General features: G+C 40.0%; 113 protein-coding genes and 1 riboswitch (2 of these 114 running past the window's edge). Of the genes, 50 read left to right on the top strand and 63 right to left on the bottom strand.

From position 1 onward, the window contains the following. The 3 genes from dnaK to hrcA form a co-directional block, all read right to left on the bottom strand. Positions 1-1,791 carry the 5' portion of a molecular chaperone DnaK gene (gene dnaK, locus EHO58_RS07260; protein WP_135679599.1) on the bottom strand. It extends 144 nt beyond the left edge of the window, so only the first 1,791 of its 1,935 coding nucleotides appear in the window; it begins with the start codon at positions 1,789-1,791; the stop codon falls past the left edge of the window. Positions 1,792-1,885: 94 nt separating this feature from the next. After that, positions 1,886-2,440, bottom strand: a complete 555-nt coding sequence (grpE, locus tag EHO58_RS07265; protein ID WP_135679489.1) for a nucleotide exchange factor GrpE — start codon at positions 2,438-2,440, stop codon at positions 1,886-1,888. A 30-nt stretch (positions 2,441-2,470) separates the two neighbouring features. Beyond that, positions 2,471-3,499 (bottom strand): heat-inducible transcriptional repressor HrcA, encoded by a 1,029-nt coding sequence (gene hrcA, locus EHO58_RS07270; protein ID WP_135628164.1) that lies wholly within the window; start codon positions 3,497-3,499, stop codon positions 2,471-2,473. A gap of 299 nt (positions 3,500-3,798) precedes the next feature. Between hrcA and EHO58_RS07275 the strand changes: the two genes are divergently transcribed. The 6 genes from EHO58_RS07275 to EHO58_RS07300 all read left to right on the top strand — a co-directional run bounded on the left by EHO58_RS07275 (position 3,799) and on the right by EHO58_RS07300 (position 8,606). Next, positions 3,799-5,493 (top strand): methyl-accepting chemotaxis protein, encoded by a 1,695-nt coding sequence (locus tag EHO58_RS07275; protein ID WP_135679490.1) that lies wholly within the window; start codon positions 3,799-3,801, stop codon positions 5,491-5,493. A 62-nt stretch (positions 5,494-5,555) separates the two neighbouring features. Next, positions 5,556-5,870 (top strand): pyrimidine/purine nucleoside phosphorylase, encoded by a 315-nt coding sequence (gene ppnP, locus EHO58_RS07280; RefSeq protein WP_135679491.1) that lies wholly within the window; start codon positions 5,556-5,558, stop codon positions 5,868-5,870. Positions 5,871-5,917: 47 nt separating this feature from the next. Beyond that, positions 5,918-6,046, top strand: a riboswitch (cyclic di-AMP (ydaO/yuaA leader). A gap of 92 nt (positions 6,047-6,138) precedes the next feature. Continuing rightward, positions 6,139-6,846 carry a universal stress protein gene (locus tag EHO58_RS07285; RefSeq protein WP_135628161.1) on the top strand — a complete coding sequence of 236 codons (708 nt, stop codon included), beginning with the start codon at positions 6,139-6,141 and terminating at the stop codon, positions 6,844-6,846. A gap of 192 nt (positions 6,847-7,038) precedes the next feature. Beyond that, positions 7,039-7,563 (top strand): hypothetical protein, encoded by a 525-nt coding sequence (locus EHO58_RS07290; RefSeq protein ID WP_135679492.1) that lies wholly within the window; start codon positions 7,039-7,041, stop codon positions 7,561-7,563. 100 nt (positions 7,564-7,663) lie between these two features. Beyond that, positions 7,664-8,179 carry a Crp/Fnr family transcriptional regulator gene (locus tag EHO58_RS07295; protein ID WP_135679493.1) on the top strand — a complete coding sequence of 172 codons (516 nt, stop codon included), beginning with the start codon at positions 7,664-7,666 and terminating at the stop codon, positions 8,177-8,179. Position 8,180: 1 nt separating this feature from the next. After that, complete coding sequence (locus tag EHO58_RS07300) at positions 8,181-8,606, top strand: cyclic nucleotide-binding domain-containing protein (RefSeq protein ID WP_100722112.1); 426 nt, start codon at positions 8,181-8,183, stop codon at positions 8,604-8,606. 7 nt (positions 8,607-8,613) lie between these two features. Here the strand turns inward: EHO58_RS07300 and EHO58_RS07305 are convergent, their stop codons facing one another. Then, the gene (locus EHO58_RS07305; RefSeq protein WP_135628158.1) at positions 8,614-9,051 is read right to left on the bottom strand and encodes a DUF1564 family protein; all 438 of its coding nucleotides are present in this window, start codon (positions 9,049-9,051) and stop codon (positions 8,614-8,616) included. 118 nt (positions 9,052-9,169) lie between these two features. On the opposite strand from EHO58_RS07305, the gene msrA reads away from it, so the two are divergent. Next, positions 9,170-9,700, top strand: a complete 531-nt coding sequence (msrA, locus tag EHO58_RS07310; RefSeq protein WP_135628157.1) for a peptide-methionine (S)-S-oxide reductase MsrA — start codon at positions 9,170-9,172, stop codon at positions 9,698-9,700. On the opposite strand, the gene EHO58_RS07315 is transcribed toward msrA, so the two are convergent. Next, positions 9,694-12,075, bottom strand: coding sequence for a PAS domain-containing sensor histidine kinase (locus EHO58_RS07315; protein WP_135679494.1), 2,382 nt, complete (start codon positions 12,073-12,075; stop codon positions 9,694-9,696). The genes msrA and EHO58_RS07315 overlap by 7 nt on opposite strands. A gap of 153 nt (positions 12,076-12,228) precedes the next feature. Between EHO58_RS07315 and EHO58_RS07320 the strand changes: the two genes are divergently transcribed. From EHO58_RS07320 to EHO58_RS07330, 3 genes are all read left to right on the top strand, one after another. Further along, entirely contained in the window at positions 12,229-12,942 is a 714-nt protein-coding gene (locus EHO58_RS07320) for a fatty acid desaturase CarF family protein (protein ID WP_135679495.1), read from the top strand. 78 nt (positions 12,943-13,020) lie between these two features. Then, a complete protein-coding gene (locus EHO58_RS07325) occupies positions 13,021-14,085 on the top strand; it encodes an alpha/beta fold hydrolase (RefSeq protein WP_135679496.1) in 1,065 nt (354 codons plus the stop codon). A 14-nt stretch (positions 14,086-14,099) separates the two neighbouring features. Continuing rightward, complete coding sequence (locus EHO58_RS07330) at positions 14,100-15,026, top strand: alpha/beta hydrolase (RefSeq protein ID WP_135628153.1); 927 nt, start codon at positions 14,100-14,102, stop codon at positions 15,024-15,026. Positions 15,027-15,104: 78 nt separating this feature from the next. On the opposite strand, the gene EHO58_RS07335 is transcribed toward EHO58_RS07330, so the two are convergent. The 4 genes from EHO58_RS07335 to EHO58_RS19790 form a co-directional block, all read right to left on the bottom strand. Beyond that, positions 15,105-16,277, bottom strand: a complete 1,173-nt coding sequence (locus tag EHO58_RS07335) for a M48 family metallopeptidase (protein ID WP_135679497.1) — start codon at positions 16,275-16,277, stop codon at positions 15,105-15,107. An 18-nt stretch (positions 16,278-16,295) separates the two neighbouring features. Beyond that, positions 16,296-17,252: a YjgN family protein gene (locus EHO58_RS07340; RefSeq protein WP_135679498.1), complete on the bottom strand. Its 957-nt coding sequence runs from the start codon at positions 17,250-17,252 to the stop codon at positions 16,296-16,298. Between the two features lie 149 nt (positions 17,253-17,401). Then, positions 17,402-18,013, bottom strand: a complete 612-nt coding sequence (locus tag EHO58_RS07345; protein WP_135679499.1) for a uracil-DNA glycosylase — start codon at positions 18,011-18,013, stop codon at positions 17,402-17,404. Positions 18,014-18,041: 28 nt separating this feature from the next. Continuing rightward, on the bottom strand, positions 18,042-18,176 hold the full coding sequence (locus EHO58_RS19790; RefSeq protein ID WP_280101462.1) for a hypothetical protein: 135 nt from the start codon (positions 18,174-18,176) through the stop codon (positions 18,042-18,044). A gap of 9 nt (positions 18,177-18,185) precedes the next feature. Here EHO58_RS19790 and EHO58_RS07350 point away from each other — a divergent pair, with 9 nt between their 5' ends. From EHO58_RS07350 to EHO58_RS07375, 7 genes are all read left to right on the top strand, one after another. Then, complete coding sequence (locus tag EHO58_RS07350) at positions 18,186-19,046, top strand: cation diffusion facilitator family transporter (protein WP_244241096.1); 861 nt, start codon at positions 18,186-18,188, stop codon at positions 19,044-19,046. 122 nt (positions 19,047-19,168) lie between these two features. Further along, on the top strand, positions 19,169-19,318 hold the full coding sequence (locus tag EHO58_RS19535) for a hypothetical protein (protein ID WP_008594055.1): 150 nt from the start codon (positions 19,169-19,171) through the stop codon (positions 19,316-19,318). Between the two features lie 114 nt (positions 19,319-19,432). After that, positions 19,433-19,810: a 6-carboxytetrahydropterin synthase QueD gene (gene queD / locus EHO58_RS07355; RefSeq protein ID WP_135628148.1), complete on the top strand. Its 378-nt coding sequence runs from the start codon at positions 19,433-19,435 to the stop codon at positions 19,808-19,810. 5 nt (positions 19,811-19,815) lie between these two features. Next, complete coding sequence (queC, locus tag EHO58_RS07360; RefSeq protein WP_135679501.1) at positions 19,816-20,523, top strand: 7-cyano-7-deazaguanine synthase QueC; 708 nt, start codon at positions 19,816-19,818, stop codon at positions 20,521-20,523. 65 nt (positions 20,524-20,588) lie between these two features. Next, complete coding sequence (locus EHO58_RS07365) at positions 20,589-20,870, top strand: NAD(P) transhydrogenase subunit alpha part 2 (RefSeq protein WP_008594681.1); 282 nt, start codon at positions 20,589-20,591, stop codon at positions 20,868-20,870. A gap of 7 nt (positions 20,871-20,877) precedes the next feature. Further along, complete coding sequence (locus EHO58_RS07370; RefSeq protein WP_135628146.1) at positions 20,878-22,287, top strand: NAD(P)(+) transhydrogenase (Re/Si-specific) subunit beta; 1,410 nt, start codon at positions 20,878-20,880, stop codon at positions 22,285-22,287. Positions 22,288-22,403: 116 nt separating this feature from the next. Continuing rightward, complete coding sequence (locus EHO58_RS07375) at positions 22,404-22,829, top strand: YbaN family protein (RefSeq protein WP_135679502.1); 426 nt, start codon at positions 22,404-22,406, stop codon at positions 22,827-22,829. Positions 22,830-22,833: 4 nt separating this feature from the next. On the opposite strand, the gene EHO58_RS07380 is transcribed toward EHO58_RS07375, so the two are convergent. The 3 genes from EHO58_RS07380 to EHO58_RS07390 all read right to left on the bottom strand — a co-directional run bounded on the left by EHO58_RS07380 (position 22,834) and on the right by EHO58_RS07390 (position 24,721). Beyond that, complete coding sequence (locus EHO58_RS07380; RefSeq protein ID WP_135679503.1) at positions 22,834-23,931, bottom strand: tetratricopeptide repeat protein; 1,098 nt, start codon at positions 23,929-23,931, stop codon at positions 22,834-22,836. After that, positions 23,928-24,332 carry an LIC10301 family lipoprotein gene (locus EHO58_RS07385; protein ID WP_244241097.1) on the bottom strand — a complete coding sequence of 135 codons (405 nt, stop codon included), beginning with the start codon at positions 24,330-24,332 and terminating at the stop codon, positions 23,928-23,930. The genes EHO58_RS07380 and EHO58_RS07385 overlap by 4 nt, the downstream gene beginning before the upstream one ends. A gap of 98 nt (positions 24,333-24,430) precedes the next feature. After that, positions 24,431-24,721 carry an STAS domain-containing protein gene (locus tag EHO58_RS07390; RefSeq protein ID WP_036089317.1) on the bottom strand — a complete coding sequence of 97 codons (291 nt, stop codon included), beginning with the start codon at positions 24,719-24,721 and terminating at the stop codon, positions 24,431-24,433. 109 nt (positions 24,722-24,830) lie between these two features. Here EHO58_RS07390 and flgB point away from each other — a divergent pair, with 109 nt between their 5' ends. The 5 genes from flgB to EHO58_RS07415 all read left to right on the top strand — a co-directional run bounded on the left by flgB (position 24,831) and on the right by EHO58_RS07415 (position 27,762). Beyond that, the gene (gene flgB, locus EHO58_RS07395) at positions 24,831-25,262 is read left to right on the top strand and encodes a flagellar basal body rod protein FlgB (RefSeq protein ID WP_100767186.1); all 432 of its coding nucleotides are present in this window, start codon (positions 24,831-24,833) and stop codon (positions 25,260-25,262) included. 37 nt (positions 25,263-25,299) lie between these two features. Beyond that, complete coding sequence (flgC, locus tag EHO58_RS07400) at positions 25,300-25,761, top strand: flagellar basal body rod protein FlgC (RefSeq protein ID WP_008594730.1); 462 nt, start codon at positions 25,300-25,302, stop codon at positions 25,759-25,761. A gap of 12 nt (positions 25,762-25,773) precedes the next feature. Then, entirely contained in the window at positions 25,774-26,154 is a 381-nt protein-coding gene (fliE, locus tag EHO58_RS07405; protein ID WP_100708872.1) for a flagellar hook-basal body complex protein FliE, read from the top strand. Positions 26,155-26,209: 55 nt separating this feature from the next. Continuing rightward, entirely contained in the window at positions 26,210-27,283 is a 1,074-nt protein-coding gene (locus tag EHO58_RS07410) for a helix-turn-helix domain-containing protein (protein WP_135679506.1), read from the top strand. 62 nt (positions 27,284-27,345) lie between these two features. Beyond that, positions 27,346-27,762: a DUF4345 family protein gene (locus tag EHO58_RS07415; protein WP_208728732.1), complete on the top strand. Its 417-nt coding sequence runs from the start codon at positions 27,346-27,348 to the stop codon at positions 27,760-27,762. Between the two features lie 73 nt (positions 27,763-27,835). Here EHO58_RS07415 and EHO58_RS07420 read toward each other — a convergent pair whose 3' ends face one another. Then, positions 27,836-29,509, bottom strand: a complete 1,674-nt coding sequence (locus EHO58_RS07420; RefSeq protein WP_135679508.1) for a P83/100 family protein — start codon at positions 29,507-29,509, stop codon at positions 27,836-27,838. 158 nt (positions 29,510-29,667) lie between these two features. On the opposite strand from EHO58_RS07420, the gene serC reads away from it, so the two are divergent. From serC to EHO58_RS07440, 4 genes are all read left to right on the top strand, one after another. Continuing rightward, on the top strand, positions 29,668-30,759 hold the full coding sequence (serC, locus tag EHO58_RS07425; protein WP_135679509.1) for a 3-phosphoserine/phosphohydroxythreonine transaminase: 1,092 nt from the start codon (positions 29,668-29,670) through the stop codon (positions 30,757-30,759). A gap of 18 nt (positions 30,760-30,777) precedes the next feature. Beyond that, positions 30,778-31,353: a hypothetical protein gene (locus EHO58_RS07430; RefSeq protein ID WP_135679510.1), complete on the top strand. Its 576-nt coding sequence runs from the start codon at positions 30,778-30,780 to the stop codon at positions 31,351-31,353. A 79-nt stretch (positions 31,354-31,432) separates the two neighbouring features. Continuing rightward, positions 31,433-31,867 carry a ribose 5-phosphate isomerase B gene (gene rpiB, locus EHO58_RS07435; RefSeq protein ID WP_135628136.1) on the top strand — a complete coding sequence of 145 codons (435 nt, stop codon included), beginning with the start codon at positions 31,433-31,435 and terminating at the stop codon, positions 31,865-31,867. A 23-nt stretch (positions 31,868-31,890) separates the two neighbouring features. Next, positions 31,891-33,771 carry a hypothetical protein gene (locus tag EHO58_RS07440; RefSeq protein ID WP_135679511.1) on the top strand — a complete coding sequence of 627 codons (1,881 nt, stop codon included), beginning with the start codon at positions 31,891-31,893 and terminating at the stop codon, positions 33,769-33,771. Here EHO58_RS07440 and EHO58_RS07445 read toward each other — a convergent pair. Genes EHO58_RS07445 through EHO58_RS07465 form a run of 5 tightly spaced genes read right to left on the bottom strand, consistent with a single transcriptional unit; the run spans position 33,733 to position 38,206 of the window. After that, entirely contained in the window at positions 33,733-34,149 is a 417-nt protein-coding gene (locus EHO58_RS07445) for a hypothetical protein (RefSeq protein ID WP_135679512.1), read from the bottom strand. The two genes, EHO58_RS07440 and EHO58_RS07445, sit on opposite strands and share 39 nt — an antisense overlap. After that, a complete protein-coding gene (locus EHO58_RS07450; RefSeq protein WP_036089237.1) occupies positions 34,146-34,349 on the bottom strand; it encodes a hypothetical protein in 204 nt (67 codons plus the stop codon). Before EHO58_RS07450 ends, EHO58_RS07445 begins: the two co-directional genes overlap by 4 nt. Continuing rightward, positions 34,349-34,942, bottom strand: a complete 594-nt coding sequence (locus EHO58_RS07455) for a tetratricopeptide repeat protein (protein WP_135628133.1) — start codon at positions 34,940-34,942, stop codon at positions 34,349-34,351. The genes EHO58_RS07450 and EHO58_RS07455 overlap by 1 nt, the downstream gene beginning before the upstream one ends. Positions 34,943-34,973: 31 nt before the next feature. Further along, positions 34,974-37,211, bottom strand: coding sequence for a hypothetical protein (locus EHO58_RS07460; RefSeq protein WP_135679513.1), 2,238 nt, complete (start codon positions 37,209-37,211; stop codon positions 34,974-34,976). Next, a complete protein-coding gene (locus EHO58_RS07465) occupies positions 37,208-38,206 on the bottom strand; it encodes a hypothetical protein (RefSeq protein WP_244241098.1) in 999 nt (332 codons plus the stop codon). The genes EHO58_RS07460 and EHO58_RS07465 overlap by 4 nt, the downstream gene beginning before the upstream one ends. Before the next feature lie 77 nt (positions 38,207-38,283). On the opposite strand from EHO58_RS07465, the gene EHO58_RS07470 reads away from it, so the two are divergent. Beyond that, a complete protein-coding gene (locus tag EHO58_RS07470; RefSeq protein ID WP_135679514.1) occupies positions 38,284-39,249 on the top strand; it encodes a metalloenzyme in 966 nt (321 codons plus the stop codon). Between the two features lie 6 nt (positions 39,250-39,255). On the opposite strand, the gene EHO58_RS07475 is transcribed toward EHO58_RS07470, so the two are convergent. Together EHO58_RS07475 and EHO58_RS07480 are read right to left on the bottom strand one after the other, a co-directional pair. Next, the gene (locus EHO58_RS07475) at positions 39,256-40,407 is read right to left on the bottom strand and encodes a tetratricopeptide repeat protein (RefSeq protein ID WP_135628130.1); all 1,152 of its coding nucleotides are present in this window, start codon (positions 40,405-40,407) and stop codon (positions 39,256-39,258) included. Further along, on the bottom strand, positions 40,404-42,047 hold the full coding sequence (locus tag EHO58_RS07480) for a hypothetical protein (protein ID WP_135679515.1): 1,644 nt from the start codon (positions 42,045-42,047) through the stop codon (positions 40,404-40,406). Before EHO58_RS07480 ends, EHO58_RS07475 begins: the two co-directional genes overlap by 4 nt. Before the next feature lie 177 nt (positions 42,048-42,224). Here EHO58_RS07480 and EHO58_RS07485 point away from each other — a divergent pair, with 177 nt between their 5' ends. Then, positions 42,225-42,887 (top strand): class I SAM-dependent methyltransferase, encoded by a 663-nt coding sequence (locus EHO58_RS07485; protein WP_135628128.1) that lies wholly within the window; start codon positions 42,225-42,227, stop codon positions 42,885-42,887. A 43-nt stretch (positions 42,888-42,930) separates the two neighbouring features. Here the strand turns inward: EHO58_RS07485 and EHO58_RS07490 are convergent, their stop codons facing one another. From EHO58_RS07490 to EHO58_RS07530, 9 genes are all read right to left on the bottom strand, one after another. Continuing rightward, positions 42,931-43,536, bottom strand: coding sequence for a hypothetical protein (locus EHO58_RS07490; protein WP_135679516.1), 606 nt, complete (start codon positions 43,534-43,536; stop codon positions 42,931-42,933). After that, positions 43,523-44,155, bottom strand: a complete 633-nt coding sequence (locus EHO58_RS07495; RefSeq protein ID WP_135679517.1) for a hypothetical protein — start codon at positions 44,153-44,155, stop codon at positions 43,523-43,525. The genes EHO58_RS07490 and EHO58_RS07495 overlap by 14 nt, the downstream gene beginning before the upstream one ends. 185 nt (positions 44,156-44,340) lie before the next feature. Next, entirely contained in the window at positions 44,341-45,660 is a 1,320-nt protein-coding gene (gene mtaB, locus EHO58_RS07500; RefSeq protein WP_135679518.1) for a tRNA (N(6)-L-threonylcarbamoyladenosine(37)-C(2))-methylthiotransferase MtaB, read from the bottom strand. Continuing rightward, positions 45,641-46,429, bottom strand: a complete 789-nt coding sequence (locus EHO58_RS07505) for a tetratricopeptide repeat protein (protein WP_135679519.1) — start codon at positions 46,427-46,429, stop codon at positions 45,641-45,643. Before EHO58_RS07505 ends, mtaB begins: the two co-directional genes overlap by 20 nt. A 32-nt stretch (positions 46,430-46,461) precedes the next feature. Continuing rightward, a complete protein-coding gene (locus EHO58_RS07510) occupies positions 46,462-46,887 on the bottom strand; it encodes a hypothetical protein (RefSeq protein WP_020769211.1) in 426 nt (141 codons plus the stop codon). 74 nt (positions 46,888-46,961) lie between these two features. Then, positions 46,962-49,502, bottom strand: coding sequence for an ATP-dependent Clp protease ATP-binding subunit (locus tag EHO58_RS07515; RefSeq protein ID WP_135628123.1), 2,541 nt, complete (start codon positions 49,500-49,502; stop codon positions 46,962-46,964). 114 nt (positions 49,503-49,616) lie between these two features. Further along, positions 49,617-50,441, bottom strand: a complete 825-nt coding sequence (locus EHO58_RS07520; RefSeq protein WP_208728733.1) for an ATP--guanido phosphotransferase — start codon at positions 50,439-50,441, stop codon at positions 49,617-49,619. A gap of 6 nt (positions 50,442-50,447) precedes the next feature. Beyond that, complete coding sequence (locus tag EHO58_RS07525; protein WP_086447812.1) at positions 50,448-51,140, bottom strand: ABC transporter ATP-binding protein; 693 nt, start codon at positions 51,138-51,140, stop codon at positions 50,448-50,450. Between the two features lies 1 nt (position 51,141). Next, the gene (locus EHO58_RS07530) at positions 51,142-52,515 is read right to left on the bottom strand and encodes an ABC transporter permease (protein WP_135628483.1); all 1,374 of its coding nucleotides are present in this window, start codon (positions 52,513-52,515) and stop codon (positions 51,142-51,144) included. A gap of 135 nt (positions 52,516-52,650) precedes the next feature. Here EHO58_RS07530 and EHO58_RS07535 point away from each other — a divergent pair, with 135 nt between their 5' ends. Both EHO58_RS07535 and EHO58_RS07540 read left to right on the top strand, forming a co-directional pair. Beyond that, entirely contained in the window at positions 52,651-53,661 is a 1,011-nt protein-coding gene (locus tag EHO58_RS07535; protein WP_135679520.1) for a hypothetical protein, read from the top strand. 79 nt (positions 53,662-53,740) lie between these two features. Then, on the top strand, positions 53,741-54,787 hold the full coding sequence (locus EHO58_RS07540; RefSeq protein WP_135679521.1) for an LIC_10230 family protein: 1,047 nt from the start codon (positions 53,741-53,743) through the stop codon (positions 54,785-54,787). Here the strand turns inward: EHO58_RS07540 and EHO58_RS07545 are convergent. From EHO58_RS07545 to EHO58_RS07560, 4 genes are read right to left on the bottom strand one after another with little or no spacing between them, the layout of a single operon-like run. Continuing rightward, a complete protein-coding gene (locus EHO58_RS07545; RefSeq protein ID WP_135679522.1) occupies positions 54,743-55,024 on the bottom strand; it encodes a hypothetical protein in 282 nt (93 codons plus the stop codon). The two genes, EHO58_RS07540 and EHO58_RS07545, sit on opposite strands and share 45 nt — an antisense overlap. 4 nt (positions 55,025-55,028) lie before the next feature. Continuing rightward, the gene (locus EHO58_RS07550; protein WP_135679523.1) at positions 55,029-55,715 is read right to left on the bottom strand and encodes a toxin-antitoxin system YwqK family antitoxin; all 687 of its coding nucleotides are present in this window, start codon (positions 55,713-55,715) and stop codon (positions 55,029-55,031) included. Beyond that, the gene (locus EHO58_RS07555) at positions 55,716-56,366 is read right to left on the bottom strand and encodes a hypothetical protein (RefSeq protein ID WP_135628117.1); all 651 of its coding nucleotides are present in this window, start codon (positions 56,364-56,366) and stop codon (positions 55,716-55,718) included. It abuts the gene before it with no gap. Beyond that, the gene (locus EHO58_RS07560; protein WP_135679524.1) at positions 56,356-57,114 is read right to left on the bottom strand and encodes a ParA family protein; all 759 of its coding nucleotides are present in this window, start codon (positions 57,112-57,114) and stop codon (positions 56,356-56,358) included. The genes EHO58_RS07555 and EHO58_RS07560 overlap by 11 nt, the downstream gene beginning before the upstream one ends. A gap of 116 nt (positions 57,115-57,230) precedes the next feature. Here EHO58_RS07560 and gatB point away from each other — a divergent pair, with 116 nt between their 5' ends. Next, a complete protein-coding gene (gatB, locus tag EHO58_RS07565; RefSeq protein ID WP_135679525.1) occupies positions 57,231-58,688 on the top strand; it encodes an Asp-tRNA(Asn)/Glu-tRNA(Gln) amidotransferase subunit GatB in 1,458 nt (485 codons plus the stop codon). A gap of 60 nt (positions 58,689-58,748) precedes the next feature. Here gatB and EHO58_RS07570 read toward each other — a convergent pair whose 3' ends face one another. Next, positions 58,749-59,219 (bottom strand): GNAT family N-acetyltransferase, encoded by a 471-nt coding sequence (locus EHO58_RS07570; RefSeq protein ID WP_135628114.1) that lies wholly within the window; start codon positions 59,217-59,219, stop codon positions 58,749-58,751. A 372-nt stretch (positions 59,220-59,591) separates the two neighbouring features. Between EHO58_RS07570 and dnaE the strand changes: the two genes are divergently transcribed. After that, positions 59,592-63,113 carry a DNA polymerase III subunit alpha gene (gene dnaE, locus EHO58_RS07575; RefSeq protein WP_208728744.1) on the top strand — a complete coding sequence of 1,174 codons (3,522 nt, stop codon included), beginning with the start codon at positions 59,592-59,594 and terminating at the stop codon, positions 63,111-63,113. Between the two features lie 32 nt (positions 63,114-63,145). Here dnaE and EHO58_RS07580 read toward each other — a convergent pair whose 3' ends face one another. Continuing rightward, positions 63,146-64,210, bottom strand: a complete 1,065-nt coding sequence (locus EHO58_RS07580; RefSeq protein ID WP_135679527.1) for a histidine kinase dimerization/phosphoacceptor domain -containing protein — start codon at positions 64,208-64,210, stop codon at positions 63,146-63,148. 48 nt (positions 64,211-64,258) lie between these two features. Continuing rightward, positions 64,259-65,167, bottom strand: coding sequence for a M23 family metallopeptidase (locus EHO58_RS07585; protein ID WP_167483199.1), 909 nt, complete (start codon positions 65,165-65,167; stop codon positions 64,259-64,261). Positions 65,168-65,201: 34 nt separating this feature from the next. Between EHO58_RS07585 and EHO58_RS07590 the strand changes: the two genes are divergently transcribed. From EHO58_RS07590 to EHO58_RS07605, 4 genes are all read left to right on the top strand, one after another. Continuing rightward, on the top strand, positions 65,202-66,107 hold the full coding sequence (locus EHO58_RS07590) for a sigma-70 family RNA polymerase sigma factor (protein ID WP_100722163.1): 906 nt from the start codon (positions 65,202-65,204) through the stop codon (positions 66,105-66,107). 39 nt (positions 66,108-66,146) lie between these two features. Continuing rightward, a complete protein-coding gene (locus tag EHO58_RS07595; RefSeq protein ID WP_135614803.1) occupies positions 66,147-66,887 on the top strand; it encodes a hypothetical protein in 741 nt (246 codons plus the stop codon). Positions 66,888-66,962: 75 nt separating this feature from the next. Continuing rightward, the gene (locus tag EHO58_RS07600) at positions 66,963-68,801 is read left to right on the top strand and encodes a CHAT domain-containing protein (protein WP_135679528.1); all 1,839 of its coding nucleotides are present in this window, start codon (positions 66,963-66,965) and stop codon (positions 68,799-68,801) included. After that, positions 68,802-69,518 carry a hypothetical protein gene (locus EHO58_RS07605; protein WP_135679529.1) on the top strand — a complete coding sequence of 239 codons (717 nt, stop codon included), beginning with the start codon at positions 68,802-68,804 and terminating at the stop codon, positions 69,516-69,518. Between the two features lie 59 nt (positions 69,519-69,577). Here the strand turns inward: EHO58_RS07605 and EHO58_RS07610 are convergent, their stop codons facing one another. The 10 genes from EHO58_RS07610 to EHO58_RS19540 form a co-directional block, all read right to left on the bottom strand. Beyond that, positions 69,578-69,844 carry a phasin-related domain-containing protein gene (locus EHO58_RS07610; protein ID WP_100708835.1) on the bottom strand — a complete coding sequence of 89 codons (267 nt, stop codon included), beginning with the start codon at positions 69,842-69,844 and terminating at the stop codon, positions 69,578-69,580. A gap of 146 nt (positions 69,845-69,990) precedes the next feature. Next, positions 69,991-71,586 carry a phosphoenolpyruvate carboxykinase (ATP) gene (gene pckA, locus EHO58_RS07615; protein ID WP_135628109.1) on the bottom strand — a complete coding sequence of 532 codons (1,596 nt, stop codon included), beginning with the start codon at positions 71,584-71,586 and terminating at the stop codon, positions 69,991-69,993. Positions 71,587-71,709: 123 nt separating this feature from the next. Beyond that, entirely contained in the window at positions 71,710-72,972 is a 1,263-nt protein-coding gene (locus EHO58_RS07620) for a PIN/TRAM domain-containing protein (RefSeq protein WP_135628108.1), read from the bottom strand. Positions 72,973-73,013: 41 nt separating this feature from the next. After that, a complete protein-coding gene (locus EHO58_RS07625) occupies positions 73,014-73,577 on the bottom strand; it encodes a CarD family transcriptional regulator (RefSeq protein WP_100708833.1) in 564 nt (187 codons plus the stop codon). Between the two features lie 112 nt (positions 73,578-73,689). After that, positions 73,690-74,349, bottom strand: a complete 660-nt coding sequence (locus EHO58_RS07630) for a hypothetical protein (RefSeq protein WP_135679530.1) — start codon at positions 74,347-74,349, stop codon at positions 73,690-73,692. 159 nt (positions 74,350-74,508) lie between these two features. Continuing rightward, positions 74,509-75,288 carry a cytochrome c oxidase subunit 3 family protein gene (locus EHO58_RS07635; RefSeq protein WP_135628106.1) on the bottom strand — a complete coding sequence of 260 codons (780 nt, stop codon included), beginning with the start codon at positions 75,286-75,288 and terminating at the stop codon, positions 74,509-74,511. Continuing rightward, positions 75,275-76,858: a cytochrome c oxidase subunit I gene (gene ctaD, locus EHO58_RS07640; RefSeq protein WP_135628105.1), complete on the bottom strand. Its 1,584-nt coding sequence runs from the start codon at positions 76,856-76,858 to the stop codon at positions 75,275-75,277. Before ctaD ends, EHO58_RS07635 begins: the two co-directional genes overlap by 14 nt. An 11-nt stretch (positions 76,859-76,869) precedes the next feature. Further along, on the bottom strand, positions 76,870-77,892 hold the full coding sequence (gene coxB, locus EHO58_RS07645) for a cytochrome c oxidase subunit II (RefSeq protein ID WP_208728735.1): 1,023 nt from the start codon (positions 77,890-77,892) through the stop codon (positions 76,870-76,872). A gap of 26 nt (positions 77,893-77,918) precedes the next feature. Then, a complete protein-coding gene (locus tag EHO58_RS07650) occupies positions 77,919-78,764 on the bottom strand; it encodes an SCO family protein (RefSeq protein WP_135679531.1) in 846 nt (281 codons plus the stop codon). Between the two features lie 22 nt (positions 78,765-78,786). Beyond that, entirely contained in the window at positions 78,787-78,945 is a 159-nt protein-coding gene (locus EHO58_RS19540) for a hypothetical protein (RefSeq protein WP_165780220.1), read from the bottom strand. A 323-nt stretch (positions 78,946-79,268) separates the two neighbouring features. Between EHO58_RS19540 and EHO58_RS07655 the strand changes: the two genes are divergently transcribed. The 3 genes from EHO58_RS07655 to EHO58_RS07665 all read left to right on the top strand — a co-directional run bounded on the left by EHO58_RS07655 (position 79,269) and on the right by EHO58_RS07665 (position 83,203). Continuing rightward, positions 79,269-80,207, top strand: a complete 939-nt coding sequence (locus EHO58_RS07655) for a COX15/CtaA family protein (RefSeq protein ID WP_135679532.1) — start codon at positions 79,269-79,271, stop codon at positions 80,205-80,207. Positions 80,208-80,212: 5 nt separating this feature from the next. Continuing rightward, positions 80,213-81,082 (top strand): heme o synthase, encoded by an 870-nt coding sequence (cyoE, locus tag EHO58_RS07660; protein ID WP_135679533.1) that lies wholly within the window; start codon positions 80,213-80,215, stop codon positions 81,080-81,082. A gap of 114 nt (positions 81,083-81,196) precedes the next feature. Continuing rightward, positions 81,197-83,203 carry a M48 family metallopeptidase gene (locus EHO58_RS07665; RefSeq protein WP_135628100.1) on the top strand — a complete coding sequence of 669 codons (2,007 nt, stop codon included), beginning with the start codon at positions 81,197-81,199 and terminating at the stop codon, positions 83,201-83,203. Here the strand turns inward: EHO58_RS07665 and EHO58_RS07670 are convergent. Together EHO58_RS07670 and EHO58_RS07675 are read right to left on the bottom strand one after the other, a co-directional pair. Further along, positions 83,189-83,737 (bottom strand): metal-dependent hydrolase, encoded by a 549-nt coding sequence (locus EHO58_RS07670; RefSeq protein WP_135679534.1) that lies wholly within the window; start codon positions 83,735-83,737, stop codon positions 83,189-83,191. The genes EHO58_RS07665 and EHO58_RS07670 overlap by 15 nt on opposite strands. An 11-nt stretch (positions 83,738-83,748) precedes the next feature. After that, a complete protein-coding gene (locus tag EHO58_RS07675) occupies positions 83,749-84,570 on the bottom strand; it encodes a TOBE domain-containing protein (protein ID WP_244241099.1) in 822 nt (273 codons plus the stop codon). Positions 84,571-84,831: 261 nt separating this feature from the next. Between EHO58_RS07675 and EHO58_RS07680 the strand changes: the two genes are divergently transcribed. Continuing rightward, positions 84,832-85,941 (top strand): molybdopterin-dependent oxidoreductase, encoded by a 1,110-nt coding sequence (locus EHO58_RS07680; protein ID WP_167483200.1) that lies wholly within the window; start codon positions 84,832-84,834, stop codon positions 85,939-85,941. 1 nt (position 85,942) lies between these two features. On the opposite strand, the gene EHO58_RS19875 is transcribed toward EHO58_RS07680, so the two are convergent. The 5 genes from EHO58_RS19875 to amt all read right to left on the bottom strand — a co-directional run bounded on the left by EHO58_RS19875 (position 85,943) and on the right by amt (position 92,891). Beyond that, the gene (locus tag EHO58_RS19875; protein WP_135679536.1) at positions 85,943-87,334 is read right to left on the bottom strand and encodes a cytochrome-c peroxidase; all 1,392 of its coding nucleotides are present in this window, start codon (positions 87,332-87,334) and stop codon (positions 85,943-85,945) included. A gap of 6 nt (positions 87,335-87,340) precedes the next feature. Beyond that, positions 87,341-89,098 carry a hypothetical protein gene (locus EHO58_RS07690; protein WP_135628096.1) on the bottom strand — a complete coding sequence of 586 codons (1,758 nt, stop codon included), beginning with the start codon at positions 89,096-89,098 and terminating at the stop codon, positions 87,341-87,343. 115 nt (positions 89,099-89,213) lie between these two features. Then, positions 89,214-90,377: an RlpA-like double-psi beta-barrel domain-containing protein gene (locus tag EHO58_RS07695; RefSeq protein ID WP_135679537.1), complete on the bottom strand. Its 1,164-nt coding sequence runs from the start codon at positions 90,375-90,377 to the stop codon at positions 89,214-89,216. After that, the gene (locus EHO58_RS19660) at positions 90,378-90,701 is read right to left on the bottom strand and encodes a hypothetical protein (RefSeq protein WP_208728737.1); all 324 of its coding nucleotides are present in this window, start codon (positions 90,699-90,701) and stop codon (positions 90,378-90,380) included. It lies immediately after the preceding gene. A gap of 90 nt (positions 90,702-90,791) precedes the next feature. After that, complete coding sequence (gene amt / locus EHO58_RS07705; protein WP_135679538.1) at positions 90,792-92,891, bottom strand: ammonium transporter; 2,100 nt, start codon at positions 92,889-92,891, stop codon at positions 90,792-90,794. A gap of 401 nt (positions 92,892-93,292) precedes the next feature. On the opposite strand from amt, the gene EHO58_RS07710 reads away from it, so the two are divergent. The 6 genes from EHO58_RS07710 (at position 93,293) to EHO58_RS07735 (ending at position 100,240) form a co-directional block, all read left to right on the top strand. Further along, complete coding sequence (locus tag EHO58_RS07710; RefSeq protein WP_135679539.1) at positions 93,293-94,603, top strand: 3-hydroxyacyl-CoA dehydrogenase family protein; 1,311 nt, start codon at positions 93,293-93,295, stop codon at positions 94,601-94,603. Between the two features lie 18 nt (positions 94,604-94,621). Then, a complete protein-coding gene (locus EHO58_RS07715; RefSeq protein WP_135628092.1) occupies positions 94,622-95,887 on the top strand; it encodes an acetyl-CoA acetyltransferase in 1,266 nt (421 codons plus the stop codon). A 55-nt stretch (positions 95,888-95,942) separates the two neighbouring features. Continuing rightward, the gene (locus EHO58_RS07720) at positions 95,943-96,377 is read left to right on the top strand and encodes a hypothetical protein (protein WP_207797578.1); all 435 of its coding nucleotides are present in this window, start codon (positions 95,943-95,945) and stop codon (positions 96,375-96,377) included. Between the two features lie 115 nt (positions 96,378-96,492). Then, positions 96,493-97,005, top strand: coding sequence for a TlpA family protein disulfide reductase (locus EHO58_RS07725; RefSeq protein ID WP_135679540.1), 513 nt, complete (start codon positions 96,493-96,495; stop codon positions 97,003-97,005). Positions 97,006-97,009: 4 nt separating this feature from the next. After that, positions 97,010-99,298 (top strand): ankyrin repeat domain-containing protein, encoded by a 2,289-nt coding sequence (locus EHO58_RS07730; protein WP_135679541.1) that lies wholly within the window; start codon positions 97,010-97,012, stop codon positions 99,296-99,298. Positions 99,299-99,301: 3 nt separating this feature from the next. Then, complete coding sequence (locus EHO58_RS07735; RefSeq protein ID WP_135679542.1) at positions 99,302-100,240, top strand: fumarylacetoacetate hydrolase family protein; 939 nt, start codon at positions 99,302-99,304, stop codon at positions 100,238-100,240. A gap of 25 nt (positions 100,241-100,265) precedes the next feature. Here the strand turns inward: EHO58_RS07735 and EHO58_RS07740 are convergent, their stop codons facing one another. Next, positions 100,266-101,615 carry a hypothetical protein gene (locus tag EHO58_RS07740; protein ID WP_135679543.1) on the bottom strand — a complete coding sequence of 450 codons (1,350 nt, stop codon included), beginning with the start codon at positions 101,613-101,615 and terminating at the stop codon, positions 100,266-100,268. A 102-nt stretch (positions 101,616-101,717) separates the two neighbouring features. Then, the gene (locus EHO58_RS07745) at positions 101,718-102,515 is read right to left on the bottom strand and encodes a helix-turn-helix domain-containing protein (protein ID WP_135679544.1); all 798 of its coding nucleotides are present in this window, start codon (positions 102,513-102,515) and stop codon (positions 101,718-101,720) included. A 136-nt stretch (positions 102,516-102,651) separates the two neighbouring features. Here EHO58_RS07745 and EHO58_RS07750 point away from each other — a divergent pair, with 136 nt between their 5' ends. Further along, positions 102,652-103,113: an SRPBCC domain-containing protein gene (locus EHO58_RS07750; protein WP_244241100.1), complete on the top strand. Its 462-nt coding sequence runs from the start codon at positions 102,652-102,654 to the stop codon at positions 103,111-103,113. A 37-nt stretch (positions 103,114-103,150) separates the two neighbouring features. Here the strand turns inward: EHO58_RS07750 and EHO58_RS07755 are convergent, their stop codons facing one another. From EHO58_RS07755 to EHO58_RS07790, 8 genes are read right to left on the bottom strand one after another with little or no spacing between them, the layout of a single operon-like run. Beyond that, on the bottom strand, positions 103,151-103,576 hold the full coding sequence (locus EHO58_RS07755) for an acyl-CoA thioesterase (RefSeq protein WP_135628085.1): 426 nt from the start codon (positions 103,574-103,576) through the stop codon (positions 103,151-103,153). A 1-nt stretch (position 103,577) separates the two neighbouring features. Then, positions 103,578-104,603 carry a phenylalanine--tRNA ligase subunit alpha gene (gene pheS / locus EHO58_RS07760; RefSeq protein ID WP_135628084.1) on the bottom strand — a complete coding sequence of 342 codons (1,026 nt, stop codon included), beginning with the start codon at positions 104,601-104,603 and terminating at the stop codon, positions 103,578-103,580. Then, on the bottom strand, positions 104,600-106,000 hold the full coding sequence (locus tag EHO58_RS07765) for a UDP-N-acetylmuramate--L-alanine ligase (protein WP_135679545.1): 1,401 nt from the start codon (positions 105,998-106,000) through the stop codon (positions 104,600-104,602). Before EHO58_RS07765 ends, pheS begins: the two co-directional genes overlap by 4 nt. Next, positions 105,997-106,626, bottom strand: a complete 630-nt coding sequence (locus EHO58_RS07770) for a hypothetical protein (protein WP_135628082.1) — start codon at positions 106,624-106,626, stop codon at positions 105,997-105,999. Before EHO58_RS07770 ends, EHO58_RS07765 begins: the two co-directional genes overlap by 4 nt. Continuing rightward, the gene (locus EHO58_RS07775) at positions 106,626-107,738 is read right to left on the bottom strand and encodes a DUF4340 domain-containing protein (RefSeq protein WP_135679546.1); all 1,113 of its coding nucleotides are present in this window, start codon (positions 107,736-107,738) and stop codon (positions 106,626-106,628) included. Before EHO58_RS07775 ends, EHO58_RS07770 begins: the two co-directional genes overlap by 1 nt. Then, positions 107,728-109,665: a motility-associated ABC transporter substrate-binding family protein gene (locus EHO58_RS07780; protein WP_135679547.1), complete on the bottom strand. Its 1,938-nt coding sequence runs from the start codon at positions 109,663-109,665 to the stop codon at positions 107,728-107,730. The genes EHO58_RS07775 and EHO58_RS07780 overlap by 11 nt, the downstream gene beginning before the upstream one ends. After that, positions 109,662-110,390, bottom strand: a complete 729-nt coding sequence (locus tag EHO58_RS07785; protein WP_135628079.1) for an ABC transporter permease — start codon at positions 110,388-110,390, stop codon at positions 109,662-109,664. Before EHO58_RS07785 ends, EHO58_RS07780 begins: the two co-directional genes overlap by 4 nt. Before the next feature lie 3 nt (positions 110,391-110,393). Further along, positions 110,394-111,326, bottom strand: a complete 933-nt coding sequence (locus EHO58_RS07790) for an ABC transporter ATP-binding protein (protein WP_135679548.1) — start codon at positions 111,324-111,326, stop codon at positions 110,394-110,396. A 277-nt stretch (positions 111,327-111,603) separates the two neighbouring features. On the opposite strand from EHO58_RS07790, the gene EHO58_RS07795 reads away from it, so the two are divergent. The 3 genes from EHO58_RS07795 to EHO58_RS07805 form a co-directional block, all read left to right on the top strand. After that, complete coding sequence (locus tag EHO58_RS07795) at positions 111,604-112,761, top strand: ACP S-malonyltransferase (protein WP_135679549.1); 1,158 nt, start codon at positions 111,604-111,606, stop codon at positions 112,759-112,761. Between the two features lie 48 nt (positions 112,762-112,809). After that, positions 112,810-114,390 carry a DUF2779 domain-containing protein gene (locus EHO58_RS07800; protein WP_135679550.1) on the top strand — a complete coding sequence of 527 codons (1,581 nt, stop codon included), beginning with the start codon at positions 112,810-112,812 and terminating at the stop codon, positions 114,388-114,390. Positions 114,391-114,477: 87 nt separating this feature from the next. After that, positions 114,478-115,343, top strand: partial view of an argininosuccinate synthase gene (locus EHO58_RS07805; RefSeq protein WP_100722202.1) — the 5' portion only. The gene runs 346 nt beyond the window's last position; 866 of the gene's 1,212 nt are visible here — the first part of the coding sequence; it begins with the start codon at positions 114,478-114,480; its stop codon lies beyond the right edge, outside the window.

Raw genomic sequence — 115,343 nt, forward strand, 5'->3', positions numbered from 1 at the left:
TTTAGAACCTATTTCCGAAGCCCTCTTAGTGATGGACTCTTTCGCAGCGTTGATACGACCGATATCACCTGATTCGATCGCTTCTCTTGCACGTTTGATCTCGTCATTCGCCAATTGTTTTTCGCTGTCTGAAAGTTTATCCGCAGCGTCCGTAACCGCTTTTTCCAAAGAATAAGTGATCGTATCCAACTCGTTCTTAGCTTCTACAAGTTCTCTAGCGGCCTTATCTGCAGCAGCATGAGCTTCTGCATCTTTTACCATTTTAGAGATCTCGTCTTCGCTTAGTCCGGAAGAAGATTCAATACGTATCTTTTGCTCTTTACCAGTTCCCAGATCTTTTGCAGAAACATGCACGATACCGTTCGCATCGATATCGAATGTAACTTCGATTTGAGGAACTCCTCTAGGTGCAGGTGCAATTCCGATCAGATCGAATCTTCCGAGTGTGCGGTTACCAGCAGCCATATCTCTTTCTCCTTGGAGAACATGGATAGACACTGCATTTTGATTATCCGCAGCAGTTGAGAATACCTGAGATTTTTTAGTTGGGATCGTAGTGTTTCTTTCGATCAACTTGGTCATCACACCACCCAAAGTCTCGATACCGAGTGAAAGTGGAGTTACATCCAAAAGAAGAACGTCTGAAACTTCTCCCGCTAAAACTCCACCTTGGATAGCAGCACCGATTGCCACTACTTCGTCTGGGTTTACGGAACGATTCGGTTCTTTTCCGAAAATTCCTTTTACAAGTTCTTGTACCGCAGGAATACGAGTGGATCCTCCCACTAATATCACTTCATCGATGTCGGAAGCTTTCAAGCCAGCATCACGTAACGCGTTCTCGCATGGAATACGAGTTCTGTCTACCAAACGACCGGTTAACTGATCAAACTTAGCTCTAGTAAGATTCATATCCAAGTGTTTTGGTCCGGTTGCATCAGCAGTGATGAATGGAAGATTCACTTGAGTGGACATGGTCCCGGAAAGTTCGATCTTCGCCTTCTCCGCAGCTTCTTTCAAACGTTGAACGGTATTTTTATCTTGAGAGATATCGATCCCGTATTGTTTTTTGAATTCTTCGATCATCCATTCCATGATGACCATATCAAAATCGTCTCCACCTAAGTGAGTATCACCGTTGGTAGATTTTACTTCGAATACTCCGTCTCCCAACTCAAGGATAGAAACGTCGAAGGTTCCTCCTCCTAAGTCATAAACGGCGATTTTAGCGTTACTTTTCTTCTTATCAAAACCGTAAGCAAGTGCAGCAGCGGTTGGCTCGTTAATGATCCTTTCTACTTCTAGACCCGCAATCCGTCCCGCATCTTTAGTCGCCTGACGTTGTTCATCATTGAAATAAGCAGGAACAGTGATAACTGCCTTGGTCACTTTTTGGCCAAGATAATCTTCTGCAGTTTGTTTCATCTTTTGAAGAACACGAGCAGAGATCTCTTGAGCAGTAAACTCTCCGGTAGCAGTTTCGAATTTTAATCCGTCGTTTCCACTTTTGATCACTTTATAGGAAACGTGCTTCATCTCTTGTTCGGTCTCGTTGAATCTGCGCCCTATAAATCTTTTTGCGGAACGAATAGTATTTACTGCGTTCGTAATTGCCTGGTTCTTAGCGAACTGACCTACCAAAGTTTCTCCTTTAGCGGTAAAAGCAACGATAGACGGAGTAGTTCTAGCACCTTCGGAGTTTTGGATTACTACCGGGTCCCCACCTTCCATAACGGAAACGCAAGAGTTTGTGGTTCCTAAGTCGATTCCGATAATCTTCTCTTTTGACATTTTGGTTTCTCCTTCCGCCATTGGATCCTTCCTTGGCGGTTATTCATGATTTAGTTCGTTCTATTCAAGGCACCATTGCGCCTATACCCAAAGCTTAAGCTTTGGGTTTTCCAATTCTCACCCTTGCAGGTCTTAAGGAGAACTTATCTTCATTTTCCTTAATATAGAATCCTGCCTGATAAACTTCGATCACAGTTTCTTCTTTGTATTGATCCCCTTCTTCGGAAGACAATGCTTCCATAGAAGTCGGATCAAACGCCTCTCCCTGAGGATATTGTCTGAATACATTGGATCTTTCCAGCACGGAATAAAATTCCTTCTGTATCATCGTGACTCCGTCCACGAAAGGTTTTAATTCTTCCGTAACATTTACACCGGAAGCTACACGATCCAAATTATCGATCGGGTTCAAAAACTCCGTTACCAAAGATTTGACGGCTTCCCTTTTAATATTAGAAAATTCTTGTGCAGATCTTCTCTTATAATTCTGGAACTCCGCTCTTTCGCGAGTCCAAGAATCTTTTAAGGATTCAATCTCTTTTCTCGCAATATCCAATTCCTTACGTAAAGTTTCCTCTACGCTTTCCGGTTTTTGGGAATCATCCGAATTTTCTCCGGTAGGCGTTGCGACCGCTTCTTCTTGACTCATCTCTCTATCATTTCCTTGCATGGTTCATTACTACTTACTAATACGCGTGATCATCTCCGAAACTAGTTTCGAAGTAAAATCCACAAGTGGAAGTGCTCTATGATAATCCATCCTCTGAGGACCTATGATTCCCATAGCGCCGATCCGTTTTTCTCCCATTCTATATCCGGAAGTGATGATACTCACACCGCCCATTCTTCCGTCCCCGTCCTTTCCTATGACGGTATACACTCCATCATGTTCCGGATAATCTCCGAACATTCCGGTGAGGAATCTTTTATCATCCAGTAGGGAGAGAACCTGGTTGAGTTTTTCCTCTTCGTCCTTAAATCTTCCGTATAAGTTCTTGAGACCGTCGATATACAAAGACACTTCGGAGTTATCCGGCGTCATTGCCGCGGAGATCACTCCGGACACTTTATAAAAATCTAATGGTCCGTCCTTTCTCAGCAATAAAGAAGGGATTACCTTCTCCTGTATCTCGAACATATCATAACCTTTCGCGTTATCGTTCAAATACTTTGAGATCTGGTACAACTCTTCCTGGCTATAATTTCGATCCAAGAATACGCTTCGGTTCAGTACCGCTCCGGACCTCATAACCATGATCATCAGGACCTCGTCCCCATGAACATGGATCAATTCCACATGTTTGAGAGTGTCCAAACTTTTGGCCGGTCCTAATACAACTCCCGCAGAATTAGAAAGACTTGCCAGAACACTTGCAGTTGCTTTCAGGATCTGATCCAATTTGAACTGCATCTTCAGATATTCTTCTTGGATCCTTTGTTTTTCTTTAATAGTTAGCTCATAAAGAACCACTAACGAATCCACATAGAATCGATATCCTATCTCTGTCGGGATCCTTCCCCCGGAAGTATGGCGAGAAGCGAGATATCCCATCTCTTCCAATTCCTTAAGAACAGTACGTATAGAAGCCGGGGACAAACCTATATCATGTTTGTCGAATAAGGTTTTAGAGCCAACTGGACGGTTCTCTTGGATAAACTCGTCCACAGTGGCCTTAAGGATCATCCTATGTCTTTGGGATAGTTCCATATCTATTCTTATTGGCACTCTGCAAGTTAGAGTGCTAAAGCACCTCTCAAGTTTCCGTAAGATTCTAAAAAAGTCAAGAATTTTGGATTTTAAGCAGTCCTGGAGCCGGTCTGACAGAAAAAATATGCAGTAAGCATCCCATAAGGGATAGAAATTTGATTCCCAAACAGTTAAACTTCTACCTTTATACTTTCAAAATAAAGGAAGAAGGCCCCAAGGATTCAGATCTATTTTCAATTTAAGACTGACTTAGAATAGGTTCCAAAAAAGATCTCCGTCCTATACAGAAAGGAATCTCAATGTTATTCAAACTTAGGCTTTATTATTTTTTCTCTTACTCCATTTTCACTTCTTTGGTTCTTGGCTCCATACTCGGGACATTCTATATTTTAGGAATTCTCCCTGCTGAAAAAATTGGATCCGCTGTTTCCATCTCTGCTGGAGTCGGAGTTTTCTTTTCCTTGTGTATGGGAATTTTTTCAGGCACCTGGCTTGCTAAAACATTCCAAACCATACAAGACTCATTTAAGAAGGTTAGTAAAGGTGATCTAACCGCTAGAATAGAAACAAATTCAAAAGACCTACTTTTTGATTTTTACGAAAGTTTTCATAGAATGTTACAAGGCCAATCCGAGTTGATCGGACTTATCAGAAGTACTGCGGAAGTTCTTTCTACAGATTCAGGAGAAATGAGAACTGTAGTTTTGGATTTCGGCTCCAATATACAATCCCAGTCAGCAGCTACTGAAGAAGTCTCCGCCTCCATTGAAGAAATTTCAGGAGTAGCAACTTCTATCTCTTCCATAGCAGGAGAGAATGCGAACAGTATGAGCAATTTAGTTTCCGAAGTGGAGAAACTTTCTTCTGCGATCGAAAAAACGAAAGGCCAGGTAGATGAGACCTTAGTTTCTTTTGAAGATATTTCTAAACGTGCAGAGAAGGGTTCACAGTCCTTAAATTATATGGGACAGGCAATAGATAATCTTTCTAAAAGTTCCAAAGAGATCACTAAGACGATCGGGAATATCGCGGACATCAGTGAAAAAATCAATATGCTCGCACTTAACGCGTCTATCGAAGCCGCAAGGGCAGGAGAAGCAGGAAGAGGTTTTGCTGTAGTTGCAGATGAAGTTTCCAAACTTGCGGAAAGAACCGCTCTAAGTGTAAGAAGTATCAATGAATTGGTGAAAAAAAACCAAGAAGATATGTCCCAAGGTTTGGAAAGGATCCAGATCACCACAAAAGAGATCCAAGAAATTATAGAAACGATAGATAGAATGTCCGCACAGATTACGGAAGTCAAAGCCGCAGTAAATTCCCAACAAGAACTCAGGAACTCAGTTTTAAAAGAAGCTGACTTTGTATTCAAACGTTCCGACGAAATTAGAAATGCTGTCACAGAACATAATACGGCTACTAGAGAAGTTGTGGATTCGGTTTCTTCTATCAGTGCATTAGCAGTGAATAACTCTGAGAATAGTGATACTTTAGCGGAAAGAATTTTAGGTATTTCTAATACCGCAGATAAATTAGGGAATACTGTTGAGATGTTCCGGATTGCTGAAAAAACAAAAGCCACAGCAAAGGAGCTGGATTCGAAAACTCACGAACTCAAGTTTACTGCCGCGATCGGAAAACTATATTACGTTAAGAAGTATGATCTGGTAGAGATCGTCTGGACTGAAAATTTCAGCTACGAAGGTTACCGGGAGATGTTGGAGAAGGGCCTTGAACTTGTAAGAGAAAAACAAGTAACCAAATGGATGGCGGACACTTCCAATATGGGAATCGTTTCTGCGGAAGCGCAAACCTGGGTGAACGAAACCTGGTTCCCTAAAGCAATTGCTTCTAGTTTAAAAAAGATCGCAATCGTGATCCCTCAATCCGTATTATCAGAACTTTCAATCGATACTAAATCCATGAAGGCAGGAAATATTGATCTGATCAATACTCCTTCCAGAGAAGAAGGAATGCGTTGGTTGACCTCTAAATAAGAAATTATTTGGTATCGTTCTAAGCTCTGTTCTAAATTTTAGTTTCGGAGCTTGATTCTATAATGCAACAATTCGATAACGTAACGGTAATTAAAAAAGCGAACGTATACTTTGACGGCAAGGTCACCAGTAGAACCGTATTATTCTCAAATGGAGAAAAAAAGACACTAGGCATCTTAATGCCTGGAGAGTACGAGTTTGGAACTGATGATAAAGAAATTATGGAAATCCTAGAAGGAGATCTTTTGGTCCAACTACCTGGAAATGCAGAGTGGAAGGAAATCAAAGGTGGACAATCTTTTGAAGTTCCTGCAAATTCCAAATTCAAACTAAACGTTAAAAAACTAAGCGACTATTGCTGTTCCTATCTTAAGTAATGACTTCAATCTACTACTTGACAAATTCGTTTTTCTAGCTACACTTCGTTCAGAGTCTGCTTAATCCGACTTAAGTCGGAGCGGAGGAACCAAATTTTGGGGCTAACCGTTTCTTACGGGGGAAATCTCTCTTTCCTAGCCCGTCAGCTAACTTCGTAGGCATGGAGAGAAGACAGGAGTTCCTTCCAATCTTCCCGGCTCATTCTGACTTCGGGATTTTTTCATCCATTGAAATAGTTCCGGGGAATTTATAACCTAGGAGGCGAAAATGAAAGTTCTAATTTCGTTTGCCAATCCCAAGATGGGAGCAAAACTTTTCGGGCTAACAAGAGCCCTATTCTCTAAGTCCAAAGAAAATCTTTCCATAGTAGCGTTACATGTCGTTTCAGTGGAAACTAAATCCGAAGGATTTCCTATATTAGAAGAAGATGAAATTTTCCAAGCAGTTAGAGAAGAAGCTGCAGGTTCGGAATTCAGTTTTGAAACCGTAGGATTTCCTTCCGACTGGATTGTGCCAGGGATCGTGGAGATCGCAAAAAGTAAAGAGATCGATTTACTTCTCTTAGGTGCTGCACGTTCTTTGTTCTCCGATAATTTACTCGGTGGGAAAGTTGGAGATGTGCTTAGACATTTGTCCGAGTTGGATATAGCAGTTCTTGCCGATAATGGATTGGTTGCTCCGATCGAGCCGATTATCTATTCTCCAGGTTTAGATTCTGCTCCTCTATTTCCATTTTCTTCCGGTCTTTCTACTTTTATAGAAAAACCGATCCCGGTTCTATCAGGAGTTAATCAATCAGAGTTTGGAATCAGCCAAACCAATCAATTCAAACCTTGGATCCCATTTTCGTTAAACGCAGCTGCGGACCAAACCAAGAACCTGGCAATTTTGGATTATAATACATATAAATCCTTTCACTCTGTTCTATTAGATAGGCAAGGACTCTCCTTCCTGATTTTAAGAAAAGGGAATTAAAACTATAACCTAAGTTCGGAAAACATTATACTCCGAGTATAATGTTTTTATATGAATAAGATCTCAATTTCAGAATAACGTTATTCGCTTAATACCGCCTTACTAACAATAGGCGGTCTTTCTCTAAAATATTATCTTTTCCTTGCCTGAAAATACCGAGACTTAGATCCTTTCCGAAACCGGAAGGCGCACTTGAAGTCTAAAATTTTAAATCCTGTTCTAATCCTTTTCGTTCTATCTATAATTTCCGCCATATCTATATTCATTTTTGTAATGACTTATTCTTCTCCCACGGTCAGAAGCCAACCATCTGCAACCAATACTGAGATCATAGGATTGATATGGTTGGTGGTAACTGTATTAGTTTTATATAATGCAGGAATTGCTTCCTTTCGAAATCTATTTCTGGAAAAATTTTCAGAAACGCAAGAAGGTTTAGGAAGTCTCAAAGCTTTGTTTTTCAGTGTTGTAAGCCTTGTATTATTTCTAATCGGCTCCAAACTAGGAAGTTTATTCAAGACGGAGATCAGCACTCCGGAACTTCTAATGTCGGTTCCAATTATCTTAGTAGCGACCTGGGAAAATTTTCTGACTAAAACGATCGGTTTAAAATTCAGATCCGTTTATCTGATCCTTACGGCAGTATTTCAAATTATAGTTTATATTAGTTTCATGCTTTCCTTTCTTACATTGGCTAGTTTGGACGGATTCGACTGAAACCTGGTCGAACTGTATTTTAGAACGATTCATCAAAATTGATCTTTGAAAAAATTCAGATCCGGCCTGGATATGTAGGATTTTTGCCGTCTTACATAAAATGCCGACCATTCTGGATTTCGTTCATAGCGTTTTTACCCGGGTTTATCCCAAAGATTCCTTCATATTCAAAGAGGGAGAAGAATCCGACGGAAACATGTATTTCCTTTTCCATGGGCATTTAATGGTCAGCAAGAATCGCCCGGACGCCGGAGACAAATCCATCAAGGAAGTTTTCCCTGGAGAATTTTTCGGAGAGATCGCTTTAATTTCCGGAAGAGCCAGAGCGATGTCGGTCCAGGTTCTTTCTCCTTCTGCAAAGCTTGGAGTCCTGAATAAGGGTGTTTTCGAAAAACTGGAAAAAACAAGTCCTCAATTCCTTCTCTTACTTCTTAAAAACACTTTCGAAAAACTGAATCGAGCAGAAGTGAAACTGGAAGCTCTTTATACGGAGATCCATAAAAAAGAAGAAGAGTCCAAAGGTTCAGAAGCACCAGCGGTCCTGAAAGAAGCAGAAGTTTCAGAAACTTCCGAAACACCAGACACTGAAGCTGCGGCAGTAAACAAGGAATCATAAGATGGGAATTAATATTTTAGAATTCATTAATAACGTATCCGTTAAAACCTATCTCGCCGGAGAAGATGTTTTTAAGGAAAAAGATCCTTCCAACGGAATGATGTATTTCGTATTCACTGGAGCTCTGGAGATCAGAAAGTCTTACGACGGAGAAGAAAGAGTGATCCGAAATTTAGAACCTGGATCCTTTTTCGGAGAGATCGCATTGATCAATAACGTGCCTAGGGCCGCAACTGCAAGAGTGATCACTGAAAAAGCAAAAATAGGTATCTTGGACCAGGAAATGTTCTATAGGATCGGACAAACAAATCCTAAATTTTTCTCACTCCTCTTAAATACTACAATCCAAAGATTGGTTTCTGTAGAAGATGAGATCGCAAAATTAAGTTCAGGACAACCTATCCATCCGATCCGTAACAGGGATTAATTTTCGATCAGGCTACCTTCTTCTTTTTGGAAACCTCCGGAGAAGGAGGATCCGAAAAGTATCTGCTTAACAAAAACGTAAACAAGTAACATTTAGAGACTCCGTGTTTTCTTGCATAGTTACCTAAAAGATTCCAATCTTCCAGATCCGGCCTAAAATTCAGGCGACTCCAATCTTTCTGCCTACCTTCTTCCTTTTTTTGATACATCATCAAAGCGGAATCCGGATTTAGTTTCTCTTGGAATTGCAAATCCGGTCCGTATAATTCCAATAAATCCTTTAGGCATGTTGCTCCCGGTCTAGATCCATTCCAGTTTTTAAGATAATTTTTATACAACTTATCCGGTAGAATCAAGGTACAAACTGGCATGGATTCTCTGGGGGACTTTGCCTTCCAGGATTTACTTTTAATCGGTTTGGGGTTTAATATTAGTTTCAACTTCATACCCGTCCCGGTCTCAATCCAGGCTTACTGCTTACGTTTTTTCGCGAGAAATCCGGAAAAATGTTTCCGTGCTCCGACTTTCCGGCCTGAATCAAATCTAATAAGAAAGGAGGATGGAATGTCGGAACAAAAAGGTCTGGAATACGCAGTTTTAGGTGGAGGATGTTTTTGGTGTGTAGAAGCGATCTACCAATTGGTGGATGGAGTAGAATCCATTGTCTCCGGATATGCAGGAGGACATGATCCTGCACCAAATTATAAATCGATTTGTACAGGGCTTACAGGTCATGCAGAAGTGATCCGAGTAGGATTCGATCCGAGTAAGATCTCCTACAAAAATATTTTAGAAATTTTCTGGGAAGCACATGACCCTACTACAAGGAATAAACAAGGTAACGACGAAGGTCCTCAATATAGAAGTATCATTTTATATGAAAACCAAACACAGAAGGAAATTGCGGAAACTTCTAGATCTGAAGCAGGGCCTAAGTTTGCTTCTCCTATCGTGACAGAAATCGTTGCCTTAGAAAAGTTTTTTCCGGCGGAAAATTACCACCAAAATTATTTCAGACTAAACTCAGGACAGCCTTACTGTCATTATGTGATCCGCCCTAAGATAGAAAAATTTTTAAAAAGTAAAACTCATTGAGGTAAAATTACTAAAAACGCTGTTCCATCGGAAGAAGTTTCGAATCCTATAGTTCCACCGTGGTTTTCCACGATACGTTTTACTATGTCCAACCCGAGTCCGGAACCTTCTCCTGGAGCTTTGGTTGTAAAAAATGGTTCGAAAATTCTTTCTTGTATCGATTCCGGAATACCAGGCCCGTTATCCGAAATCTTAATGCAGATCTTATCTTTTTCTCGATTACCTACGTTTATTTTTAGAATTCCTTTAAAGCCCATCGCTTGGGCTGCGTTATAGATCAAGTTTGTCCATACATGCAATAGATCATCCGAATATCCTGGAACGATAGGAGTTCCCGCCTCATATTCTTTTATGATCTCAATACCGGACTTCAATTGGTTTTGATAGATCGTAAGAACAGTATCAATACTTTCCCTGATATCTACGGGAGCTTTAGGTCCACCATTACTGAAATGAGAGAAGTTTTTAAGTGCATATACGATTTTAGAAGTTCTATCTACTGACATATCCACTAATTTGGAACTTCTACTTGCTTGGATCTCATCCAAGGCATATTGGAGCACTTGTTGGATTTTTTCTCCGGTGAATAGTTTCGGGAAATCTTCGAGCGCCGCTTCTAATCCGGCTTCAATCAGACCTTCCGCTAAATTTCTAGCTTCGAAAATACCGAGTTCTTTTAATCTAGATTCTAAAATTTTAGTTTTAGCTCTTACTACTTTAGGAGGAATAATTTCTTGGTAAGCTCTTCCTTTCTTTAATAAAGTTTGGAATTCGATCTTGGCTTCGTTACCTAGATTTTGCAATACGGAAGCTGCTTCTTGCATTCTATCTAATACACGATCAAAATGGCTTTTGACAGATTCGTTTGCAGCTCTGATCACACCGATCGGATTATTGATCTCATGAGCAATCCCTGCGACCAACTGTCCAAGAGAGGCCATTTTTTCTGAAAGTATCAATTGGTTTTGTGTTTTTTGAAGATGCGCAAGTGCAGACTCTAATTCCGTTTTTTGTTTCTCGATCAATTCGTTCTGAGCAGAGATCTCATTATTCAAGATCTTTAATTTTTCCGCCTCTTTTTTGGAAGAAACGTCTTTTACCATATTGATCATGCGTCTTTCTCCATCGATCACAGTGAATCGAGTGGAAAATTCCACTTGGAGATAACGTCCATCCTTAGTTCTGAATGTTACTTCTTCATTATGTAAAAATCCGTCTTTTATGATCTTTTCTTTAAAAAACTCTCTTTCGGCAGAACTCAACCAGATACCAAGCTCCACACTTGTGCGGCCTATTGCCTCTTCTCTCGTGAACCCAAGTAATTCGGTAAAACCATCGTTAATATCTACGTATGTTCCATCTTCAAAATTAGAAATAGATGTAGCATAAGGACTTAATTTGAATACTTTAGAGAATAATTCCTGACTTGCTTTGATCTCTTCGCCTGCTATATGTTTTTCGGTAATATCTTGCCCGGTTCCATAACCAATTATGGAATCCTTATATTTCCCTTTAGCCAAAATATATCTGGTTTTTCCGTCGTCGCCTTTAGCTTTAAAAATAAATTCAGTGGAGTAAGAAGGATCGTTAAAATGTTTTGCTCCTTCTGCAAGGATAGATACGATTCTTTCCTTATCATCCCCTTCTATATATTTTTCTAAAAACTGATCCATTAATATAGTCACGGATCCTTTTGCTGATTTATCCCCAAGCATGATACGATATTCTTTAGTTAAGGTTACTTCCTTAGTCTCTAAATTCAAAGTGATCCCGCCTAATTTGGCATGGATCTGCGCCCTGGATAATTCTTCTCGTATTTTAGATAATCCTGATAGACCGAATTTCATTAAGATCCAGGACATGAAGAAGCCTACTGAATTCCCTATGAATGCTGACCATTCTCCTGTAGGAAAATTTGGAGCAGGTATCATTCCCTTCGACTTTAAATATATACTCAAGAGTCCTACTGAAAAGGAAAGAAGTGCGTAAAATAAAGATCCAATTTGTCCTAAGATCAAAGAAGCCAGCACTATAATGATCATAAATTGAGAGAATGATGTAGCATAAACTCCACCTTCTCTCATAGACACGATACAAAGGGCCAACCATTGTAGGAAGATCATGATATTTGAGCCGAGTTTAACCCTTCCCGATTTAGCGAGAAGGTGGCAAATGATCACTGCAGTTGGAATAATATAGAAAGAATAATAAACGTTCTTAGGTTTTTCAGAAATAAGGGGATGAATGATCCTATATAAGACCGCAACTGTGAAGGTGATATACATCAGACCATAAAGAAGTTTGATCGAAACGTCTTTTTCAGGGTCGGCGGATAATGGAGGATAAATCGATCTTTTAAGACGTTGTAGATTCATTCTTAATGCCGTGGACTTTCAAATAAGAATTTCTTACGCGGGATTGAAAAGCGGGATTTAAAAATCCGAATAAAATTCAAGTGTGCAAGAACATTTCGTTAATCCGAAATATCTAAATTTTTGATCGATTTATCTCTTATGTATCGGTTTTAAATGAGAACTATGAACTTCCTGAAAATTTTATTCCCTTCTCCTTTTAAGATCCATAGGCTAGTGGAAGTTCTAAGTATACTTTTATTCTTAGTTTTTTCGGGACTATGTCTGTATGAGTTCGGAACATTATCCCTGTCGGCCTTCCAGGATTCTCCCTGGATTTTTTTAGCCGAACTTGTAGCTCTCTTATTCTTAGCTTATATAACTGCTGACTTTATTTCCGGCTTTGTTCATTTTTTAGGAGATAGTTTCGGGAACGAATTTACTCCTTATATCGGACCTGCTTTTATTTTTCCTTTTAGAGATCATCATGTGGATCCTAAAGGTATCACTCGACATGATTTCGTGGAAACTAACGGGAATAATTGCCTAGTGTCTCTTCCCATTCTTTTGTACTGCTTTTTTGCTCCGTTGGGGAACGAAAACTTTCCTTGGGCCAGAACATTTTGGATACTTGTTCTAGTCGGGATCTTCTTCACCAATCAGATCCATAAATGGGCCCACCAAGACGAGCCGAATAAACTCATCAAATATATGCAAAAAAAGCGTTGGATACTTTCTCCCGAGCATCATAAAATACATCATACGGCTCCATACGATACGTATTTTTGTATTACTACAGGTTGGTGGAATCCGCTACTTCATAAGATCCGATTCTTTCCAACCGTGAAGAAGTCGGTGGACTATATTCTAAATTTTTTGCATATCGGTTAATACGAACATCGTTCTTTACTTCAAATTTAGTTTTGAATTTTCCTTGATTCCATTTCGGCAAGGAGGAGGATCGCGGGTATGCTTCGTTTTCTTTTCGCATTCTTCGTTTGTGTACCTCTAATCGTTTCTTGTTCCGCGAATATCGCGCTAAAAGGAGAGATCCTTCATCCTAAAACCTCGGATGGTTGGGATATCACCCTGGAACATTTTCCCCCTCTGCAAGGATCCGCTAATAAAAAATATCCTGTGATACTCTGTCACGGATTTATAGCGAATCGTATCTATCTTAAGATAAATGAAAAGTCCTCCATAGTGGCACATCTTCAAAAAGAAGGTTATGATGTTTGGCTTTTAGAATTAAGAGGAAAACAAGAAGCAGGATCTCCGTCTTTATTTTGGGGAGATAAAACTTTTGATTATTCCATCGATGATTATATAAAACAAGATGCGGACGCTGCGATCCAATACGTTCTCAAAACCACCGGTAAAGAAAAGGTGAATTGGATCGGCCATAGTATGGGGGGGATGCTCCAATACGCAAGGCTCGGAAGTTTAGGCGAGAACAGAGTGGCGAACTTCGTAGCAATCGGTTCACCCGCAGTCATGGATCCGCCATCCGATGCTTTAAAATTATGGTCCAGTTTTACTTGGGCATTAAATTTATGGCCGGCAGTTCCGACCGAAACTTGGTCCGGAGTCAGAGGAGGAACAGGGCTACCTATTTTTCCTAAAAGAAGTTTCGAAGAAGTATTTTGGCACGCACCGAATATAGATCCTAAAATTGTATCCGGGGTCTTTACCGATTCCATTGCTACAGTCTCCAAAAGAGAAGCAAGACAGATGGATAAGATCGTAGAGACAGGACAGTTCCGTTCGGAAGATGGAAAACTAATCTATTCGCAAGCTTTCGGAAATATCAAGATCCCTGTGCTATTAGTTGCGGGCAGAAGGGACAAACTAGGATTCACATATTCACTTAGGTATGTTTACGATAACTTAGGCTCTACGGATAAAACCTTATTCATACTTTCTAAAGGAAAAGGTTTTTCAGAAGACTATGGTCACACCGATCTAGTCGTAGGAAAGAAGGCGGATGACGAAGTGTTCCCGACAATCATTCACTGGTTGAACAAAAGAAATTAATTCCGGATCATAAAATGAAATTCAAAAATAAAATCATATTCTTCTTATTTGCTATTTTCCTATTTTTCTCCTGCACAAGATATGCAGTGATCACGGAAGAAGCGTTTAAAAATCAGACAGCAAATATAGCGTCTAACGTATATCTGACCAACTTCTTAAAACACAGCTCCGATTATCCGCCTGTCCTACTTTTGGACCCGATCTTAGTGAATAAAAAGTCTTTGTATCTTGGAGATTATAACGGACTGATCGGAGTATTAAGCGGAAACGGATTCTCAGTTTTCCTTTTACATTTCGAAGTATATCCCGGATTAGATCTGAAAGAAGTGGGAGAAAAGCTGATCCCTCAAGCAGTCTCTCAAGTCCAAGGTTTAAGCAATCGTAAAGATTATATTTTAGGCGGAGTCTCAGTAGGAGGCCAGGCAATTCTACATTATATCCGCTCCAAAAAAGATCCAGCAATCTCCAAAGTTTTCTTTTTAGGGACAGGAATGGATTATAAGTATAATGACAGTTTCGTAGACGATATGAAAAAAGAAAAACGATTCGGAACTGATCTTTCCAATTCTTGTAAGAATAAAGATAGCTTCTGTTCCAGATTTATCTCTTTAGATGAAGACAATCCTACTACTTTATATCTTTACCAAACATTATGGAATTATCTTCCTTCATTAGAAGAAAATCCAAAAGTTTGGGCCGATTTCGAGTTAATGGATTTTCCGACCCTATTTGTTGCTGGCAAGTTAGACAATATCGCAACTTCCGAATCCATTCATCCGGTTTATCGTAGAAAAAGAGGATTCACTCAATTTTTCGAAGCAGGACGAGACAATGGAGGAAAAATAGATTACGATCATCTTTCTTTATTCGCACACGAGTCCGCTCCTTCCGATATTTACCAAAAAATAGCGGATTGGTTAGCTAAGAAGAAGGGAGAATAATCCGAAGTTTCTTATGGATACGCGATGTTGGAATTCCAACATCGCATAAACTATAGATCCCCCTGTTTGTAGGAGCTCCTACAAACCCAAAGGATTCTTAAATTCTTTTCGCGGCTTAACTGGAGAGCAAAGTTTTTGGATACGATTCCATTCTTTGCCCGAAATTCCTAATTTTCCTTTTGGGTAATTCGGATGAGAAATGATATTCTTAACATATTCTATCCGGTCCTCTGTGGCAGGATGAGAACTTAAAAAATCCGGGATTTTTACAGCGCCATTACTATTGGCAGCTTCTTCTCCTTCTTGAGGGACCTCGTATTCTTCTTGGATCCTTTTAAAGAAGTTTAAGAATCCTTCTCCTGTTAGATTCGATTTTTTTAATTTTTCCAAAGCGATCTCGTCTGCTTCCGATTCATATTCCCTTGAAAATTTTTGATCGTAGATAGTAACACTCAAGACCTCATAAAGAGAGTCCATGTTTTCCAACATGTCCACTCCTTCGAATCCGGAACCAATCCCTAAAGATAATAACACAACATTTCCGGCAGAACGGATTTGCCTACGAACCCCATGTCTTTTATGAATATGCGCCATCTCATGAGCCAATACTCCTGCAAGTTCTTCCGGAGTTTCTGTCTTCTTCAATAACTCGGTAAAAACTACTATTGTCCCGCCAGGCATTGCGAACGCATTAAACACCTCGTCATCGATCACGATAATATCATAATCAAATGGGTCATCTGCATCCTTCAGCTTTTTACTGATCTTCTTCATTGTAGACTTTAAAGCAGGAGAAGAACATTCAGGAAAATAATCCCTCACCCATCCTGACATTACTTCCGATTGTTTTTTATCGTAACTAGTCGGAACAAAAAAGTAAGCGTAAGAAAGGCCTGCATTATATACTGAAAAAGCTAAAAAAGCAGTTAGGGCCAATGCACCAAGTTTAAGAGCAAAATGAGTATTCTGCCATAGATCTAAAAGAGGGAATTTATTATGAGATTTTCTACCCGCAAGAACAGAACTATAACTTTCTCTAGAATAGAATACTAGAACGAAACTATACGTAGGATTTTCCGGATTCCTTATTTCTAATCTAAATTCTCTGCCTACAGGATCTAGGTTTAGAATATCAGAATATTGGAAACTAAAGGATTTTTGCTCCGAAAGAAAGACTAGTCTGTCTTTCTCCGGAACAAGTTCCCCTTCAAAAGGAATAGCGGTTTTTCCATCGTATAGTTTATCTTTCATATGTATATTGGACTGGAATTAATCGAATATATCTGCCAGAGCTTCTAAAGAACTTTCGAATCCTTCTGCTAATGCGGAAGCACCTTTGTCAAATTCAGGCTGGATCTGGCTTAAATCCGGTTCCACTTCTAAAGAAATTGCCTCGTAGAATAATTTGTACCAAATAACCGCAATCCAAGGAAATGCCAAACCTAGGGAGAACAAGATCGCCATATAAGAAAGAATGGTATAAACTAGTATATCTTCTCCCTTTAAATTGGACTTAAATCTGATCCCGTTTACCGTTGTTTGATTCCAGAAATAGTTGTAAACATTTGCCTGCCACCAAGAAGCATAAAATCCTAATGTAGGTATAAGTAGAAGGAAACCTTTTAGATGGATCCAGAATAAAGAACCTCCTGTTCCATCAAATTTAAATCCCGCATTTCCATAATATGTATTCTCTATCTGAAATCTTTTCAGTCGGATCGTGAACCATGGAGAATAAAATCCGAAAGTGATGATCGTAAGCGGGAGTCCTACTAAGAAAATTTTGACAAGTTCCAGAACTCTTCCCGCAAAATGGAATCGGATATTATTATAGGAAGTCCTACTTAAATGGAATCTTAATCTTCCTACAAAGATAAAAGGTCCTAAAATATATAGAAGAAGAAAGATCGGAATTAAATTGGAAAGAGGTTCAAGCTCAGCACTAAAGACCCACCATTGTAAAGGGAATTTAATTGCACAGAATAGGATGATCGCGATCGGAGCCGCTTTCAAAAATCCTAAAAATCTTTCCAATCCGGTTGCGTGGAAATCGAATCTTTGTCCTAAAAAAACAGTATGTTGTCTTAGAAATCTTTCTACTCTTACTCTTGCCCAAAAAGAATAAATGCCTAATGTACTGATCGTAGCCAAAGCATTAAAAAGATATAATTTAAATAGGTCCCATCCGGCCCCGTCAAACTTGGCGCGAGTCGTTGAATTTTCCATTCGATTCTCCTGAAAGAATTCTCCATTCGAAGATCAGGTAGTTACACCAAAGATCACAAATAGAGGGTCAGATTAGATCCGAGTTTTCCCATCTGCAAGAAACAAATTTACAAGAGACTTCTTTTTACTTGGGATCGGATCAATTTATACTATCCCGGACGTTTCCAATCCAGTCTGTCCAAGACCTTTTTTATATCTTCCCAGACATCTCTTTTTAAGGGGCTATTCTCCCCACCGTTACGGATTACGTAACTGGGATGGTAAGTAGGCATAACAGGGATCCCATGAAAATCTCCCCAATGTCCTCTCAGTTTGGTGATTCCTTCTTTTGTTCTTAGGATAAATCTAGTGGAAGGATTTCCTAAGGTTATGATCACCTTTGGTTGTATGATAGAAATTTGTCTGAGTAAAAAAGGAGAACATGCGATTACTTCGTCATCTTCGGGAGGTCTGTCTTTTTCAAATTTTAGATCTACGGTTGGTCTACACTTAGTGACATTTGCGATGTAGACACTGTCTCTCGGAACTCCCATCCCTCTTTCTATAATTCTAGTTAATAATTCTCCTGCTTTTCCAACGAAAGGTCTGCCTGTTAGGTCCTCCTGTTTGCCTGGACCTTCTCCTATGAACATGACTTCAGCGTTCGGATTTCCTTCTCCGAAAACAGTTTGGGTCCGAGTACTGCTTAATTTGCATCGAACACAAGGAGCCACTTCTCTTGCGATGATCTCCAACTCTTGTTCTTTTGAAGTTTCACTCATACCTGCTCTTATCGATAAAGAGAACCCGTTATCCTGCAACCAATTTATAAAAAAGTGACTGGAAGAATTTAGATATGTTCTTTATTTTAGATCCATGCACGGGCATCATCATTCTCACGATGATCATCATGGACACTCTCATTCCCATTCGGGTGATCCTCACGCGTCTTCTATGCCTGAGAACTCTCGTGCATTCCTATTTGCATTTCTTTTAAACTTCGGATTTGCAGGGATAGAATTTGTAGGCGGATATTTTTTCGACAGCTTAGCAATTCTTTCCGATTCTCTTCATGATCTGGGAGACAGTGGTTTCTTAGCTCTTGCTTGGATCTTCCAAAAGATCGCAGCAAAACCAAGGACCCAAACCTTTACATTCGGTTACAGAAGACTCAGTCTTTCTGCCGCATTAGTAAATTCTTTTGTTCTATTTTTAGGATCTTTCGGGATCTTATTCTTTGCTGTTACCAAATTAAACGAACCAGGTTCTCCGAATGGTTGGGGAATGTTAGGTCTCTCCGTATTAGGTGTGATCGTAAACGGAGCTGCATTATTCAAATTAAAGAATAGTTCCGGTTTAAATGCAAAGACTGCGTTCCTTCATCTTCTAGAAGATGTACTGGGATGGGTTGCAGTATTCTTCGGTAGTATTGCTCTGATCATATTCGGATGGTCTTGGGTAGATCCGGTTTTATCCATCGCTATCTCTCTTTGGGTTGGGATCCAATCCTTCCGTAATTTAAGAAAGATACTTCTTTTACATTTGCAATCTTCTCCCGAAGGGATCGATACGAAGGAATTAGAAAATCGTATCTTAAAATTGAAAGGAGTTCGTTCGGTTCATGATCTTCATCTTTGGTCCATGGATGGAGATTATCATGTTCTAACTCTTCATGTGGGTGTTCAGGAAACTTCTATCGTTCAAGCTCAGAAGCTAAAAGAGAAGATCCGCAATATCACCAAAGAATTTCATATCCCTCATGCAACTGTGGAAGTGGAACCTGCAGGTGCAGAATGCCCGTACCAAGAATGTTGATGTGACATAATCCGGCAGAGGATTTCCCACATTAATATCCCAACCCCTGCTAGCAATGGTAGTCCGGCACAAGCGGACCTTCTATACTTGACACTGGGGAAACAGCCCGGATTTTGGTTGGTATGAACCAAAAAACAGCTAAACTTCTCAAAAAATACGCGGAAGCAAAAGGTATTAACGAGAAACAAATCAAACGTGAGTGGCTGGTATTAAACGAATTTCAGAAGGACCAGAAAAAACAGGAAATCCTGAAAGAACTGGTTAAAAAATAATCCGCTCCTGATCTTTCTTAGGCCGACTTTACAAAGTCGGTCCGCGTATTTCCGGATCGGTACTTCGAGACCGGACTTTCATTTTTCAGAATCAACCATTCGTCCAACATCTAAATGGAAGAAATAGAACTTACCAAAGAATTTCGTTTCGATGCAGCTCACTTTTTACCGAACGTTCCGGAAGGTCATAAGTGTAGGAGGATGCATGGGCATAGTTTTCGATTCAAATTACATCTGAAAGGTAAGGTGGACGAAAAAACCGGTTGGTTGATGGACTTCGCAGAAGTCAGCAAGGTTGTTAAACCTTTGCTCGAAAACTATCTAGATCATTATCTTCTAAACGAAATTGAAGGTCTAGAAAATCCAACCAGCGAGAATATCAGCATCTGGTTGTGGAAAAAACTGAAACCTCAACTTTCTCTCTTACACAAGATCACATTAAACGAAACCTGTACGAGTGCATGCGTTTATAACGGACCTTCTGAGAAATAATAAAGATGAGCCCTTCTTCCAAGTCGAACAGTGTTCGAACGAAATCTCATTCTAAAAACCCAAAAGCAATCGTTCTTTTTTCAGGTGGATTAGATTCTACGACTTGTTTGTACCAAGCTATCCAAGATGGTTATTCCCCTATTGCTCTTTCCTTCGATTATAATCAAAAACACAAACAAGAACTCAAATCCGCCAAAAAGATCACAAAACTTTTAGAAGTTCCACATCTGATCCAAAAATTGAATCCTGAATTTTTCCAAGGTTCTTCTCTTACTGAAAAGAAGATTAAGGTACCTAAAAATTCTTTGGGTCATTCTGAGATCCCCAACACTTATGTTCCCGGAAGAAATATTTTGTTTTTATCTTTCGGAGTTTCTTTGGCAGAAGGTATCGGAGCCCAAAGACTCTATATTGGTGTGAATGCTTTGGATTATTCCGGTTATCCGGATTGTAGACCTGAATTTATAAAAGCGTATTCAGACGCGATCCGCATCGGGACCAAAACTGGAGCAGAGGGTCATCCTCTCGAGATCTGCACACCTTTGCAGTTCTTAGATAAAAAAGAGATCGTGTTATTGGGCTCTAAACTAGGTGTTCCATTTTCTATGACTCATTCTTGCTATGATCCCGTAGGAGGCAAACCCTGCGGAAAATGCGACTCCTGCTTGCTTCGAAAAAAGGGTTTTCAGGAAGCAGGCGTCCCGGAAAAGTGAACGAACAGATTTTAAGGCATCGGTTTTGAGGAATTTTCCCCTGCCGCCGTCCATAGGAAGCTAATATGGAACAGTTCGTAAGCTACCTGACGATATTTTTAATCGCAGTGTTCGTAGGAATCGAGGTCATCAACCGTATTCCTCCTTTATTACATACCCCTCTTATGTCAGGCTCTAACGCCATTTCAGGGATTACAGTCATCGGAGCGATCTTAACTCTTCATACTACAAATCATTGGATTATTCAAGTATTGGGATTTATCGCAATCGTTGCAGCAACCGTCAACGTGATCGGAGGGTTCGTAGTAACTCACCGCATGTTGGGAATGTTCAAGAAAAAGGATTAAACCATAAATGGAAAAAGCGTATATCAACCTCATTTATCTAGTTTCAAGTATCCTTTTTATCATTGGATTAAAGTTACTTTCTCATCCTAAAACTGCAGTAAAAGGAAACTTTACCGGAGCATTCGGTATGTTCCTCGCAGTTGTAGGTGTATTCTTCGAATACGGAACTATCAACCAAAACGATATCATCATTATCGGTGCTGCACTCTTAGTTGGAACTGGAATCGGAACATTTATCGCTCTTAAAGTAGAAATGACAGGAATGCCTCAGTTAGTGGCGCTTCTGAACGGACTGGGAGGACTTGCTTCCTTCTTAGTTGGTGGAAACTCCTTAATGGAAATCCTACAACCTGGTCATGACACTAAACAACTTGCAGATCTTCAGTTCACAATCTCTACTGCAGCAACCGGTATTATCGGAGCTGTGACTCTTACAGGAAGTTTAATCGCTTTCGGAAAACTACAAGGTTTGATCTCTGAAAAAGCAGTTCGTTACTTCGGAGACCAGATCGTAAAAGTTTTATTCTTAATCGGTTCACTTTATTTAGGTTATTTAAATGTAATCGAGCCTACTAAGATTGAGTGGTACTGGTACATCGTACTAGTTGCTTCTATCCTTGGAGTTCTATTAGTAATTCCAATCGGTGGAGCGGATATGCCGGTGGTAATCGCTCTTCTTAACTCTTATTCAGGACTTGCAGCTTCTGCAACTGGATTCGTTTTAGGAAACAATGTTCTTATCATCTCCGGATCTCTTGTAGGTGCTTCCGGTATCCTTCTCACTCAGATCATGTGTAAGGCGATGAACCGTTCTCTTCCAAACGTTCTTTTCGGAGGACTTGGAGCAGCTACTTCTTCCGCTGATTCCGGCGACATCTATACAGGAAAAACAAAAGCAACTTCCGCAGAAGAAGTGGCAATGTTACTTGATATGGCACAAAGAGTGGTTATCGTTCCTGGTTACGGAATGGCAGTTGCTCAAGCCCAACACGCAGTTCGCGAACTTTATAACCAACTTACTGATAAGAATATCGAAGTTGAATTCGCGATCCACCCGGTTGCAGGAAGGATGCCTGGTCACATGAACGTTCTATTAGCAGAAGCTGATATTCCTTACGACAAAATGAAGGAAATGGACGAGATCAATCCAACTTTCAACACTGTGGACGTAGTAATTATCAACGGTGCAAACGACGTGGTAAACCCTCTGGCAAAAACAGATCCAGGTTCTCCAATCGCAGGAATGCCGATCTTAGATGTGGATAAAGCAAAAACCATTATCGTGATCAAACGTTCCTTAAGCCCAGGATTCGCAGGAGTTCCTAACCCGCTCTTCATCCAAGAAAACTGCTTAATGTATTTCCAAGATGGTAAAAAAGCCACCCAAGAAATCGTGACTGCACTCAAGGATACCTGATAAGAATTTTCCGAAAACCAACGGAAATGGTTCTTGCAAAAGGGAGGCTATAGCCTCCCTTTTTTTATATCGATATAATCGAAAACGAAACAAACCTTAGTGAGAGGTAGCACCCATTGGCAGAGCAAAAAGATTATAGCCACGAAGTAAAACTTCATAGATATGGATTCGTTCGTTATTTATTGATCATAATAGGGACCATATCCTTAATTCTTGGAATTATCGGGATATTCACGCCGGTTCTGCCCACTACTCCATTCTTACTTCTAACCGCCGCTTGTTATGCAAGGGCTTCTCAAAAGTTCTATAACTGGTTGATGAATAATAAATATTTTGGAAGTTTCATTAGAGATTGGAGAATCCATAAGGCAATCCCTCTTAAAGCAAAAATTATCTCTGTTTCCACAATCGTGATCACAATGACGATCAGTGCGATATTTGCACCTCTTCTTCCAGTTCGGATCGGAATGGCAGTGATCGGTATATGCGTAATCTTTTATATTCTTCGCTTTCCCACTAAAAAGGAAGAAGCAGCCGAATAATCAATTAATAAGGAGAACGAGAAGGAAGCATATGATATACTTTCGGATCGTTCTCTCTTAGAAGTTCCGCAGTATCCAAAGCCTCTTGGATCTTTAATTTTTTTTCGGGCTCTTCCAACATCCAAGAAGCTACAAAAGATTCTAATCTCCTATAATCCTTAATATACACCAAAGATCTGAGATAATTGATCCTATCTTCTTCCGAAAATATTTTAGAACCTGAAACTATAGAATATATATTTGCAGAAGCCCTGTAATTCGAAGTATGAAAGTAAGCATGGGCCAAAAATCTTTTTTCATTAAAAGGAAGATCAGGGAACTGATTATAAAGTTTGATCGCTTTGCGGAAATTTTTATCTAAATCCATTGCAAGCCTTGCATAGATATAAGCAAATTCCCTATGAATAAAACCTTCTTTCGCAAATTCCTTACACTGAGCCAAAGCATCCGCTTTATTTCCTAAAAGAAAATTCACTTTTAGTAATATAAGTTTTAAGTTCCTATAATTAGGTTTGAGTTCTATTCCCTTCTCCGCTTCCGCTTTTGCTTTTAGATATTGCCCTGTTTCAAAATAAGCCAGAGCCATATTCAATCTGTAAAAAGGGTTATAATTCGCAAGCTCGACAGCTTTTTGGAAGTAGGATACGGAAGATTCCCATTTACTTCTTCTTACAAAAATCATTCCAAGAAGATAATAAGATGGATCATGACTTGGATTGATCTCCACAGCTTTTAAAAGTGCTTTTTTGGATTGGGGATATCTTCCTATCACGTACAAATACGCACCATTCAGATAATGATATTCCAAACAATCAGGATCCAACTTTTTCAATCGTTCTATATTCGCTTGGGCACGTGCAAGAGCATTGGATCTTAATAGATTGATTGTCTCAGTGTTCAAAGCCAGGATCTGGTATTTTCTTCTAGAGACTTCGCTTTGGTCAGTTGGTTGGGGAGGAAGAGGTAATTCCCCTTCCGGAGAAGGGGCAAGTATGGATTGGTTTTCGTCGGAAGTTTCGGTTTCCTTAGATCCTATGCTGACTCCGAATAAGAGTATAGAGCTTAGGAGGATTGCAGAAAGTTTCTTCCGACAAATAATCATTCTGGAGCAGGACCTAATTTTTTATAAATTTCAGTATTGTTCAGATCAGGATTAGAAAGTTCCAGAGTTTCTTTATTCGCTTTTTTCACGATATAACGAATATCGAATCCTAGATTCAAAAACCTAAATATAAGCTCAGGCTCTCTGGACTTAGTTTCTTTTTCGTAAAATTCATATTCTATCTTGCGCTGGTTTTCAGGATCTTCCGGATTTTCGTAGATCGCAAGTCCAGGCCTGAATATGGAAAGTTTAGGAGCCTTACCTGGCTCTGAATTTTTACACTGCCCGTCAGCCGTACAAACGGAAGTTCTTTCCCATATACCTAAGACTCTCTCCTGTAGAGGAGGTTGACAACCTATGAATAAGGATAAGATCGCTAGGAAAAAAAGAATTTTTTTCATGGAAGCCAAGCTATACCGCGTAGTAAGGATGTCCAGGGAATTCCCGAAGCCCTTGAACCTATAAGAGCCGGGGTATTGTGAGAAGCAGATCTTGCGACTTAGATTCGTTGAAAGTATTCGTCGATCTTAAGAACTTCGAATGTTTTCATTAAATCAGGATGTATCTCTCTTATATCGATCTCTATCCCTTCTAACTTTGCATTTTTGCAAAACCAAACCAAGGAACTGATGGATATGGAATTCATCACGGGAATTTTGCCCAGATCCAAGACGATTTTAACCGGTTTTTTGGCGATTGCGTCCATCAACTGGTTTCGAAATGCGTAATAGTCGTTAAAAAGGGCAGTTAGCTCCGGCTTGATCTCGATAATCTCCGAATTTTCACCCATTTTCGATTTGAGTCCTTTTTTGGCCTTTTCTGAGAAATTTTCGGCCAGTTTTCTTTTTTTATCTTTGGGAATTTTGATTTTCAACCGAAATTTTATACGGGAGAGCTTTATGTTCCAAAAAACACATTTCATGAAGACTCAGGACTTACTAGAGAAGGGAATGAACGCCGCCTCTATGAAAAGAAAAGTCCTCGCGGACAATATCGCAAATGCGGATGTTCCCCATTTTAAAAGAAGTGAAGTACTTTTCGAATCCATGATCAAAAGAGCATTGGAATCCGAAAAGATAGAAGCTTCTAAAGCGATCCCGACTAGGATCGAAGACGAACGTCATATCTCCTTTTTTACTCCATTAGATTATAAATCCGTAAAGCCTAAGGCAAACATAGATTATCTGACCACAGTCAGAGCAGATGGAAATAACGTGGATCCTGAGAAAGAAGTAATGGAAGCTTCCAATTCTCAAATGCAATACATGATGATGGTCGAAAGATTGAATGCGAACTTCCGTGATTTGAAGAACGTAATGAGGTTGGCTTAATCTCAATAGAGACATAGCTAAGATTTAGAGGAAGAAGATGGGACTATTTAGCGCAGTTAATATCTCCGCCACCGGACTTTCCGCTCAAAGACTCCGGATGGATGTGATCGGGAACAATATCGCGAACGCAACCACTACCAGAAATACGAATGGTGACGGTCCTTTCCGTAGGGACAGAGTGATCCTGACTCCTGTAAATCTTAGAACCAAATGGAAAAGCCCTGTTTATCCTTTTGGTCTTTCTCCAGGAGAAGGTAAAGGTGTAAAAGTAATGAAAATCGAAAAGGATATGAGTCCTTTAAGATTAACTTATGATCCTACCCACCCCGATGCGATCCAGATCGGGCCTAAAAAAGGCTATGTAGAAATGCCGAACGTAAATATAGTCACCGAAATGACGGACATGATCTCTGCTTCCAGATCTTATGAGGCAAACGTCCAGATGATCAACGGATCCAAGGCGATGTTCAACAAAGCCTTAGAGATCGGAAGAGCTTAATAGGAGAGAAGAATGAACGTAGATTTTAATTCTAAACTTTGGTACAATTATAACTCGGGATATTCCGATTCTCGTTTTCCTCTTTCTCCTAAGGGAGATAAAGTTTCCGTAAAGATAGACGACCAACGTCATTACGGAGATGTTAAAGAACCGGTGGCTCCCGACTATGTTGCCGAAAGTTTTTCAGAAGCAATGAGAAATGCATTCAACTCTGTAAACGAACTACAGGTAGAAGCAGACGAACTGACTCAAAAAATGGTATATGATCCAAACAGTGTGGACGCTCATGAAGTGATGGTAGCTTCTGAAAAAGCAAGAGTGGCACTCACATTCACTAAAACTTTAGCTGATGGTGTTGTAAGAGCTTACAGAGACCTTACTTCCATGAGATAATTTTTCTAATTCGAATTTCGATTAGACTAATCTATTCCTAAAATACAATAAGACCATGCCTGAGTTACTGGGATGGTTTTCAGATGGGATGATCCTCTTCGGAGGATTTCTTTCATTCTTGCTTGCAATCGGAGAATTTCCTTCCGACAGAAAACATAAATTCCAGGTTTTACTTTCTCTTACCCTTATCTCCTTAGGATTTATGCAACTTTCCGGTTCTTTGGTCCTAAACCCGAATGCAGGTCGGGATCTAAACCTAAAACTTTGGAATCTTCCTCTTTTGTATCTTCCGCCAACTTTTGCTTTTTTATCTCTTCTAGCTTTCTTGGAAGAAGATTTCAGATATAAGTCCATACATCTGTTCTTCTTCCTTCCGTTCTTACTTTGTTTAGGACTGGTTTTGTTTTTCCGATTGGGAGAATATCCGAGTAACTCTTTCCAGATCCAATGGAGTACGCAAGATCCGATTTCCGGAACAGGGATCCTCTATTTGGGAGCTGGGATTTTTTCTTTAGGTTTTGTTTTTCCGATTTTCAAGATACTTCTCCAAATCTCCGAATTGAAATTTAAGATCTTATTCGGGATTTTTGCATTAGATTGTTTGACTGTTTCCGTTTTTGGGATCGTCGGACTGATCTTTCATCCTATCTTTTTGAAACTTGCACTTTTAACAGTGACTCTTGCTGTTTCACTTGTATATTATATCCGCAGAAAATATTTCTATTTTCCGGAAACAATTCAATCCGATCTAGCTAAGACAAAATATTCCAGGACCCGGTTAGAAGGATTAAAAATCGATCCTATATTAGAAAAACTGAACTTTCTATTCGAATCCGAAAAGATCCATCGAAGAGAAGATCTGTCATTGGCTGAACTTGCAAAAGAATTATCCCTAACCACTCACCAATTTTCGGAACTGATCAATAATCGGATCGGAAAAGGATATTTTTCTTTGATCAACCACCATCGGATAGAAGATGCAAAACAACTTTTGTCTGAAACGGATAAAACCGTTTTGGAAATCGCAATGACTGTCGGATTTAATAATCGTTCTTCTTTTAATGAGGCTTTTTTGAAACTTACCCAAAAAACTCCGATTTCTTATCGAAAAATGTGTAAACCTTTATAACGCCGGACGACCTGTCTCTCGAAACAGTGTATCTTCTTCTCATCCCAAACAAGAGGACAAAGATGCAAACTCACTCTATTTCAGATCAAACCGGTTCACTTATAGGTTGGATCACTAAAATTTTTCTGGCTTTAAACTTGGCAGTGTATGCCGGATTTACTATAGCCTTCCTTCTATTTCCGGTTCCTTTAGCGAATTCGATCGGGTATACGATCCATTCAAGTGCAGCGCTTGCGGACTTCAGGGCAATGTATTCAGGTTTATGTTTCGGGGTTGGACTGATAGTATATTATGGTTTAATAAAACCTGAGTTCAAGACCCAGGCTATTCTTCTTTCCGTTGCGAGTGCTGCAGGATTGTTTATAGCAAGACTATACACCCTATTCTTGGACGGGCCAGGGAATGAGTATATTTATCTGAGTATGGCTACCGAAATTGCTTCCGTATTCTTGGGGGCTTGGCTTTTAAGAAAAAATTAAAACTATCGGACCTTCTCCGGAAATAAAAAAGGCGGGTGTAAGCCCGCCTTCTCTTCTTAACAATCAGTTAATCTTAAGGTTTAATTTTTTTGATCAATTTAAGATCCGATTTGCTGAACACTGCGATTTCAGTTTTTCCGGAACCTTCTTCTTTACCGGTAACGTAAATTTTTTCACCGAAGAAAGTTACGTTTGAGTTCGGGCTGATCTCTTCTTCAGTTCCGGCAGTTTTCTTTAAACCTTTGTCGTAACGGCTTAAATAATATTTTCCGTTTCTTTCTTCAAAAGCATAGATCTCTTCCCCTTTGACGATCATTGGAGTTCGCCAGAATACGGAATCACCGGACCAAACTGCAGGTTTCAGTGTTTCTTGATCGATCAGAATGAGTTTGTGAGCTGCTGAGTGATCAGACTCGTAACCAACTACGAGTGCTTTTCCATCCACTACTTCGAACGTACGCCCACAAATCTTGTTAAAGTCACCTTTGAAGATTGTATCATCTTTAGAAGGATCTAACGCGTGAAGTTCGTTGCTATAATGTCCATCAGAAGTGTATTTTAAGGTTTTAAGGAATAGGATTTTTCCACCGACAACGTTCTTGTCGAATTCTTCTTTTTTCTTCTGCTCTTCTTTAACTGTTTCTAACTCTTTTTTAGTTTCTTTCAGTTCTTGTTTGATCTCTTCCTTGGACTTATTGTCGTCGGACTTAGCTTCGGATTTTTTTGAATCTCCGGAAGAAGAACTTTTGGAATCAGAAGAAGATGAGGAAGACTTAGAATCCGATTTACGAGATTCTTCTTTTTTAGCGATCTCCTTCTCTTTTTCCTTTAATTGTTGCTCTTCTTTTTTGGCCTTTTGTTGCTCTTGTTGTGCCTGTTTACGTTCTTCTTGTTTTTGAGTGATCTTTTGTTTGTTCTTAACAGGATCTTTATTCAGTTCCTGGATCTCTCTTTCTGCATCTCTTTCTTTATTAGATGCATCTTCTTGTTTTTTCCTATTCTCTTCTTTTTTATCCTGGAGTTTACGTTTTTCTTCTTCTGCCTTCTCGTTCTGAAGGTCGTTCATTCTTTTTTTATCGTCTTGACCTTCTTTCTTTTTATCTAGGTCCTTATTGACTTCTTTCTCCAGCTCATCAGTATCCAGATCCTTTCCATCAGCCGAAAGAATATTGGTTACGATAGGAATAACGATCTGGGTTTTTCCAGGCCATTCCGTATAACGTCTGCCGATACCGATTTTATCATTTTGTGCGTTTTTTACAACTTCGCTATTGTATTTACGTTTAACATAGTCTGCACTTTTACGATGGATCGCATTATAATAAAGTATATAAGTTGCTAACGTATCGGAGTTTGCTTCCGAATATCCGAAATTTGCTTTCACATATCCGGAAAGAATCCTTTGGATGGAGTTAATATGTCCGTAATCAGCATCTTTACCAATACTGATTAGATCTGCTCCGAACTTTTTTTCTTTCTCATCAGGAAGAATGCGGATCGCAGTGATCCCGTCTGCAGAAGCTGCCGATTTGGGATCCTTTTTTAATGCTTCGGATAATCCAGCACCTGTTCTCGCGTTACTTCCTTTTGTCTCTTCATCCGCTCTTGCAGCAGATCTGTTGACGAAGTTCACTTTTCCGGAAGAGCGAACTTCCTTTTCTCCAAGTTTAGGCCCCTCTTGGGCGAAGATCGGAAAGCTAAAACTTCCGAGGAAGATTAGAAATACGGCCAGTCGAATCCGTGACATTATGGAACTCCTTTGAAAAACGAATACCCCCAAACTTGGGAGAGACGAATGGCTATCTTATGATTCTAGATAGGACTCTGCCAAGGATTTTTCGATTCTTCTCGAATGTTGGAACAGTAAGAAGTTGCCTCCCGAGACCTGGTTTTTACCCTAACCTCATGAGCAAATTTGAGCGCCGAATCTACAATTTTTGCGCAGGTCCTGCGATGTTACCCACTCCAGTCATGGAGAAGGCGGCTTCTGAGTTTCTAAACTACCGCGGGTCCGGTATGTCCATTATGGAAGATAGCCATAGGGGAAAACTTTTTGAAGAAGTCCTCGATACTTCCCTTTCCTTGCTCAGAGAATTATTATCTGTTCCGGAAAATTACGAAATTATGTTTCTTTCCGGAGGAGCTAGCCTTCACTTCTCCGCCCTGCCCTTAAATCTTCTGAAAGATGGAGAGTCCGCTGACTTTGCGGTCACAGGTATCTGGGCTAAGAAGGCTATGGAAGAAGCACTTAGATTCAACCCGGTCAAAAAAATTTATGACGGAGAAGATCATAAATACACCGAGTCTCCTGAACTCAATGACTCCATGGTAAATCCAGGAGCAGCTTATGTTTATATCACTTCTAATAATACTTTATTAGGAACTCGTTATGCAACGATTCCGAATATCACTAAGGCACCTTTGATTGCGGACATGACTTCCGAAATTCTTTCTAGAAAGATAGACATTAGCAAGTTTGGCGCGATATTCGCAGGGGCACAAAAAAATATCGGGCCATCGGGATTAAGCGTTCTGATCATCCGCAAAGATTTACTTGGACGTTCCGGCAGAACTATTCCTATATTGATGGATTATGCACTGACTGCTAAAAACAAATCCATGTACAATACTCCTCCTACATATTCCATCTACATGGCCAAACTTGTATTCGAATGGTTAAAGGATCTAGGTGGAGTGGAGAAGATCGAAAAGATCAATGAGGAGAAGGCCAAAATTTTATACGATTATTTGGAAACCACTTCCTTCTATAATGCTCCCGTAAAACCGAATTCAAGATCAGTAATGAACGTTGTGTTCACGATTCATGACAAAAATTTAGAATCTAAGTTTTTAGCAGGAGCGGAAGAAAGAGGGCTTCATGGATTAGAAGGTCATAGACTTGTAGGTGGTTTAAGGGCTTCTATCTATAATTCCATGCCTAAAGAAGGTGTGATCGCTCTAGTAGGATACATGAAGGAATTCGAGAAGAAGGCCTAAATCTTCTGGAAGAATAGAATGAAACACATTCTTCTCATCTTAACTCTTATATGTGCGGGTATTATAAAGATATCCGCTTCTCCTTTATTTTTCCCCACAAAATTAAAGATAGGCCATTGTTTATCCCAAGGCAACAGCCACAAAGAATTAAAGGAATTTTATACTTCTAAACTTTCTCCGGAAGAAAGAACCAAGATTGCAGAAAATCTTGCCTTACAAGAAGCAAAATCCGCTTACCAAAGTTTAGAATGTATCCGTATGTCCGGATTAACTAAAGAAGAACAAGTTATCTTACTCGCGGACCATTCTCATCATAGGGAAACCAAAGAGCTCATGTTTTCTTATTACGAAAACTTTTTACTCTCCGACGAGAAGACTATCCGCTTATCCGCCTTTGAAGAAAAAAACCTGCGCAACTTCCTAGAAGCCAAAAAAGAACTTTTAGCAAGATTACACCAGGCGGAGTTTCAATCCTTATCTGAGAAACTTCTACCCTTATCCACTTTCCAAAACACCTATATGGCCCTCTTCTTCCAACATTGGGAATTCTACCAGACTGCTCCCGATTTCTTGAAAGAAGGACTCTTCGATTAAGAAACTTTTCCTTATTTTCCGATCCTTGCTGTAAATTGCTTGAATCGGAGAATTCACATAGGTACGGTACCTATAGAACATGAAAAAAATTGGCATCGCATCCGATCACGGTGGATTCGAACTTAAAGAATACCTTCGCAAAGAATTGGCGGACTCGATAGAGATCCTGGACTTCGGCACAAAGGATGAGACCTCTGTGGATTATCCTTTAGTAATCGCGGACGCCTGCAAAAAAGTACTCTCTAAAGAAGTGGATGGACTGATTGCATTATGTGGAACAGGAATCGGAGCTTCTATCGCAGCAAACCGTCATAAGGGGATCAGAGCTGCTCTTTGCCATGATGAGTTCACAGCAGAAATGTCTCGTCGCCATAACAATGCAAACGTATTGGTATTAGGCGGAAGAGTTTTAGGCAAAGACCTTGCTGCCCGCATCGTACAAAAATGGTTGAACACCTCTTTCGAAGCCGGACGCCATGAAAGAAGAGTGGGTCAGTTAGACACCATCGTTTAATAAACGGAAAAACACCTTTAAGAATGCGAAACAAGATCCTTTATCCGGTCTATCTCTTAGGTTTGGTCGGTCTTGTTTCCTTTTTCTCCGGCTCTATTTCTGCCGAATCTAATTCATTCTCCTTAAGCGCATTCGTTCTTAAATATGTTCGTCTAGGAAGTACCGAAAACGGAGCTCCTAAATTAGAATTAAGTCCCCGTGATCGTAAAGAAGGTTCGGATCTATTTTTAGATTTTGAAGAGAAAGAAGCTGCAGACCTGAATGATAAGGCCGGCGGTTACAGAATATTAACTTCTTCTTATCTTCCCGATTCGGCAAAAGCACATTCCGGAAAAAGATCCGCAGGTTTTGTGGGCAAAAGATCCGGGATCAAAGTTTCAGGAAAAACAAAGGGAATACTTACAAGTCCGGACATTAAGGAAGAATTTTATATCTCCTTCTTTCTATTACCCGGAAACCTAGATAAGGAAGCTGTCCTACTCTCCAAGGATCTATATACCAGAGGAAAAAAATTCGGCTGGGATCTCAGGATCAAAGATGAGATTCCAATATTAGAATTTCGTAATTTTTTTCAGAAAGTCGACAAAACACATCTATCACTAAAACTTGCAGGTAATTCCAGACTTTCCAGATCTGATTGGAATCATTTTATCATTCATTTTAAACCTGCTCAAAGAGAGATCGTATTATATATCAACGGAAAAGAAACCGACAGATCTTCTATTTCTTCTAAAGAACCGATCATTCGAATCGGTTTTCATCCGGAAGACAGCACTCCATTTAAGATCGGGGAAAGTTTTTACGGGTGGTTAGATGATTTTCTCGTCTCCAAAGGAAGTCCCGATCCGGAGGTCTTATCCACTCAATACGATGGTCAAAAATATGACCCATCTTCCTTTACTGCAGATGCAAAATTCGGAACTGCAATATCCACCGTTTATAAGACCAAATTTTCCAATTCTGTCCCGGAAGCAGTATTATTAAAAGCGAATGTCCCTAAGTCCTCGGTATTAGAATTATATTTCAGATCTTCTCCTAAAATTTTTTCGAAAACGGAAGAATATCCGGCCTGGAGATCTATCGATCTCAGAAAAATCGAAGAAGAATTTAAAGAGGATGATCCATACAGAGAAACGGAAGAAGAAAGTTCTCCTAAAGGAAAATCTTCCAGTTATCGTATTCCATTAGACAAGGTCTGGGGAAACAAACTTTCTTATTTCAAATATTACCAGGTAAAGGTCAAATTTAAGACCGATTCGGGATCAAAGTCCAGCCCTGAATTAGAAGCATTAACATTTTCTTATAGAGAAACTATTCCTCCCGTTAGACCCGCCGGTTTAAAAATAGTGAACTTTGACGATTATGATCCTGAAGCTCAGGGTCCTAGAGTTTGTTTGAGTTGGACCCAAAATCCGGAAAGGAATGTGCAGCAGAAAGGCGGCTATGTCATTCACTATGGAGTCGGCCCGAATCGTATGGTTGGGATACTAAAAGGTACAAGTAAAGAATTGGCAAAAGGTAAAATGCCTGTTCTAACTACCAAAGGAAAAACCAAACATCCGATGAGCGAGTATTTGGATCCTATCTTGGGCGATGACTCCAGTTGTCCTAAGCGCAATGATATGAGCGGCCCTAAACTTTGTCAGTGTATAGACAATCGACTCATTTCTTTGAACGCGGAAAAACCGGAAGAAAACGATGATGAAGACGAAAGTCCTAAATCCAAAAAGAAAAAGAAGAAACCTCGTAAAGACCCTTACGATAAAAAACTTTTATTCTTCCAAAAGGGGCTAACGTATTATTTCAAAGTTGCCGCTTATAATTCGGTTTACGATCCCGAAAATGGCCCGGACCAACTGAGCCCGTTAAGCGACTCCGTCGAGGTCTATTTCCTGAGCGAGTAGGATCTTTACTAGATTCTGCTCTTTCCATTTGGGATTCGTACATAAAATCCCGTCCAAATCCGCCAAAGAAGCCGTAGCAATCTCCAACCATTCCTTCCATTCCAAGTTTTTAGAGGAAGAAAGTCGTATCGCAAGTGAGATCTCTTCCTTTCTAACAGGGAGAAAATCCAAAAACAGATTTTTAGATTGGGTCCAGATGATCTCTCTTGTTAAAGGATCGGATTCTTTTTCAAGGACAGAATCCAAACTAGGAAGAGCCAAAACGAAAATATGATTTTTTTTGGTAAGTGATTCGATCGCGTTCGATACGGAACGACGAGAAGAGGAATTTCCAAGTATCAATTCCTTAAAACAATCGGAAGAGACTAATAATTTCAAACTTTCGCTTCCGGATAAATTTTGGATAATTCTCTCAAAGCTTCCAATCTTTGGTAAGAATCGGATTTAAAAACTTCGTTCCTAAAACAGGAGCGAAGCAACTCTGAAGCGGATAGGTCTCTTTTCTCCGCTTCAGTCCTTAATAATTCGAATTCTTCCTCAGTGAGGAGCATCTGAAATCTTCTTTCGACACGGGCCATTACTCCTCTTCTTTCAGTTCCTTTTCGTTTTTCAAGTAGGTTCCGTAATAAATTTGAGAATCTAGTATCTGTCCCAAGTTTTCGTAAATAGCTGCGATATTATAATTCGCCTGGTTCAGGCGAAAATCATGCTTAAAAGACTTCTTAAATAGCTGGATGGCCCTATCTTCGCGGCCGGCATACCACTCCGACATTGCCCATAAAAAGGTCCACTTTCCCAAATCGGGATCCCTAGGACTTACCTTTCCTAAATAACCAACATTCTCTTCGAACAGACCCGCTGCTCGGAGGTAATTGTCTCTGATCTTTCGGACCTTCTCCATTCTGGAAAATACATCTTCGGAATGACCCGGCAATTCCAAGTCTGCTCTCCAAAAAAGAGCCCTAGCCAGATAAAGTTTATAGATCAATTCATTCGGATTTTTTTTAACATATTCTTCTAAGAAGGGAAGACTCTCAGCTTCTTTCCCACTTTGGTGAAGAAGTAAAACTTTTTGTTTTGCTGCTTTATTCCATTCTCTTCTATTTTCTTCTTGAGGATAATAAGAAGATAAACTTGCACAAAACAAAAGGATACAACAGAGAGTGCGCATTTTAGATTAGATCTTATCCGGCAGGAAAATATTAAATATAAGTATATAAGTTTTTTCCGTTTTCCGGGTAAGGAAGTGGAGTGATCTTATACTCTTTTCCTATAGAATCCAAGATCATTTTTAGTTCGGATTCCCTTTCTTCTCTGGACAAAACAAAAATTTCAGAAGGAGAAACTCCGAATCCGTAATCTTCCGATCCGAGCCTAGGTTGGATCTCCTCCAGAACATCTTTTCTCCATTTGTCTATGGAAGAATAATCCAAATCGCCTGTACATCTGATCTTGTATAGATTACATCTGCTTCTTTCACCGTGAGTTGCCCAACGAAGAAGTAAGAATTGAATTTGGACCAAATCTCTTTTGTCCTGAATGGCATGAGAAGCCTGTTCTATTTCTAATTGTAAAAATGCATCTTCCACGGGTTCTATGGAATTCTCTACATTCTCTCTTATCTGTTCCGCCAAATCATTATTAGGCGGATCTGGGAACATCAGAAAGAACCTAAAGTCTAGACCGGATCTGAAAAGTGAGAAGGAAACAATCCTCATCACTCCATCCAAATCCGCAGAATCGAATTTTTTACGGAAGAAATGATCGTTACGTCGTTCTTCCGTAACGTCTATGATAGAAACATCCCCTACTTCTTTTCCTAAGAATTGATCTCCATATAAAAAGATCATGTTCTGACGGCTATAAGGTTGTAAACCGTAGGATACCACAGGAAGATAAGCGCCTCTTCTTCTATCATAAAAATGAATACTAAAGGATTTCAAATGAAGAGAAGAGAAAATCGTAAGATAATATTTCAATAATGAAGATATAGGAGTATCCAAACCTTGGTGGATCTCATCTAAAACTTCTAGGATCTTTCTTTTTTCGCGAATAGGTTGTTTATCCAACCAACTTCTGAATTTTTCAGAAAGAGGAAGTTCTTCATTCGGATCGGTTTTACGAATTCCCCACCAGGCTCTTGCCCATAAGAAGAATCTAGACTTATGTTGAGGAGCAAGTCCTCTCGCGGCCTTCAGACCGATCTCGGCGAGTCCGGTAACTCTAAGTGCTTTTGCTAAAAGACCTGAATCCTTAGGACGATCTAAAATTTGGGTCTGAGGAATTTCGGGAGAAGTGGATTTTACTTTCTCCACAAGCCTTGCCAGTTCATCCGTAAAGATAGAATCTCTTTTTTTCTGTAGAGCTTCCGGCATTTCCACAACAGATACGGTAGAAGGAGCAGATGCCACTTCTCTTTCTACATGAATTGGCTCCTTCTTCTCTCTTAAAAACTTTGGAGTTAAAAATGAATCTCCAGGAAGATCAAAGGGTAGAACATAAAATGTACCGCTTGCATTCGGTTTCGTTTCTAAAATAGGAGGAACGGTTACTATCTCAGGAATATCGGCTAATTCGGGTAATTTTCCCGCTTCCACTTGTTTAAAATTACTTTCTTCGATTCTTTGAGAAAGAATTTGGATGAGCTTGGACACATCCGATTTTGTATAGGAGGAAGATGATTTATTCTTTCTAACAAGAAGAATACATGCATCCAATAAAAACAATAATCCGAAAAATACCGGGAACAATATTAAGAAAATATTACGTTCATAAGGAACTAATAGTAAGATCCCTTGGATAAAACCTATTTTTTCTTCCGGATAGAATGCATAATAAGCTCTGTATAATTTGTCACCAAGTCGGATTTCTTTGAAATCATTTCCCCCGTCCTTCATGGACTTCAAAACTTCTTCTGAAATTTTCCGCGGGTCGGTTTTTTCCCCTTTTTCTTCCCAATCTTGGAAGGTCCCAAGTCTTGGTTCCGGAACAAAGTATTCTATCTTATCGTCCAAGGAAATTTTGAATTTTTCCTTATCCAATACCGCAAGAACTGCCACTGATTTTGAATATAATGGAACAAATAATACAGGCTCATTTTCCAAAGAAAGAAAGCGACTAGTCTTTCCCTCCCATGCCTGGGACAATAGATATCTTTCTTTATCTCCGGAAAATTCCAGGTTCGGAGTATTTTTCAGATTTGAGTCCCAAGATAAAAAGGTTCTTACGGGAAGGAATAAATTGTTCGTATCCAATTCTTCCGGATCCGATTCACGGATCTTTTTTTCTAACTCAAGAATCTCTTTATTAAAGGAAGAAAATACGGACTCCAATCTGGACTTATAAAAAATCCCGGAAGGAAAGTACGGTTCTAAAAGAAGTACTGAAACGGAAAATATAAAAGATAAAGCAAGTATAAGTCTGAATTTAAAGCCGATCATTTTGTCTTTTCCCTAAATTGCCCGAGTAAACGAACCAGCTCGGTTTTCACTTGGACCACTTCTTCTCTCTCTGAAAAACGGTGCTCCATTCGGATCGTGAATAAAATTCTAGAAGCAAGTATTCCACAAATCAAAGCGATCAATGAAATTCCAAAAGCACTTAAGATCAATAATAACTCTTCCGCTCTTGTCTTTCTATGTTGTGATAGAAAAATTTCTAGATCATCCGCAACTATCTTTTCCCAAACAGGACGAATTAGAATTTTTTGAGATTTGGAATTTTTATCCAACAATGCATGTATCATTGCCTTGGATTCTTCCGAATTCGAAACCTCTGCATTTGGAAGTAATGTGCTATCAGGGTTCAAATTGGTTTCTAAAAGTTCCGAATCATCTTCCTTCTTCTTATATACCCAATATAAGATCCCTTCCGAAAAATCCCGAGGCAGAAATGATTTTTTAGAACCGCTTGCTTCTTGGACAATTCGGTCTCCGTCTTCTTTCAAGATCTGAAGATATAGATCTCCGGAAGAATTTCTGTATAATAAAAATCCATCGGTATCTTCTACCCAACTTGCTTTAGATACCTGCATTCCGAGTAGTCTAAGACCTTTATGAAATCCAGGTCCCTTTGGATCGGATGAATACATCGCCCTATAATTATAATCATAAATTCGAATTTGTTTTAATTTGATAGAAGAGGTGAAAAGTTTTCCTAAAACTTCAGCCTCCTTGTCGGTTTCAGGCTTGGGCATTTCTCTCATCAAATATTCAAATCTATAGCCCAGATCATAATAGTTGTTTTGAAATCTTTCTAGGATGGAGTCTAGGAAAGATTCCTTTTTCAGTTTAGGGTACAAACTAAGAATTTGGATAGGAGAGAAGAAAACCGCATCCTTCCAAGCTCCCGGAAAAAAAGGGATGGAAATCAATACGATACATAGCAGTATCAGAGTCAGAATTCGAGATCTTTTGCTATGTTTGCGCGGGTTCACCTTTCTAGTATCGGCGATTCCATCATAAAGAATCAGTCTAATTCAATAGGATAATCGATACTTCTCGGACCAATAAAATGATATTTTATGTTTTTATAGACGGGATAGGCTTTGGGGAAAACGATCCGGATAAAAATCCGTTCTCTAAGTATTCAAAGGGGATTTTTCTACCCTTGGGCGGTAAATCGATCCCGACAGATTCTCCTTCCCGCCTCCAAGAACTCACCTATCTCAAAACGGACGCGAGTATGGGGATCAAGGGACTTCCTCAAAGCGCCACCGGACAAACCTCTCTTTGGACTGGGATCAATGCCTGTCAGGTGCTGAACCGACACATGAGTGGATTTCCTACATTTACCTTAAAACGTATCATCGCTAAATATTCCATCATTCGAATCTTAGAAGAGAACGGATTTAAAGCCGACCTACTGAACTGTTATACCCCCGGATTTGCGGAACATATAAAAAAACATCCAAGACATGTATCCGCTTCTACTCTCATCCAGATGGCTGCGGACAAACCTTTAAAAGATATGGATGATCTAAGAGATGGCAAGGGTCTTTATATGGACATCAGCCGTGATTTCCTTAGAAAGTTCGGAAGGGACTTTATAGATAAGGATGATCCGGTTTTAGAGATCCAAGATCCGTACAAAACCGGGAAAGATATCATTCCTGCAATGCAGGGCCATACATTATGTATCTATGAATACTTTATCACGGATAAGGTGGGTCATAAGATGAATTGGAAAGGTGCCGAAAAATGTATCTCCGACTTGGAGGACTTTTTACTCGGAGTTTTGGATGCAATGGATCCGGAACAAGATCAACTCATTATAACATCCGATCATGGAAACTTGGAAGATCTGACTGTGGATGTTCATACCGTAAACCCGGTACCGACCATTCTATACGGTAAATACACGGATCAGATGAAAGACAAAATCCACGCCTTGAAAGATATCCCACATGCAATTTATGATTGTTTAGGGATACAGATCCAAATGTCTGAACAGGAATTTGTTCAGACTTCTTCAAATTAAGATTTCTTAATATTTCCAGTCGTCGTCTTGGCGATCATCGTCGGAAGGTTTTGCTTTTCCGCCACCTTCTCCGTCCTTGTATCTAAGATCGTCTTCGATCTGATCCAAAGCTTCCTTCTTCCAGGCAGCGGATTTTTTACCTACAGGAGTATCAGGATTTCTATCAGCGGACTCTTGGAAAACCGCTGCGGCTTTCTCATACTTTCCGCCTCTGAAATAGATGGTTCCCTTTCTGAACATGGCAGCCTGGTCCATAGTTCCATCCGAGTTCTCTAACATTTTGTTCAGATATTGGATTGCTTGTTCCGATTTTCCCAAAGCATCGTAACTTTCCGCGATATAATACCAAGCTTGTTCTCTAGCTCTTTCGCTGACACCTATATCCAAAGCTTTTTTCAAAGTTTCGATCGCTGAGTAATATTCTTTACGTACGTATAATTCTCTACCCTTCTCTAAGAGCCCGGAACGGAATTCCTTATCTACGGAAACCTTATCCGGATCGAAATAGGCATCCGACTGAACGTAATCTTCATACACATCGTAAGCGGACCAATCTTTGCCCATTCTGCGCAAAGATTTTCCCCATCTCACTCTAGCTTTTACGTTTTCAGGATCTTCCTGTAAGGCCAATACGTAGTTCTTTCTAGACTGATCGTAATTGCCTTTTTTCATATAGTAGTCGGCAATTGCGGATAACGCATTCGATCTGAGTTTGTTATCTCCGGAAGTTCTAAGAACTTCCTCTAAATGTCCTTTTCCTTCTTCGTCTCTATTTAATAAAAGAAGAAGGTTTCCAAGGCCATAGGCGACCCTAGCTTTTTCTTCGCGAGCTAAACCTTCTTTTTGGTTCAGCTCCCTGAAAATACCAAGGGCTCTCATCTTATCCCCGGTTTTGTCCAGAGCAGTTGCCAGATCGTATTGGATCCGGAAAGAAAGATCAGAACCCACATCCTTGGCGGATAATTCTGCGAAAATATCCAAAGCCTTTTCCGAGGATTTAGGATTGGAATGTTTTAGAAATTCCTCTCCTTCTCTGACTTTCTCGATGATCCCTTTATTTGTGGAATCCGTATCTTGGATCACCGCAGTATAAATCCCTGTGAGAAGACCTGCACATACGAATAAAAATCCTGTGACTAAAATAATGGAACGGTTCATCTTCTTCCTCCGCCGATCCGGGCCAGACATTGTTTGGTCCAGAACTCGGTTCGTTCCGGATTATAGTTCTTTGTATCTTTTTGTACGAAGAACTTTAGGGCTTTATTATATTCACCCTTTTTATAAAAAGACATTCCAAGGAAAAACTTGGCCTTTCCTCTTATATCGACATCGTTTGAGCCCGCATACGGAGCCAATTGTTTAACCGCTTCTCCGTATTCGTTTTTCCAATACGTTGCTCTCAGAACTCGATCGACCTCTTCATCACTAGGCTCTTCTTGCTCGACGATTAAAGGTTGTTTTTCATTATTCTGAACATTTTGGTTGTTCTGATTATCCTGAGGATCTTGCTCTTCTTTCGGCTCGTTTTTATTAGGCTTATCGTTTTCAGCAGTTTGTGTATTATCCGAAGAGCCAGGGCCACCAATCGCAACATAAGATTGGTCCTGAGTCAAAGTGAAATCTTCTATATCGCCACGTTTAACTGTAATACCAAAATACATGGTTCCGGAGTATGGTTTCATCTTAACCATAACGTTAGTATCCGGATGAGAAACTTCTCCAAGCTTTCTAACATTGCCGCCTAGAAAGGTAGAAACTCCTCCTGACAAAGGTTTGCCCGCTTGGTAAATAGAGTAGACAGTGTTTTCGTCGGCGCGATCAGGAGATTTCCAATCTAAACGAACTCCTCCATCGACGATATTCGCCTTCAGATCCTTCACGTGCATTTCATCGTACGCGAATTGAGGATTGGTAACTACATCATCTTCCTTAGGAGGTTTTCTTTTATCTTGATCATAAACGTAGAACTGGCGAATGAAGGATTGATTTTGGACTAAAGGTAAAACTTCTTTCAAACCTTGTTTTACTGAAACACCGTAATAAAGAGTTTGAGACTTGGTCAGATCCTGATCCAAGAAAGTATTTTCAGGATGCGAAACTTCCGCTAACTTCTCCGCTTTTCTCATCAATGTCATACTAGACATCGGCTCCGCGGATTTATAAATAGTATAGATAGTTTCACCTTGGATTCCTTTCGGATAAGGTTCCCAAGAAATACGTAAGAACTGACCTTCTCTCTTTACTGAGATATCAGTAACTCTAGCGTTATCCGAAAGATACTTCTGCTCTTCTGGCGGAGGTTGATTCGTATTCGTAGCAGGAGGGTAATTATTCTGAGTATTAGTCGGTGGATGATTATTTGTCTGAGGAGGCGGGTTATTTTCGATCACAATCGGGATCGTAGTATAGTTACGATTCGCTACTAATCTTGCATCCTTCTTCCTTACATGATTCGCTAATACGACTGCGTAATAATAAGTTCCAGGTTTCAGATTATAATCGTAGATCTGATTCACTCCGTTAGCTACGCCGCTCGGAAATTTTCCCAAAGAATCCGAGATATAACATTTTTCAGGATTATCGATGATAGAAGAAGATCGAGCAACTATGATCTCGCCGGTTTCTCGAGGAGCTTCCCAAGAGATACGAACGGATCTACCGTCTTTAAGGACTTCTACATTGATGGAGTTTGCAACACTCGCATTATCATTGTCCAGACGAAAGGTATCCTGGGCATAGATAGAATTTCCCAATGCCATTAGGAAGAAAATAGATAGGATCCGGAGTCGAATTTTCATCTGGAAATAAGGTTCCGAACTAGATTATCGGTTGCTACAATGCAATTTTTTACTTCGGTTTTTAGCAGAATGTGGGGAAAATAATATAAAATGCGAAAGATACGGAAACTTCTCCTTTCGGTTTGATCTTGACTAATGAAAGCATTCATAAGACATAATACGACTTCCGGCATATAAATGATCGATATAGAATATTATTACGACCCAGAATATCAGAATTTTCTCCTCTCGAGCAAGAGACGTGAGCTTACTCCTCCGGAAACCGTTTTGAAACATTTTTCCCTGAAGGATGTCCAGAATATCGTGGATTTCGGGATGGGCCTGGGTTTCTGGACGGAAACTCTTCTGAAATCGATCCATAAAGAGGGATGGGTCTGGGGCGCAGAATGTAATCAAGACTTCTTGGATGAAGTATTACATTGGAAAAATAGAGAAGATATCCAAAGATTTACGCCATTTTATATGGAGAAAGCGGATCGTCCCCTATTACCGGAATGGATCCCAGTCCCTGAAGTCGTTTTTGCTTCTTTAGTACTTTCCACTTTTGCAGATCCGGGCCAAGCAATGGACGGTTTAGTTCGTTCCATGAAGAAGGGTGGCAAATTGATCGTTCTAGATTGGGTCAAAAACGAATACCCAGTCGGCCCTAGGATCAATGATAAGATCTCTTTAGATAAGATGAAGTTTTTAGCGGAACAATATAAATTAGAGATCGTTAAAACAGTTCGTATTAGTGAAAACGTATACGGCTTGGAGATCCAATCAGGCCCTGAATTCGAATATGGTTATTATGATCTAAGAGAAGAAGAAACTTATTCTGAAGAATTGATCAGATCTTAAAGAAGCGATTTTAAGAGATATCCCTTAAAATCGCTTATAGATTTTATTTTAAATTATAAATTCCGTCTTTAGCAGCTTCTTCTAATACTGAATAAGTAGTAGTTTTGAAGCCCGCTGGAATTTCCGAAGCAGGAGATTTAAACGGAAGCGCAAAAATAAGTAAAAGCTGGATCCAAGTATTATAAGTAACATTTCTAATGTACTGTTTTACTACTTTATCCTTTTTATCTTTAAAAGTATAAGTAATCGTAAAATCATCTTTTGCCCAAGCAGGTAAAACAGTTAAAGTCAAACCGCTTATGAAAGCAAGAGCTTGTCCGCCGCCGCCACCTTGGTCAACACCTTCGATCTGCAATTTTAAATCAGAAGGTTGTAAAGCAGTTGTGGTACCTTTAAAGTAGCCGGATTCCGAAATATGCTTTTCAAATTCTTTCTGCATTGCTTCAAGAGCGTTAGCATTTACCTCTAACGATTCACCGGATGGCGAAAAGGATTTCTGTGAATAAGTCACTGAAATAGTCTTATTAGAAACTTTTTCGGGCTTTTGGTAAGTCGGGCCTTGAAACCCTTCAGGGTAACTTGTAAAAGTAGCACAATTGAACAGTCCGATTACTGCGCAAGTAGCTATAAACAACTCAATTTTTTTCATTCACTTTGTCTCCATTAGTATGTTTTAATATGAATCGATGAGCATTATAGTAGGAGTCGATCAATGAGGACAATACTTCGGTCCTATCCTCGATTCCGCTCGGAAACAGATAATATTTGCTATAAAAATTCACATCACGAGTATTGAATAATTTCTTAACGTTTCTAAAAAGGACCTTCTTGTTCGGATTTTTAACAGTCAAATCACAATCATAAGCAGCCGAATCCGTAGCAATCGCTCCTCCTGCCCAAATATAAATTGTGAAAGTCAAGATCGCTAAAGGGAAATATGCAGGATGAGGTTTTCTAATTTCCTCGAAATTGGTACAGGCAATGGTAAAAATTTTATAGTTATTATCAGAAGGTTCTTTGTAATTAATGTATGCTACCCTTTGAAAATAATTCGCTTTTCGAGCATATTCTATAACTGCAAGGGTTAAATTATCTTCCTTAGTCTGCACTGAATTGATCCCGGAAGGAAGAGTCACTCTTTCTATAAAAATTGTTAAAGGAAGAGCTTGTTTTTGGTCAGGTGGATCGTTCAAAGAAACCTGAACCGGAATAGTAATACAGGAAGCCAGTATTAGAAAGGAAAAGAATGCTAAAAATTTTAATTTCATCCGAATAAAAACCTAACTCATTCAGGGGACAGACCTACCCGAAAAAGAGAAAGGTATACTAACGTTTGAGAAACATTTTTACACAGGATTACTAATGCAATAAAAATTCCCGTTTATTAGGGATTTTGGCACATTACAAATCTAAATTTTACAATTTTATAAAATCGAAATGTGCTTTATCTGGATCAACCGATTGCAGCCAAGATCCGAGCGGAAACTTTACCTTCTTTATCGGTAACATCCGGGATATATTCCCCGATCTCTACGGTTAAGAATTGCCCTGGACTTAGGCTTTTTAGATCATTTTCAGGGATAACTGCTTTTAGATAATTATCGGTTACTGCAACCCCACCCCTTTCCAAAACAGCCTCCCTCTTTTTAGAGAACTGGCTTTCTGCATATTTGCGATGCAATCTTTGGGAAAGATCCATAAGAGAATGAACTCTTTCCTTTTTGGTTTCTTTGGAAACCGTTTCAGGAAATTGTTCCGCAGAGGTATTTTTCCGAACAGAAAAAGGAAAGGCATGTATTTTAGAAAAACCTAATTCGTCCAGGATAGAAACAGAATCTCCAAAATCAGCTTCAGTTTCCCCAGGGAAACCTACGATTACATCTGTTCCTAAAAATAAATCCGGAACTTTTGATTTAGCAAGTTCTATCCTTTTACGGAAGGTTTCAGGAGTATAACTGCGTTTCATTCTTTTTAGGATCTCTTTACTTCCACTTTGTAAAGGAACATGTAAGAATGGAGTAAATCTAGGATGAGTAAGAAGTTCAGCAAGTTCCACACCCACATCAGGCGGTTCGATGGAAGAAAGTCTAAGTCTGGAATATTCTAACTTATTCAAGATGGCTTCGAGCATTTTAGGAAATGCCTTTCTGCCTTCTGCATCTCTATACCAGCCCAAGTTCACACCTGTAAGTATGATCTCTCCCACTCCATTATCCTGTAAGAAGGAAACCTGATCTAGTACGTCTTTCCAATTTCTGGAAACACCCTTGCCTCTTGCTTGAGGAATTTTACAATAAGAACATTGGCGATCACAACCGTCTTGGATCTTAAGATAAGCTCTGGTATGTCCATTCGGTAAAACATCAGAATATGCAAATCTGTCTGAAACTGTTTGGATATGAGAAGAATCTGCGCCTTCTTTTTCTAGGATCAACCTAGGCAGATCGGATTTGTTTTCATTGCCAATCACTCCTGCAATGCCGGGGATAGATTCTATTGATTCTTTATCTGTCTGTGCGTAACATCCGGTTACCCAGACTTGAGCACCAGGATATCTTTTAATCGCGTTTCGAATAATATTACGATTTCTTGAATCTGCTTTATTGGTGACCGTACATGTATTGACTACGACCACATCCGGAATATCTTCTCCCGCGGCCACAGAATATCCGTGTTTACTCAAAGAAGAGAATAAACCATCCGACTCAAAAAAATTGAGCCTACAACCTAAGGTATGGAATAATACCTTTTTTTCACCCGGCGGAAAGGGCATTGATCCTTGCCTCTATTCTTCTAATATTACCTTTTATTTTTTCATCGTCAGGTTTTAACTTAAGTGCGGATTCCAATTGTTCTTTAGCATTTCTTAATTGTTCGAGGGCCTTTTTGATATTCCCTCTTTTTGCTTCTTGGTTTCCTGCTTTTTCGTAAACTAATCCTAGGTTGTTCAATACGTTCGGATTATTAGGAACTAAAGATTGAGCCCATTTCAAACTGACTTCCGCTTTTTCGGCACTCCCTAAATAGAAGTAAACTTGAGCTTCTAAAACTAAAGGACGGTAATCGTTTCCATCTTCTGCTTTTAGTTTTTCTATAATGTATAATGCTTCTCTAGCTTTATTATTATATAATAGAGTAGTCGCGTATAATAATCTTACTTCTCTATTCTTAGGATTAGTTTGGTAAGAATTATAAATGATCTCTAATGCGTCGGAATTCCTACCTGCTTGGATCAGATATCTGGCAAAATCCACACTTACAGCAGGGTCTCCAGGTTTTAGTTTTAATGCTTCGGACCAATGAGTAGCAGCGGATTTATTTCTTCCTGCATTATAATGACAGAACGCCGCTAGGTAATGAGTATCGTAAGATCTTTTTCCTTGTTCGTGAAGCACACGAATGATCTCTAAGGCTTTTTCTGAATTTCCTTTTTGGAATTCTGCTAATGCTGTTTGGTAATCCGGTTCGCTCTGAGCGAAAGTATTCCCCGCCGAAAAAACAAATAGTATCAGTGAAAGTAGGAGTATTTTTCCTTTGTGCATCTTTTGGTCACTTTTTATTGGCGGGAAAAATTTTAGGTGGGGACCCCCATTGATTTTGTATTTAGACAATCAATTAAGGAATGAAATGGCTCCACCGGGTCGATGAAAACGATTATACTCGGATATCGTATAGAAAGGAAATGTTCTATTCTTTCCTCAGAAACGATCTGAAAATCCCCGGTTTCCAAAACAGGTAAACCGTCCAAGTTTCTGTAGATCTCGTATTCCTCTTGATCGAGGAAATCAGTCAACAGCATATAACCGGATCCGAAGTAGACCCCGCCTTGGAAGTAGTATTTGTAGAGGACGCGTACCTCGGGAAGAAATAAATCAGGCTGGAAAACACATAGGGAAATTTTTTCGATCCCTGCTACGGTTCTGATCTTACGTAGATGGAACCATACCTTACGGACCAGAAGGTAAAGGAGCACAAATATAATGGGAATCAGGTACGGCATAGACCCTCTCCAATAAAGTCTCCCTTTTTAGATCAAAAGCCCCCTTTCCGTTTCCGTGAGGGGGCAAAGATCTCTTACACTAGCGCAGGTTCTTCGGAACGCTCCGGATTGTTCGGAGAACTTCCTCCGTCTGAACCTTGATCTGCAGGTTTATAATCTGTCCAAACTTCTTCTAAGAAGTCCAGTTTACCTTCTTTGAAAGCAACTGTGATCTTAGTAGGCTCTTTGTAAGCGCCTTTCAAAGTTTGAACTGCCATATAATCTTCTAACTCGCGTTGGAATACTCTGCGTAATGGACGTGCTCCGAACTTCTCGTCGTAACCGATATCCATGAAGTGATCCTTTGCTTCTTGAGTAAGGTCGATCTTGATCTTCTTATCCAATAATCTCTTATTGGTATCTCTGATCATGATATCCATAATCGCCATAAGTTCTTCTTTTCTGAGAGGTTTGAAGTAAACAACCTCATCCACCCTGTTCAAGAACTCTGGGTTGAAATGTTTTTTCAACTGCTCACGAGCCTGGTCTGACTTGTATTTGTCGGTCTCTCCAGAACGATCTTCGAATCCTAAACGAACTGTGCTGGAAATTTCCTTAGCACCGATATTAGAAGTCATGATAATGATCGCGTCTCTGAAGTTTACCTTACGTCCTTTAGTGTCAGTCAGGTTACCTTCTTCCATTACTTGGAGAAGAACGTTGAATATATCATGGTGAGCTTTTTCGATCTCATCCAACAGAATGATTGAGTACGGTTTTTTACGAACGAACTCAGTCAATTGTCCGCCATCATCGTAACCAACATAACCTGGAGGTGCTCCGATCAATCTACTGACCGCATGTGGTTCCATATATTCGGACATATCCACACGAAGCATAGCATCTTGGTCTCCGAATAAGAACTCAGCCAATGCTTTAGCAAGCTCGGTTTTACCCACACCTGTCGGCCCAAGGAAGATGAAAGATCCTGTAGGTCTACGTTCTGCTTTGAACCCGGTTCTTGCTCTACGAACGGATTTTGCAATCTTCTCGATCGCTTCGTCCTGCCCGACAACTCTTAGTTTAAGTTCTTCTTCCAAACGAAGTAGTCTTGCGGACTCGTTTTCTTCCATTCTTTGTAATGGAATTCCGGTCCACTGAGAAACCACGGAAAGAATATCGTCTTCGTCGATAGAAACTGCGAAATCATCCAGTTTCTCCTGCCAAGATCTGATCTTTTCTTCCAGAACTTGTTTCTTACGATTTACTTCGTCGCGAACTCCGGCAGCTTTTTCATACTCTTGAGAACGAACCAGATCTTCTTTCTTTTGAGAAAGTGATTTGATCTCTTCTTCCAAGTCTTTTACTGCTTGAGGGCGAGCACAATTTGCAAGTCTTGCTTTTGCGCCCGCTTCGTCGATGATGTCGATCGCCTTGTCAGGTAGATATCTATCATTGATATATCTATGTGATAACTTAACTGATTGTTCCAAAGCACGATCCGAATAACGCACCTTGTGGTGAGCTTCGTATGCTTTTTTCAATCCTGTAAGGATTTGGATAGCATCGTCTACGGAAGGTTCCGCAACTTTTACTACTTGGAACCTTCTTTCCAATGCGGAATCACGCTCGATATACTTGCGGTATTCTGTGCTGGTAGTAGCTCCGATACATTGCAATTCCCCTCTTGCAAGTGCAGGTTTCAGGATATTTGCGGCGTCTACCGCTCCTTCTGCTGCTCCCGCTCCGATCAGAGTATGCAACTCATCGATAAATATGATGATATTATTAGAAGAAGAAATTTCTTTCATGATCTTCTTCAATCTTTCTTCGAATTCTCCGCGATACTTGGTTCCTGCGATCAGGCTTGCTAGATCCAAGGAAAGTACACGTTTTTCGAATAGAAGATCCGGAACATTCTTCTCTACGATCGCAAGTGCGAGTCCTTCTACAATTGCTGTTTTACCAACTCCGGACTCTCCAACCAATACTGGATTGTTCTTGGTTTTACGAGAAAGGATTTGGATCACCCTTTGGATCTCATTAGATCTACCCACAACAGGATCCAGTTTTTTATCTCTGGCTAGTTGAGTAAGATCTCTTGCGAACTCATCCAAGATAGGAGTTTTAGTTTTTTCAGCGCGAGGAGTTCCAGGTTGAGCGGTTGGCTGGCTGGATACTCCGACTGTGCTTGTAGGAGGAGCGCCTAAAAGACGTAAGATCTCCCCTTTGATCACATTATAATTCACGCTAAAGGAGTATAACGCTCCACCTGCGATATTATTATTATCTCTCAATAACGCTAGAAGAATATGTTCAGTTCCAACATAATTGTGTTTAAGACGTTTGGCTTCTTCCTTAGAGAGTTCGATAATTTTTTGGTATCGATCCTGTCCTTGGGCCATGTCCATCAACAATGTGCCGGAGTTCTCCCTGGTCCTGCGCTCTACTTCTTTACGAAGTTCGTTCAGGTTGATGTTCAGGTTATTCAGTATTTTTATCGCGACCGAATCTTCTTCCTTTAACAATCCTAATAAGATATGTTCAGGGCCGATAAATTCGCTACCAAGACGTTTTGCTTCGTCTTGCGCGATCTCGTTGATTACTCGTTTTGCTCTTTTAGTAAATTCCAACATAATTGCACGCCCTTCCTGATGGGTTCTGTAGGTTAGACTGTATTCGCATCCAATTTCCAACTGGGAGCCGGAATCTCCCTTAAAGAATATATCGGACTAGTTAACCAAAAAGGATTACGGGGCAAATGAGGCTTTTGTCCCTTCTTTTCCGCTTATTACCAGTAAGGCTAAATACGAAACCAAATTGAAAAAGGAATTTTTTCTATTTGGGCCGAAATTTTTTCGGAAAAAGACCAATCTGCCCTTCAATTCTTCCCGATAGAAGCCCCAGTCTGTAGGCAGCCTGAAATCCCTTAACTCTCCCGAGTCCGCAAGTCTCGCCGGAATAGAAACAGAAAGTTTGTCTCCAAAACCGGAATTGGTAGGACAGGAATTGATGAATCCGATCCCTTTTTGAAAATCAAACTTATCTTCCGCCTCGAATTTTGTCAAAAAATCGGATTTTAGGACAGAGTTTAACTCAAGTAGGGAATCAGTCACATATTCCCAACGAATATGATCCTCGTCTCCCATTACCAATGTCCCTGAATTCCAGGGAATTCTTTGCTTTAATTCTAGGATCGGATTTTTTTTTCCAGAATTTAGATCTTCGGCCTGGGAATCATTCTCTTCTAAAAACGAATTTAGGAACTGGTCCGTCTTCTCTGTCCGTTTGGCATAGGTGGAATTTTTCGGATTTCTAGCAATGCGGAACCTATAGGTGAACGGCAAACGGTGAGAATCTAAATAGGACAAACCTTCTTCCCAATTTGTTTTTTTGAATTTTTCCCAAGTATCAATCGCAGGAAAATTCGAAGGAGGTTCCCAGTCGGAAGGCGCTTGGATCGGAATAAATTTGGTATATTCTTCGCCCAAAAATTGGATGCAATGAGCGCATCCTATCTTTCCCCGATTTTTCCAGTCGAGAAGGGATAAGCCGCAATAAATACAGCCATCCATAATTGTTTATACCGTTTGTGGGACCACTGCGGGTTTGAGTTTTCCTTGGAAAATCTGGTTTCTTTTATGAGCAAGCGCAGCCAGTTCCATATCGTGGGTCACTAGTATTAGACTGAATTTTAGATCTTTTTGTAGTTCTTGGATCAGGTTCATTAGATTTCTGGAATTTTCTCTGTCCAGGTTCCCTGTTGGTTCATCCGCAAGTATGAGTTTTTTCCCGGCTACCAAAGCTCTTGCCACACCTACTCTTGCGCTTTCTCCTCCGGATAGTTGAGAAGGATGAGAATGTATCCTTTCTTTCAGTCCAACTTTCTCCAGCATGGAGATTGCTTCCTTCTCCGCTTTAAAAGTAGAATAACCTTTGATCAAAAGTGGAATGCTCACATTCTCCAGAGCGGAAAAATCCGGAAGAAGAAGATGGTGCTGGAAGATAAATGCGATTTTTTCCGCGCGGAAACTTTCTTTTCCTTTCTCATCCAAATTGTTTAGATTGATTCCGCAAATTTCGATCTCGCCGGAATCGAAACTATCCATCGCACCTAAAATATTGAGAAGAGTGGATTTTCCGATCCCGGATTTTCCTTCGATGGAAAAAATTTCACCTTCTTCCACATCCATATCCAATCCATCTAGTACGGAAAATTCCTTTTCTAGGATATGATACTTTTTAACCAGATTTCTGATCTTAATAATGCTCACGTTAGTCGTTCCTTATGGTATCGACAGGATTCAAACTTGCTGCCCATCTTGCTGGGAAATATCCTGCAATCCCGGAAAGTATCGTAGCTGCGGTAGTTACCATAAAAATAAAAGGTATATTGATATCCACTGGCAGTTTATCAAAATAATAAATTCGTTTCGGAACTAACTCCACAGGCGTCCAATCTGAACCGGTGAAAGAAGGTCCCAAAAGATTGATGATCTCTTCGATGTAGCCTATAATAGTGTCGAGTGAGTTTGCTAAGAATACCCCTCCGACTCCACCAGTCAAAGAAGCTAAGATCCCTACAAGCATCGCGTTTAATGTAAAGATGAGAAGAATATCGGAAGCAGGAAGTCCAAGAGCTTTTAATACTCCGATAGACTTACGTTTTGCTCTTACTAGAGAATATACGGAAGCGACCATTCCAAGTGCTGCCAAAATAATAAATAAGAAAACAATAATAGATATGATCGTCTTTTCTAATTGCAGTGCTGCTAAAAGATTTTCTTGCTCTTCTGCAATCGTTCTAACGGATAAAGAAGAAGCCGCGTCTATTTCTTGTTCAAACTCTAAACTATTGAATAATCTATACAGCTTACGTTTGCTGATCGCAAGATCATCCAAAGATTTTGCTTTGATCGTGATCTGATTTACGGAATCTTTCATTTTGAAAAATTTCTGAGCAACGGGTAAGGACATATAAACAAAACTGGAATCGAACTTATAATTCCCCGTTTTAAAAAATCCCGATACCCTGAAATTTTGAACGCTTACCTCGACACCTTTTCCGAGAGAGAACCTTCCTCCAGGAACCGCTAAAGTAAGCTGTTTACCCAGACTGAAATTATAAAGGTCTTCCATCTCTTTTCCAAGAATGATATAACTTTCACGGTTCAGATGACCCAACTCTTCTCGATCATAATGAACTATTCTAGGAAAATTATGAAGTTTATGTTCTATCAATTCATCCACGCTTGGAACAGCGACTGCCTTGATGAGAACCGGATAAAATACGTTATATCTTTGTATAAGTCCGTGGCTTTGGATACCACCTTCGACAGAGATAATCCTGTCTTTTAGATCAGGATCGTTTTGTATATATTTGATGATCTTTTGGTAATCTCGGATCTCTCCGCCATTGGAACTGCTTTCAATTGTAATATGTTCCCCACCCTGCCACAAGGATTCCTTAAGTTGCCTTTGGAATCCGTTAAAGATAGAAAGTACTACGATTAGAAGGGCAACTCCGACAGCCATAACGATAAACGAAATCCTGGACTTGATCGAAAGCAATCCGGTGACTCTGGATCCTCGAATATAGCGGGAGGTGAGAAGTAGGATTAGGGGGGATCTATGAAAGAAGAAATTCATCAGTTGGGCGGTTGAAATTAAACAAATCCGCAAATTTCCTTAGTTTGACAATTATCAGATTCCGATGCAGGATGTCAAAAAAAAGTCGATACCGATTTGGCCTCATAGTAGTATCGGTGTTTCATTCGAAATTTTATGCCATCCGAACAAGTATATTCCTTATTATTTCAGTCTAGGGACGGGGCTTCCTCTCTTTACATCCTATTTGGGGGAATCGTAGATCCGGTTTCCAGTCGGATCGATAGATTCGAAGTAGTTGCCGTAGGAAATAGCGAGTTGATCAATATTCCGTTATCCGGAACCACCTTCAAAGATATCACCAATGTCTGCCAAAAGATCAAATACGAAGGTAAACAACTTAAAAACCTTACCAATAAACTTCAGGAATTATTCTCAAACAGCGGACGCTCCGACGATTTTATGGAGCAGCTCATTCATTATATCAATAAACGTGAAGACGATAAAATCAAATATCTGGTCAACCAGATCCAAAACCAAGCGATGGGAAATTCCAAGCCTGATATCAGTCTTTGGTATTCTTTGATTGATCGTGATAAGATTGATGAGGCAGGTTCGGGAAAATCTTCCTTTGAGTCTTTGGATTCCGAAGAAGCACAAGAAGATTCCGCACCGGACGAAGCTCCTATAATTCCTATTGGAGTTCCCACTGGGATAGATGCTTCCATTCCACCAACTGCGGCAAGAGTTCAGTTCAAATTTATTCTTTCTCCTGTTTCCGGAATTCCGGTCAACCAACTCAAACCTGGTGATCAAATTGTAGTACAACTCACCGGAAGTGATCCTACTACAATGGGGATCATAGATTCTATGAAACTCAAAACGGAAGACGGAAGTATTAAACCTATTCCAGCAACGGTTGTCGCCACTGAAAACAAAGGTGTGGAGAACGAAACCATTGTCAAAATCGGCAATGATGTCTTTGGTAAAATTTACGAAGAGGAAAATTCCATCAAAGTACGTCTTTACACCGGGGAAAAGCCGGTTTCTAAATCTAGCGGTTCAAACACATCTACAGCTTCCAACGCTTCTTTAGAAGCGGGAGAATCCAGTCTACTTCTGACTGTGCTCATTGCTTTGGGAGTTGTAGGAATTGGAATGATCGCGATTTTTGTATTCTTACTTTAAATCAGGTCTTTCTCTCATAACTTTTTGGATGGAGAGAATCCAGCTTAGTAAAATCATAGCCCTATAGACGGATTACGATATGAAATCTCGCATTAAATTGACCATCACTTACATTATCCCTTTCGTTCTTCTATTGGTCAGCGGATTTCAACTTTTCCTACAACCTACGTTTCTGAACACAAACGACACTTCTACTATGGAAGCTTTGTTAGATGGAACTGCAAGAGAACCGATCTCCGGGTTTTATTTTCAGGGTGGGGCGATTTCCCAAATGTTTCTTACTGAAAATATCTTAAAAGAGATAGAAGATCCAAGTCTTCCGAATGATTCCCAACCGGAAGAGATCAAAAATAGATTAGGAAGAGTTCTGCTCGGACAAAGATTGCAGATCTTCTTTTACGTATTTTTAGCAGTTCTTTCTCTAACTTCTTTTCTTTCTCTTTATTTCAGAGCATTCTTTTACGCGTTCTTAAATAGGATCCTGTACTTTTTCGGTTTTATTCACGGACTTTTCAGTATGCCGAATATCGCTTTGGCAGGCGCAAGTTCCGGAAGAGCGGAAGATCTTTTTTGGGTAATACCTTCTCTATTCTTAGCATTTGCTTGGATTATAGGTATGGTATATCTGATGATCACAATAGGAAAACTTTTCTCTAAAGATGATGCGGATCGTTTTCATTCTCTTAAAAATCTAAGAGAAGATGAATCAGAATTTAGATCCGAAAGTAACCGGAATAATTCTTTTGCTACTGCACTTCTCCATTTTTTAGGAATTGTAGCATTGGGAACATTGATCGGAAATATAGTTTATATTCCGCTATTTGTGCTCCAAAAAAATTATTCCGAACCTTTTGGGATCTTAATAGCAGGTGCGGTAATTGCTGTTTCTGCATTTTATATCAGAAATTATCTTAAATTCGGAAAAAGTCCCGAGCTAAGCACTTACCAAAATTTGGCTTTGGGGATCAGTTATCTGCAGGTCAGATTTATCAGGATTGCTTTGATGATCTTGCTAGTCCTGATTTTGGTGATTGTATTTATTCTTTTCTTATTTAATCTACTTACGATCAACTTCGGGATCTTAGAATCCCTGTTTCCATCCATCGATAGTAGACAAAATCTCTAAAGCGTTCTTTCCTAACCAATAACAAAGAACAATATGAGAAAAAGCTAAACCGAAATAGCTTAATCTGTCTAATACTCTTCTGAACGCGATAAATATACCTAGATGGGTTATAGCCAAGGAAAGTATAAAACCTTCGCCCGCATAATGATTGAGCGTGAGATAAACACTTAAGTAGATTGTGATGATAAAAAATCCGTAGGCCGCAAACTTCTCCAGTTTGAGATGCCTAGGATCCATTAAATTATCCGCAGCGAGATTCGTTTTTCTGAACTTCGCAAAGGACTTTTCCGTTAGGGGAAAAGATAGTTCTAGATAAGAAGTTACCATTCTCATCAAAAACTTCGACAGATTCAGTTTGTCTGTTCGGGAAATAATAGAACCAAGTGCGTATTTTTTTACCCTTGGAATAATAACCTGAATATTCCAATTCTCCGTCTTTGAAGTATTTTTGCCAGAAATCGGACTTTTGTCCGTTTTTATAATTACCTTTTACTTCCAGAGAACCTTCAGGATAATATCTCTCGTACGGACCTTCTTCGTTTCCTTCGTCCCCGTTAAATTGAGCGAATTCATCTTTGACCTGACTTCCGAATTTTTGTTTGATATAAGGTTTGCCGTCCGCAAAATACCAGACCCAGTCTCCGATCTTGGAACCGTGTTCATACTTTCCCTGAGAAGCGAGGCCATCTTCAGATCTGAGATAGGATTTGCATAGTCCATGATAAGCTTTATTCTCATCTAAAGGACATTCGAAATACAACTTTCCATTATCATAATATATTCTGGCGAGACCCGGCTCGTTCAGAATATATGCGTTCATATTTTTATCATATTTTGCACCTGCAGGCAAACCTTGGGGTCTTTCTGCAGATTCACAAAAGAACAAAAAGGAACAAACGAAGAATATTATAAATTTTGAAAATTTCATCTAGTTGATGGTGAACTTTTTAGACACGAGAATTTCTCCATTCTCGTCTTTGATCTCTGCCTCGTAAGAACCTTCGTCATCGAAGAAAGAATCATCATAATAGGTTTGGAATTTATCAAATCTGCGTTTGAATTCTTTTTCTTGAACGCTGATCTCTTCCTTGGACTCATCCACTTTATAGATCGTAAGTTTGATCTTATCAGGGGAGAACCAACCGCCTCTTTTATAATAAATGAAAAAGTCCTGTCCGTGAGTGAAGTGGTATTCTTTTTCCGAACCCATTCCGGAAACTTTGTCCGGAGTCATCTTATCCACGTCCATATAGATCTCATGTTTAGAAGGCCAGATCCACCAAACAAAGATCAATACCAAGAAGACACCGAGAATGCGGATCCATTTTTTATTTCCGTTAGAATCACGGAGTCCCGTTTGTGTGTATTCTTCTATCCTCATACCGTTGTTTAGCTTGAAAATGGGCTCTTTTTTGGGCAATTGTTTTTCCCGGCTTTCGGGCGGTTCTGAAACGGCAGGTTTAGGATCTTGTTCGGGAGCTGCCGCCTTAGGGGCTTCTTCCTTAGAAACTTCTCCCCCTAATGTTTTTTTGACGGCTGCGCCTGCCGCTTTTTTTAATAAGTCCTTTTTACCCGCCAAAAGAATAGACCTCGTCTGTGAATTGCTGATAAGCCTTGGTCGTTTTATTTTTAGGTTGGTACTCGTACAAGGATTGATTCAAAAGATGTGCCTCTTCTACCGCAACGGAAGGAGGAATTTTAGATTCGAATAGACGAAGATGTTCTTCGATCATCGGAACCACCGTTTGAGACATCGTGGTCCTTTGTTGGAATAAGGTCAATAATGCCCCCAAAATTTTCAGATCAGGATTAAACCTTTTTACTGTATGATTTTTGGCTTCTAAAATCGCTTCTATTCCATCCAAAGAAAACTTAGAGATTTGCAATGGAACAATAAGTCCAGTTGCAGCGACAAACGCATTCATGGTGATCAAAGAAAGACTAGGAGGACAATCGATCACAACCCAATCAAAATCATTTGCGACAGTATCCAGGGCCTCTTTCAGAACAAAAAATCCGTCCATCTTCCCGGAAAGTAAAACATCAATTTGAGAAAGTTTAGAAGAAGCAGGAAGCAAACTCAAACCGGAAATCCTGGTCGGAGTGATTAGTTCACGAATTGGGACCTTCTCGCTAAAAAGTAAAAAAGAGTCCTTACCATTTTTGGTAGAAGGTTCCGTAAATACTGAACTCGCATTACTTTGGGCATCCAGGTCTATGAGCAAAACCCTTTCTCCCTTTCTGGCAAGGCCGACAGCAAGATGGACGGAAGTAGTGGTTTTGCCCACTCCCCCTTTTTGATTGGCTATACAAAGAGTTTGTTTCATTCAAAAATCCGTTGCCGGTACTGGTCCTCTTAGAAGAATAACTACATAGGCCTCTAAAATTTCAAGAATAAGGAAAAATTTCCTGTTCTTCCGGAAACTGAGGCAAGGGAGCCCTAATGGAATACGAAGTAATCATCGGTTTGGAAGTGCATGCTCAATTAAACACGGATTCCAAAGTTTTCTCCGATAGCCCTTCCAAGTTCGGAGCCGCTCCTAATTCCCAAGTTTCCTCCGTTTGTTTGGGACTTCCCGGTTCATTACCCGTCTTAAACGAAGAAGCTTTGACCAAGGCGATTATGGCCGGTCTTGCATTCGGTTCCAATATCACTCTTCATACTAAGTTCGATAGAAAGAATTATTTTTACCCTGATCTTCCAAAAGGTTACCAAATTTCACAGTTCGATAGACCAATCTGCGAAGGTGGAAAAATCTATTTTACGGTTAAGGGAGAAGAGAAACCTAGATTCGTAAACCTCACACGCATTCATATAGAAGAAGATGCCGGAAAATTAATACACTCCGCAGATCCTAAAATTCCTCAGTCTTATGTAGACTTGAACCGCGCAGGAACTCCTTTGATAGAGATCGTTTCCGAGCCTGACATGCGTTCTTCCGACGAGGCATATTATTATCTTTTAGCTCTCAAATCAGTTCTTAGATATATTAGGGTTTCCGATTGTAATATGGAAGAAGGTTCACTTCGTTGTGACGCGAACGTTTCCATTCGTCCTAAAGGTTCTGACAAATTCGGAACAAGAGTAGAGATTAAAAACCTAAACTCATTCAAAGCAGTAAAAGCTGCCATCGATTACGAAGTAGAATGGCAAAGAGATATGTACACTCAGGGAAAAACTTTCCCTCAACAGACTAAACTTTGGGACTCGGCATCTAACGTAACTCTCACAATGAGAACCAAAGAGATGAGCCATGACTATAGATATTTCCCTGATCCGGATCTTCCTCCCGTAATTCTTACAAAAGAAACTGTCGAAGATATCCGCAAATCTCTTCCGGAACTTCCCGATGCAAGAAGGGACAGATTCGTGGAAAAACTGGGACTTCCTAAATACGATGCGGAAGTTCTAACCGCAGAAAGAGAGATCGCAGACTATTACGAAAGCGCTCTTAAAGTTTCCGGGGACGCGAAAAAAACCTCCAACTGGGTAAAAGACGAAGTATTAGGAATTGTTAATAAAGAAAGTATTACCATCTCCGAATTCAAAGTAAGCCCGGAAAGAATAGGCGGCTTAGTAAAACTGATCGCTGACGGAAAAATTTCAGGTAAAATCGGTAAAACCGTCTTCGAAGAAATGCTCGGAACAGACAAAGATCCGGAAACAATCGTAACCGAAAAAAATCTGATCGTTGTTCGAGACGATAAAGAGATCGAAAGGATCGTAGACGAAGCGATCGCTGCAAACGAAGACGCTGTCCAAAAATACAAATCCGGTAAGGACAGAGCCCTAGGTGCGATAGTCGGTTACGTGATGAAGGTTTCCAAAGGAAAAGCGGATCCGAATTTAGTGAACCAGATGTTACTGGATAAATTAGGCCCCTTACCTCCTAAGGGTTAATTTTTAGAAAGCGAGCCTGATAGGAAAAACTATCAGGCCATCTATCTACTTAAGGAGAATTTATTTCTCCTTCGGTGCCACCCAGTAATAGTGCAGATATTCCTCATTCAATTTAAATCCAAAACGTTCATATAAATGTCTAGCGTGGCGATTGTCCGGATGAGTTTCCAATCCCATTCCCTTTCCGCCATGTTCAATCACATGATTCGCGGCTCCACTCAAGATTTTTTTAGCCGTCCCTTTCCTACGTTCTGTTTCTCTAATATACAGATCGTTGAGTATATAATCCCTTTTCATGGATAGGGAAGAGAAGGTCGGGTAAAGTTGTGCGAAACCGAGCAATCTTCCTCCGTCTTCTGCGACGATCAAAACCGAATCTTTATGCAAGAGCCTATCTTCTAAAAACTTTTTAGTTCCTGTAAGATCGGAAGGTAATTCATAAAACTTTCTGTAAAGGTCGAATAACTCCGAAAGTTCTTCTAGATCGGAACGGGTGGCAATTCTTACGTTGGTTGAATTTTCTTTTTGCATATTTGTTTTCGATGAGGATAAAAATCTTTTCTAGGTTTAAAAGTCTATTTCGAATTCTTAAATTATACATTCTAGTTTGCAGATTTCGAAATCTTTCATTCGCTTTCTCTTATTTTTGAAATATTTTCAGATCCATAAGTAGCAAAAATCATTACAAGAGCCCTTTTGAAGAAGTCGGGTTAGACTTCGGTGGATTGGCCTAGAGAAGCGTTTTAGAAAGAGTAGATTTTATTATTTTTTCCCATTATGATTCTCAAGGAAAGCCTTCGGGAAATTCTGGCATTTCGATACGGAAATCCAGAACCGGTTTTTGAGATTTCCGGCTACTCCGCTTGACGGAGACAGGACCCGCTTTCTATTATGTCCCTTGGTATGGAAGACTTCGCCCACCTTCATCTCCACACAACCTACTCTATGCTCGACGGGGCGATCCGCATCAAAGAGCTAATGCAGCATGTTAAGGAGCTCGGTATGAGCTCTGTGGCAATGACGGACCATGGAAACATGTTCGGTGCCATCGAATTTTACAACGAGGCGACCAAAGCCGGAGTAAAACCAATCATAGGCTGCGAATTTTACGTTTCTCCGAACAGAAAAGCGGAAACGGAAGAATTTAAGATCGCCGACGGAAACGCATACCATCTAATTCTTCTAGCTAAAAACGAAGTAGGTTATAAAAACCTAATAAAGCTCGCGAGTAAATCCTATACCGAAGGTTTTTATAAGAAAGCAAGGATCGATTACGATCTTTTAGATAGACATAGCGACGGTCTAGTCTGTCTTACTGCCTGTCTCGCAGGCGAAGTGAACCGCAAAATTTTAGAAGGTAAGGCTCCTGAATCCTTCCAACTTGCAGGCAAACTAAACGAAATTTTTAATAAAGAAGACTTCTATTTAGAGATCCAAAACCACGGAATCCCTGAACAAGATATCGTTGCAAAAGGTGTATATGATCTCGCTCAAAAGACTGGTATTAAATTAGTAGTCACGAACGATTCTCACTTCTTAAAAAAAGACGATAAAGAAGCCCAAGACATTCTTCTTCGTATCGGAATGAGAAAAAACATCGAAGACGAGATGGAGTTTGGATTCAACCAGCACTTCTACGTAAAAAGTCCCGCAGAAATGAAGGCATTATTCCCCGAACTTCCTCAAGCATACTATTCTACATTAGAAGTTCGTGATAAAGTAGATCTGAAATTAAAATTCGGAAATTATCTTCTACCTGAATTCACCGTTCCGGATGGTTTCGATGAATACGGTTTTATGGAAAAACTGGTTTGGGAAGGGATTCAGCAGCGTTATTCTCAGGTTACTTCCGAGATCAAAGAAAGGGTAGAATTCGAGCTAAACACGATCAAGAGCATGCACTTCGCAGGTTACTTCTTGATCGTTCAGGATTATATTAACTTCGCTAAAAAAACCGGGATACCAGTAGGTCCAGGAAGAGGATCCGCGGCCGGTTCCATCGTAGCTTATGCACTTGGAATTACAAACGTAGAACCTTTGCAGTTCAATCTGCTCTTCGAAAGATTTTTGAATCCGGACAGAAAGGACATGCCGGATATAGATACAGACTTCTGCGTGGAACGCCGAGAAGAAGTAATCAATTATATCCGCCAAAAGTATGGAGAAGATAGAGTCGGTCAGATCATCACATTCGGATCTTTAGGTGCAAAAGCCGCTCTCAAAGACGTTGCACGAGTGATGAATCTTCCATTCGAAGAATCTAATAAACTTACAAGTTATTGTCCAAGTAAACCGGGTATCACAATCGACGAAGCTCTGGCCATGTCCGGGGACTTAAAACAAGCTAGTGAAAAAGACGACTTAAACAAAAAGATATTCGCGATCGCAAAACGTTTAGAAGGAAATCATAGGCAACCGGGTCGCCACGCTGCCGGTGTAGTTATTTCTCCTTTTCCTTTGGAAGAAGTGGTTCCACTCTCTACAGTTGCGGAGAAGGATAAGCCAGGCGTTCGTTCTATCGTAACTCAATACGAAAAAAACAATTTGGAATCCGTCGGTCTTATCAAGATGGATATCTTGGGTCTTAAAAACTTAACGACCCTGAATTATGCGATCAAACTTGTAAGAGAAAGAAGAGGAATCGAATTAGATTTAGATAAAATTCCTCTGGATAACGCAAACACTTACGCATTATTAAGAAAAGCGAATACACTTGGGATCTTCCAGTTAGAATCCACCGGTATCACCGATCTCGTGGCCCGAAGCCAGGTCTCCAACTTTGATGAGATCGTAGCCTTAATCGCACTCTACCGTCCTGGCCCAATGGAATCAGGAATGTTAGAGGAATATTTGGAACGTAAGAGTGGTAAAAAGCCCGTTACTTATCCGCATTCTTCTACCGAATCTATCTTAAAGGAAACTTTCGGACTCACTGTTTACCAAGAGCAGGTGATGAGTATCTCCCGTGTTGTGGGCGGATACACCATGGGCGAATCGGATATGCTCCGAAAAGCTATGGCCAAGAAGAAAAAAGAACTAATGGATCCTCTGCGGGTCAAGTTCATCGATGGTGCCCAAGCACAAGGGCATGCAAAAAAATTCGCGGAAGAATTATTCGATCAGTTGGAAAAATTCGGAGGATACGGATTTAACAAATCCCACTCCGTAGCTTATGCGTTAGTCACCTACCAAACTGCCTATATGAAGGCCAATTACCCAACAGAGTATATGGCAGCATTACTTGCAGGAGATCATTCTAAAACTACTGATATTACAAAATATATCAATAACGCTCGTGAAATGGGGATCAATGTTTTGACTCCCGATGTAAACGAGTCCGATGTATCCTTCTCCGTAATCGATGACCAAACAATTCGATTCGGTATCTCCGCAATGAAAGGTGTGGGAGAAGGCGCGGCAGAAAATATTATCCAAGCCAGAAAGAACCTCGGAGGTTTTAAAGAAATCACCGAGTTCATGACAAATATAGACACTCGGGTATTGAACAAAAAAATCTTGGAAGCATTGGTCCAAGGTGGTGCTTTAGATTCTTTCGGATACACTCGAAAATGTTTATTCGAGTCCATGGATAGTTTAGTTTCTTTCGCACAAAAAGAACAAGAAAGATCAAGAGAAGGCCAATTCTCACTTTTCGGAGATAGTGGACTCAGCTACGAATTAAAACTTCCTAAAGATGCAGACGAATGGGAGATGGAAGACAGACTCAGAAGAGAAAAGTCTGTCACAGGTCTTTTCCTTTCCGGCCATCCATTAGATAAATATAAAGGCCACTTAAAAAGTTTAAACTCGGTTCCTATCGAGACATTAGATAATATTAAAGCAGGCAATAAGGTAGAAGTAGCCGGAATCCTTACTTCCTTAAAGATCAAGTTCACCAAGAAAAAAGAAGAGTTCGTAAACTTCAAACTGGAAGATCGCACAGGAGAAATAGAATGTGTGGCCTTCCCTAAAGTGTATCAAAAGTTCAAAGAAATTATCAAAGAAGACCAAGCAGTATTCCTAAAAGGAGATCTGGATAGGATAGAAGCGGGAGAATCCGAACTCAGAGGACAGATCAAAGTAAACAGTTTCGAGATCTTGAACGACGCCACCATCGAAGACAAAATGGAAAAGGCACTTCATATCAAACTTGGGGACCGACATAGAAAAATGCCGGATATCATCGGCCAACTGCATACTTTACTTGCTGCGTACCAAGGAAATTCCCAAGTATATTTCCATTTAATCTCAGGTGACGAAGAGAAGAAGGTGATCCGCGCTCATAATCATTACTCCGTACAACCGAATCCAGAACTGATGAATCGATTGGTTACATTACTCGGAGAAGATACGGTTTTCGAAAGTTTCGGAGACAATGTAAGACTCTACGGAACAAACGGAACCAAACAAGCGGTTAAGATCTAAATCTTCCGGCTTCTAAAAACAGAACGTAAAGTTTATCTTTTCAAAGTTACCAAACTAGCGGAAACCTTTCCGCTACCGCTCGGATCTACTTTTAGATCTCCGCCGGAATGGCTGAGTAGATCCCTAGAAAAGCGACTCCAATCCCCTTCCACCAAACTTGCACCCTCTACTTGAAGTTCCAAAGTTTTTACCGTAGGATTCCTAAAACTGATCTTTAGATCTTCCACATGATTCGTAACAGATTCGGAAGTTGCGGAAACTATTTCTCCCAAAACCAAAAGAAGAAGGTTCGCTTCTTTCACATCCAGTTGATAATGTTTTGCGATCGGATCCAAATTCGGAAGTGCTTTGTATTTGGAAACAATACGATTCAGATAATTTTCTATCACTTCTCCAATAGAAACACTTTGTACATGTTCCGCATCTTGGGAGACAGTATGGACAGAAGCAAGGGCCAATATCCTTCTTTCTAAAATTTGCAAAACATTTCTAGTCTCCATGGAATTTTCGGAATCTTTCAGAAAAGAAACCATCTCCAAGATGACTTGCATATTATTTCTGACCCTATGAGAAAGTTCTTTCAAAAGAACATCTTTATCCAGAATCAGTTTGTCCATATTCGCACCAATCAAAACAGCGAATAACGTTAGAAAACAGAGAGAGGCAATTGAATCCGTATAGATCTCACTGCCACTAGATCCAATTGGAATTCCTATTTTCCAAAAAATGAGGCCCAAACAATAGAACATTGCCAGGACTGCCATCTTACGATTGAAAAAGTAGAGTTGGAAAAAAACTAGAACCGGAAACCAAACTGCAGCGTTCTTAACACCGGGACCATAAATAACTCCTAGTCCCAAAGCTAAAGCGAACAAAAAGGAAGAAAGATAAACAGCTTCTTTATATCTAGACTTATATAATAAAAAACAACAAAGGATAGAAGTGATCCCAGCAACCGTATATCCAGGCCTGAATGTATGATTGCCGATTAAATGTTCAAAGCCCAAGATCCCTGCGGACATCAGGCCAACTACTATCGCGATACCTAAAAGAAATTTTTTGCGAGGTAAACCTGGGATATCTACGATCTCAAACATAAGCGCACCCTATTTTCCGAAAGAGCGGATGGATAATCTATAAGACGATTAACGGATACGGTTTACGTAGAAAGTAAATGTTTTTTCGGAAAGATTTTGACGGAAATCCCAAGCCAATACCTTGATCACATTCTCTCCATTACGAAAATCCAAATTACCTACCAAGTATTGGTCCTTAAAATAGAGATCTGAAAATGGGAACCCTTCTGAGTTTTTCCATTCTCCTTTTTCGTAATGTAGATTAGAGAAGCTAGCCTTCTTTAATAATTGTCCGTTCAAGGAAACTTGGATCTGAGAAACACCTCTTCTCTGGCCCGATTTTTTTCCTGCGTCTTGGATCCCGACAGTTACCGGAAATGCTCTAGAAATATTGATATTGTCTCCGTCATTTACCTGGCTGTATTTATATTCATCCTGATGAATGAGTAAATTCCCGATCACAGGAGGATTTTCGTCTTCTACGATAGGCAAAACCTTCATCGGATCTTGGATAGTTTTTCCAAAATCTTTAAGTAAGACGAAATGGAGGTGAGCTCCGCTGGAGTGGCCTGTATTTCCAGTATATGCGATTTTTTCTCCACCGGCGACTAGACGTTCTTCTAAAAGTCCTGGGAGGCGACCGTCTTTCAAATGGTAATAGGAAGAATACGTCCCATTTCCGTGATCCAGCCAAACTGAATTCCCCGTTCCGAATTCTTCTCCAAAAGGATCGTCTTCGCCAAACCGTGAATAGAGGATCTTTCCCTCTGCCATCGCTAAAACCGGTTCTCCGGTAGATGCAATGTCCATTCCGTTATGAAAATGGTCCCCCCTGGATTCTCCAAACACTGAGGTGACCTTATTCTCGATTCCGTCGGTTTTCACAGGGAAAAGAAAATTTATTACTTTATCGTTTTGCGCAAAGGTGCTTAGATGGAACGCGGCCAAGATAATTCCGAGGGATATACTACGTCTCATATCGTTGGCTCTCAGGTGCAAGGTTACATAAAGAATGAATTTGTCAAAGGATAAAACCCTCGACCTAGTTACCCGTTGCGGGGAAGGAGACGAGGCCGCTCTCAAGTTATTCTTCGAATCCTATTCCGAAGATATTTACAATTTTCCGATGAAGATCTTTCACCTTAGTGAAGATGATGCCGGAGACTTCTTTTTATACGCGTTCGAAAGACTGAAAACCGGAGCTAGATTTTCCAGCTTCAAAGGTAAATCAAGTTTTAGAACATGGTTCTACTCCGTTCTACGTAATATGCTCATCGATTGGCAAAGAACCAAACGAGAGCTTAAGATGACCAACCTTGGAAAGATCAACAAGGAAGGAAAAGAATACGCAACTATCGAAGACGAACCCGATCTTCGTCCCGATTTAGTGGAAGAGGCCCAAGAGCTAACCAAACATTTCCACCAGGTATTGGGAGAAATAGGCGTAGAGAAAAGGGTAATTTTCAAACTTTCTTATATATATTATCTCAACCTAGACGAGGAAGAGATCCAATTCCTGATCGAAAAAACGAATCTGAGTGTGGACGAAATTAAAAAGAAAATTTTGGGCCTTCGCTCCGAACTTTCCAAGCGGGAAGAAGAGAATATCCGTATGGAAGACAAGATTACGTCTCTATATTTAAATATTCTAGAGCTGAAAGAAAAGCAGACCGTAACTGTTAAGAAAGCCCCCCTACTCCCTCAAGAAATAGATAAAACTTCCCAAGCATTAAAGAAGAAATACGAACAACGGAAAAAACTCTTAGAAAAACGCAAAAAAGGCCATTTCCTGGCAAGGACCCCCTATCGAGAGGTTGCTGACCTTTTAGGGATAACCGAGGGAAATGTGAGCGTTACATTACTCAGATTGATCGAAAAAATACAAAAAAAACTCAAATTTTCGGAATTGTCTGAGTAGAAACAATCGTCTTAAAACCTATTGGAGAATCTTACTCAAATGGAATCCAACCGCGAAAACTCGGTGCCAGAAATAATCCAGTCACTATTTGAAGGGAAACCTGAAGTTCTGACTAAACTAGAAAAAGACACCGAACTACAAAACGAACTTATTAGAATGGAAGAAGCTCTCCAGGCTAGCCTAAAAGCTGCCGGTGAGTCCTACTTCGATTCAGCTTCACGTACACATTCTTTCCAATCCTTCCAAGAGGATCTGGATCTGAATAAGGCCGAACTAAACGAAGGCTGGCAGGTTAAACCTTTTCCAGAATATCTGAAAAGATATGTGGAGATGGAATTAGCCCGTAAGGCACAAGGAAAAGAATCCATCGTAGTTAAATTAGGAAAATCCGGAGCACAACTTTTCGGAAGCCTGATCGAAACTCTTCAAATCAACACTCGTGTAGATTATGCGCCTGCTATGCGTTCCGCAGTAGCAAAATCGCCTTCTTCTTCCGAGTTCATCGTATTTGAAGAAAAAATGGATAAGGACTGCAAGTTCACTTACCAAGTCGTACAAGAAACCGACGAAACCGCTTACTTAAGTGTCAAAATCGAATGTCCAAGACCGGAAGATTTCCAAAGAGTAAATCTTTCTAAGGACGGAAGATTCATACTTTCCAACCAATTCAACTCCGAGGGGATCACTAATTTCTCCGGATTGAGAGAAGGAAAGTACACAGTAGAGTTTCAGGGAAAAGACTTGTCTAAATCCATAGATCTCTTTATCCTTTTGGATTAAGAGCGTTGTAACCAGTTTCCTTCCTGACTCTTATGTCACGGCGAGGAAACTTCTTAGGCGCAGTCTTTAGATCCAATGCTGAACCTAATCATAGACAGAGTCGGTGCTGTAAACGTATTCAATATTCTGGATAGTTCCGGGAGCGGGTCCGAATCACATCTTCAGTCCACAATGGACGAAGATCTAATCCTAGAGTATATTAAGGAAATCGAAAACTTAGTTCGGGTTTCCGTTGCAATCCACCAAAAATCAGGTCATACACCAACTCTAGAAACAGACATCCTTCATGATCTAAAGATTTTGGGAGAAACTTTCTACGATCAGTTTTTTCCAGCTGTCATCCAAGAAAAACTCAGACTTACTACTGAAAAATACCTTCACTTTAATATAGATCCTAAGTTAGGAGTGATCCCGTGGGAACTCCTACATGACGGAACTTGCTTTCTCTCAGACAAATTTTATATAGGAAAAACTGTAAGAGGAGAATCCAGTGGTGGTGCCTTCAAAGAAAAGGAGAAGTTACGAATGCTCATTATTGCGGATCCAACAGAGGATCTAGAATGGGCACAAAAAGAGGGAGAGCAGATCTTTAGGGTCCTAAGTGAGAAGGTACCAAGCTCCAGATTAGAGATCGAATTCATAGGCGGACGCCAAGTTACTAAATTAAAACTTCTTTCTCTTATTAAAGGAAAGAATATCATCCATTACTCAGGACATTTATATTTCTCCGATGATCCTTTAGAAAACGGATGGCTGATCTCAGAAGGAAAGATCCTAAAAGCAAGAGAGATCAAAAACTCCGGATTTAATACGGATATGGTGTTCTCTAACTCTTGCCAATCCAACAAGAGTGCGACTAGAAATCTGAATGCCGATCTGATGAATAATTTTGCGGGATCATTTTTGATGTCCGGCATCAAAAGTTTTATCGGCACCAATTGGGAAATTGCAGACAATCAGAATACGATCGATTTCACGATCCAATTTTATACGAACTTATTCGCGGATAGAAGTATAGGCGAATCCTTGTATCTTGCAAAGGAACATGCCAGAAGAAATTACGATCCAAGTGATCTAACTTGGACTAACTATAGTTTACATGGACAACCGGTCATCAGAGTAGTTTCCGATCCTACAAAAGGTAAACCGGTCCATAAGATCATTAATCCTTCTTTAATATTCAAATTTTATCCAAACCCGATTGCGGCTTCTTATTATAAGTTCACTGAAAAACAAAAAGAAGAATCACTTACTTCCTATCAGTTGATGGAACATCTGATCTTTGCTTTTGAAGAATTTTCAAAGGTAATAGGCGGGATCTTATTTAGTGATCATCAGAATCACTCTTTAGGAAAATATATCCCTAATAATCCTGATGATGCATATAATACGGAGAGATGGTGGGAGCTGATGTTCCAATGCCTTCATGATTTCAGAAAATTAGAGATCACTCCCGTCGTTACGGATCTTCCTGAAATACTCTTCGCGAACAAAGATACGATCTCCAAGATGATCCAGTGGATCGACCTATATTCAAAAGGTCAGATCCAACCTGAATCCGCAGATGGATATCTGATCACATTCCAGTATTATTTTGAAAATCTTCTCACAGAGTTAGAGGAATTAGAGAGGATCAGTATCTTCTTAGTTTCTACAAACTCAAATAATCATCTATTCTTCCGTGGAATAAAATCCGAATCTTCTCTAGTCGCTGCTCCTATGATCAAACAAGATTTTATAGGAGAGCAAATCGAAAAGTATAGAGGAAAGGTAATCGTTTTTCACGAAGATAGAATGCAGATCTTCCCTCTGAACTGTAATATAGTAGAAAATCCTGAAACCAAAGAATTAGAACTCGCGTTCTTGGGATTTCTTCCTTCTAAGCCTGGGAATCTGCCTCACGGCGGTTTATAAGTGGGGCTCTGCCAACCTTCTGCGGATGTTCCGTTTTCTTGCGGAGCCTGCTGCGGATTATTCAATCTAGAATTAAAGCCGGATCAATTCAGAACTCTATTAAAAGATAGAACGGAAACTTTCAAAGAATCCGTGGACTTCTCCAAACCATATACAATGGCGGAATTCAGAAAGGTAAGAGAAGAAGCGGAGAAAAATTTTATTAAAAAAGACCCGCTCACCTATAACTGTCCCTTCTTAGGAATGCTTACCGAAGAAGTAAACGGAACCTCTCCGGACATCAAAGTCAGAAGTAGGATCGGATGTATGATCCATCCTGTTTATACTGGAGATCCTCGTAGCCAGAATTATTCCTTTTATGGAGCGTCTATCTGCCAAGCCTACGATTGTAGGAACAAAGAAAGAAATTTTGCGGATGAATGGGAGAATGTATTCTCAGAATTTGCAGATGATTCTTTTTCGTATTCTTCTCTTTCTTCTGATTATAGAAGTATAGATTTGATAGAAGGTTATCTGACGGAAAAAGGGATCCCTTCTTCCGAATGGTTTACCGGCTCAAGAGAAACTATCCTTAATATCCTAAAGATCAAATTCGAACAGAATATTTCCTTATGGAATACATCTTTCGAACTGGATATGGAAAGCCCTCCTCCGATCTCTTGGACGGAAAGATTGGCGAAATGGTTGAGCCTGGAATCGGATGATCCCAGGCTTTGAATTAATTTTGAAAATCGATTTGGATTGGTGGGAAAGGATAAACGAGAAGATAAAAGATCTTAGTCGTTAGAGTTTTTCTTACCGAATTCTTTTTTAGCTTCTTCTACTTTAGAATTAACTTGGCCTGCAAGACCTTCCACGGAACGTAATGCGTCTTCGATATACTTTCTAAGATTGTTGGCGACGTCGCTTTGGTCTTGAGAACCTTTTGTGGAGAGCTCTTTAAATTCTTTTTCCACTTTTAAAAGAATACTGTCCGCTTGTTCCCTCAGGGTTTTTGCCGCTCCGATCGCGAAATTCAGTGCTTCTTTGATTTCCTTTTCCATACTTTTGATCCCTATGTATTGTATGATGATTATGCGCCGCACAACGGTTTGTCAACAACTTACCGAAACCACATGGGCATAAAAAAGGAGTAAGGGGAAATCCCACTTACTCCTCCGGAAATGAATCCGACTTTTCAGAGATCAGCTTATAGTTGAGGTCCGAATGCTGTGAAGTCGAAGTCTTTAGAACCTTCTACATATTTTTTGAAGTTCTCAATAAACATGCCAGCAAGCTTTTTAGAAGACTCATCATAAGCAGCTTTATCAGTCCAAGCCTCACGAGGATCCAGGATAGAACTATCCACACCTTCTACGGTTTTAGGATATTCTACTTGGAAGATCGGGTGCTTTATGAATTCAGCCTTATCGATGTTTCCGTTCATGATCTCGTCGATAATTTTACGAGTAGAAGGAAGGTTCATCCTCTTACCTGTTCCGTAAGCTCCACCAACAAGTCCTGTATTCATCATGTATGCGCGAACATTATGTTTACGCATCTTCTCACCTAATAACTGAGCATAAACAGTCGGGTGAAGTGTCATGAACGCAGCTCCGAAACAAGCGGAGAATGTAGCGGTAGGCTCTTTAACACCTCTTTCAGTTCCAGCAACTTTCGCAGTGTAACCGGAAAGGAAGTGATACATCGCTTGCTCGATAGACAAACGAGACACCGGAGGAAGAACTCCGAATGCATCGTAAGTCAAGAAGATGATCACTTTAGGGTGGCCACCTTTAGAAGGAACTTGGATGTTTTTGATATGGTAGATCGGGTAGGAAACTCTGGTGTTTTCGGTTTTTGCAGCGGAAGTATAATCTACAACTTTCGTTTTTTCATCGAAAACTACGTTCTCTAAAAGAGCGTCTCTTTTAATTGCTTCAAAAATCTCAGGTTCCGTTTTAGGATCTAGGTTGATCACTTTCGCGTAACAACCGCCCTCGATATTGAAAATTCCGTTATCGTCCCAACCGTGCTCATCGTCACCGATCAATTTGCGGTTCGGGTCAGTGGAAAGAGTTGTTTTACCGGTTCCGGAAAGTCCGAAGAACAGAGCAGTGTCTCCGTCTTTGTTTCCGATATTTGCGGAACAGTGCATAGAAACGATTCCCTGTAATGGCAACTTGTAGTTCATTACGGAGAAGATTCCTTTCTTCATTTCTCCGCCGTATTCGGTTCCACCGATAATGCAGAGTTTTTTTGCAAGGTTGAAGATCACGAATACTTCTGAGTTCAGGCCATGCTCTTTGTATTTTTCGTTCTTCACTCCGCAAGCGTTGATGATAGTGAATTCAGGAAGAAGGTTAGCCAACTCTTCCTTGCTAGGGCGAAGGAACATGTTGGTGCAGAAATGGTGCTGCCATGCTTTTTCGGAAACTACACGAAGACCGATTCTGGTCTCAGGATTTGCTCCTGCGTATCCGTCGAATACGTAGAGTTTTTTTCCGCTAAGATAGTTTACACATTTTTGATAAAGCTCTTCGAAAACTGCTTCGGAAGCTTTAAAGTTAATATGAGACCACCAGATATTCTTGTTAGAAGAAGGTTCGTCTACGAAGTATTTATCTTTTGGAGAACGTCCGGTGAAAATACCGGTATCCACCATCATGGTTCCGTTAGAAGAAAGAACGGTTTCCCCGTTATTCTTTTCGTGTTCGAAAATTTCGTCGTATGAAAGGTTATGGAAGACTTCGGAGGGCTCTATACCGAGCTCCTTCAGTCCCTTCACTTGCGCTTGGGCCTGCATTTGGCTCTCCTTATTGAGATCGTATTTCAATTTTTTTTCGGGTTAGGATACCGTCAATTCGGAACCGGGTCGAATTTGAAGGCAATTCCTAATCCGACCCGTATTCTGTCTCTTTAGAGGGGGTTATTGTTGCTGTTGCTGCTGATCTTGGAAGTCTTTGCGATTTCCGAAATCATCTCCCCTACCCTCGTTTTTATCGCCTCTGTCCTGGTAATTGCCACGGTTCTGGTTTTTATTCTGGTAATCTTTACGATTGCCTCTTTCCTCGTTTCCTCGGTCACCACGATCGTATCTATTTCCACGATCTTCTCCGCGTTCTCCGCCTTTACCACCTCTGTTTTCTTTTTCAGGGGCGCGTTCACCTTTATCAAAACCGCTGTTTCCATTAGCTTTGGTGAATATCATTTTTCCGGCAGCAGTTTGAATGATAGAAGTAACAGTAACTTTCACTTCTTTTCCGACTAGATGTCCGCCGTTCTCTATCACTACCATGGTCCCGTCTTCTAGATAGCCGATACCTTGGTTTTCGTCTTTTCCTTCTTTGATGACTTGGATAGCCAATTCTTCACCGGGAAGAACTACAGGTTTTAATGCGTTAGCCAAGGTGTTCAGGTTAAGAACTTTTACTCCTTGGAGTTCTGCTACTTTGTTTAAGTTAAAATCGTTGGTTACGATCTTTCCACCGGTGTCGCGAGCTAGTTTGATCAACTTAGCATCCACTTCCCTAGTGTCGGAATAATCTTTGTAAGTGATCTTAACTTCGATGGAACCTTTTCTTTGGAGTTTGTTCAACATCTCCAAACCGCGGCGTCCTCTTGCTCTTTTGATCGGGTCAGAAGAATCGCTGATCAACTGGATCTCTCTTAACACGAAGTTAGGAAGAATAAGAGGTCCATCGATAAAATGTGTATCAGCAATATCCAATATTCTTCCATCGATAACAACGGAAGTATCCAGAATTTTGTCTCTGACTTCGTCTTTACCGATAGAAGCTACTCCGAATGGATCGACGAGAGAAGTATGTCCTCCCCCACCTCCTCCGAATACGGAAAGGCCAGGTTCTTTTGCAAAAGACTTACCTGCTCTAGCTCCGAAAAGACCTAGGATCAGATACAATGCAAGATTCAATTCCTCAAAACGAATAATCGTTCCGATAAACCATGCTAGGGCGAATCCTAATAACGCACCCACACCAACACAAAAAATAACGTCACCGCGAAGTTTTGGAAATAGTTTAGTTTCACCGAACAAAAGTACGAGAGAAATTACGAGTACAAGCCCTGCACTAGAGCCTGAAAATACAAACTCTTGAGTTTGTTTTTGCGTTACAAAGAACGACACTAAGGAGAGTAGGACGGCCGTTAGACCTTTATAAAAATACGCCATAACTCAAATCCTTTTAAATAAGATTCGAGTTTTATCGGAAACTATTCTTCGTCTATGTCGACTGCTGCTACGGGAACTCTTTCTCCCGGAGCAAATGTACTAGCTAAAACATCTGACACAAGGTTCCCAGCTTCTTCTTGGGAAACTCCTTTGCTTAGGGCGACTTCCATCTTCACTAGATTGTACGCACTTTCGTACAATTTACGTTCCATGATGGACAGTTCTTTACCGTTTGCCCTGCGGAATAAATTCCTGCACACATCCGCCACTTCGAAAATCGATCCGGACTTTATTTTGTTCAGGTTGTTTTGGTACCTGATCTTCCAGTCCTCTTCAGTATCGACCTCGTCTTTCTTGAGTAGATTGATAACTTTTTTGATATCCTTCTTGTCGATAATCGGTCGAATTCCGACCTGTTTTGCTTTATCGACCGGGATCATCACCTTCATCTTGCTACCCTGGATTTCCATTACGTAGCACTCTTTTTTCTTTCCCAGGATAACCTTTTTGGAGATTTCGGTGATTTCACCTACCCCGTGGATCGGATATACGACGTAATCGCCTACGCCATGATCGTAGCCAGATTGTTTCTTTTTGCCAGCCAATTAGTATTAAGACTTCCGTTAAAACTCTGCCCAAAAATATAGCAAATTTTGAGGCAAAGTCAAGGAAAAAATGAGGAATCGTTCTAGACTGAATATAGTTCGAAAATTCAGATCAAAATTGAAGTTTGTGAATGGAAGTTTTGTGAAAAATCGGATCGTTCAGAGGACGAATTGATTCCAAAGCCTTGGTAGCTTCTTCTTTTCCGTAAAAATATCCTAGGAATAATTCTCCGTCTTTGGATCGGAAAAATCTTCCTTGGAACTCAGGTTTTGCTCTTAGCAATTTTTTTCCAATTTCCATCGCTTCAACAGAATCTTCGGTCGGGATCGATAGGAAATAATTTTCCTTATCCGATCTGGCCGGAAATTTAAGCCCAGGATTCTTATTGGAATTAACGGAAGAAGAAGTTTCAGCGGAACTTTCGCTCGCATTCGAACTTACCGCTTCGGAAGAAGAATTTTCTCTCTCTTCTACGGATTGTTCCGTTCTTACATTTTTTCCGGCATTATAAAAAGACTGGGTTTCATTTTGAGCAAACGCCTGCTCCTTCTGATCCAATCTAAGACCGACTACTACCCCGCCAGTAAAAAGAGAAATCGCTCCTACCAAAACCAGAAAGATAGATCTGGAACTTGGGAAAGAACGGATCGGAGAATTTCCTCCCCTCACGTGCTGGATTGTTTGCACGGTCGGAAAAGATTCTCCCTGACGTGGGGAGGAACCTCTGGTTCCGGATTGTCTCAGTCTTCTGGAATAATCTATATTTTGCATTTGCGTCCGGGAAAACTCGTCTCTTCTCAAATATCGGCAGGATTCGCCGATTCTTCGCTGTTTTTTTTAAGCTTCACTTTGGGGCAGAAAATAAAAAAGCCGGTGCAGAAGCCCCGGCTTTTTAGAAGCAAACCTTTCGGTCGCTTATTTGTAATGAACTTATCCTACCAAATAAAGAAGAGGGAAGAGATAAATCCAGATCAAGTCTACCACGTGCCAGAATAAACCCACACCTTCTACAGGAGTGAAATATTCAGGACCAACTTGGTTTTTGATCACTTTTAGAAGCACCCAGAAGATCAAAAATGCACCGGCAAGAACGTGCAAACCGTGAATACCGGACATTACGAAATAGAATCCGAAGAACAAAGGCCAGTTTTTGGTTTTTTCCAAAAGAGTCAGGTGTTCGTATTCAGTTTCGTCCAGATGAAGTTTGTGTTCTCTTTCTACTACACTAAGCTTATTAGCTTCTGCAAGTAGAGCGCCAACTTTAGTTACCTTCTCACCGGAAGCGCTTAACTCTTCAGTGTAAGCGTATTTTCCTGGAACTGTACCTACGTGGAACTTGTGAGTATATTCGAAAAACTTTACGACCATGAAGATCGCAGCACAAGCGATAGTCACTGCAAGAGCGATGATCGCTTTGTTTCTAAGACCTCTTTGCACATAGTTAATCCCAAGCGCCATAGTGAAGGAGCTAAATAGAAGGACCACTGTGTTCAAAGCTCCCAAAACAACGGAAAGTTGCTTACTTCCCGCATGGAAAACTTGAGGGTATAGAGAATGGTAGATGGAATATCCTACGAATAATCCACCGAACATTAGAATTTCTGTAACAAGGAATAACCAGATCCCTTGTTTAGAAGATTCGTATTGATGCTCTGCGCTATCGAAATGATGTGCGTGATGAAAACCACCTGTGTGATTAGCGGTACTCATATGGCCCTCCGGTTAGTACTGGGGTCTTTTCAAAGTTTTCGTGTGGAGGAGGAGAAGGAATAGTCCACTCCAAAGTTTTTCCTCCGAATGGATTGTTTCCTGCTTCTTTTCCTTTCAGAAGTGCATAGATCACTCCGAAAAGTCCAATCAAGAATCCTGTTCCGATCAACCAAGATCCAAAAGTGGACATTTGGTTTAATTCGGTGAAAGTAGGAAGATAGTCGTAGTATCTACGAGGCATTCCCATATTTCCCAAGATAAATTGAGGGAAGAACGTAACGTTAAATCCACTAAATATAAATACCCAGGAAATTCTTCCTGTTAGATCGCTATAAATTTTTCCGGTAACTTTAGGGAACCAGTAGATCAATGCTCCCATAAGAGCCATCAAAGTTCCACCAACCATCACGTAATGGAAGTGAGCTACCACGAAGTAAGTATCGTGGAAGTGAATATCCATACCGGTAGAAGCCAGATAAACTCCAGTCAAACCACCAATGGTGAATAAGAACATGAACCCGATCGCGAATAACATCGGAGCATCCAAACGGATACTTCCTTTATACATGGTTGCGATCCAGTTGAACAATTTGATCGCTGTAGGAACCCCTACAAGCATTGTGATGAAGGAGAACAGAACTCCCGCAAACTCAGACTGTCCGGAAACGAACATGTGGTGTCCCCATACTAAGAAGGAAACCCCAGCGATCGCTAAGGAAGAGTAAGCGATTGCAGTATATCCGAAGATTACTTTACGAGAGTAAGTAGCAACCAACTCGGAGATCACTCCCATAGCAGGAAGGATCATGATATAAACTGCAGGGTGAGAATAGAACCAGAAGAAGTGCTGGAATAGAACCGGATCTCCTCCCAACTGAGGATCGAAAATCCCCACTCCGAGAGTTTTCTCTGCAATAAGTAGAAGCAGAGTGATCGCAAGAACCGGAGTTGCCAATACTTGCAGGATCGCAGTTGAGTAAAGTGCCCAAACCATGAGAGGAATTCTGTTCATGGTCATTCCAGGCGCTCTCAGTTTATGAGTGGTAACGATAAAGTTCAAACCAGTTAAAATGGAAGAGAATCCAATGATGAATACTCCAAGAACCATCGGGATCACTCCCAATCCAGTTTTAATGGAAGAGTATGGAGTGTAGAAGGTCCAACCAGTATCTACGTTTTCCAAGAATAGAGTGGAACCAGTGATCGCGGCACCGATCATCAGCATGTACCAGCTCATTAAGTTCAATCTTGGGAAAGCTACGTCTTTTGCTCCTATCATGATCGGAAGAACAAAGTTTCCGAAAATTGCAGGGATACCAGGAACGATCACCATGAACACCATAATGGCTCCATGGTAGGTCATCATTCTGTTATAAACGTCTGCGGAGAAAAGGGTTTTTCCCGGTGTGAATAATTCTGCGCGAACTAATAAAGCGAAAACTCCTCCTAAAAAGAAGAAGCTCATGATCGCGACAAAGTACATGATCCCGATACGCTTATGATCTAAGGTCGTAAGCCAGGACCAAATCCCCTTTTGGTGATTCAGGTAATTATGTTGCTCGTGGGCCATTGTCCGTAATCCTATTTAAGCGTCTTAATGAATTCGATGATGTCCTTGATCTCGTCCTCTTTGATCCTTCCTTGGAAAGAAGACATCGCAGGAGGGAATCCAGCTACGATCTTAGCTGTAGGAACAAGGATAGATTGTTTGATATAAGCATCATCCGCAGTTACAGAAGATCCGTCTGCGAAGTCTCTCTTATTACCATAAAGACCTTTAAAGCTTGGTCCAACAATCCTGGATCCGTCGATGGAGTGACACCCGCTACATCCAAGGCTACCTTTGAAAAGAGCTTCTCCTCTTTCTGCAGGTCCTTTGGTGATAGCGCCCGCGTTAGCAGCGATTTTTTCAGCCTGCCACGCAGCAAATTGTTCTCCGTCCACCACACGAATCGTAGCCATCATATTGGAGTGTTTGGTTCCGCAATACTCAGTACAGAATACTGTGAAGTCCCCTTTCTCAATCGGTGTGAAAGTGAAAGTTGTTCTTCTGCCAGGAACCGCATCCATTTTGTTCCTGAATGCAGGAACATAGAAGCTATGTAGAACGTCATCAGAGGTAAGAATGAAACGAATGGTTTTACCCACTGGAACCACTACTATCTCAGGTTTGAGAAGTGTAGAATCCGGATCGTCCAACAACTTTTTGTCGCTAGGGCTATTGATCTCGATATCATTCGCGTATTTGAAAGTCCAAGCCCATTGACGAGCAGTTACGTGAACCTCAACATCACCTTTCTCTCCGACTCTGCGAAGATCATGGAATACACTCCATCCCCAAGCGAAGATGATCATCATGATCACGAAAGGTATGAAGGACCAAAGGAACTCAGCTAGAGTATTATGCGTGATATACGCACTTTTTTGGTCTTCAGTTTTTCTTCTATACTTGAATATGAATATTACCATTCCCCCAATGAGAATGATAAAAGAGATAAGGCCCGAAACAAGAAGAAAGATATAGAGGTTATCTACATCTCCCGATTCTTTAGTCGCTGGAACCGGCATGAAGCTTGTCGCCGTAATAAGAGAGAACCAGTTCATCGGATCGAAATCACTCCTTCCTTTTTTTATACTGTACTAGACGAGTTTTGTTTCTTCCAAAAGCGGAATAAGAACGCTGCAAGGATAACGACGGTGAGAAAACCACCGATTCGCATGATATTGAACGCGTATAATGTATACCTATTTTTGGATGGATCAAATTGGAAGCAAAAAAGGGCAACACTGTCAGTCAAATCGCCGATTTTACCGTTTCCAGCCTCTACGAGAGATAATCTCAGAGTCCTTTCATCCATCGGGATCCCTTTTAAATACCTGGAAATTTGTCCTTCAGGGGTAATCACATAGGCTACAGAAACATGTACCCATTGATCATTATAAGGATTCCATTTGTAGGAAAAACCCAAGCTGGAAGACAAAGCCTTTATTTCAGGATCATTTCCGGTTAAAAAACTCCAGCCGGAACCGTCCCCTCTTCCATAATCTTTCACATATACTTCTTTTTTCGCTTTTGCAAGATCAGGTTTTTCTTTGGGATCAAAGCTTACCGCAACGTAATTGAATTCTTTTCCTACTTCTAAATTCAATTCTTTGAGTGCGGTTGAGATCTCATTCAGATAAAGACTACAGAGTGTAGGACATCTATAATATACCAATGTGAGAAGAAGAGGTTTTCCTTCTTTCAGATAGTCGCCTATACGAACTTGTTTACCTTGTTCATCTACAAAAGATAAATTGGTATCTATATGATTTCCTAATTTTTCTTCTAAACCTACACCTTCAAGTTCCGGAGGAACTGCATGAGCAGGTAGTTCTCTTTCTGTATCGAAGGATAGAACTGATAAGAATGGTAGAAAAAGTATAAGAGCCGCAGCTATTTTAGAAAATCGCTGCGGATGATTGGAGGAGAACAACGTTCTATCCCGGATTCTTTCCTTACTTCGCTGCCGAAGTGTGGGAAGGAACTACTTCATTATAATCTTTAACACCTTTGTGAAATGCAGAAAGATAAACGAAATAAAGAATGTTAGCGGTCAACACGACCACGAATGTCCAAAAACCTGCCTTGTTGTAATGGTCTCCGTTTTGGCTCATGGAATGACTCCTAAAGTATCAGAAAAAAACGTTTCACTTTTGTAAAAAGCGAAAGATACCAGCCAGTTTTGGAGACCTGTCTTTTTTTTGAAAGCGTTTTTGCTTTTCAATGATTTCATACGTTTGGAACCGACATAAAAAGCTTCTATCCTTAGGTCGGGCCACTAGAACGTTCGTTCTTTAGGATCTTGAAATTTTCTTTGCATGAGAATAAGTCTCAGATCAAAATGTAAGCTTTCGATTTTCAAACATCAAATCTCTTGCCCCAAATCAATCTCGCTCAAGTATGGTAAAGAAGAGCTCGGATTCTCCGAAAAAACAGAATGATCGCTTCTACTTATTCTCATTTCAGAAAGTTTTCTCTCTTTCTGGTAATCTATTCAGTTTTAATTTTTCTAAATTTATTATATGGGCCACTTGTCCGAGCCACTGACTCCGGGCTTGCTTGTCCTGATTGGCCTTTTTGTTTCGGTAAAATTTTTCCAGACTTCGATTTTAATATTTTTATGGAAGTAGGACATAGATATTATTCCGGATTTTTAGGAATTGTTCTTATCGCAGGCACTGTTTGGACTGCAATCGTTCCTGAATTAAGAAAACCTTTCTTAGGTTATTTCATTTTAGGAATATTACTTATAGCTTCTCAAGTTACCTTGGGAGGCCTAACTGTTCTTCTATCTTTGGATCCTGCTACCGTTAACCTTCACCTATTGAATGCTATTTTATTCTTACTTTGTATAGTTACTGCTACGTTCAAAGCACGCAATCTTGCAAATTCTACAAATTCAAATGAGTTTTTAACTAAACAAAGTTTATTGCAGAAGGACCAGATCCCTCTTTTGATCGGAGTATTGTTAATCTTCTTCCAAATTATTTTAGGGGGAAGAGTAAGTTCCAATTACGCAGGACTTGCTTGTTTAGAATTCCCAACTTGTAACGGAGAATGGATCCCGTCTGTTCCGGAGCATAAAATACAGATCCAGGTACAACATAGACTGGGTGCTTACTTAGTGGCATTTTATATTCTTCTAATAAACCTTTATGGAATATTTAAAGGATTCTCCCCGGAAACCAAAAAATACGTAAGGGCTGCAATCATTCTTCTTCTTATACAAATAGGATTGGGAATTGTGAATGTATACATGAAACTTCCGAAATTGGTGACTGCCGCTCATACCGGAGTAGCCATTCTTCTTTTCTTATCCATGTATGCAGTTTGGATGCAGAGGGCTTCTGAACTTTCTAAGAGTAAGGTTTCTTAAATAGAATGAATAGTTTTCTTTCAGACTGGAACCAAATGATCAAACCAAGGGTAAGTTCCCTTGTTTTGGCTACCGCTGTGCCTGGTTTATATCTTGGCGGTCCTACGGCGCCTACCACTCTTTTAGTTTTTATGACTATGCTCGGGACTTTTTTAATGTCTTCTGCATCTTTTATCTTCAACCAGATCATAGAAATAGATAGAGATTCTAAAATGAAACGGACTGCAAATCGTCCGCTTCCTGCAGGAAGGATCAGCACTGCCCAGGCTTGGATCGTTGGATTTGCGATGACTTTCGTCGCATTTGGGATCTTATATTATTTTGCGAATCTGTTAACCGCACTATGCGCTTTTGCAGCACTTCTCGCTTATGTTTTTCTTTATACAATTCTATTAAAACCAAGAACACATCAGAATATTGTAATAGGTGGTGTGGCAGGTTGTGTAGGACCTTTGATCGGTTATGCAGCGGTAAGTAATTCTTTACCTTTACCAGCTTGGATATTATTCCTGATGATCTTTCTCTGGACCCCGGCTCACTTCTGGGCACTTGCAATTTTCTTGAAAGAAGACTATAGCGATGCGAATTTTCCGATGCTTCCTGTCGTAAAAGGTGTGAAGGAAACCGGACGTTCTATTTTGTTTTATACAATCCTCTACGTGGGATCTGTGATCGCGTTCTATTGGGCAGAACCTTCTATGGGTTGGCTGTACATGATCTCTTCCGTAGTATTGAGTATCTCTATACTTTATCTTTCCGTAAAATTATTCCAGAATCCTGAGCCTAAATTCGCCAGAGGATTTTTCTTCTTCAGTATTCTTCACTTGTTTTTAATCAATATTTTAATTCTGATCGATCATTCCATCGCAGCCTAATTAAAAGTTCACCAAATCGGTTTTTTGATCAAAAAATTTCATTTCACTTTTTAAACCTTTCAGAGTTGACATTCGTTTAATAGCAGATAGTTTTCTCTCCTCAAGAGGTTTCTCATGATCGATCTTTCGAATTCGGTTCGCCCTTATGTCCTGAAATTATTGGTGGTTTTAGGCTTAGTATCATTCTCTGGCTCTCCGATTTTTTCTCAAAACAAACCGGGAGAATTCGACTCGGAATTGTATGCACAGTTAGTTAGACAAAGTAATGTGCAGTTCACAAATCTGATCAAATCAAAGACTGTGCTTGCGGATCATAAAGGCTGGAAGAAGCCCATAGACAAGGCATTCGGTAAACTTTCTAAAAATTCCGGAAATCCTCCTTTCCCTCTAGTTTATAAAATCGTAAAGGAAGCAAGCTTCAACGCATTCGCAATGGCTGGAGGACAATTCTGTATTCATTCAGGAGCTTTAGATTCTTTAGATGAGATCATCAAACAAAAAGAGGCGGACGCAGCTCAAAAGTTGGATTTCCATCGAGAAAGGTACATCGCAGGAGTCTTGTCCCATGAGCTAGCTCATTTTTATAACAGACATGTTTTCAACAGTGTGAAAAAGTTTTACGCACTCAAAGATGAGCCTTCCGGAAAAGCATTTTTAGAAAACAGCAAATTTTCCCAAGAGCAAGAGTTAGATGCGGACCAAACAGGATTATTCTTATTGGATAAAGCTGGTTACGGTGGAGATTTCATGCTCATCACTCTTCAAACTTTAAATGAAGTGGAACAATCTTATAAAGAAGCATTAGCTTCTTCTAAAGCAGATAAAACCAGACCTGAACTAATCGGTTCTCATTATTTTTCCAGCCATCCTTCTCCAAATGAGAGATTATCCAGACTTAAAACGGATAAGCAGGAACTGTATAGCTTCTTAGCGAAGATGGAAAAAACTTTTGATGATATCCAACTGGGTAGAAATTTAGATGAAGCAAGATCCAACTTAGAAGACGGGATCAAAAAATTTCCGGAGAATACATACTTAAGCAAAGCTCTCGCTGTTTGTATGCACAAGATCTGGATGGCAACCGCTTCGAATGAAGAATTAAAATTAAAACCGGTTTTGGATATGCCTTCTTTCAGAGACACAATGGTATTTCCTCCAGACAAAAGTAAACGTGCAGTCATGAGGATCGTTCCTGGAAACGAAGCGGCATATAATCGTGCGCTTAAAGCATATAGAGATGTGATCGTAAAAACGGATGACCCTTACTTTCTTTCTAATTACGCAGTATTACTTTCTTATTCTGCAGATGAAAAAGATTTGGACGTAGCGGTTAATGTCGCCAACCAAGCTTTCCAAGCGGAAGGAACTGTTGCCTTAGCGAATAATTTGGGAGTTGTTCTATTCTGGACCGATAAAAAAGAAGAAGCGAAAGAACTTTTCAATCGTCTTGCTTTATCGATCGATCAGAAAATCAGAACTCTTGCGAATCAAAGTGGAAACAATCCTCAAATCGCTCAGTATCTAAAGACGATCGGTCAATCTACTGCTCAAAAACAACAAGTGGATCCCGATTATATTTATGAGAATTTCACTCCTATTTTAAATATCGCGTTAGTAGAATCTTATTCTTCTGTAGATCCAAAATCAAAAGGGCTCGCAAGTTATTATTTAACTAATTATGATTCTACTTCCGGTTGGGCAAAAGTTCTAGCAAAAATCCATACAATTGAATTAACAGCACCTACTCCGGCAAACGAAGTAAATGCATTTAAAGTTGGTGGAGTTGGTCCCGGAGATAAACTAGAAGACCTTCTGAAAAATTGGGGAAAACCTACGCGTATCAAAACGGATAAAAAAAGCGGTTTGGAATATTTCGAATATGATAACAAAGAGACTGCGTTTATCTTAGATATGGGAACCGTAGTTCAGGTGAATGTAGTCGGAGATAATAGCCCTGGCTTAGGACAAGGGATCACTGTAGGATCTTCGAAACCTGCTGCTGAAAAACTTTTAGGTTCTAAGTTCAGAAAACAAGGTGAGTATCATGACTACTACGAAAAAGGAAAAGCTTTCGTGAAATATAATAAACACGGAAAGATAGATCTTTTAGTGGTTCAGTGATCTATCCTTAAAAACAAAGTTTCTAAATAAAATACCGGTCCCGGAAACTAAAACTGCCGGGGCCCAAACATATAAAATTTCTGATTGGATCACAACCCAACCTCTTTCCGTAAAAAAATTTTTAGGACCGATAGGAGAAACTCTGATCGGTCTATATTCAAAAAAAATCCTTTCAGAACTCCAAGGAATGAAGAATCCGACTCCTAAACCACCTGTGGTCATCGCGTCCAACACGCCATGAGAGATTACAGATACAAAAAGGAATAAAAAAACGGTGAGCCAACTTGCTTTCAATTTGGTTCGGAAGAATGCGACAATACAGGACATTCCTAAAGCAAATAAAATAGAATGAGTAAATCCTCTATGGCCCCAATCGTTTTCGTACGGGATACCAAATTTGAATGCAACTACGTCGAAATCAGGAAGAATAGAAAAGAATATTCCAAAAACTGCAAGGATTACGGGGATTTTCTTTTTTCCGAAAAAGAAGAAGAGTGAGATTGGAACTGCTGGATGGGAGAATATTGTTGCCATTCTTCAATCAGTCACTCGGTTGCTAAAATTACGGAAGAAGCGTTGAAGAATGCGCAGATCTCTTCTCCTTCCTTTAGCTTGAGCTGATCTGTAGCTTGGCTAGTGATTATTGATGTGAGTTTGTTTCCACCATTCAATTCTATTATGATCTCGTCGTTTACACTACCTTTTACGATGGAGAAAATTTTTCCGTTCAGTTTATTTTCAGAACTGATAGCTGGCTCTGTATCCTTAGAAAGAAAAATGAAAGAAGCCTTGATCAACGCGTATATGTCTTTGCCAACCTTCAGACCTAGATTGACCACACTCTGATTGGTAATGACTGCAGTAATCTCTTGCTCTCCTTTGAGAGAAATAATGATCTCCGAATTTACAGCCCCCTTTTGGAGGTTTTTGATCTTTCCATAAAATTGATTTCTGGCGCTAGTTTTCATCGAGATACGATTTAGAAAATTCAAGAGTTCAAATGGATTGTCCATTCTTTCGCTTATTCTAGTCAGAAATTTTCTGTGTTCGTCCTCTACAATTTGATAAAGTTGGATCATTTCTTTGGCTTTATCTGTGAGTTTTGCTCCTCCGCCGCTGGTCCCACCTACACTTTTTTCGACTAGAATTTCTTTGTATAAATTATTCAGTAAATCGATGGAGTCCCAAGCGGTTTTATAACTAATCCCGACTTCCTTTGCCGCTTTGGATATGGAGCCGCATTTTTCGATCGCTCGGAGTAACTCTATCTTCTCCCGGCCCAACTTATTTTCTTTATTGGACTTAAGCCAAAGAGCCCCATCAATCTGTAACTTATCCTTCATCGTTTCTCCAGCTCTAAGATCCATAAAACCCTCTCTTAAGAGTATCAAAAATTTCCTCAAAAGAAAGTGTGGGACCGGTTTTTTGTACCCGCGCAAGTTTATTCGCTCGCTATATAGTTGACTATATAGCGATTTAGTGAGTCCTTACCAATATTAAGGATGCTGATTTATATGATTTTCTCCCAAAGCAGGTTCCCATCTATTTTCTCTAAATTAACCTTCTTTTATGTTACGTATTCGCTTATTGTTTTTTGTTCGCCGAATTCCGGGACTGACGGATCGGGTTTGGCTGCTTTTGCCTTACGTTCTTCGGATAATACATTCTATAGTAATTCATTCTCTTTGATCGGCCCTGATAATAACGGAAATAACGACCTGACAGTCGCTCCTTATTTCGAATCCGGGTTATATACTGTAGCTTCTCTGCAAGATGATTCTAAATTTCCTCAGAAGGTAATTCTTAATAATATTTCGATCAAAGATAAAAACGGAAATCTGATCGAAACAGTAAGCAGTTTTAACGGAGTCCTTTTAAGAGATCTGATCAATATAGGCGGTAAGTTCAAACCATTGGATAAGGGTAAAGATGGTAGAGCCACAGTCGTAGTCTTAGAAGGAAAGGACGGTTATAAAGCAATAGTGTCTTATACCGAACTAATGAGAACTTCTTTAGGTGCCGAGATGATTGTCGCTTATGAAAAGAATGGTGGTCTATTGGATTCCGATTCAGGAAGTATGGCATTCGTTTCTAAAGGTGATACGAACCAAGGTACTCGCTATGTTAAATTTTTAACTAAGATCACTGTCATCAATGAATGGTTAACTCAAAGCGGGACCGGGACAACTGCTTCCTTCAGCGTTACAGGAGATGTGATCACTCCTCTCAACTATTCTATTTCTGATCTGCAGAATACTTCTAACTTCGCATCTATCAATTTTAGCGCAATCGGTCCTATCTCAAATAGTAAACATTATATTTTAGGAAAAGGTGTTTCTCTTTTAGAAGTTCTCTCCAAATCAACTTTAAGAAGTCCGAACGATTTCCAAAGTTATTATGTTATTTTAGAAGCTACCGATAAGTATAGGGTCACACATTCATACGCGGAACTTTCGAATACGATTATCGGTTCTGGAAGCGGATCTTTACCTTCTCCCGGTGTCATAGTGATCACCGAATTCAAAAAAGGTTTGGGAGGAAATTATTACACTCCTCCGGCTTCTCTAACGGATTATACTTCTTGTTCAGGCACTGGCAATGTTTGTGATACGGATTATATTGCTACTATCTCAAGTGAAGATACTGCACCATATGGTGGAGACGTAACGGCAGGGATCAACTTAGGGCCTCGCAAGATGAGTTGGCTGAATACGATCATTCTCAAAAAAGCGGAATAACTCAATCGCTGACACTAAGTCCGCTTGGAACGGTTGCCGGAATTTTATTCCCCAAACTTAAGGTAGTGGGAGAAGATAATGAATTTAAAAATTCCAGCAGCTGATCCATTTCATTCTCTGAAATTACTATATTCATATTTAATAATGGATCTAAAGTCGCTAAAATTTCGTTCTTTATTGCAGAACTAGATAAATAAGAACTCCTTAAATCTACGGGAATATTATTCGGATCATAATTTAATAGAGAATCCCTGGGCTTTAGATGATGTTTGATCACATCCCTTAATGATGTATAAGCACCGTTATGAAAATAAGGAGAAGTGTAAGAAACTTCTCTTAAAGAAGGTGTCCTAAATGCAAAACTATCGTTTGTATTTCCGCTCGTACCCGACCGTCCTTTATCTAAAGGAGAATCCGCACCGAACCCTGGACCGAATTGTGGAATTGCCAAATTATGAAATTTTTGATCCGTCATCAAGGACCCGGAATGGCATCTAGAACAACCTGCCTTTCCATAAAACAAAAATGCTCCGGACTTTGCCTTGCTATTTAAAGCGCTATCATCTCCGTCTAAATATCGATTCCAAGGAGAAAGATCCCAATTACTTGAATCCGTAGTATCCCATAGATGGCCTGTAAAATCTCCTAACGCATTCGCAGCATCTTCAAAACCTAATTCAGAAACATCTAACTCTGGATACGCATCTTGGAATAAGCCTACATATCCGGGAATATCCAATAATCTTTGCAATAGACCGTTCCAAATCGCTTGAGGATTTGAATCCGAAATATTAGCGATAGAATTACTTCCATTTTGACCGAGCATTTCCGTTCTGGAGAGAACTGGGATCATAGCCTGAGCAGCTAATAAACTTTTGAGCCCGGAGGGTAAAGTAACTCCAGACGGAGAAACAAAATTTGAATTTTCATCTATGGATATTCTTCCGTCCCAGAAAAAACTTTTCCACTCCAGTGAAGAGCGATTATGCAATTCCATAGAATTTCTATGAATAAACACACCGGTATTCAAACTTCTAGTTTGTCCGGAGCCTACCCCGCCTTCTCCAATCGATAATGCAAGTGTGTCCCCTGAAACAAGCCCTGGATTATGACAGGTAGCACAGGAAATGTTTTTATTCCCTGAAAGTATTTTATCAAAAAATAATGCCTCTCCTAGTTTCAAGATTTCCGGAGAAGGAGAAGTATGTTTATCCAAAGGACCGACTTGATTTGAAGCCAGCACTCTTCTCAATCGATCATCTTCCGTTTCCAAATCTAAAAAAGCGAATACTGCTAATCCATCTGAAGAACTAGAAAGTTTAGGACTGCAAACCGTACAAAAAGCAGTTAAGAAGAAGATGATATAATTCCTGATATTTCCCAAACGTTTCATCTTTTTCTAAAATATATATTCGGTAGCGATTAGAGTTTGGGTTTCTACCAAAGGTCTTCCCATCAGATCGTTTACAGTCACACCATTTGGAAATCCAAGTGAGGTCAAAACCACTTGAGAAAATTGATCGGATACGTTTTGAGATTCTATCCCGGTTGTTCTTTCATCTCCTCTGATCCTTTCCAGAGAATTTACTCTAGTAGGTCTTCCCGTTTGATCAATGGATACAATTTGGATCACAGCCAAGGAAATTTTTAGTCTTTCCATTGGGAAATAATTCAAAGAAGCTACAGTTTTATAAAATCTGGCCTTACCATGATCCACATGATTTCTTAGATCGAAAATATCTCGGATATTAACATTTCCTAATACTCCATCCGTTTGTAGATCGTATCGAACGACTTGATCGATCCAAGGAACATTAGAAGGAGCGGACATCACACCTGTCACAGGATCTTGGGCTCTTCCCATACCGTTTCCCGTTCCGGTCGTATACATCAGGAAAGCGCCGAATTTTTTATATCTCACATGAGTATAAAAATAAAGACCCTTCGCCAAAGAATCTCTTTCGTCTCGAGTATTGGTCGCATACAATTTACGAAATTCGTTCGATGCAATTGTGGTATCCAATCCTTGGTTGAAAAAATCTTCCGGAAATAAGATCTGTTCGTTGATGAGAGAGGATTTTCCTCTTCTGTCTAAAAAATAATACGGCCCTCCCCCCAATGCAAATGAAAAGGAGTCTTCGTTATATGCTAGATCAGTCTGAAATCCAAAATAGATATCCTGCTTTGCTCTTTTTTCTCCTCTAAACATCCGAACTCTAGGATGGTTTTGACAATCAGCAGTACATACAAAATTCGCGGAATTATATTCTACTTCGTCCCGATCAATGCCTGTTATATTTTTGAAAATGAAAGGAGAACTTAAACCTGCTAAAAACTTTTTAGATTCTCCTGTCGGTAAAAAATTCAAGATCCCTTGTAAATCTAGTCCGTAAGAATCTCCCGAACCGTTTGCTAATGAATTTAATTTATCACTGGAGCCAGTAACAGTTAGTATCTCCAGGTCTTGTGCATTATTTCTACGATGAGTGGATTCGTTCCCCAGCATAAAATGAAATCCATAATATTCATCTTTGTGAAAAATGCTGATCCCTCTTTCTACACCTGTGGAAAATCCGAAGTTTTGAAATGCGGCGGATGCACCCATTCTTCCTGTCGGATCTCCATCGATATAACGATGAGCCATCATTTCAGTTAAATTGAATACCGGACTGATCGTAACTGCAGCGGGTTGTTGTCCGACCCTTAGAGTAAGGAATCGATCAAATAAAGGCATATTAAAATAAGCGAATCTTAAACTAAATGCATAATCGTTAAATCCCTGACAGACTTGGCTTCCGTCAAAATTCGTACAACCATTCGCTTCCTGGGAATAAGTAGAATAAACATCAGGTGTGATCCTGAATCCGTAGCCCTTATATTCCCCTTCTTCAATATCTCCTTGGATATTTACCAATGCCCTTGCGACCCTAAAACCGGTACTCTGGCTATTAGGTCCCGAATAATCCGGGGCACCGTTAGGCTTTTTATCATTCAATCCATACGATACCCAAAGAACTCCGTTTACCGTAAATTTAGAAGGAACCGATAACTTTTTATCTTCCGTGATTATATCGAAGGACCAAATCGAATAAGAACTCAAAAAGAGGATCAGTCCAAGATAAACTTTTAGAGATCGACCCGGTTTGCGAGAACTCATATTCGCTATATAATTATCTATATAACGACTGTCAATTCAAGATAGAATGTTTTGTTAAACGAATGAGGTGGATTTTATAATATAGAAAATTGTTTATACGAAAGGAAATTAAGGATCAAGTCCTGCAACGAACCAAACTTCCGTCCTTGCGGAAGAAGATCTTCATCTCCATTCCTTTTTCCGGAGCCTGGGCATGATAATCCAATTTGCATTCGGATTCGGAAGGGGAAAAAGGATTTCGAGGAAGTTTTTCCTTAGGACACCAGAATCTTTCCTTTTCGGAGCTATATAATTTCCAATCGGAAGGATAGAGAGGATGGATTCCCGCATCTAAAAATAGGTTTCTGGAAAGTTCATGAGGTTGGTAAGGGCTTCCTCCTCCGTGGACTCCGACAAACATATCGACTCTATCATCTCGAATGTACAAAGGGGATCCTGTATCGTTTAGGCAGAAGTACCCGTCATGGTACTTTCCATTCTGCATTTTGATCTTCTTCTCTTTGATCTTGGAAATAAAAGCCAGTGTACCGATCACTTTGGATTTATTGCAGGAAGAAATTCTGGGCCCGATCTTCTCACATAGATCCTTAAAACTCACCGCCAAGGTACGATATGGAAACACTTGGTAATTATATCCGGCTCCCCAACCCCATTCCAAATCATAGAGTTCGTATTTCCCTTCTCCTGCGAAATGATACTTCTTCCCATCCTTTGCGATCCCGGAACCTTCCCAACGTACTTGTTCTAAGAATGTAGCGGATGCTCGGCCGATTTCTTTTCCGGAAGGAGAATACGCGGCTACTTCCGTTCCAGGAAATGCTTCTTCCAATGCTAAATGATAATATGTAGGATAATAGGCTCCTAGATTTGCTTGTTGGAATTCCGACAAACGTTCCAGGTCATCTTGGGAGAGAAATCTTTCTAAAGGCTTAGGAGAATGATCCAGAGACGTCTGCATGGGTCGAAACGTATGTTGGTATGCCAAAGGTTTCAAATTGGTCCTTGGATAGATGCAGGACTCTTTAGAACGACGTATCTTAGATGTTTCGGACTTATTAAATGGATCTTCTACAATAACGGCTTCTCCGTGAAATACTCGGATGCCATATTCTTTTTCAGGAAACTTACATTCACAACCTTCCGGAGAGTTAATGCAGAGTACTTTTGCGTAAACTGGAGGAGTGTTTTGGCTGAATTGGGATGTGGAGAAGAGTAGAAGGCAGAGTAATATCCCGCTCCCAAAAGGGAGCGGGACCAGTTTTCTCAGAAAAAAGAGCAATTAGATGTTGCTCTCTCCTTCGCTGGAACCGCCAGTTGGGAACAGGCTTGGTGCAGGCGTAGGCTCTGGGGTCGCAACTGGAGCAGCAGGACGAGGCGCCGGTTTCTTTGGAGCAGCTTTTTTCTTAACTACTTTCTTTTTAGGCGCAGACTTCTTCTTAACTGCTTTCTTCTTAGTGGCTTTAACGACCTTTTTTTTCGCTACTTTCTTCTTTGCCGCTTTCTTCTTAGGTGCGGCTTTTTTCTTTGCTTTCTTCTTAGCTACCATGGTAGATACTCCTTGTATCTGGGGAATCTTTCCGTTATTCCTAGAGTAAATTTCCACTCGTAAGACTTAGAGCCAAAAGAGTAAAACCTTTTTTCATTTTCTTTCGTTAAAGCAATCTAAAACATTTCATAATGTTTCATTTCTATCTTAAGTTGCGCTGAATGAGTATCCTAGATCGGTAAAACTCTCTTCAGGAGAACGTAGTCGATGGCTAATTAAGAAGGTTTTGACTAAACCTTTTCCTTTCACCTTGATCTCTCCTCTTTCTGTTAACGCAAAATCTGATTTAATTAGTTCTGCAGTGGATTCTGTGACCTGAATTTCTCCCGGAACACCATGAGATTCCATACGACTAGCTAGATTTACTGCATCTCCCCAGATATCATAGATGAATTTTTTAGTTCCGATGACTCCTGCGACTACAGGACCAGTATTAATCCCTATTCTCATGCGCAGTTTAGTACCCATTTTCTTAAGTTTGAATTTGGAAAGAAGTTCCTTCATGTCCCAAGCCATATGAGCTACAAGCAAAGGATGCGCTTCATTCGGTAAAGGAAGGCCTCCTACCGCCATATACGAGTCCCCTATGGTCTTAATCTTCTCCAAACCGTACTTTTCTGCCAGAATATCGAAATGAGAAAACACTTCGTTTAAGATGCGTACTACGGACTCAGGCTTCATTGCTGCAGAAATTCTAGTAAATCCTACTATATCTGCAAAAAGAATAGAAACATTCGGGTAACTATCGGCGATGAGTCCTGTGTTTGACTTCAATTCCTGAGCAATAGAGTCAGGAAGAATGTTCAGTAGCAATTTTTCCGCCTTATCCTGCTCGATACGAACTTTCTCATAAGCGTCAGCAATCTCAACCCTTGCTTTTTCATTGTCTGCGAGTGTTGAACGCACTGTTTCAAGAACCAAATTGTAACGTTCTGCAATTTGACCCACTTCGGTAAATGGTTCCACTGGAACATCCACTGCCAGATCCCCGGTCTTTCTCTGGTAATCCATCGCTAAGAATAGATCGATCAGCTCGGTTGTTGCCTTATGCTCCGAGATATTTAAACCCATTCTTTCTTCGTCCCCATCCACCCGGAGAGGGAAAAATTTATTAATTAAGTAGAAGATCAGCAAAGAAAGTCCGAATGCAAATCCCCCCACTGCGAGTATTCCAACGATTTGGGTGAGAAGAAGAGAGGATCTGGTAACATTATGCCCGATCAAATTCAGATCGCCGAAAATTCCGACTGCAATCGTTCCCCAAATCCCACCGATCAAATGGACCGGAATTGCTCCAACTGCATCGTCTATTTTCAGTTTTTCTAAAAGTTTTTCGGCAGGAAGAACGAAAGAGCCGGCGATGCTACCTATGATCGCAGATTGGATTGGAGTAAAACAATCCGCTCCGGCAGTGACGGCTACTAATCCAGCCAAAGATCCATTCAAAGGTGCGGTCGCTTCCGGAAAACCTTTGATCAACCACGCAGCCAACATCGCAACCATGAGAGAAAATCCGGAAGAGATGATAGTGTTTAGTATGATACCGGGAACTTTTTCATTAAAGCCTAGAGTGCTTCCCCCATTGAATCCCATCCATCCGAACCAAAGAAGAATTCCACCTAACATCGCCATAGGTAAATTACTTCCGGTCACGGTTTTAGGCGGTTCATTCTCCGGAAATCTTCCGATCCTTGCTCCTACGATAAGAAGAAGTGAAAGTGATACCCAACCACCCACACTATGAACCAAAGTAGAACCTGCAAAATCATGAAATCCTCTTGCAGCCAACCAGCCATGATTCTCATCCGTCAAACTTCCTCCCCAACACCAATGACCTGCGATCGGATAGATCACACCAGAGATCAAAGCGGTCGCGAATAAATAAGAATGGAATTTTAATCTTTCTGCAACTGCTCCAGAGACTATCGTCGCCGAAGTTCCGCAGAACACTAATTGGAATAAGAAGAAGGTCGGAGGCCAAGCTTTACCTTCCGGAAACACAGGAGCAAATAAAGAAGTTCCTACGATACCATTCCATGTGACACCGAACATGAGTCCGAATCCGAACGTATAAAAAAGAAGAGTGGCTACCCCAAAGTCCGCCACATTTTTTATGGCAACGTTAATGGAGTTCTTGGCTCTAGTAAGTCCGGATTCTAATACAAGGAAACCGCCTTGCATGATTAGCACCAGTCCGGAACATACCAAGACCCAAAGTATATCTAATAAGCTCTTTTCTAAGATCATAGAAAAGGTTCCCCCGAATGATTCCTGATATCTGTTTCGCTTATTAACGTAAATTATCGGAATCATTTTATTCTAATCTAACAAGAGGCAAGCGGGAAACCTCATTATAATTTGATAAAGAAGGATGATAAATACCCCAAATGCCCATCCCCCGCTTGAGTGGGTTCTAATCGCTGAGGAGACTACGAGTACTACTCCTGACCCCGAAACTTCCTAGGAATTGAGAGAAAATTCGATTTTTTTGAAGAACAGTGTTTATTTCGAACGTAACGACCGTTCTACAAAGTCTTATAGATAACGGCTAAAGCAGGGGCTTCGAAGGAGAAAAAAGCCTTTCCCTCTAAAAAGCCTGTTTTAAACAAGGACTTAACTCTAAAAAACCGAGATGTTGGTATAATTCCATGAGGGAAATCAAAACCGTAACCGTTCTTGGCGCAAATGGGACAATGGGCGCCGGATCCGCAGCTATCGTAGCAGCCTTCGGTAAGGCAAAAGTCCATATGTTAGCCCGTGACGTAAACAAGGCTAAAGAAGGGATCGAAAAAGCTATTTCTTCCATCAAAACGGACACTATCCGTCCTAGATTAATTCCTGGTTCTTATGACCAAGACCTGGAAAAAGCAGTCTCCGAATCCGATTGGGTTTTCGAGCTTGTTGCAGAAAGTTATGAAGTAAAAGAACCGATCAACAAAAGGATCGCGAAAGCTCGTAAACCGGGTACTATCGTATCCACCGTTTCTTCCGGTCTTTCTATCGCTCGTCTAGCAGATGCTTTCGACGAAGACGGTAAAAAACATTATTACGGAACTCACTTCTTCAACCCTCCGTATAAAATGATCCTTTGTGAATTAGTAACTCATGCAGGAAACGATAAGAAAGTTACTAAAAAACTAGGTGAGTATCTGGATAAAACTCTGGGACGCGCTGTAGTTTATACGAATGATACTCCAGCATTCGCAGGTAACAGGATCGGATTCCAGTTGATCAACGAAGCTGCTATCAAAGCGGAAGAATACTCCGACAAAGGTGGTATCGCACTTATCGACGCAATCATGAGCGGATACACCGGAAGAGCAATGGCTCCTCTGGACACTGCTGACTTTGTTGGTTTAGATGTTCACAAAGCAATCGTAAACAACCTCTATGAGATGACTAAAGATGCTGCACATTCTACATTCAAACTTCCTGGTTATTTCCAAAAGTTAATCGATAAAGGTGACTTAGGAAGAAAGTCCGGACAAGGTCTTTATAAAATGACCAAAACTCCTGACGGTAAAAAGGAAAAATTGTATTATGATATCAAAGGTGACCTGTTTGTTCCGGTCCCTAAATTTGATATTCCTTTTATCAAAGAAGCAAACCGCAGGATCGGCGAAGCTGATTATATCGGCGCAATGAATATCGTAAAAGAAGCGAAAGGTCTGGAAGCAGATATCGCTCGTTACTTTATCGCTCGTTATGTAAGCTACTCACTCTCTCTTGTAGGAGAAGTTGTGGACAGCAAAGAAATGACCGATCTTGCAATGGGAACCGGATTTAACTGGGCACCTGCATCCGCATTCGTAGACTTCTTAGGCGGACCAAAGGAAACAATCAGTCTAATCACTAAAGCGAAACTTCCTGTTCCGGAAGTATTGGCAAAAGCGAAAGCGGGAAAACCTTTCTATCAACTGAAAGATATTTTAGACGCTCGTTCTCTTTTTAAAGGATAATAAGGGAGGAAAGATTACATGAAAGATGCAGTTTACGTACTCGGCGGAGAGCAAACAGACTTCCAACGTAACTGGACTAAAGAAGGAAAAACCTTCATGTCCTTGTTCAGGGAAGCCGTTCAAGACGGACTAGAAAAGGTTGGTCTTACTCCTGACGAAATCAAAAAGTTAAACAAACAAAATCGTATTGGTGTTTTCGTCGGAAACTTCGACGCGGAACAATATGCAGTCCAAGGACATTTGGGCGCTTTCTTAACTGAAGTAGATCCTTGTTTCTTCGGAGTTCCAGGCGCTCGTTATGAAGCAGCTTGTGCTTCCGGCTCCGTTGCTCTTGATGCAGCTCAAACTAAACTTCGCGCTAAAGATTATGATGTAGCGATCGTTGTTGGTATGGAGATCATGAAGACAGTTTCTTCATCCGTTGGAGGAGACTTCTTAGGAACCGCAGCTTATTACGAAAAAGAAGCTAAGGGAGTTCAATTCCCATTCCCTAAACTTTTCGGAAAACTCGCAGACGTTCTTTTAGAGCGTTATAAGTTAGATGAAAAACGTTATATGGGAGCTCTTGCGGAAATTTCCAGAATCAATTACGCAAACGCAAAACGTAACCCTAAAGCTCAAACTCGCTCTTGGTTCATGAACAATGAACATGCAAATTCAAGAGGTGGAGAGTTCAATATGGCAGTGGGTGGACGCCTTGCGATCACCGACTGTTCTCAGGTGACTGACGGCGCTGCGTTAGTAGTTCTTGCTAACAAGAATTACGCTGAAGAGTTCGCTAAGAAAAAAGGAACTAAACTTTCTGCTTATCCTAAAATCAAAGGATGGGGACACAGAGTTGCTCCGATCACTTTCGAATCTAAAGTTGCAGAATCTAAAGGTGACAAATGGGTTCTTCCTTGGACTCGTCAAACCGTTAAAGACGCATTCGATCGTTCCGGAATGAACACTAAGGACATCGATGTATTCGAAACTCACGACTGTTTCACTTCTTCCGAGTATGCAGCGATCTCCGCTTTCGGGATCACTCAACCAGGTAAAGAACACGAAGCAATCGAAGACGGAGTGATCGACTTCCATGGTAAAAAACCGATCAACCCATCCGGTGGACTTATCGGAGCGGGACACCCAGTGGGGGCTTCCGGTGTTAGAATGATGTTAGACATTTACAAACAAGTTACCGGAACTGCAGGTGATTACCAAGTAGAAGGCGCTAAAAACGGACTGATGCTCAATATTGGCGGATCAGCAACCACCAATTACGTGTTCGTAGTCGGAAAATAAATTCTTTCTACAAAAAAGAATGGAAAAGCCCGGTATCCCCGGGCTTTTCGTTTATATGGGTTTACGCACGGCAAAAGATTGGAATCAATTCTTACTTAGGTTTTTCGTAGCTCTTGGAATTTGGGAAGTAGCCTCTGTTTCCCTTCGAACTTTATTATTCTCCACTTTTTATTTTGATCCAAACTTAAAGAACTTTTTCGTTCCTATGTCCCAAGTATTTTGGATCGGACCTATCGTTGCAGATATCTTAGAAGTATTCTTCATCGGAATATTAGCATCTCTTGTTAGACCGGCATTACCTTACGGGCTTTTAGGCGGACTACTTACAGGTATTTGTTTTTCAATCGCTGCATTTGTAGCTCCTGCTTTAGCAATTTCCCAATTCACGGGAGCCTTTCCTGTAAAACTGATTTGGCTTTGGGTATTCTACCAATCCGTTCTAAGCATATTAGCTTCTTTCGTTTTTACATTCACAAGCGAAGAAGATTAACTGACCCCAAATCCGTTCTGAATTTCCGGAACTTCGCCCAAATCCAAAAACTCTGGGAGTAAATTGAATCCAACCCGGGTCCAATTTCCAAAAGGGAAACCTTTTCGGTTTTTGTATGAAAACGATCCTTTGGGCTCTAATCTCATTATTTACTTTTGTAGGTCTTTCCGCAGGCCCAAAAGACCAAAACGAGATCCAAAACATTCCGTTATATTCATTGGATCTAGAAAGAAAAACATTATACCAAGAACTTAGCCAAGTCCCGAACGAAGATCTGGTCATTCTAAATTTCACAAGTTCAGACTGCCCTCCTTGCAAAGAAGAAGTCCCGAATCTAATAGAGTATTCTAAAAAATGGAATGTTTCTCATCCAAAAATGAAACTACATCTTTGGATCGTTTTTGTGGGAGATGATCCAAATTCCGTTTCAAAATTAGCGAACGAATTAGGTATCAAAAAACAAACTTCTTTATACTTCGATAGCCTACAAACAAGCATGAGAATTTTAGAATTCCCAGGAACTCCCACAACCATGGTGATCCAAAAGAAAAATGTCCTATTCAAAGAATACGGATATACCAAAGAAAACTGGTCCAAAATGATTTCCGTTCTGGAAAATAGGAGATAATCCTTTGAAAAATTTTTCTGCAAAGCCTTGGACTCGCAATGTTGGAATTCCAACAAGAGGCGCTTTTTTAAAAATTGCTTGTATCTTTTTAATTTTCCTTCTCTCCGGCCCTGAACTTTTCTCCAAAGAAAACTCAGTCCAGAAAATCTATATTCATAAAATCAAATTAGAGAATGGAGTCCCAAAATATTTAGAAAGCAGATTCAGGAACGGGATCATCAATTCTATATTAAAAAACTTTGAAGGAAAATTCAATATCGCCGATGATGATTCATTGGCTGCACTTTTAAAACAAGTAGAGTTAAATCAAAAGTTGAATTGTAGCGATGAGATCTGTATGAAACAGATCGCAGATGCAATCGACGCTGATGAGTTGATTTCCGGCACTATCTTTCCTTCGAACAAAGGTTATAAGATCAATTTGAGATCTCAAAAAAGAGATTCGGTTGCATTAACTTATACGATCAAAACTTCCTTCGATCTGGAATTTCCGGAATATCAAATCGATTATTATTCTTCGGAAGCGGGGCGTAAATTAATCGATCCAAGATATGCGATCAATTTTGCAGCCGCGTTTCCGGGAGCAGTGGAGAAGGTGGAATTTCCCAGTTTTAAGGTCCAAGACGATAAAACCGGAGAGATCAATGTTCTAAATTTCAAAATAGAAGACCAAGGTGCTAAAAGTTTTATTGAAACTATCCGGCCGAAACTTTCCAAAGCGGATGATCTAGTAAAAGAAAAACTCTATGAAAAATCCATCCCGGAATATGTGGATACTTTAAACGCTCTAGAACAAAGACTTTCGGACAGATCCAAAACGGAAATGTCGGACTATCTAAAAAATATCCGAGGCAAAATATCTAATTCTTATTTTCTAATATATAAGGATAAGTTTTCCGAAATGGACTTATCCGCTCAGAAAGGGGGAGAAATTTCCTCTTTGAAAAAATTAAACGAACAATATAGGGATCTAAAGAAAGAATATACCACCAAAACACCTTCTTCCTTTAGATTATCTGAATTTGAAAAAGCATTAGATGATCGAATCGAAAAACTGAATTTTCTGATCTTCGGACTCCAAGAGAAAGAAGGAGATAGACTTTATGCCGATTTCGATTTTACCGGAGCCATCTTGAATTATAGATCCGTTCGAAGTGAACTTATCAAATTAAGATCCGGACCGGAATCTTCCGCATTAAAATCAAGAGTAGAAAGAAAGATCTTAACTTCCGAAACTACAGGAAGATCTTATCTACAAAGTAAACTTTCCGGGTTATATCAAAATTTGGAGAAATCATTCCTTGCAGAAGCATTAGAATCGGATCCGGATCGTCAAAAAAATTATATTGAGAAGATAGGAGAAGGTTTCAAACAGATCCTTGAAATTTTAGCGAGATCCGAATTTGTCTCGGAAGATCAGATCAAGTATTTCAATCATTTCCGGACCAAGGCAGCTCCCCAGGTCGGTAAAAACTTATTCGACCAAGAAACTGCGAACCTTCTTCTTCATGAAGGGATTGATAAAAAATCCAGAACACAGGTGGATACCTGTATTAAATTAGGAGCAAATCCGAATTCTATAAATTCCGACTCGGGTAAAAACGCGGCACAAAGATTAGCGGAAAGTGATACGATCTTAATCAGCCCTGACTCCCTGAAAATTTTAAGAAATTCCATTAAAACCAATTCAAGTTTAGATTCGGATTTTTTCGAATCGGTTCGCCAAAGAAAAATAGATGATATCAATCGATTTGTATTAAGAGGCTCGGACCCAAATACAAAAGATTATTTAGACAATACCCCTTTGCATAAGTCCGCAGGTTTTGGATATTATGAAGTATCTTCCTTTCTTTTACAGATCGGAGCAGAATTAAATTCCAAAAACGGAGAAGGAGAAACACCTCTACATAGAGCGGTTCTCCATGGATTTTACGAACTAAGTGCTTTGTTTTTAAGATCCGGCGCTGACCCAAATGTAACTCGAAATGATGGGATGACTCCTTTACATTTAGCCGTTCAATTTCCTGATATCACAAGATTACTTTTGCAAAGAGGATCCGATCTGAACCTAAAGAATGACGAGGGATGGACTCCTGTTCATAAGGCCGCAGAAAGTGGAGATCCTGAATCCTTAAAACTTTTGATCCAGGCAGGCGCAAGAGTAAATGAAAAGGATAATATTGGCTGGACCCCAATGGATTGGGCGGTCCAAAAAAATCGATATGAAAACCCGAATATAGTGAAGATCCTGAAAAAAGCAGGGGCCGAATGCCAGGTTAATTGCGTGGAGTAGAATATGCGTATTTGTAGATTTCATTTCGAAAATAAAACCCTTTGGGGAATCGTTCAAGACAATCATCTTATTCCAGTACAGGGAAATCATATTATAGATTTCTTAAATTTAAAAGGAAAGTCTCCCGAAACTAACGGAAACCCGATCGAAATCTCGAAAGTTGAAATTCTTTCGCCGATCACTTCTCCTTGTAATATTGTCTGCCAAGGAAAAAATTACGCACAACATATCATAGAAACCGGAATGAATCCTAAGGATAAGGATTATAATCTTTTTTTCACTAAGGCTTCTTCCAGTTTGACCAGCGCAATAGGAGATATTATCAAACCTTCTTTCGTTAAACTTCTGGATTACGAAGCTGAGATGGTACTGATATTAAAGAAAGAAATCCTCAAAAAAACGATAATCACAAAAGAGAATCTTCACGAATATGTGGGGGCAATCTCTCTAGCAAACGATGTATCTGCAAGAGATATACAAATTCCTCAAGGACAATGGTTCAAAGGAAAAAGTTATAGAACCTTCTGCCCTATAGGGCCTTTCGTTCAACTTGTGGAAAAAGAAGATATTAGTAAAATCCCGAAATTAAGGATTTCTCTAAAGGTAAACGGGGAATTAAGGCAAAATTCCACCTTAGAAAAAATGATCTTTCCTCCGGACGAAACTTTAACGGAACTTTCGGAAATTATGGATCTTCATCCGGGAGATATCGTTCTCACCGGGACCCCTTCCGGAGTCGCATTGAATGCACCGGGTGGATTCGTAAAAAGAATCGCCTCCTTTCTTTTTTCTGAAAAGAAGCTTATGAAAATTTTTGTTAAAAAACAACTCTCAAGTCCTAAATACCTCAAGATCGGAGATACGATCGAAGCAGAACTTAAAACGGAAGATGGAAGTTTGGATTTAGGAAAGATGATATTAAAGATCAGAGAAGAAAAATAATTTTACACTTCTCTGTTCGTATCTTTTAATTCGGAAAATTTTTCCGAACCGCATCCTTTGAAAGATTTCCTTCCTTATCCGTTCTGATCAGGATTGCATCAGTATAAATCGCAGGCTTTCCTTTGGTATAAGCCGCAATTATGAATCCGTCTGGGGCATTTATGATACGATATGCCAAATACAATCGTTTCGTATTCTTTTTCTCCCATAGTTTTTTACCGTCTGCGGAAAATTTAACCAAACGTAAGGGCCCTTCTCCATCTGCAGAAATGCTCATGAATTCTTTTTCAGGAGTTTCGATTATATCCGTTAAAAAACCTAGCCCTTCCGTTTTGTGAACGGTTTCCCAAAGCAAATCTCCACTTTGGCTTAATTTCATTAACCAAGCTTGATTGTTCCTCGGACTAGAAGCAACGGCTCCTGCAAAAAGTAAATTTCCGTCGGAAAGCGGAATGATCCTAGAAGCCCATTCTTCTATCCCTGGTTTCCCAAATTGTTTTTTCCAAACCGGCTTTCCATCCTCGTCGATCCTATGTAAGATTACATCCTTTTGAGACTCTTTTCCGGACTGGACATTGGTATTCTCTGCAAGTAGAACTCCTCCATCAGAAAATCCTAAACTAGCTTGAGGGAAGTTTTTGATATCCTTCAGATGTTTTACAGACTTAAGATCTCCGTCTTTAGAAAACCGAACAAATAAATAAGCGGTTTCTATGGTACTAGTGACAGTTGTTTTATTTCCTTCTTTTGTTTCTTTTTCGACACGAGATTGAACGGAAACAATTGCTGTCCATTTTCCATTGGATAATTCGTGTAGATGATATACTCCCACATCCGTTTCCCCACAGAAAGAATCGCAGAATTCTTTCGGAAGTATGAATCTTTCCCAAACGAGTTTTCCGTCGGAGTCGTACTTCATGAAGATCAATTGTTTTTTCTCTACCGAACCTATGGTGCCGATCGTAACAAAACCACCGTCAGAAGTTTCACTTGAGAGTTTTGCAAATACACTTTCGTATGTTAAGACACTCTGAGTATATCCGCCAAGTTCTACAGGTTTAGATGTAAAAAGATATCTCCACCAAACCGGACTTCCGTTTCCGTCTATCTTAGCGGCCCAAGCATTTGAATATTTTTTCTGAGCCGCGAGCGCGTTTGTATCAACACGGCCACAATCATTTGCAGAGCCGACCAAGACTGAACTTCCATCTTTCAATGGAACAAAATATCCAGGCAGATCTTCAGGACAATCTTTAGCAACCATGCCGCTGAATTGTTCTCCCCCTACAATCGTCTGCCAAAGGTTTGCGGCTTGAGACCAGATAGGAAAAGTGAAGAGGAATAATAAAATCGTTGAGAAGAAGTGTCGTTTCATCGGGCCATCCAAAGGAGGCAAAAGATGGGGATTTTTCAGAATTTGTAAAGAATTTATTTCCTATATAGAAACTCCTATTTATCCCCCAGGTTATAGATCAATTTAAGATTCCGGAATACTTTTGGAATACTCTTCCGGACTTTTGCCCACCATTCTTTTGAAATCTTTTATAAAATGCGCCTGGTCGAAATATCCCAATTCTAATGCTAACTCAACCCAATCAGTGTCTTTGGTAATTCGATCTAAGATCTCGAACATTCTATAACGATTGATTATCCATTTAGGACTAACTCCCACATATTGATTGAATATCCTTTGTAGAGATCGTTTATTCATTCCGGAAAGTCGGACCATATCTTCCACTTTCAAGATAGATCTATCATTAGAAACTTTTTCAACCAGCTCATTGATCCAAGTGATTGTTTCATCTTCTTCAGGAAGCCTTTCGTATAAAAAATTTTCCGCAAATTGTACAAGATCGGATTCTGAATCCAATTCAAATACTTCTCTTTCTAAGGGCTCTGTCGGAGTTCCAAACACTTCTTCAATTCGAATTGTCTTATCAGTGATTTCTGATACTGATCTTTTATAAAATGGGTAGAATGCACCGGGCCTAAACTTGATCGCGAATACTCTGCCTTCTCCTTCTAACCTTTGCGCGAATCTACCGCTAACCACTCCGAAAATTTTTGTGTTCTCTTTTTCAAAGACCAAATGAACGGAAGGGTGAGGAAGATTTTCTTGGACCATAGGTCCTGCTTCTCTCATGTCCCATCGGACAGACCAATAATGTTCTACGAAAAAACTTAAGCCCGGAGAAGGAGCACTTCTAGTTAAACTCCAATTCTCCCCTGTAATGGATTTGATGATACCCCTGGGTTTGTTTAAGTCTGTTTTCAAGATCGAACTCTGGATTTATTTCTTCCAAATTCTCCGCATTTGTCGCGTTTTTACAATCTTTTTGTTTAGTGCTCTGCTATTCTTCTTCTTACAAAAATGAGAAGGAGATCGATCGGATCGAACTAAAGGAGACAATATGGAAATTAAATATGAAATTTATATAGCAGCTAAACCGGAACTTGTTTGGAACATTTTAGTTTCTAAAGAAGAAAGTAGCAAAATTTTTCACGGATGTGGGATCGAATCCGATTTCAAAATAGGAAGTAATTACGCATACGTAGGCCCGGGACTCTCAGGGGAAAAAACAGTCCATGTAGAAGGAAAAATTTTGGAAATTGTTCCGAATAAAATTTTATCTATGATTCTTTTGGTAGGCTCGGTATATGGAGAACATTACAAAAACTTTGAATCCAGAACAGTTTATACGTTGGAACCGTACGGTAAATTGACCAGATTGAAACTAGTGAATGATCAAATTAAAGAAGGTGATCCTTCTTATGAACGTTCTGCAGATGGAGGATGGGCGAGAGTTTTATCTTCTATCAAAAGTTTGGCAGAAACGGGAAAACCTTTGGAACTTCCAATGGGAGAAGATTGATAAACTAAGTTTAGAAAGTATTATCAGAATGGAGAATTCAATCCGCTTTTTCAAATATGGTTTTGAATTTCTCCAAATCTTCTTCCAAAATTTTGCGGATCCAATCAGGGATCGGGATCGAAGTTTTGTTTCTATGATCGTAAGATACTTGGACTGTTTTTGCCTTAGTAAAAATTTCTTTAGTTTCGGTATGTCGTATCAAGGAAGTAAAATCCCAAGATTTATTCCCTATTTTAGAAACACAGGTCCAAACTTCTATCGGATGAAATAGTTCAACAGCCTTAAGCATATCCACTTCCATTCTTGCAAGTAAGAACGGAACATCATAGATATCTTTCGTATTGAACTTCTTAGAACAATAATCCACTCTTCCTATTTCAAAATAGGACATGTATCTTGCGTTGTTAACATGAGCGAAAGGATCCAAATCGTTCCATCTGGTTTGGATCGGAGTGATAATCATATTAGAATTGTTTTAAGAATCTTAGATTGCCTGAATGCAGATAACGGATATCATGGATCCCGTATTTCATCATCACCAATCGATCAAGCCCTAACCCGAATGCAAATCCTGTCCATTCTTTAGGATCTAAACCGTTCAATTTGAAAACATTCGGGTGAACCAAACCACAAGGCATCAACTCCAACCAACCTGATTGTTTACATACGGAACAACCGCTTCCTCCGCAAACTTGACAGTTGATATCCAACTCGAAAGCAGGTTCTACGAAAGGGAAAAATCCAGGTCTTAGTCTGGTCTTTACTTCTTTTTCGAAAACTTTGGAAAGTAGGACTTCCATCGTGTAGAGCATATTGCCCGCAGAGATATCCTTTCCTACTACCATTCCTTCTATCTGATAGAAGGACGTTTCGTGGGAAGCGTCCACTTCTTCATAACGGAATACGCGTCCAGGTCCTATGATTTTAAAAGGAGGTTTCAATTTTCTTAATGCACGTACTTGGATCGCAGAAGTATGCGTGCGGAGAAGATTTCCATTTTCTAGATAGAAAGTATCCTGCATATCTCTTGCAGGGTGATCGTCAGTAAAATTCAGAGCTCCGAAATTATTAAAATCCGTTTCTACTTCCGGTCCATCCCAGATCTCGAAACCCATCGAAGTGAAAATGTCCTCGATCTCATATTGAATTTTCGTAATAGGATGTAATGTACCTGGTTCAGCCTCACCTAAAGGACGAAGAACATCGAACCATTCTTTTTCGGATTGTTCTCTAAAACCTTTGGTCTTTAAATTTTCCCTGGTTTTGGAAACGATCTCTTCTAAACTTTTAGATAAGTCGTTTGCCTTTTGGCCTACGGTTTTCTTTTCTTCGATAGATAAAGAAGCCAGGTTTTTGAGTACTGAGGTAAGTTTTCCTTTTTTACCAAGATACTCGTTCTTATTTTTGTCCAGATCCGCTTCGTCGACGGAAGATCCGATCAAACGATTTGCTTCTTCAAAAATTTTGTCTAATTCTTCCGATAGATTCATTTTCTAGATCCGACCAATTCCTTCAAAGAAGGATAAATTCCGCCGAAAGCCCCATTGGACATGGCTAGGATCAGGATTTTATCCTTCTCAAATTGGGGAAGGATTTTCCGAACTTTCTGGACCAGATCCTTGGGGTCCTTGCAGTAAAACGGAAGGGTGCCTGAATGTTTTGGAAGTTTCAAGATCAGCTTTTTAACGTCCAAACGGCTATCCTTGGAGACCTTTTTAAGATTATAAATTTCGGTAATCATGGTCACAGCAGAACCCTTAAACGCAAAAGAATATTCTTTTTGGAAAACGTTTCGATGGGAAGTAGCACTTCTTGGCTCGAATAGACTGATAATTTTAAAACCGGGAAATCTCTGCTTAACGGAACGAATTGTTTCTTCCACCGCCACAGGGTGATGGGCAAAATCCTCGATCAGGATACTTCTGGCAGAATCGAATAAGATCTCTTGTCTACGTTTTACGCCGGGGAAAGATTCCAAAGCATCCAATAATTTCTCTTTTGCGTTAGGAATATTTTCTTTTTTTAATATTTCTTCGCAGACCCTGAGAGCAACTTCTGCGTTTCTATAATTATGATTTCCGAAAAATCCCGGACGAAGAAGTCTGTGCCCGGAATATAATTCGCCCTTCTTCCAAGTGAGAATCGAATCCTTTTTATTAAATTCAAATGCTTCCGAATTCACAAATTTGGAAGCTTCTCCACAAATCCTTTTTAGATTCGGAGCTCCGGCCCAATAATATACTTTTCCGTTTCCTGGAACAAGCCTAAGTAATCTGGAAAACATCGTTTCGATCTCTCCGATATCTTTGAAGATATCCGCATGATCAAAATCTAATGCATTTAGCACTGCATAGGTCGGTCTATAATGTAGAAATTTGGATGCCTTATCGAAGAATGCGGTATCATACTCGTCACCTTCGATTACGAAATAATTTCCGTTTGAGAATTCAAAACCTGGAAATCCATCCTTACGAATTCCACCCACGAATAATCCCGGGTTCAATCCTGTTTCTTTCAGTAAATGATGGATTAAAAATGTGGTTGTGGTTTTACCGTGGGTTCCTGCGACCACGACTACTTTTTTTCCTGCAAGAATATATCTTTCTAAAGCGGCGGACATGGAAACATATTCCAATCCTGAATTTAGGACTTCTTCTACTTCCGGGTTTCCTCTGGAGATTGCATTTCCGACTACGATTAGATCTTTACCTTTGACTCTCTCCGCATCAAAACCTTCGGAGTAAGGGATTCCCCACTCTTTTAATTTATCAGACATCGGAGGATATACTCCAGCATCAGAACCGGAAACTTCATGACCTAGACTTCTTAACATAGAAGCCAGGTTTCCCATTGCGATCCCGCCTATCCCTATCAGATGGATTTTCAATTTAATAATGTCCTAATGATATTATAGATGAATACAAAGACTAAAGAAATACTTAAAAGATAAGCAGTTCCAAAAAGAAAGAATATTAGAATTTCTTTAGAGTCTAGGCCGCTAACTCGTTTCATTCCGATATAGGAAAGATAAATCGAATACAAAAAAGAAATCCCAATCAGTCCTAAGTTGATCGGACTCGGTAAGATCCAAAACACCGAAGAAGAAGAGAATGCCAAAAATGCAAGAGTCAAAACATCCGCAGCAGGATAATTCTCCCCTTTTGTACGATCTACTTTTCTATAAAACACTCTAACAACATCATACTGAGAAACTACCAATAGTAAAACAGGATAGATGATGAGAGAAGTAATCACTCCGGAGAATGGATTAAAATCCACCTCATTTCCGAAAACAAGATCCAAAATAATTTTGATCAGATTGCCTGCGATCTTGGAAATAGGAGCAAGAACCCAAAGTGCATAATGTAATCTTAATAGTTCTTTTCTGCCTAGAGAAACATTTCTAAGATACAGATCAAAAGCTTCCGTAGGTGCCCTAAAAATTTTCTCTAAGAGTGAAAGTTTGGATTTTTCTACTTCTGTAAGTTCCGAGTTCGGTGTGATTAAAAACATTATTTTTTCCGAGAAGTATTTCCAGATTTAGATTTATCAGGTTTTACAATCGCTTTTGCTTCCTTGATTGCCTTAGCAGCAGTTTGGATCTGAGCAAACGCGTTTGCGACCACATAAACAGGAGGTTCTTTAAAATTAGAATTTATAATTCGGATCACAGGAGTTAATTTTTTATCTCCTATGGTAGTTTCCTTATGAAAGCGATATACGATCTCATTTCCGTCGGAAATCGAAACCTTCACACTCGCTAAAGAAAATTCGGACTTCTCCGAGTTAGGAGCCAGAATATTTCCTATACCAAAGCCCGCGCCATTCTCATCATCCGGAAAAGTTTCTACCTTTAGGCCGGTCATAAATCTATACAGATCTTCTCCCAGCTTCGGTTCGAGTAATATAATCTCTCCGGAAAGCCTGCGCCAAAAATTCTTTTTAACACTATTGGATTCGTATGGAGTATTATCGATACGGATAGAAGTCCCATTCTCATCTATATAAGAAATTTCTTTTACATATTCCTTATTCAATGTCAGAATACTTTTTTGACGGAAATCCTGAGGACCTTTTTGGAATTTATCGAATAGGTATGAAGAAGAAGTTAGAATATTACGGATCGGTCCTTCATGCAGGATCACTCTAGTTGAACCTAAAGAATGTTTTTTTCCTATTCTTAAAGTTTTAGAAATATTTCCGGAATAGAAAACTAATTTAGGTGAATCTTCTCCAAGTTGTAAAGATTCCTTGATCTGTATCCCTTCTAAGATCTCTTCCGTTCCTTTAACTCTATAAGTTCCGAAATCTCTGGCGGTATTTTCAGAATTATAACCGCCTTCGTATTCAATATCTTTTCCGGTTTCAGCATCTTTGTTCGATACTGTGAAAAATTTTTCTCCCTTTTTGATCCCTTCTTTCACTGAAATAGTAAAAGGTTTAGAATAAAATTTATCTCCGGTTCTTTCTACCCATTGTTCGCTAGGTGGATAGTATTCTATCCGATCTAAAGAAAGTTTCCAATATTCTATCTCGCTAGCATCTTCTTTAGTTTTTTCCAAAAGGAAGAAGGCCAGAAATAATAAAACTACGACTAAGCCGAGTAGATAGAGTTTATTTCGCATCTTTCTGTCCGGCCTTTTTACGTTTAATCACATAGATGGAACCAAGACCTGCAATGAGTCCGGGGAATAAGAACATTCCCAAAATCCAAACTGCTCTTTTCTGTCCGTCTGTTAAGGAAACAGTTTCAATCTCTTCCTTTTTAGGAGCGATCGCAGGAAGACTAACGTCTTGGTACATCCAGGTTACTGAAGCTCCAGCAAGTTCATAGTTTGCTTCGTAAGGAATATATTGGTTAGTGATCCAAGAAGTTCCGGAATAGATCACGATCCTTCCTTCGTTTTCCGATTTTGTTTCAGGCAATGTTGTCGGAGGTACATTCGGATCTGTAGGCGGAATTACCGGAACCGCAGATTTAGTTTTTAAAACTAAAGCGATCGGAAGATTTTTTTTCTCTTCTTCCTTCTCTTGTTTTCCGTTTCCGTTCTTATCTAAATAAACATCTCCGCCGGTCTCCAAAAGGATAGAAGCATCTAACTTTATGTCTGTTGGATCTTTAGGAGGTTTTTGTTCAAAATACCCTCCGTAAGGGAAAACAATCCCAGTATCCTTTTTGGAAAGAGACTCTTCGATCGCATGATCTCTGAATGATTTAGTTAAGATCAAACCGGGAGCCCTACTTGGACTCTGAGAAAGATTTCCTTTCGTATAAGAATATCCAGCTGCTTCTAAAAGCCAATCGAAACCTTCACCACCTCTTTGTTCGATCGTAATGAAAAGTTTTCCTTTCTTCTTAAAAACAAAATCCAAAATAGAAGCCCTTGCTTCTGGAGAGAATGGAACAGTAGGTCCTGCAATAACAAGAAACTCAGCGTCATCCGGGATCTTAGGAGGCCAATTATTTTGGAAACCGATCCCTGTGGATTTGAAATTCAAAAAGGATAATGCATCCGTGAAACGAACTAACTTTTCGTTTGGAAGATTTTGGAAAGTTTGAGAATATCTTTCTCCATTTGCTTCCGTGAAGTATACCTTTCTTTCTTTAGTGGTAACATTCATGAATGCTTGGACCAATCTTCTTTCCAAATCCTCTAGCTCGGACTTATCTTTAACTCCGACCTTTTGTTCAGGATACGGCCCTGATGTTGCGCCAGCTTTACGATAGCGTATCAAAACGTTCCCATTCGAAACTTGTCCGAATTCGGCGATCTCATCCAACTCCACATCTGCATTGATGAACTTTACTTTAAATCCGGGATGAACGGAAACCAATTGGCTAAGTAAAATTTCCAGATCTGGGCGAATTCTTTTTAATGCGAGAGAGGAACTTCCATCCGCATTTCTGGCTGTACTATCTAGCGGGCGAGGATAAAAAGCGATCACGTCTACTTCTGCCCCATCCGGAATTTCTTTTAAGATCTTTTTAGCTTCAATAGAGAAGGAATGAACTCCCTTGGAGCTTAGATCGAAATTATGATTTCTCATTACGGAAATATAATTCGCTAATATTAAGATAAGAAGAAGTATCCCTGTCCCGAGGAAAAAGTCCCTAACAAGGCTTTGTTTTCTTCCTTTGAGGCTGGATTGGTTCTCAAAAGAACTTCTTTCCCATTCTCTCAATATTCCTAAGAATACACTTCCTAATACGAATAGTACCAAGAAGACCAAAAGGAATTCTCTTAAGTTTGTGATCCAAAAAGGAGCGGTTCCTCCTTTTTGCAAAGAAAGATCTTCTAAATAAACTCTCAGGAAATAAATCCCTAAAGAAATAATCCCAAGTCCGGAAGAAATGAGTAAATTGATCTCTTTATCTTCTTTTTTAGAACCTATATAAGATAAAAATCCTGACCCAGCGATGACTGATAATACGATGATTGAAGCCGCCCATCTTAGTCCCGCGCTTGAAAAAGATTCATAGATCGGGAAGAAGAGTAATAATAATACGATCGATGCCCAGGAAAGAATTCTGGAAATTAGATTTGATTTCATCCTCTCCATCTCCTAGATTCCAAAACTTTTACGGTCAGATACAAAAAGAAGATCGTTCCGCTGATAAAGAAAACGGTACTGCTCAACGGGAGCACTCCTTTCGAAAAACTGATAAAGTGAGTGAATATATGCAAGTGGAACAAGACACTTCTTGTTGCAGCATCGAATAAATGGGAGAAGTATCCGATCACCCAAAGAGTTAACAGGATCGCGATCGAGATCAAAAGAGAGATCATCTGATTTTTTCCCAAACTGGATCCGAATAATCCTACTGCAAAAGTGAATAAACCGAGTAAGAACACTCCGATAGTTCCGGAAGCAACTATGTATAAAGGAGCCTTCCAGAAGAAATAAAGGAACAAAGGAAAAAGTCCGTCAACCGCGACAGAGATAATCGCACATACGAATGTTCCGAATAAAAACTTACCTACTACGATTTCCATATCTGAAATAGGAGCGGTAAATAGGAACTCCAACGTTCCTCTGTTTTTTTCTTCCGTGATAGAGCCCATTGCAACGATCAACATAGCGATCAGCATTGTACTCATGAAGGAGATAAAAGTAATGATTGTGGTTTCGGTGTAATTTGTTCCTGAGTTAAAATTCAGGATCAATACGAATAATGAATTTAAGAACGCAGTTCCGCCTAAAACCAAAGGAGCCAAATAGGTACCAAAAAATACCCTGACTTCTTTCCAGAAGATCCATTTAATATTTCGAAACATGAATTAAACCTTGTTCATAAAGATTTGTTCTAAGGTCACATCCTGCTTGCGAATAAATTCAGGCAGGATACCGGAAGAAGAAATTCCAGAATATAATTCTTCTTTAAACTTCCTTTCGGAGGCCGTATTGATCAGAAAAGTAGAACCTACTGAATCTTCTCCCACGAATTTGAATGTTGCGCCAGACCTGCTCGCGACCCCATTCAGGTAGGCTTCAGTTTCCGATCTAGATTTTCCTGATAAGGTCACTTCAAGACCGGAAAGGTTTTCCATCTCTCTTTCTAATTCCTGACGATCACATTGGTATACCAATCTTCCCTTATGTAAGAAAAGGAATCGATTACATGTTTTGTAAACTTCAGGAAGGATATGACTGGAAAGAAGAATGGTATGATTCTCTTTCAGGCCATGAATTAGATTACGAATTTCTACTATTTGTTTCGGGTCCAAGCCCGAGATAGGTTCGTCCATAATGATAATTTCAGGATTTCCTAAAATAGCCTGAGCGATCCCCACTCTTTTTCTGAATCCTAGGGAAAGAGTTTCGATCACCTTATCCTTAACCTGGGTAAGATCCGTAAGACCTAAAACACGATTCAATTCGGAAGAAATATCTTCTTCAGAGATCTGTTTGATCCTAGCGGCGAAAGTGAGATACTCACTCACAGTCAATTCAGGATAAAGAGGTGGAGTTTCCGGAAGATAACCGATCTTCTTCTTTACATCAATAGGATGTTCGAATGTGTTAAGTCCGTTGAACTCGCATAATCCATCGGTTGCCATTAGGTAACCGGTGAGTATCCGGATCGTGGTTGTTTTTCCTGCACCATTAAGGCCAAGTAAGCCTACAATTTCTCCCTCTTTGAGTTCGAAATTCAGACGATCAATGGCTAATTTCTCTCCGTAAAATTTGGAAAGGTTCCTTACTTTTATCATATTGTTTTCTGTCCGGTCCTACCGGAGATTAGAAGATATTTCTAATTAGAAGGGTTTTGGAAAGAATAACCTCATGTGGACCTGGCTAGGTCAATCATTTTCCCGGAGAAAGACCTAACCACAAGGTTTTGAGAGATTTCAAAGGAATAAACGGATGTTTAATGGAACGGTCGTTCTTTACGAACGCTATTTAGGACGAAAAAGCTCTTTAAAAAAGAATTGCGAACCCAAGGCTGGAAAGAAAAGCATCTTCTAACGACTTATAACAAGGCATTGTATGGCAGTAGCAAACTTTTTGAACGAAGCAAAAGCTCAAGGCAATAAACTATTTTTGCAATTTGGGGGCCAGGGTTCTCCTTGGTTGAAGGAACTTTCTAAACTTTACGAAACAGATCCTTCTTTAAAAGAATTGTTTGATACGGCTTTCAAAGCTCTAGCGGAAGAAGTTCCTAGCTTAAGAAAAGATATCATCTCTCAAGGATATGATTTCGAATCCTGGATCAAAAATCCAGAATCCGCTCCGGACGAAAACTATCTCTGCAGCGCTACAGTTTCTATTGTAGGTATCTTCCTCACTCAAACAGCAAATTACGTCTCTTTAGTTAATAAAGGTTTCACCACTTCCGAGCTGATCGCAAACGCTTCTGGAGCAACCGGTCATAGCCAAGGGATCATTCCTGCGGTATTAATCGCATTAGGAAAAGAAGGCGCTGACTTCTACAAAGAATACGTTAAATTTTTGAAATTCGTTCTATATCTTGGATATAGAGCTCAGGAACTTTACGGAATTTTTAATCCTTCTGAAGAAGTTCTAAAAGGTAACGAAGAGATCGGAGATAAACAACCTGCTCCAATGGTTGCAGTCATCGGTTACAGTGCTGCTGAACTTTCCGAAAGAGTTCAGAAGACAAATGCAGAACTCGGACTCAGCGGAACTAAAGCAATTTATGTTTCTTTATTCAATACTCCTGATTCAAATATCGTTTCCGGAAATCCGGAAGCTCTTCTTGCTTTCCGCAAAAAGTTCAAAGCAGAGATGGATGAGAAAAAAGTAAAATTCGTCTACTTAAGAACTACTGCACCTTTCCATTGCCCTATTATGGACGAGTCTGAAAAGACTGTTCCAAAAGATATGGAAAGAATCGGATTCAGCTATAAAGGTTCCGATCTAAAGATCCCGGTCTATTCTATCTTTGATGGAAGAAACTACCAAAACGAAGCAGACATCAGCTTACCTTTATTCAGAGAAGTTTTGATCAAAGCTCTTTACTGGGACAAAGCGACCACTACTTTTGTGAAAACTCCTAAGTTAGTCGGTATCGATTTTGGACCGAGCGTTGTTTCTCAAAAATTAACCCAAGCAAACTTGGGAACTTCCGAGAACAAAATTTACAGCGCATCCAGCCCGAAAGACATCAAGGTACTTTTGGCTTAAACTTTCCGATCTAGGAAATTCTCCCTTCGGACAAGAAAAGACTCCGCCATGGATTCGGTTCCTAAATTACTAAGAACCTCGATTCGGCGGTTGTCTTTTCTCTTTCCGGAAACATTCAGACGAAAACTTTTATTCGATGTTCTTGCTCCTTATAGAGAAAAAGAACTTCCTCTTTTAGGAAGATCCGCTTTCCAAACGGGCCAGTATTGTGAATTACAATTTTGGAAATTTCTAAAAGAGCCGAATCATGAATTCGACATTTCCAATCAGTTCATTTCTCCCAAACAAAAATCCTTACTCAAAGATATCGCAGGTAATCTTTTCCCGGATGCAAAACATGCAGGATATAAAGATTCCAAAACCAGATCTTATCTAGATTCAAAACAATCAGTCAAAGGTGCTTGTGTTAGAACAAAATTTTTCGACACAAGAGCGGACTTTCTAATTCCTAATGAAGAAGGTTGGCAGGCAATTATCATCAAGGCATCTTCCTCTGCTAAAAGAACTCATATTTCCGAACTTTCTTTTATAAGAATGGTTTTGGAAGAAGCAGGATATAAGGTAAGTTCTACCCAAGTATGGACTGTAAGTTCCGAATATTCTTATACAGGAACCGAAATAGATCCGAATCGACTATTTCACAAAAAGGATTGCAGCAAAGAAACTTTGGCAAACCTGGAAGCCACCAAAGAAAAAGCATACAATCTATTAGAAGTATTAGAAAAAGATAAAATTCCTTCTATCACCTTTTCCAAACATTGCGATCATCCCAGAAATTGTATCCATCCGGAATCCTGTTATTCAGATTCGCCTCCAGGAGATCTATTTACTCTGAGAGAAGGAAAAGACCTCACTCTAACTCTTTGGAACCAAGGAATCCGAAATTTATCCGAAGTAGAACCGGATTCTGAATTCACTCATCGCCAAAAAATACAAGTAGAAGCCGTAAAAACTGGAAAAGAACATTTAGATAAAGATTCACTTTTAGCTTATCTAAATCAGTTAAAGTTTCCTTTATATTGTTTGGATTTTGAAACGATCAATCCGCCTGTTCCTGTATATAAAGATACTCATCCTTTCCAACATGTCCCTTTTCTATATTCTTTGCATGTGATCCGAAAAGATCTGACAGAAAAACCGGAAGAATATACCTATATAGACGATCACGATAAGGACCCGAGACTTGGTATCTTAGAATCACTTTCTTCCCAGATCAAACCGGGAGGGACCATTCTCGCATTCAATGATAGTTTCGAAAAACGTTGTTTAAAAGAATCGGTCCAAGCTTATCCAAAATATAAGGAATGGTTCCAATCCATAGAACCTGATTTTTCGGATCTAGCAAAACCGTTTTGGGATTACGATTATTATCATCCCGCCCAAGAAGGAACCACTTCTTTAAAGGTTGTTCTTCCTGTCCTTACCGGCGCAAATTACAAAGAACTTACGATCAACGCGGGGCATATCGCTAACTCCGAATTTTTAAGGATTAAAACTGAGAATGTCTCGGACCAAGAAAGAGTGAGAGTAGAGTCCGACCTGATTGCTTATTGCAAGATGGACACCTACGCTTTAATCCTAATCCTTAGGGCTTTAGCGGAGAAGTTAAACTGGTCCGGAAAATTATAATAAATCCTTCCGGATCGATTCTTCCGTAGGAATTCCAACCAAAATCGGACTTGTCGGGAGGGGTCCAGCGATTTCCCTATCCTTAGAATGGCGGCTCAAAAGAACATAAAGAAAATCGTATTAGCATATTCAGGCGGATTGGACACATCCGTAATTCTCACCTGGCTTAAGGAAACCTACGGTTGTGAAGTGGTAGCATTTACCGCTGACGTAGGCCAAAAAGAAGAGCTCACAGGCCTGGAAGAAAAAGGTATTAAGACCGGAGCCTCCAAAGTTTATATAGAAGATCTTCGTTTAGAATTCGCAAGGGACTTTATCTATCCTGCAATCCAAGGAAACGCGATCTACGAGATGAGATATTTGCTCGGAACTTCTTTAGCAAGACCATTGATCGCAAAAGCAATGGCAGAAGTCGGCAAAAAAGAAGGAGCAGATGCATTCGCTCACGGGGCCACAGGAAAAGGAAACGACCAAGTTCGTTTCGAATTAGCATTCAAATCATTAGCTCCCGAAAAAGAAATCATAGCTCCTTGGAGGACCTGGTCCTTCGGAGGAAGAGCCGACCTAATAGAATATGCAAAATCAAAAGGTATCCCGGTACCTGTAACCGCTTCCAAACCATATTCTATGGACAGGAACCTGATGCATATTTCTTACGAAGGTGGAATATTAGAAGATCCTTATAGAGAACCGAATGAGGATATGTTCCTTCTTACCGTTTCTCCGGAGAAGGCGCCGGATTCTCCCGAATACGTAGAACTCGACTTCGTTGAGGGAAATTGTGTAGCGGTGAATGGTAAAAAAATGGATCCTTATGAAGTAGTAGACACTCTAAATACGATCGGTGGAAAACACGGAATTGGAAGAGTGGACATCGTAGAAAACAGACTAGTAGGAATCAAATCCAGAGGAGTATACGAAACTCCAGGTGGAACTATTCTGTTCCACGCACA

The organism is Leptospira selangorensis, from assembly GCF_004769405.1.
GTDB classification, from domain to species: Bacteria; Spirochaetota; Leptospiria; order Leptospirales; family Leptospiraceae; genus Leptospira_B; species Leptospira_B selangorensis.

Bases quoted from the DNA above. Each gene is read 5' to 3' on its own strand.
- grpE (WP_135679489.1), bottom strand. From the start codon at position 2,440: ATGAGTCAAGAAGAAGCGGTCGCAACGCCTACCGGAGAAAATTCGGAT.
- hrcA (WP_135628164.1), bottom strand. From the start codon at position 3,499: ATGGAACTATCCCAAAGACATAGGATGATCCTTAAGGCCACTGTGGAC.
- EHO58_RS07275 (WP_135679490.1), top strand. From the start codon at position 3,799: ATGTTATTCAAACTTAGGCTTTATTATTTTTTCTCTTACTCCATTTTC.
- ppnP (WP_135679491.1), top strand. From the start codon at position 5,556: ATGCAACAATTCGATAACGTAACGGTAATTAAAAAAGCGAACGTATAC.
- EHO58_RS07285 (WP_135628161.1), top strand. From the start codon at position 6,139: ATGAAAGTTCTAATTTCGTTTGCCAATCCCAAGATGGGAGCAAAACTT.
- EHO58_RS07295 (WP_135679493.1), top strand. From the start codon at position 7,664: ATGCCGACCATTCTGGATTTCGTTCATAGCGTTTTTACCCGGGTTTAT.
- EHO58_RS07300 (WP_100722112.1), top strand. From the start codon at position 8,181: ATGGGAATTAATATTTTAGAATTCATTAATAACGTATCCGTTAAAACC.
- EHO58_RS07305 (WP_135628158.1), bottom strand. From the start codon at position 9,051: ATGAAGTTGAAACTAATATTAAACCCCAAACCGATTAAAAGTAAATCC.
- msrA (WP_135628157.1), top strand. From the start codon at position 9,170: ATGTCGGAACAAAAAGGTCTGGAATACGCAGTTTTAGGTGGAGGATGT.
- EHO58_RS07315 (WP_135679494.1), bottom strand. From the start codon at position 12,075: ATGAATCTACAACGTCTTAAAAGATCGATTTATCCTCCATTATCCGCC.
- EHO58_RS07320 (WP_135679495.1), top strand. From the start codon at position 12,229: ATGAGAACTATGAACTTCCTGAAAATTTTATTCCCTTCTCCTTTTAAG.
- EHO58_RS07325 (WP_135679496.1), top strand. From the start codon at position 13,021: ATGCTTCGTTTTCTTTTCGCATTCTTCGTTTGTGTACCTCTAATCGTT.
- EHO58_RS07330 (WP_135628153.1), top strand. From the start codon at position 14,100: ATGAAATTCAAAAATAAAATCATATTCTTCTTATTTGCTATTTTCCTA.
- EHO58_RS07335 (WP_135679497.1), bottom strand. From the start codon at position 16,277: ATGAAAGATAAACTATACGATGGAAAAACCGCTATTCCTTTTGAAGGG.
- EHO58_RS07340 (WP_135679498.1), bottom strand. From the start codon at position 17,252: ATGGAAAATTCAACGACTCGCGCCAAGTTTGACGGGGCCGGATGGGAC.
- EHO58_RS07345 (WP_135679499.1), bottom strand. From the start codon at position 18,013: ATGAGTGAAACTTCAAAAGAACAAGAGTTGGAGATCATCGCAAGAGAA.
- EHO58_RS07350 (WP_244241096.1), top strand. From the start codon at position 18,186: ATGCCTGAGAACTCTCGTGCATTCCTATTTGCATTTCTTTTAAACTTC.
- EHO58_RS19535 (WP_008594055.1), top strand. From the start codon at position 19,169: ATGAACCAAAAAACAGCTAAACTTCTCAAAAAATACGCGGAAGCAAAA.
- queD (WP_135628148.1), top strand. From the start codon at position 19,433: ATGGAAGAAATAGAACTTACCAAAGAATTTCGTTTCGATGCAGCTCAC.
- queC (WP_135679501.1), top strand. From the start codon at position 19,816: ATGAGCCCTTCTTCCAAGTCGAACAGTGTTCGAACGAAATCTCATTCT.
- EHO58_RS07365 (WP_008594681.1), top strand. From the start codon at position 20,589: ATGGAACAGTTCGTAAGCTACCTGACGATATTTTTAATCGCAGTGTTC.
- EHO58_RS07370 (WP_135628146.1), top strand. From the start codon at position 20,878: ATGGAAAAAGCGTATATCAACCTCATTTATCTAGTTTCAAGTATCCTT.
- EHO58_RS07380 (WP_135679503.1), bottom strand. From the start codon at position 23,931: ATGATTATTTGTCGGAAGAAACTTTCTGCAATCCTCCTAAGCTCTATA.
- EHO58_RS07385 (WP_244241097.1), bottom strand. From the start codon at position 24,332: ATGAAAAAAATTCTTTTTTTCCTAGCGATCTTATCCTTATTCATAGGT.
- EHO58_RS07390 (WP_036089317.1), bottom strand. From the start codon at position 24,721: ATGGGTGAAAATTCGGAGATTATCGAGATCAAGCCGGAGCTAACTGCC.
- flgB (WP_100767186.1), top strand. From the start codon at position 24,831: ATGTTCCAAAAAACACATTTCATGAAGACTCAGGACTTACTAGAGAAG.
- flgC (WP_008594730.1), top strand. From the start codon at position 25,300: ATGGGACTATTTAGCGCAGTTAATATCTCCGCCACCGGACTTTCCGCT.
- fliE (WP_100708872.1), top strand. From the start codon at position 25,774: ATGAACGTAGATTTTAATTCTAAACTTTGGTACAATTATAACTCGGGA.
- EHO58_RS07410 (WP_135679506.1), top strand. From the start codon at position 26,210: ATGCCTGAGTTACTGGGATGGTTTTCAGATGGGATGATCCTCTTCGGA.
- EHO58_RS07415 (WP_208728732.1), top strand. From the start codon at position 27,346: ATGCAAACTCACTCTATTTCAGATCAAACCGGTTCACTTATAGGTTGG.
- EHO58_RS07420 (WP_135679508.1), bottom strand. From the start codon at position 29,509: ATGTCACGGATTCGACTGGCCGTATTTCTAATCTTCCTCGGAAGTTTT.
- serC (WP_135679509.1), top strand. From the start codon at position 29,668: ATGAGCAAATTTGAGCGCCGAATCTACAATTTTTGCGCAGGTCCTGCG.
- EHO58_RS07430 (WP_135679510.1), top strand. From the start codon at position 30,778: ATGAAACACATTCTTCTCATCTTAACTCTTATATGTGCGGGTATTATA.
- rpiB (WP_135628136.1), top strand. From the start codon at position 31,433: ATGAAAAAAATTGGCATCGCATCCGATCACGGTGGATTCGAACTTAAA.
- EHO58_RS07440 (WP_135679511.1), top strand. From the start codon at position 31,891: ATGCGAAACAAGATCCTTTATCCGGTCTATCTCTTAGGTTTGGTCGGT.
- EHO58_RS07450 (WP_036089237.1), bottom strand. From the start codon at position 34,349: ATGGCCCGTGTCGAAAGAAGATTTCAGATGCTCCTCACTGAGGAAGAA.
- EHO58_RS07455 (WP_135628133.1), bottom strand. From the start codon at position 34,942: ATGCGCACTCTCTGTTGTATCCTTTTGTTTTGTGCAAGTTTATCTTCT.
- EHO58_RS07460 (WP_135679513.1), bottom strand. From the start codon at position 37,211: ATGATCGGCTTTAAATTCAGACTTATACTTGCTTTATCTTTTATATTT.
- EHO58_RS07470 (WP_135679514.1), top strand. From the start codon at position 38,284: ATGATATTTTATGTTTTTATAGACGGGATAGGCTTTGGGGAAAACGAT.
- EHO58_RS07475 (WP_135628130.1), bottom strand. From the start codon at position 40,407: ATGAACCGTTCCATTATTTTAGTCACAGGATTTTTATTCGTATGTGCA.
- EHO58_RS07480 (WP_135679515.1), bottom strand. From the start codon at position 42,047: ATGAAAATTCGACTCCGGATCCTATCTATTTTCTTCCTAATGGCATTG.
- EHO58_RS07485 (WP_135628128.1), top strand. From the start codon at position 42,225: ATGATCGATATAGAATATTATTACGACCCAGAATATCAGAATTTTCTC.
- EHO58_RS07490 (WP_135679516.1), bottom strand. From the start codon at position 43,536: ATGAAAAAAATTGAGTTGTTTATAGCTACTTGCGCAGTAATCGGACTG.
- EHO58_RS07495 (WP_135679517.1), bottom strand. From the start codon at position 44,155: ATGAAATTAAAATTTTTAGCATTCTTTTCCTTTCTAATACTGGCTTCC.
- mtaB (WP_135679518.1), bottom strand. From the start codon at position 45,660: ATGCCCTTTCCGCCGGGTGAAAAAAAGGTATTATTCCATACCTTAGGT.
- EHO58_RS07505 (WP_135679519.1), bottom strand. From the start codon at position 46,429: ATGCACAAAGGAAAAATACTCCTACTTTCACTGATACTATTTGTTTTT.
- EHO58_RS07510 (WP_020769211.1), bottom strand. From the start codon at position 46,887: ATGCCGTACCTGATTCCCATTATATTTGTGCTCCTTTACCTTCTGGTC.
- EHO58_RS07515 (WP_135628123.1), bottom strand. From the start codon at position 49,502: ATGTTGGAATTTACTAAAAGAGCAAAACGAGTAATCAACGAGATCGCG.
- EHO58_RS07520 (WP_208728733.1), bottom strand. From the start codon at position 50,441: ATGGATGGCTGTATTTATTGCGGCTTATCCCTTCTCGACTGGAAAAAT.
- EHO58_RS07530 (WP_135628483.1), bottom strand. From the start codon at position 52,515: ATGAATTTCTTCTTTCATAGATCCCCCCTAATCCTACTTCTCACCTCC.
- EHO58_RS07535 (WP_135679520.1), top strand. From the start codon at position 52,651: ATGCCATCCGAACAAGTATATTCCTTATTATTTCAGTCTAGGGACGGG.
- EHO58_RS07540 (WP_135679521.1), top strand. From the start codon at position 53,741: ATGAAATCTCGCATTAAATTGACCATCACTTACATTATCCCTTTCGTT.
- EHO58_RS07545 (WP_135679522.1), bottom strand. From the start codon at position 55,024: ATGGATCCTAGGCATCTCAAACTGGAGAAGTTTGCGGCCTACGGATTT.
- EHO58_RS07550 (WP_135679523.1), bottom strand. From the start codon at position 55,715: ATGAAATTTTCAAAATTTATAATATTCTTCGTTTGTTCCTTTTTGTTC.
- EHO58_RS07560 (WP_135679524.1), bottom strand. From the start codon at position 57,114: ATGAAACAAACTCTTTGTATAGCCAATCAAAAAGGGGGAGTGGGCAAA.
- gatB (WP_135679525.1), top strand. From the start codon at position 57,231: ATGGAATACGAAGTAATCATCGGTTTGGAAGTGCATGCTCAATTAAAC.
- EHO58_RS07570 (WP_135628114.1), bottom strand. From the start codon at position 59,219: ATGCAAAAAGAAAATTCAACCAACGTAAGAATTGCCACCCGTTCCGAT.
- dnaE (WP_208728744.1), top strand. From the start codon at position 59,592: ATGGAAGACTTCGCCCACCTTCATCTCCACACAACCTACTCTATGCTC.
- EHO58_RS07580 (WP_135679527.1), bottom strand. From the start codon at position 64,210: ATGTTTGAGATCGTAGATATCCCAGGTTTACCTCGCAAAAAATTTCTT.
- EHO58_RS07585 (WP_167483199.1), bottom strand. From the start codon at position 65,167: ATGAGACGTAGTATATCCCTCGGAATTATCTTGGCCGCGTTCCATCTA.
- EHO58_RS07590 (WP_100722163.1), top strand. From the start codon at position 65,202: ATGAATTTGTCAAAGGATAAAACCCTCGACCTAGTTACCCGTTGCGGG.
- EHO58_RS07595 (WP_135614803.1), top strand. From the start codon at position 66,147: ATGGAATCCAACCGCGAAAACTCGGTGCCAGAAATAATCCAGTCACTA.
- EHO58_RS07600 (WP_135679528.1), top strand. From the start codon at position 66,963: ATGCTGAACCTAATCATAGACAGAGTCGGTGCTGTAAACGTATTCAAT.
- EHO58_RS07610 (WP_100708835.1), bottom strand. From the start codon at position 69,844: ATGGAAAAGGAAATCAAAGAAGCACTGAATTTCGCGATCGGAGCGGCA.
- pckA (WP_135628109.1), bottom strand. From the start codon at position 71,586: ATGCAGGCCCAAGCGCAAGTGAAGGGACTGAAGGAGCTCGGTATAGAG.
- EHO58_RS07620 (WP_135628108.1), bottom strand. From the start codon at position 72,972: ATGGCGTATTTTTATAAAGGTCTAACGGCCGTCCTACTCTCCTTAGTG.
- EHO58_RS07630 (WP_135679530.1), bottom strand. From the start codon at position 74,349: ATGCAAAATATAGATTATTCCAGAAGACTGAGACAATCCGGAACCAGA.
- EHO58_RS07635 (WP_135628106.1), bottom strand. From the start codon at position 75,288: ATGAGTACCGCTAATCACACAGGTGGTTTTCATCACGCACATCATTTC.
- ctaD (WP_135628105.1), bottom strand. From the start codon at position 76,858: ATGGCCCACGAGCAACATAATTACCTGAATCACCAAAAGGGGATTTGG.
- coxB (WP_208728735.1), bottom strand. From the start codon at position 77,892: ATGAACTGGTTCTCTCTTATTACGGCGACAAGCTTCATGCCGGTTCCA.
- EHO58_RS19540 (WP_165780220.1), bottom strand. From the start codon at position 78,945: ATGAGCCAAAACGGAGACCATTACAACAAGGCAGGTTTTTGGACATTC.
- EHO58_RS07655 (WP_135679532.1), top strand. From the start codon at position 79,269: ATGATCGCTTCTACTTATTCTCATTTCAGAAAGTTTTCTCTCTTTCTG.
- cyoE (WP_135679533.1), top strand. From the start codon at position 80,213: ATGAATAGTTTTCTTTCAGACTGGAACCAAATGATCAAACCAAGGGTA.
- EHO58_RS07665 (WP_135628100.1), top strand. From the start codon at position 81,197: ATGATCGATCTTTCGAATTCGGTTCGCCCTTATGTCCTGAAATTATTG.
- EHO58_RS07670 (WP_135679534.1), bottom strand. From the start codon at position 83,737: ATGGCAACAATATTCTCCCATCCAGCAGTTCCAATCTCACTCTTCTTC.
- EHO58_RS07675 (WP_244241099.1), bottom strand. From the start codon at position 84,570: ATGGATCTTAGAGCTGGAGAAACGATGAAGGATAAGTTACAGATTGAT.
- EHO58_RS19875 (WP_135679536.1), bottom strand. From the start codon at position 87,334: ATGAAACGTTTGGGAAATATCAGGAATTATATCATCTTCTTCTTAACT.
- EHO58_RS07690 (WP_135628096.1), bottom strand. From the start codon at position 89,098: ATGAGTTCTCGCAAACCGGGTCGATCTCTAAAAGTTTATCTTGGACTG.
- amt (WP_135679538.1), bottom strand. From the start codon at position 92,891: ATGATCTTAGAAAAGAGCTTATTAGATATACTTTGGGTCTTGGTATGT.
- EHO58_RS07710 (WP_135679539.1), top strand. From the start codon at position 93,293: ATGAGGGAAATCAAAACCGTAACCGTTCTTGGCGCAAATGGGACAATG.
- EHO58_RS07715 (WP_135628092.1), top strand. From the start codon at position 94,622: ATGAAAGATGCAGTTTACGTACTCGGCGGAGAGCAAACAGACTTCCAA.
- EHO58_RS07720 (WP_207797578.1), top strand. From the start codon at position 95,943: ATGGGTTTACGCACGGCAAAAGATTGGAATCAATTCTTACTTAGGTTT.
- EHO58_RS07725 (WP_135679540.1), top strand. From the start codon at position 96,493: ATGAAAACGATCCTTTGGGCTCTAATCTCATTATTTACTTTTGTAGGT.
- EHO58_RS07735 (WP_135679542.1), top strand. From the start codon at position 99,302: ATGCGTATTTGTAGATTTCATTTCGAAAATAAAACCCTTTGGGGAATC.
- EHO58_RS07740 (WP_135679543.1), bottom strand. From the start codon at position 101,615: ATGAAACGACACTTCTTCTCAACGATTTTATTATTCCTCTTCACTTTT.
- EHO58_RS07750 (WP_244241100.1), top strand. From the start codon at position 102,652: ATGGAAATTAAATATGAAATTTATATAGCAGCTAAACCGGAACTTGTT.
- EHO58_RS07755 (WP_135628085.1), bottom strand. From the start codon at position 103,576: ATGATTATCACTCCGATCCAAACCAGATGGAACGATTTGGATCCTTTC.
- pheS (WP_135628084.1), bottom strand. From the start codon at position 104,603: ATGAATCTATCGGAAGAATTAGACAAAATTTTTGAAGAAGCAAATCGT.
- EHO58_RS07770 (WP_135628082.1), bottom strand. From the start codon at position 106,626: ATGTTTTTAATCACACCGAACTCGGAACTTACAGAAGTAGAAAAATCC.
- EHO58_RS07775 (WP_135679546.1), bottom strand. From the start codon at position 107,738: ATGCGAAATAAACTCTATCTACTCGGCTTAGTCGTAGTTTTATTATTT.
- EHO58_RS07780 (WP_135679547.1), bottom strand. From the start codon at position 109,665: ATGAAATCAAATCTAATTTCCAGAATTCTTTCCTGGGCATCGATCGTA.
- EHO58_RS07785 (WP_135628079.1), bottom strand. From the start codon at position 110,390: ATGTTTCGAAATATTAAATGGATCTTCTGGAAAGAAGTCAGGGTATTT.
- EHO58_RS07790 (WP_135679548.1), bottom strand. From the start codon at position 111,326: ATGATAAAAGTAAGGAACCTTTCCAAATTTTACGGAGAGAAATTAGCC.
- EHO58_RS07795 (WP_135679549.1), top strand. From the start codon at position 111,604: ATGGCAGTAGCAAACTTTTTGAACGAAGCAAAAGCTCAAGGCAATAAA.
- EHO58_RS07800 (WP_135679550.1), top strand. From the start codon at position 112,810: ATGGATTCGGTTCCTAAATTACTAAGAACCTCGATTCGGCGGTTGTCT.